Origin of the sequence: Xanthomonas hortorum, from assembly GCF_040279205.1 — a bacterium.
Classification (GTDB): domain Bacteria; phylum Pseudomonadota; class Gammaproteobacteria; order Xanthomonadales; family Xanthomonadaceae; genus Xanthomonas; species Xanthomonas hortorum_F.
The window spans coordinates 1-115,343 of the sequence record NZ_JBEOLS010000007.1; the positions used below are offsets into that span (position 1 = coordinate 1).

A 115,343-nucleotide genomic window follows, 5' to 3' on the forward strand; every position below is an offset into this window, starting at 1 on the left:
CAGTGGAGCGGCCGATTCATTTGTTGATGGACCGTGCTTACGAAGGCAACGAAACCCGCCAGTTAGCGCTCGATCTTGGCTTCGTGCCGGTGGTCCCGCCGAAATCCAATCGGGTCGAGCCTTGGGAGTACAACCGGCAGATGTACAAGCGGCGCAACGAAGTGGAGAGACTGTTCCGTCGCTTGAAAGGCTACCGCCGGATTTTCTCGCGCTTCGACAAGCTGGATGTCATGTTCCTTGGATTCCTCAGCTTCGTCCTAGTCGTTGATTGGCTTCGGATGTGTTAACAGGCCCTAACTTTAGGCCAGCCAAGGCTGACGAAGCCGACTTTGGGGTTCAGCTGGGACATGGAAGCAGGAGCCTGGGGAACGGAGCGGCCTGGGGCCTGAATGGAGAGATTATAGCGGCGCGCGGGCAACGTTCTGCCGGCGTTCTTCGATTTCGTGGAATCCGAGGCACGGCGACATGGCTGCATGCTGGTGCGCGAGATGGCCGGCCACCGCGCGTCAGATTTCCCGCACGCCCTCTACGGACACCACAAGCCGACGCAAGCGAGCTTCGCGCCTGGCGACGGCCTGTGGTGCTTGATTGAGACCCAGGTGCGGGGCCAACCAGCCGATCGGCGCGTTCTTCGAAGGCCTGCTTATGCGAGAAAGCGCGTGAAAATGCCGCGGCGACACTCGCGTCTTTCACTGCCCCTATGCATCCATAGCATCCCGCGAGAATAAAAACGCACAAGGAACAAGAAGACTCCGCATCACCTACAGCGGGAAGCGCAGTCGCTTGATCACCTGCCCATGGTCGAGTTATCCAGCTGGACGCGTAGCGGCAACATGGCGTCATTGTCCCCGGCGGCCTTATCGCAACATAACCCCCAGTTCACTTTGAAAGCCGAATCTTCGCAATTCTGTTTGATGCTCGATTTTGTTTTCGATTACGTTTTATTAAACATAAAAACTAGTTCTTCATCAATGGATAAAAATCTTAATTTGTGGGATATGAGCACCTTCATCCAGCAGTATGGCGCTCTAACGGCAGATCATCCAACGCACACACCCGAAGACAGCCCGCAAACCGTTCCGTCTCCGCGATCGTCCTCAGCACATTCGCCGGAGATTCAGGAACTGAGAAACCTTCAGGAAACGCGGCCTGCCAGGCCTGGAGCGCGCTCCCAATCACGCAGCAGTAAGCACGGCCTTCAGCAGTGCTCCTCCTCGCCCAGCGGCGAAAGCGTTCGTCTGCACGCTGAGTTGGCAGCTTGGTGCGAGCGCGTTGAGACTAAACCCTCACTACTTGCCAAACTGGGTTGTTGCGTTGCGCCCCCAGCAGTAGGTGATCATCGCGAACAGCGCCGCGAAGCCATGGAGCGGGTAATGCGTTGCTTCGATGCGGGACAAGCTGGAACGCGGTTGACACTCAGGGACCTCAACCTGTCGCAGCTACCGCCTGCACTGCACCGCCTTGCGCACCTACGAGACCTCGACGTGTCGTCAAACGAGAACCTCTCGCTTCTGCCGGAAGACTTGAGTCTTTGCAAGCACCTTGAGCGGATCAACGCTGACGGTTGCTCCATTGCGGCACTGCCATCGCAAATCGGTGCGCTCAAGAATCTAAGTGAGATTTCTCTCGCGTACAATGAACTGAGAACCCTTCCAGATTCGATTGGCCAATGCAGCAGCCTGACTAAGATTGAGGTACCCGGTTGCAAGATCAATAAATTGCCTGCGAGCCTTGCCAACTTGACGCAGCTGAAAACGCTGGATGTTGCAGCCAATCTGGAACTGAGTGAACTGCCGCGGCAGATAAACCTGGACGATGTAGCTGTGCACAGCGCACACACGCGGTTGGGATTGATGCACCGCCTATTCAAGGCGCCGACGTTCGATCCAGAGACCAGACAGACGTTGTCCTACCAAGCTTCAGCGCTGCGCGACCGGTGGGCCGCGCTATCGCCTCATCTATCGCCGCAAGCGCGAGCACGGGTTGATCAAATGCGTCAGGGCGCATCGACCACACTTTCCAGTCAAGATCACAAGGCCTGCGCCGCGTGGAAGACTGCCACAGAGAGGGTCAGCAGTTGGGCAGAGGAAGGGGCACCGATCACGCTTGATCGGATTTTCAAACTAAACCAACTGGCGCTCCCCGAGGCGGATGATGATGACGAAATTGGCGGCCAACTGCGCAAGGTCGGCATACAAGGTGGCAATAGCAAAACAGGGACGGAGTATCGGTACCCTCCGCCCGAGACCCTGAAAGACGAAATGGCGAAGTTTTCCGGATGGCTCAAACATAGTGAACAGCAAGCGCATGCGCGTGACGCGTTGGGCCATGTCGAATTTGCCGCACAGCTTCACCAGCGCTTGGTCAGTCTGCATCCTTTCCCTAACGCGAATGGCCGGACAGCGCGCCTTGCGATGGATTGGGCGCTGCAACGGCACGGTTTGCCGCCTGCCCCGCCCATTGGTGAAGCAAGCCGCTTCCCAGCGTCATTTCTTGGGGGAAAGCGCGTCAGTCCGGAGAAGGTTGTCTTGGAAACGCTGAATGGTATGGCCGCAGTTGTGAACCAGGTTCACCAGTAGACCTACACCCCTCAATGCTCAGAGCTGCGGCAAGCGCGGCGACAGCGGCTGCTCCAACGCGGACCACGGCATCCGTTGGCTCAATTATGGCAGCGGCGGCGCCGGACCGGCGTCGTGAACCGCGCTGGCCTGCGGCCACCGGGTGGGAACATCTTCCTCACCTTTCGCGTCTCCGATTCGGCTGATAATGCGCGCTCCCCGTATTGCATCAGGAGTTCCCATGGGTCACTGGACCACGCTCGACACCCCCGACGGCCAGGTCGCCGCCTGGCACGCCACTCCGACCACCAGCCCGCGCGGCGGCCTGGTGGTGATCCAGGAGATCTTCGGCGTCAACGAACATATCCGCGCGGTGGCCGATGATTACGCCGCACGCGGCTACGAAGTCCTGGCGCCGGCCTTCTTCGATCTGGAAGAAAAGGACGTGCAGCTGCCCTACGACCAGGAAAGCCTGCAGCGCGGCCTGGCGCTGGCCAATGCGGTCGGCCTGGAGCGCGCGGTGGAGGTGGTCAAATCCGCCGCCACCCTGCTCAGCCGCGCCGGCAAGGTTGGCACCGTGGGCTATTGCTGGGGCGGCTCGGTGGCACTATTGTCGGCAATCCGCCTGGGCCTGCCCTCGGTGAGCTACTACGGCGGCCGCAACACCCAGTTGCTGGACGAAACTCCGCAGGCGCCGGTCATGTTCCACTTCGGCGAGCGCGATACCAGCATTCCGCCCGAGGCGATCCAGGCCCACCGCGAGAAGCTGCCGCAGATGGAAACCTTCGTGTATCCGACCGGCCACGCCTTCAACCGCAGCATCGATCCCAACCACTACGACGCCGACAGCGCCGAGCGCGCGTTGGAGCGCACCCTGGGCTTCTTCGAAGCGCATCTGGGATGAGCGGGACCGCAGCAAGCGAATCTGCCCCAAGCAGGTCAGGAACGAGCGGCTTCCAGCTCGATGCGCGACTTGCGGCCGACAGCGTATTCGTCGCCGACGGACCGCTGTCGCAGGTGCGGCTGATGGACGACAGCCGCTTCCCGTGGATCGTGCTGGTGCCGCGGGTGGCCGATGTCAGCGAATGGATCGATCTGGAGGGTGGGCAGCAACGCCTGTTGCTGGCCGAGATCAATCAGCTCTCGCAGCTGCTGCGCGTCGAACCCGAAGTGACCAAGCTCAATATCGGCGCGCTGGGCAACATCGTACGGCAGCTGCACGTGCATCTGGTTGGCCGGCATCCGGGCGATGCGGCCTGGCCTGGCCCGGTGTGGGGCAGCGGCAGCGCGCGACGTTTCGCGCCCGATGCGTTGAAACACCGTGTCGCTGCGTGGGCGCAACGGCTACGATAGGCGCCCGTCTTTCAACCACCCTTCCGCATGAAATCCAATGTCGTCGCCGCGCTGATCCTGATCCTCGTCGGCCTGCTGTTTCTGGCCAATAACCTGGGCTGGACCAATGTCAGCCTTGGCCGGCTGATCGCCACGTGGTGGCCGGCGGCATTGGTCGCTTGCGGCGTTGGCATGCTGTTTGGGCGAGGCAAGTAGCCGAGAATTGGGAATGGGGTGAGCAGTGGATCAGCCCCGCGCGTAATCAGAGCGCCGAGATCCCTTCTCCCATCGGGAGAAGGTGCCCCGAAGGGGCGGATGAGGGTACGCGCGAAGCCTCATGCACTTATTAGACTGCACCCGTAGAAAACCAGGGGTTCCGCACCCCTGAAGACGTCGACGACCTAATGGCGATCAACCGCAGGCGACATGGCCACCGCAGCCAGTCAGCGAGCCTTGCGGCCTTGCCAGCATGACCTTTGTCATCCGCAATTGTTGACTTCCGGCACCTGATCGGCGCGCGCGTAGCGCGCAGCATGGCCTCACACCTACCGAGGACATCGCCATGCGCTACCGCCTGATTCCTGCACTGTTTCTGATCACGTTGGGCAGCTTATTCCTGCTGGACAACCTAGGGCTGGCCCGTTTCGATCTTGGCAACCTTGTGTCGACCTGGTGGCCTGCGCTACTGATCGCCGCTGGCGTGCGCCAACTGCTGCGATACTGGGAGCGCGCGACCGCGACCTGCTGAGGCAAGGTCACGGCCGCACCACAGCATCAGGTGCGCGGCAGAGTCACGCCGGTCTGGCCCTGATACTTGCCGCCGCGGTCCTTGTACGAGGTCTCGCAGACTTCGTCGGACTGGAAGAACAGCATCTGCGCCACGCCTTCGTTGGCGTAGATGCGCGCCGGCAGCGGCGTGGTGTTGCTGAATTCCAGGGTCACGTGACCTTCCCACTCCGGCTCCAGCGGAGTCACGTTGACGATGATGCCGCAGCGCGCGTAGGTGCTTTTGCCCAGGCACACCACCAGCGTGTCGCGCGGGATGCGGAAGTATTCCACCGTGCGGGCCAGTGCAAAGCTGTTCGGCGGGATGATGCAGACATCGGATTCGATATCGACAAAGCTGCCCGGATCGAAGTGCTTCGGGTCGACGATCGTCGAGTTGATGTTGGTGAAGATCTTGAACTCGCGCGAGCAGCGCACGTCGTAGCCGTAGCTGGAGGTGCCGAAGCTGACGATGCGCTGGCCGGCGGCGTCGTGCTTGATCTGGCCGGGTTCGAACGGCTCGATCATCGCCTGCTGCTCGGCCATGCGCCTGATCCAGCGGTCGCTCTTGATGCTCATGTGATGTTCCTTGAAGACGGAAGGCGACGGGCCCAGCGGCCCGCGCGAAGACGGCAAATTCTAACAAGCGGCCGGCACTGCTGGCCGACCCGCGCGCTACAGCAACGAGGCCGAAATCGGAATGCTGGCGCGCGGGCGCTTGCCCAGCTCTTCGGTCAGGCGCGCGGCGGCGGCCAGATAGGCCTTGGCTGCTGCCGACTCGGGCGCGGCAACGACAATCGGCTGGCCGGCATCGCCCTGCTCGCGGATCGCAATCTCCAACGGCAACGACCCCAGCAAGGGCACGCCGTACTGCGCCGCCATGCGCTCACCGCCGCCTTCGCCGAACAGATGCTCACGGTGGCCGCAACTGGAACAGGTGTGCACTGCCATGTTTTCGACGATGCCCAGCACCGGCACCTCCACCTTTTCGAACATCTTCAAGGCCTTGCGCGCATCTAGCGTGGCGATGTCCTGCGGCGTGGTGACGATCACCGCACCGGCCACCGGAATCTTCTGCGACAGCGTCAGCTGGATGTCGCCGGTGCCTGGCGGCAGATCGATCAGCAGGTAGTCCAGGTCATCCCACAGCGTGTCGTTGAACAGCTGGGTCAACGCCGAGGTCGCCATCGGCCCGCGCCAGATCATCGGCGTGTCCTGGTCGACCAGCAAGCCGATCGACATCGCCTCGATCCCGAAGGCGCGCAGCGGCTCGATCGACTTGTTGTCCGGGCTGTCCGGCCGCCCGCTCAGGCCCAGCATCGCCGGCACACTCGGACCGTAGATGTCCGCGTCCAGCACGCCGACGCGCGCGCCCTGCTGACGCAAGGCCAGCGCCAGATTCACCGCCGTGGTGGACTTGCCCACCCCGCCCTTGCCGGAGCCGACCGCGATCACATTGCGGATCCGCGGATGCGGCGCCAACGCGTTCTGCACCGCATGCGCGGGGATTCTGCGTTCGCTCATCAGTCATTATACTCGATTGGGGAATTTGTCACATTCATATTAACAATGAAACCTCTACTCGTTATCCGCTAAGCGGGAGGGCTGCAGTTCACATGGAGTCCAAAAGTTTCCCGCGTTAGCTCTAACTTCTTCGCCCAGGAAAGCAAGGCCCCGCCTCGCTGGAAGAGCCGAAAACTAGGGCGGGCCGCTTCGTTTGATCCTCTGCATTTGTATTTCTTGCTCCTGCAGGGAGATTTTGTCAGCTGAAACACTAATAAACCGTCGTAAAAAAGGGAGGTGCCAAGGGTTAAGTCCTTGATCCAGATAGAGAATGAGAGCTAATCACGACAGCTTTCATAGGACTGATATCCGAAGGCTTTACGGCCGAAATCAATAGTGCTAGCCTTAAAATCCGTTCAGCAAACGCTCAGGAAATTGAAACCACAACAGAAATCTAAAGCTTGCTCGCAACACACCAATGCCGGCAGCGAGTCGGCTCTCCACATGATCATCCAAGGAAGAATTCATGGTATTCACTAGAATCGCCGTCGCCGCATTCATCGCCTCAGTTGCCTTCTATAGCCCTGCATCAGCACACGCTGAGACCTTAAGATGCGACGGTTGCACAAATTATGAAATGGAGTCGGAAGCCATTATGGCTGCTGCTCACAACAAACTTCCGTATTACACACCAGTTTACGTAATCGATGGTTTGAGAGGGGGGGGTTAAAAAATACTATGTCTCCCTAGAGCAGCCGGGCCAAGATGTTCCTGAGCAACTTCCGGATGGATCGACTTCATATGGATTTGCAATTGAGGATCCCGTAGAAGCTCCCATCTCTGCCTATATCAATCTAGCTTTTCGCGTCGCCTCCGAATCAATATCGTTTTCAAGCGGAGGGGGCGGACCCAACAGCGCCTACGAACTCACAAACAACCCTAGCAACCAGCAGATCGTAGCCAACCATATTCGCTCAACCCGCCCAGCACTCATCCAAGATATAATATCCTTATTGACGGCAATAAACCCTTTTGGAAGCTTCAATCCAGATAAAATGGCCGTAACAATCCGCGTAAATCTCCCAGATGGCACACGCGCATATTTCGTATTTGACTCAAAACTTAAAGACTGGGTTAAACTTGACTCTCAAAGCAGAGACTCAAACTCAAACATTATTCCAGAGAATCGAAACGACCTTACCGGCGGCCCAAACTCATTTCGCCAGTACACATTCGTCAATGCTAATGACTTGACAAAATTCGTGCAACGTGCGGTAGAGCTTGGCGCAGCCTTTCAAGGTGACATTGGAACCGGGACAAGTATGACTTGCACATCAAATGTCCGAGACACGGGAAATGGCGAAATAAGCGCGGAAGTTGTGTGCAGCGCGGCTAATTAGGAGCGGCTCATTGGGATAAGCGTGCGCACTTAGCGGCTTGATAAGCGGGGTACACAAGGTACCCCGCAGTCGCTGGAGCCCGCTAAATCGCCTGTTCTTCGAAGGCAAGTACAGCGAGACCGATTCGGAATTCTTCGGCCAGCCGGCGTTCGACAGTTCGCTGCGCGTGCGTCGCCAGAATCCGTATGTCAGCCCCGAACTCGGTGCGCTGATGGATTCGCGCGGTGCCACGCAGATCCTGATGAACCGCTTCAACGTCGATGCCGGTCGTCGCGGCGAAAATATCGAGCGCAAGACCTATCGCGCCGTGCTAGGTGCAGAAGGTAACTTCACCGACAACTGGACCTACGACGTGTCTGCCAACTATGGCAAGACCACCGTCGACCGCCTCAACCTCAACAACCGCATCAACGAGCGTTGGCAGGCCGGTATCGATGCTGCGCGCGACGCCAGCGGCAACATCGTCTGCCGCACCACGCTGGACCCGACTGCGATCAACCCCAACACCAACCGCGTCTATTCGGCGCTGGCACGCGAAGGCTGCGTGCCCTTCAGCGTGTTCGGCAATGGCGCGGTCACGCCGGAAGCCGCCGCATGGTTCAACACCACTGCGCGCGCAGGCCAAGATCCAGCAAACCGTGTTCAGCGCATCGGTAGCCAACAGCAACCTGCTGTCGCTGCCGGCCGGCGACATCGGGTTTGCCGGTGGCGTGGAATACCGCAAGGAGCAGAGCGAGGAAATCACCGATCCGCTGGCGGCCTCGGGAGCGACCTTCCTCAACGCCATCCCCAATAGCGGTGGCGAATACACCGTCAAGGAAGTCTTCGTCGAGAGCACCATTCCGTTGCTTGCCGGCCTGCCGGGCGTGGACCGGTTGGCGCTGGATGTGGCAGGGCGTTATTCGGACTACGACAGCATCGGCTCGACCAAGACCTGGAACGTGGGCCTGGACTGGACCATCATCCCCTCGCTGCGTCTGCGCGGCACCGTGGCACAGGCAGTGCGCGCGCCCAGCATCGGTGAGCTGTACGACTCGCAGAGCGAAAACTTCGCCACCATCAACGATCCCTGCAACTACCTGGCGACCAACACCAACCGCCCGGGCACCGCGGGCGATGTGGCATTGCGCCAGGCCAACTGCAGTGCGCTGGGCGTGCCGGTGGGCTGGATCGATACCTTCACCTCCACTCGCCCCGGCGTGAGCGGCGGCAACCCGGAACTGAAGCCGGAGCGCGCGCGCAGCCTGTCCTATGGGCTGGTGTGGCAACCGGAGTTCTTCGAAGGCTTCGGCATGTCGATCGACTACTGGCGCATCGACCTGCAGGACGCGATCGGCACCGTGACCGCGGAGACCAATGCTACGCGCTGCGTGGACAATCCAGGCGGCATCAACAACAGCTTCTGCGGCTTCGTGCAGCGTGCCCCGCTGGGTGGATTCACCGACCCGCAGGGCCGCATCTATCCCGAGCACAGCATCATCGGCTGGCAGGCGCTCAACGAAAACCTGTCACGCTCGCGGCGTGTGGGCGTGGATCTGGAAATGGACTACCGCTTCCAGATTGGCCAAGGCAATACGGTGCTGCGCTTTGTCGGCACGCGCCTGATCCAGTCGCGCGAATGGGTGTTCCAGGACTTCCCGGCCGAGTACGACGAGTACGTCACCTACGTCACCGACCCGCGCTGGCGCGCGCAGTTCCAGACCAAGTACAACTGGAACGAATGGCGCGCGTCGTGGGACATGAACTACGTGGACGGCAACCTGCGCGTGACGCCGGAGAGCTACAACAGCAACCCGGGCTCGGCCAGCCCGATCAAGAACGGCTCGTACACGTACCACAACTTCCAGTTCGGCTATCAGTTCCCCGGCTCGAAGATCGACGTCTACCTGGGCATCGACAACGCCTTCGACAAGGACCCGCCGCGCAACTACTTCGGCTCGGATTTCAATTCTGCGCTGTATGACAACGTCGGGCGGTTCTTCTACCTGGGCACGACAGTCCGGTTCTGAGGCCTGTTGGCGATGCATCGAAAAGACCCCGTTTGACGGGGTCTTTTTGAATCCATGTTTCAGATGAAACCAGTCAACCAGACGCGACAATCAGTTACTGATATGGCGGACAGGTAGCGCTCGGTTGACCAGCTCGATGTCACGCCGCATCGCGCGCACTGACAAAAATGAATACTTGTGTAGCCCAAGCCAGGTGCTATTCGCATGCCTGGCAATTTGTGCGCAGATCCGCATATTCGATGCGGATCTCGCCCTTTTCATTAACGAATCATTCAAAAGGCTTGCGACTCAGCCCACAGATTCATTACGTTCGGGTTAAGGCCATCTGACTCTTCGATGACCGCCACTTCTCCCGATACCCAGTTGAAAGGTTAGGAATGAGCAATCAATTTCGTCGCCACGCCCTCAAGCGCACCGCTCTGGCTGTTGTGCTCGGCGCGTGTCTCGCCAACGGTGCGGTCTACGCACAAAGCACGACCGGCAGCATCTACGGTAGCGCTCCCTCGGAAGCGGGCAGCACCATCGTCGTGCAGAGCGACACCGGCCTGAGCCGCACGATCACCATCGACGCCAATGGCCGTTACAACCTCGGCTCATTGCCGGTGGGCGCCTATACCGTCACCCTCAAGCGCGGCGAGCAGGTCGTCGATACCCGCAAGAACGTGCAGCTGCGCGTAGGGTCCGGCACCGAAGTCTCGTTTACTGGTGCCAGCGCCGCGGGCAAAGCCGATGCGACTACTCTGGGCGCGATCACGGTAACTGCTGCCAACGCACCGAAGATCGATGTCAGTTCGACCAGCTCGCGCTCGGTGATCACCTCCGAACAGCTGGCAACCCTGCCACTGGGACGCAGTGCAGAAGCGATTGCTTTACTCGCGCCCGGTGCCGTGGCCGGCAGTGGCGCTTTCAATAACGGCTCGCGCTCGGTGGTCTCTTTCGGCGGTTCCGGCGTTACTGAAAATGCTTATTACATCAATGGTTTTAACGTCAGTAATCCGCTAAGCAACCTGGGTGGTGTCAGCCTGCCCTATGGTGCAATCGACCAGCAGGAAACCTACACAGGCGGCTATAGCGCAAAGTACGGGCGTTCCACCGGCGGTGTCATCAATCAGCTCGGCAAGCGTGGCACCAATGAATGGCATTTTGGCGCACAGGCAGTGTGGGAACCGGATTCCCTGGCAAGCTCGACTGGCGATGTCTGGTTCCCGAGCAACACCTTGCCTGCAGGTTATGGCTACACCAACCGCACCCAGCCCGGCACGCTCTACCGCAGTGGCAAGGACAACAATCAAACCCGTACTGTTTACAGCGCATATGCGGGCGGCCCGCTAATCGAAGACAAACTCTTCATTTTTGTCGCTGGAGAAACCGACAAGACCGACGGCGTCACCACCAACGCTCGCACGAGTGCGATTCAGGGACAAAACAACTACGGATACAGCTCTCCCAAGTTCTACGGAAAGCTGGACTGGAACATCAACGACTCCAATATCTTTGAATACACGCGCATTCAGAACACCGACCGCCGCGGGGGCTATTACACGGCGTTCAACTACAACGATCTGAGCACCGGCGGTGCGACCGGCACATTCCCCGATACGTTCAAGACCACAGACAAATACGACATCTTCAAATACACCGGCTATCTCACCGATGATTTGACTTTGAATGCCACATGGGGCCGCAGCACCCAACACAATCGCCAGTTCAACCCCAGCATCTCGCCGCTTCCGTTCCTCGACGGTGTAACAGAGCAAGATCCAGCAATCGTTGGTACCACGCCAATCCGTAACAACCAAGCTACCAATCGGGCGAAGGCCGAAGATCCGATTAATAAAACGCGCAGCCTTCGTCTTGAGCTGGAATATCGCCTGGGTAATCACGACTTGACCGCAGGTGTGGACAACATGTACTTCAACGCCTACGACGAGGGTGTTCGCACCACGGGTCCGGGCTACCAATGGATTTACGGGAGGCAGGACAACCCCGCCGAAGGCATTAATCCAGAACTCGGCGTGGGCGCGCCTGGTGGTCAGGGTTATTACGCGCAACGTCGGATTTTCTCCACGACCACAAGCATGGCAGTCGAGCAAAAAGCCTATTACCTGGAAGACCGTTGGCAGGTCAGCGACAACTGGCTGCTGACGCTCGGTATTCGCAATGACAAGTTCACCAACTACAACAGCGATCACGTTGCTTATGTGGATAGCGGTGACCAGTGGGCACCGCGCCTGGGTGCAAGCTGGGATGTCTTCGGCGACTCTTCGTTGAAGGTTTTTGCCAACCTTGGCCGCTACTATCTGGCACTGCCTAACAGTGTCGCAATTCGCGGTGCGTCGGCATCCACTTATACCGATGAATACTTCACCTACAGCGGAATCGATGCGAATGGCGAACCGACCGGCCTTGGCGCGATTGGCCCCGGCCCTGTTTCAAGCAATGGCGAGTACGGCCAAGCTCCAGACCCGAATGCATTTGCACCAGGCGACCTGAAGTCGCAGTATCAAGACGAAATTATCCTCGGCTTTGAAAAGACCCTGGGCGAGAGCTGGAATTCCGGTGCCAAGGTGACCTATCGCAAATTGCAGAGTGCGATCGACGACGTCTGCGATCCTGGCAAGATGTCCGCGAAATTGGCCGCAACCGGTGGAGATGTCAGCAGCGTGAGCATCCCGGGGTGTGTCATGTTCAACCCAGGCCAGACCAATACCTACAATCTCGCCAACGTCGACGGCTCAGGCTATACGCAATTGCGCATGAGCCAGTCCGATTGGGGCTTTACCGACAAGGCGCGTCGCAACTATGTTGCCGTGGACCTGTTTCTGGAGCATCCGTTCGACGAAAAGTGGTATGGCCGTGTTGACTACACCTGGTCGCATAGTTACGGAAATACCGAAGGTCAGGTTAAGTCTGACATCGGTCAATCCGATGTCTCCAAGACGCAGGACTGGGATGCGGCTGAGTTGATGTATTACGCAGGCGGTAGTCTGGCAAATGATCGCAGGCATCAGCTAAAGGCATTCGGTGCGTATCAGGTCACGCCGGAATGGATGGCATCGGCGACTGTACGCGTGATGTCGGGTACGCCGATTTCCTGCCTTGGCTACTTCGGGTCGAATGAAGGCAACCCAATCGGATATGGCTCTGCGTACCACTACTGCGGTGGCCAGGCTTCACCTCCCGGTGATGCCGGACGTACCCCCTGGATCAAGAACCTTGATCTTGGCATTACCTACCGGCCTTCCTTTGCCGACCACAAATTGGCACTGGGACTTCAAGTCTTCAACGTCTTGAACGATCGCTCGGTAAATCGTGTCGAAAGTCGCTACAACACCGCGCCCTTTACCGTTCGCAATACCTATGGTGTCGGTACCGAACCCTACAACTACAACACACCGCGATTTGTCCGTCTGACTGCAGCCTACGATTTCTGATCGCAGGAACCGGAGCGCCGTCATGGCGCTTCCGGAGCAGAAATTACTTAAAAAAAGGCCCTGGTTCCCCAGGGCCTTTTTTATCCATCACCTAAAAACCATGGCAATCACTCCGCGTGTTGGTCAATCGCCAAATTCACCCGCGCAGCATTATGTCGAGGCGCGCCGCTGACCCCGCCCCCCCCCCGGGGTGCGTTCCGGACCCGCACATATACAAGTCGGGAATCGCGCCGCGATAGACGCTCCGTCCCGGCAGCGGGCGTGCGCTGAACAAAATTGATTGAGGCTGACGGCGCCGTTCGCGCTCGATGATCACCTCCGAGCAGCTCGCAACGCTGCCGCTTGGCCTTAGCGATCGCGCTGCTGGCACTGGGTGCGGTGGCCAGGCAGCGGCGCGTTCAGTAGCAGCTTGAGCTCGGTGATGTCTTTCGACGACTCCAATGTCATCGAAAACGCCTACTACATCAATGGCGTGAGAGTCACCAATCCGTTTACAGGCCTCGATCGGCTTTTTTGTAAGTGTCCGTGATAAAGGGAGTGGCCCGATTTCTGATCGCAGGAGGAACGGAGACATCGTCACGACATCTCCGATCAGGCTTATCATTGCTCCAGACTCCAGTTATCCGGACCTCTTTTGAGGTTTTGAAGCACTGAGCAGCGGCAGCGGTAGACGCGGCCGGCGCTGGCCCGACATGACACCCCGAGCTTCCGAACCACTGCAGGCATACCGGTCTGCAGTGAAGCAGACTGGTAGCGATAACGTCGAGATCCGCAGATCGCTTGGCAACTAGACCTGCGGACGTGAACAAAAGCCTCCCTTGAAGGAATAACGATAATCGACGCAGGAGGCGCTGTACCGGTGTAGAAGAACCTGTACTGCTGACCTTGAAGTTGACTTATCTAACGCCTTACAGGTGTCCACCCAAAATCCCACAGCAGTTCAGGCTCAGTTGTCTGGCATGGAAAGCGCCGAATCAGATCACATGCCTCCTCTTCTGTAAACGGCGCACTACTTGTCAGCGAATAAGTTACCGATGTATCGTTTTGAATGTTGCAAGATCCTCCACCCGGCGGACAAATGACTTCACTACTGCAGCCACCCTTAATCGTCAAACGGTATGGCGCAGAAGTATCCCCTCCTTCCCACTGGACGTTATTGCAAAAATACGCCTGCTGACCAACGGGCACGCCCTCGGCAGTAAAATAGACGTAATTCATCGAGTTCTTACGGGCAGCCTGGACGTCTGCTCCAGCACATGCGAGGACAATCAACAACCCAGCAGAAGCAATCTTCACCTGACATCTCCTTGTGAGTGAAATTCGCGCAATTACTGCTAGCGCACGCCATTATTATCATTTCCTAGAACATATTTAAGATAGACATCACGTTTTTACAATATAAATAGGTGAAATTATTGAATTTTTCAGAGGAGTGTCTACTTCAAACCACCTCCTCCTTGGCAGCGAATTCGATTCAACGTATTCCAGCAAAACCTCAACCACCCAAAATCACCCGCGCTGCATTACGCCCAGGCGCGCCGGTCACCCCGCCGCCGGGATGCGTCCCGGCCCCGCATAGATACAGTCCCGGAATCGCGCCGCGATAGGCGCCCTGCCCCAGCATGGGGCGTGCGCTGAAGAGTTGGTTGAGGCTGAGGGCGCCGTGGAAGATGTCGCCGCCGATCAAGCCGAAGATGCGCTCCAGATCGAGGGGGCTGAGGATCTGCCGGCCCAGCACCGATGCGGCGAATCCTGGCGCGTAGCGCTCCACCGTTGCAATCATCAAATCGGCGACTTCTTCGCGATGATCGTCCCAGTGCCGACCATCGGGAAGTTGAGGTGCCACGTGTTGGCAGAACAGGCTGGCCACATGCTGCCCAGGCGGCGCCAGGCTGTCGTCCAGGGTGCTGGGAATCAGGAGTTCGACCACCGGCTCACGCGACCATCCGAAGGCGCGCGCGTCCAGCCAGGCACGGTCCATGTAATCCAGGCTCGGCGCCAGGATAATACCGGCGGTCAAATGATCGCCCGTGCCCGGCAAGGCGGTGAAATCTGGCAGCCGCGAGAGCGCGACATTCATGCGGAACGTGCCCGATCCGCAGCGGTAATGCGCCATGCGTTCTCGTGTCGTCGCGGGGACATCGTCCGGCTGCATCAGGCGTTGATAGAGCAGTTTCGGATTTACGTTGGCAACTACTGCACGCGCTCGAATCGTCTCTCCGTGAGCGGTGAGGACACCAACCGCACGCCCCTGCTCCACCAGCACGCGGTCCACCGCACAGCCGGTGCGAATGTCCGCACCAGATTCGCGCGCACTGGCGGCCATTGCCTGCGTAATGGCGCCCATGCCGCCGATGGCATGGCCCCAGGCGCCCTTGATGCCGTTGCTTTGCCCGAACACGTGATGCAACAACACATACGCCGTGCCCGGCGCGTACGGGCTGGCGTAATTGCCGACGATGCCGTCGAAGCCAAATAGCGCCTTGATCGGTGCGCTTTCGAACCAGCGATCCAGATACTCGGCTGCGGAAATCGTGAATAAATCGAGCAGATCCTGACGTAACGTAAGCGACAAGCCCTGCAGCTGCAGCCCCACCTTTCCCGCTCGCCACAACTGCGGCAACGCTTGCAACCAGCCCCCGTCAGTGACATCGGGCGGCGGCTGTAATGCCAGCGCACGCAAGACATCGGCCAGTTGCTCAAGCCGCGCTTCATAGGCAGGCAATGCAGCGGCATCGCGTGCGGAGAATTTGGCGACTTCCGCAGCGGTGCGCCCAGCACCGGCCAGCAGATACTCACCATCCGGCAGCGGCAGAAAGTTGTTGATGCGGCGCGCAACCACGCGCAGACCATGCCGCTCCAGCTCAAGGTCTGCGATGACCTTGGGCTGCAGCAACGACACCGTATACGCCGCCACTGAATTGCGAAATCCGGGGTGAAATTCTTCGGTGACTGCTGCGCCGCCGACCACATCGCGCGCTTCCAGTACCAGCACGCGCTTGCCTGCCTTGGCCAGATATGCAGCGCACACCAGGCCGTTGTGGCCGGCGCCGATGATCAGTGCGTCCAACGGTTCGGAGGCGGTGGGCATGCGCTCGTATATAGCATCGCTTGCCCGAGTCAGCCATTCGCGCAGTGGCGATCATCGCCACCGATGTGCGCTCACCATCACCAACATGGTCCATATCTGCCGAGAACATGAACCAAACACCCGCGCGACGCAGGATGAGAAGGCCGCAGGCTCCCTACCCAGCGCGTCACGGCAGGTACGCCACGTTGCCATCCAGCAGCCGCATGCCAAAGAGCCATCAGCCCCAGCGCATCTACACACGCCGCACCCATGACCTTCGACACCATGCCATCCGGCTGGCGAAGCGTAGAGTGCCGGCCACGGCCCTGGCGACGGGGCTTCCCAATCCGCTGCTTCTGGAGCCCTTTGTGATTCGAACACCCCATTTATTGACGTTGACCCTGGCCGTGGCCACCGCGCTGAGCGCTTGCAAGAAGTCTGAAGAAGCCGCGCCTGCCGCCCCCGCGGGCGACACAGCGGCAACCACGTCCGCTGCACCCAAGACGCTGACCCTGGACCAGAGCAAGCTGCCGGCGGTGAACCAGTTCACCGCGGCCGATCTGGATGCCAACGGCAACGCCTGTACCGACCTCAACGCCTACGCCAACGCCAAGTTCCTGGCCGCCAACCCGGTGCCGAGCGATCGCACCAGCTGGGGCGCGTTCGAGATGCTCGACGAGCGCTCCAATGCGATCCAGCAGCAACTGGTCGAACAGGCTGCGGCCGACACCAGCGCCAGCGGCGTGGAAAAAATCGTCGGCGACCTGTGGTCGACCGGCATGGACGAAGCCAAGATCAACGCCCAAGGCATCGAGCCGCTGAAGCCGGAGCTGGCCGCGATCGACGCCATCAGCGACCAGGCCAAGCTGGTCGACTATCTGCGTAGCAGCGCGGCCAAGGGCAACAACGAACTCTTCAGCTTCGGCGCCGAGGCGGACTTCAAGAAGTCCAGCCAGAACATCGCTTACGCCATGCAAGGCGGCCTGGGTTTGCCGGATCCGGAGTACTACACCAGCGCCACCAACAAGGCCAAGCTGGAGGCCTACCAGGCGCACGTCGCCAAGGTGCTGGAGCTGTCCGGCGTGGCTGCGGCCGATGCCGCGGCGCAGGCCAAGCAGGTGGTCGCGTTCGAAAGCCGTCTGGCCAAGGTCTCCAAGACCAGCACCCAGATGTCGCGCGATGCCTCGCTGGCCTACAACCCGATCTCGCCGGCCGAGGCCGACAAGCTGACTCCGAACTGGTCGTGGACCGAGTTCTTCAAGTCGCAGGGCGTGACCACGCCGGAGATGTTCTCGCTGGCGATCCCGGCCTTCCACCAGGAAGTCAGCAAGATGATCGCCGACACCGACCCGGCGATCTGGCGCGCCTACCTGCGCTTCCACACCGTCGATGGCGCCTCGCCGTTCCTGAGCCAGCCGTTCGTCGATGAGAACTTCGCGTTCTACAACAAGACCCTGCGCGGCCAGAAGGAAATCAAGCCGCGTTGGAAGCGCGTGCTGGCGACCATCAACAGCCAGACCGGCGAGGCCTTGGGCCAGATGTATGTCAAGGTCGCGTTCCCGGCCGATTCCAAGGCCAAGATGGAAACGCTGGTGACCAATCTGCGCACCGCGCTGAAGGCCCGCATCGAAAAGCTCGACTGGATGAGCCCGGAGACCAAGACCAAGGCGATCGCCAAGTGGGAAAGCTTCACGCCCAAGATCGGCTACCCGGAAAAGTGGCGCGAGTGGAACGGCTTGAACACCAGCCGTGACAGCTACCTCGGCAACGTGATGGCCGCGTCCGAATACAACTACAAGTGGAACCTGTCCAAGATCGGCAAGCCGGTAGACAAGACCGAATGGGGTATGAGCCCGCAGACGGTCAATGCCTACTACAACCCGCTGCAGAACGAGATCGTGTTCCCGGCGGCGATCCTGCAGCCGCCGTTCTTCGACCCGAATGCACCAGAGGAAATGAACTACGGCGGCATCGGCGCGGTGATCGGTCATGAGATGACGCACGGTTACGACGACCAGGGCAGCCGCTTTGGTGCCGATGGCAACTTCATCGCCGATCCGGGTTGGTGGACGCAGAAGGATCTGGACGCGTTCAAGGCACGCACCGGCAAGCTGGTCGCGCAGTTCGACGGCTATCGCACCCCGTCTGGCGACAAGGTCAAGGGCGACCTGACCCTGGGCGAAAACATCGCCGACCTGGGCGGCCTCAACACCGCCTACGACGCGATGAAGACCGCCACCGCCGGCAAGGACGATCCCAAGACCGACGGCATCACCCGCGACCAGCGCTTCTTCCTCAACTGGGCCACGGTGTGGCGCCGCAACTTCACCCCGGAAGAACTGGTGGTGCGCCTGAAGACCGATCCGCACGCACCGGCCAACTTCCGCGCCATCGGCGCGCCGTCGAACATGCCGGCCTTCGCCGCCGCGTTCTCCTGCAAGGCCGGCGATGCGATGGTGCGTCAGGGCGATAAGCAGGTTGTGATCTGGTAATCGTAATCGCAAGAAAGCGGTAACCAACGCGGGCGGCGATCGGTTGATCGTCGCCCGTTTTTTTGGGCATTTCCGAAACGCACGTTCGCAACGCGTGCGGACTGCACGAGATTGTTTACCCAACGCAGGCAGCAGCCACTCGCATGCAGCAGCCACTTCGTTTTCGACGGGATTTCTGCGCACACAAACGTATTGCCTGCGCATCTATCCGTGCTTGAAGCGTGAGTTCGTCACTCAGCCATCGAGAGCATAAACACCAAGCCTCAACAAAGCTCAACGCGTGCTCTCGCAAAGACGCACGTGCTTATGCTCGGTGTCCTTTCATGCGACTGGGCTTCCATGTCACCGATCAAGACCTCTACGCTCGCTCTGGCACTGGTTGTGGCCTTGACCGGCTGCAAGCGCGAAGCCGACGACAGCAATGCGCCGGCAAAAGCGGCCGCCCCGACACCTGCAGCCGCAGCTGCCGCAAAGCCTGCGTTCGACATCAGCGAATTGGGCCCTGCGGGCGGCGCATGTCAAAACCTGGACGACTTCGTCAATGGCAGCTGGGCAAAAGCCAATCCGATCCCGCCCGACCGCACCAGTTGGGGCGTGGACGAAATCCTGTCTGAAAAAAGCATGGCGATCCAGCGCAGCATTCTTGAAACTGCCGCTACGCAGTCGGGTAAGCAGACAACTTCGCTGGAGCAGAAGATCGGCACGCTCTATGCCTCCGGCATGGACGAAGCCGCTATCGAAGCGGCTGGCGCCCAGCCGATTCAGCCGCAACTGGACACCATTGCCGCGTTGAAGTCCGGCAAGGATGTCGCTGATTACATCATCAGCCGCCATGGCGAAGGCGATGCCCAGGTGTTCAATTTCGGGGCCGGCGCAGACTTCCATAACGCCGACATGCAGATCGCGTTTACCCAGGAAAGCGGCCTGGGCCTGCCAACCAAGGACTACTACACCGACGCAGAGCACGCATCCATCCGCGCCGCTTTTCTTGCCTACATTGCCAAGTCGTTCGAACTCACCGGCAGTTCCGCCGACGCGGCCAAGACGCAGGCAAAGGACGTACTGGCACTCGAAACCCGCCTGGCTGCCGCATCACTGAAGCCGGTAGATGCGCGTGAGCCCAAGAACCAATATCACCTGGTCAGTCTCGCCGAAGCGGACAAGCTCACGCCGCACTTTCCGTGGAAGGATTTCTTTGCCACCCAGGGCGTGGACGTCGGCAAGGGTTTCTCGCTGGCGCAGCCACGCTTTTTCGCTGCGTTCGATCACGAACTGGCCAACGCACCCATTGCGCAATGGCAGGCTTACCTGCGCTTTCATGCGATCGATGAGGCATCCGCACAGCTCAGCAAGGCCTTTGCCGACAATCGCTTCGCCTTCTATGGCAAGACCCTCTCCGGGCAACCAGAGCAACTGCCACGCTGGAAGCGCGTCCTGCGCGCGGTCAATGGCGCAATGGGCGAAGGCGTGGGTCAACTGTACGTCGCTAAAGTATTTACGCCCGAGGCCAAACAGCGTGCCAGCGAGTTGGTGGACAACGTCCGCGCCGCGCTCAAGACGCGGATTGAAAACGTCGATTGGATGAGTGCGGAAACCAAAGCCAAGGCCATCGCCAAGTGGAACACCTTCCTGCCCAAGATCGGCTATCCGGATACATGGCGCGACTGGTCCGGGCTGGAGATCGTCCCCGGCGCCTATTACCGCAATCTGCAGGCGGCCGCCAAATTCAACTATCGCTACGACATCGCTCAGATCGGCAAACCGACTGACCGCAAGCGTTGGCAGATGACGCCGCAGACCGTCAACGCGTATTACGACACCTCCACCAATTCCATCAATTTCCCGGCGGCGATCCTGCAGCCACCGTACTTTGATGCCAACGCCGACGATGCGCTGAACTACGGCGGCATTGGTGCAGTGATTGGCCACGAGGCGACCCATGGGTTCGATGACCAGGGCAGCCAGTTCGATGGTGCAGGCAACAACGTCAATTGGTGGACGGCCGAGGATCGACGCAAGTTCGAACAACGCAGCGAGCAGTTGGTCAAACAGTTCGACGCCTATACACCCCTGCCAGACCACCCAACCCTGCACGTCAATGGCAAGCTCACCCTTGGCGAAAATATCGCCGATCTGGGCGGCACCAACGTCGCCTACGACGCATTGCAGACCGCTCTGCACCAACATCCCGAACGCGCAAAAACGATCGACGGCTACAGTCCCGAACAACGCTTCTTTCTTGCTTTTGCGCGGAGCTGGCGCCAACGCGTGCGCGATCAACAGCAGATGGTCTACCTGGCCTCGGACCCGCACGCGCCTGGCAGACTGCGCGCCATTGCACCTCCCTCCAACATGCCGCAGTTCGCCACCGCGTTTTCATGCAAGCCTGGCGATGCGATGGTACGGCCTGAGAAAGACCCCGTGGTGATCTGGTAGGCGCTGCGCCAGTCACTGCCTGCAAGCGCTTCCAACACGACGGCAACACGCACAGGCCCGCCCACGCGGGCCTGTCGCGTTCATGCAAGCGGCCGGCACCGAGGACGAACGGCAGCTCGCGCCCGCCTGCACGACGCGCAGCCTTGCTAAACTCCGCCGACTTCAATCTGGCCACCCTTCTTCTCGATGCCCACCATTCGTCCGCTTGCCCTCGCTCTTGGCTTCAGCCTGATCACGCTGCTGTCCGCCCCCGACGCCGACGCCGCGCGCAAGAAGAAGGCCGCTCCCAAGGCCCCGGCCGTGTCGGCGGCGTGTACCGATTTCTACGACTACGCCAATGCCGGCTGGCTCAAGGCCAATCCGTTGCCGCAGACCGGCGCCGTCACCGCACTGGGCCAGTTGTCCGAGCGCGCCCTGCAGCAGCAGCGCGAATTGCTGGACGCCTCGATGAAGACCCCGCAGGGCAACGTGCAGAAGCTGCTCGGCGACTTCTGGGCCAGCGGCCTGGACGAAGCCTCGGTCGAAAAGGACGGCTCCAATCCCATCGCCCCCTTGCTGGCGCGCATCGACGCGATCAAGAAGGCCAAGGATGTGCCCGCTTCCATCGCCGCGCTGCATCAGGTCGGTATCCCGGTCGGCTTCAACTTCGGCCCGGACGTGGATCTGAAGGCCCTGGATCGCCACATCGGTTACTTCATGCAGGGCGGCATGGGCCTGCCCGACCCGGCGTTCTACACCCGCACCGATGCCGACACCCAGGCGCTGATGGGCCGCTACCGCAGCTACGTCAAGCAGATGCTGGCGCTGACCGGCACCCCGGCCGACCGCCTCGAAGCCGATGCGGCGTCGGTGCTGCAGATCGAAACCGCGCTGGCACGCAGCGCGCAGTCGGTGCAGGGCATCAACAACCCGTTCAACAACTACGCCCCGATCGCCACCAAGGAGCTGACCAAGCAATACAAGAACCTGCGCCTGGCCGACTTTCTGGAAGCGCAGGGCGTCAAGGACGATCTGGTGTCGATGGCCGACCCGGCCATGTTCAAGCAGCTCGACAGCATGATCGTCAGCATCAAGCCGGACCAGTGGAAGGCCTACCTGCGCTGGCGCGTGGGCGATGCGATGGCGCCGTACCTGTCCAAGAGCTTCCACGATGCCGAATACCAGTTCCGCGGCCGTCTGCTGCGTGGCGATGCATTGCCGCCGCAGCGCTGGCAGCAGGTGCTGGACGCGATCAATATCGCCGCCGGCCCGATGCTCGGTCGCGAATACGTGGCGCGTTACCTGAGCAGCGACACCCGCCGTCAGGCCGAAGCCATTGCCGACCAGGTGCGCGATGCACAGCTGGCCGCGCTGGAGCGCACCGGCTGGGGCAATGGCGAAGCTATCACCGAAGCCAAGGCCAAACTGTCGGCGATGAAGATCGAAGTCGGCGCACCGCGGCGTGATCTGGACTACACCGTGCAGCCGATGGGCCGCGGCAGCTTCGGCGGCAACATGCTGATCGCCTCGACCTGGCGTCACCGCGAAGAAATGAAGCGTATCGGCAAGGGCAACGCCGACCGCCGTTGGGACGTGCTGCCGCAGCAGCCGGCAGTGGCCTACGACATCGCGCAGAATCGCCTGATCATCACCGCCGCCGTCTTGCAGGCACCGGTGCTGACCAACGGCAGCATCCCGGCCGCGCAGTACGGCGCCTACGGCGCGCTGGTGGCACACGAAATCACCCGTGCCATCGACGCCAAGGGCTCGCTGGTGGACGCCAAGGGCGAGTTGCGCAGCTGGTGGACGCCGGCCGAGAAGACCAGCTGGACGCTGCTGACTGGCAAGGTGGCCAATCAGTTCGCCGCTTATCCGTACCCGGGCGTGCCCAACGTCAAGGTCAACGGCGCGCAGACCGCCGAAGAAAACCTGGCCGACCTGGCGGGTATCGAACTGGCCTGGCAGGCCTTCAGCAAGGCCCAGCCGGCCGCCACCGAGGCCGACAAGCAGGCGTTCTTCACTGCCTGGGCCGGCCTGTGGGCACAGCAGCTGTCGCCGAACGAAGCGGTGCAGCGTGCAAGCGCCGATATCCGTGCGCCGGGCCAGTGGCGCACCAACGGCCCGCTGTCCAACTTGCCCGAGTTCGGTGCAGCATTCACCTGCAAGCCGGGCCAGCCGATGCAGCGTGTGGATGCCGAACAGTTGAAGATCTGGCGCTGATTTCAGCGCCAGGCACAGTCACTGGAAATAAACACCCAGTCACTGGAAACAAAAAAGAGCGCGGATTCCGCGCTCTTTTTTTGTCTCCGGCGCTTTATCTATTGCGCGTAACGCGACCGACCTGCTCCATGTAGGAGCGGCCCTGGCCGCGATGAAGCGTTATCGATAAAACCCCATCGCGGCCAAGGCCGCTCCTACCGCTCAGCGCCTATCTGATCCCCCGCCACTACCTCAACGCACCACGCGCAACGGCGGCTTGCGACCACCTTTCCCACCCTTGCCGCCGCTGCCGCCGAACGGCGACTGACCGCGCCAGTAACGAATCATCAGCCAACCGAACAGCATGCCGCCCAGATGCGCGAAGTGCGCCACGCCCGGCTGCCAGCCGGTCGCGCCCAGAAACAGTTCGATCGCACCGAACACGATCACGAAGGTGCGCGCCTTCATCGGGATCGGCGGAAACAACAGCATCACCCGCTGGTTGGGGAACAACATGCCGTAGGCCAGCAACAGGCCGAACACCCCACCCGAGGCACCCACCACCGGCGAGCCACTCTGAGTGAACCAGGCCATCAGCAGCTGGCACACGCCGGCACCGGCCACACATACCAGGTAATAGGTCAGAAAGCGCTTCTGGCCCCAGGTCTGTTCCAACGCCGCGCCGAACATGAAAAGCGCCAGCATGTTGAAGAACAGATGGTTGAAACCGCCATGCAGGAACGCATAGGTCAGCAACTGCCACGGCATGAAGCTGGCGCCTGGCGAGAACGCATCGAAGCCGTTGGAAATCGGCCACAACATCAGCGACGACAGCGCCGCATCGGAGGGCAACACGCCGGCGCCCAGGTCGCCCAATGCCCACTGCAACAGGAACAAGCCGATATTGGCGATCAATAACGCTTTGGTGACGGGCGGCAGTTGTGGCATGGCGGCATCCTTCGGAATGCCAACCATCATAACGGCAGGCTTATGAAGGCCCCCACACAGCCGCATCCAGGGTTTGCGCGGCACTGGCACGGCGCACCCGCCCCTGCTCCACCGCAACGCCTTCGGCACGCAGGCGCCGACATTGCTCGCGGTAGCCGGACGAGCCTTCCGGCAACGCGACCCGGCCATCGCTGCGCAGCACACGATGCCAGGGCAGCTGCGGATCGTCGTTGCCGCTGAGTACGCGCGCCACCAGCCGCGCCCGACCGGGAAGGCCGGCACGCAGCGCGACTTCGCCGTAACCGGCAATCTGGCCGGAAGGAATCGCACGGATCACTTCAAAAATGCGCAGTCGTGCCTGCTCGCTGGAGAGCGCCGCACCATTGGACGCGGAACGCGCAGCTGGCTTGGCAAACGGACGAGGACTGGCTTGGCGAGGCTTGGACATCACGCAAGGATGCCACTTTAAGGATCCAGAGCCCCTCTCCCGCCGGGAGAGGGGTTGGGGTGAGGGTACGGGCGCAGCCACGCACGGCTGAACAAGCAAAGCAGTCAAACGCTACGCAACGCCGAAAGAGGTACTGCCGACATTGAACACCAGCTCCAGGTTAATCGATGCATCGCTTGTACCGACCCTCACCCCAAGCCCTCTCCCGGGGGAGAGGGGCTTTGAGTTGCTGCTCTCGTCCGCGCAGCTACGACAGCCACAGCTGCCGCAACCACCACCTCAATGCATCAACACAATCTCTTCGGACGATGTCGGGTGAATCGCTACGGTTTCGTCAAAATCGCGCTTGGTCGCGCCCATCTTCACTGCTACCGCAAACCCCTGCAGCATTTCGTCCGCACTCTCGCCCAGCAGGTGCACACCGACAACGCGCTCTTCCTCGCCCACGCACACCAGTTTGAACAGGCTGCGCTGGGGAGAATCGGCCAGTGCATGCAGCATCGGGCGGAAGTTGCTGCGGTAGACGCGCACCGCACCGTGGTAACGCTCGCGCGCCTGCTCTTCGGTCAGTCCAACATGCCCGAGCGGCGGATGCGAGAACACCACGCTCGGCACGCCTTCGTAATCCATGCGCGCATCCGGCTGATTGCCGAACAAGCGATCCATCAGCTTGCGACCGGCCGTGATCGCCACCGGCGTCAGCCCAACCTTGCCGCCGACATCGCCGATTGCATGAATATTCGGCACGCTGGTGGTCTGACCCTCGTCCACCACGATTTCGCCTTTCTCGCCCAGCGCGATACCAACCGCCTCCAGACCCAGCCCTGCAGTATTGGCGCGTCGACCCACGGCAAAAAACACCTTGTCGAAGACATCATTGCCCTGCTCGCTCGTATGCGCCGGGTGCCCATGCACACGCAGCCCACCGTCGGCATCGCGCTCCAGGCCGGTGGTACAAAATCCAAAATGCAGGCGCACGCCGAGATGGCGCAGGTTGTCGGCCAGCTGCAGGGTCAGTTCGGCATCGAAACGCTCCAGCAGCCGCTCGCCCTGCACGAACAGATGCACACGGCTACCCAGCGCCTGCAGCAAGCCGGCGATTTCCACCGCGATATAGCCGCCACCGACAATCGCCACCTGTGCGGGCGCGTGACAGAGATTGAAGAAATCGTCGGACACTTCGCCGTGCTCGGCACCATCCACGTCCGGGCGCAGTGGATGCGCACCGGTGGCGATCACGATGTGCTCGGCGGTCACCGGCACGCCGTCGCTGCCCATGAGGGTGTGCCGGTCCTGCAACACGCCGCGTTGCGGAATCATGACCACGCCATCCTCATCGAGCCGGCGCCGATAACTGGCATGGATGTTGGCGATGTAGCCCTGCCGATGCGTGACCAGTTCCTGCCACGCCAATGTCGGCCGCGGCACATCGAAACCGAGCGCGCTGGCCAGTCCGATTTTTCCAGCCAGATCGGCTGCCAACCACATCGCCTTCTTCGGCACGCAGCCCAAATTGACGCAGGTGCCACCCAACTCGTTCGGCTCCATGATCGCCACGCGGGCACCGTGTTTTGCCGCGCGAAATGCCGCCGCCAATCCACCGGAACCGCCGCCCAGGATCACCACATCGTAGTCGTAACGGGCACTCATGCGAATCGCTCCGCGCGGTAAGCAGGCAGGTCCAGCGCAGGTGCGCGGCCCGTGATCAGATCGGCCATCAGTTGTTCGATTGCAGTGCTCATGCTGATGGCGAGCATGCCATGCCCTGCCGCGAGCCAGACGTGAGGACGGACGGCAGATCGCGCATGGTTTGTCTATCGGCTGCAATCGGGCGCGATCCAGTCGTCATGGCAGCGACGAGCAATGCGTCATGATCCTGCCCACCACTGCGTGCTGGCCTGCGTGCCTGGCCTGGCAACTGCGCACAGTGCAATGCCGCGCAACCCGCAGCAATACGCGTGCTACGACACGTGTCACTCCAGGCGCGCGCTGCCATGTCGCATCGGCGGCACGCGCAGATAGGTCACGCTACGCCACAGCCACTCCGTCGGCCCGAAGCGGAACCAGCGCAGCCACAGCTGACTCAGCACCACCTGCAGCGCGAACAACCCCAGCGCAAACGGCAGCTGCCACATGCGCGGCAACTGCTCGAAATAACCAAGCCCGTAACCGTAGAACACCCACGTGCACAGCAACGACTGCAGCAGGTAGTTGGTCAATGCCATGCGCCCGGCCGGTGCGAGCCACGCCAGGCGCGGTGCAAGCCGCACCACCCATGCTGCGTAACCCAGGCTCATCAACGGCCCGGCGATCAACGACAACGCGAAGGCGCCCGACACACGCAAGTCCAGACGCGCCGGATCCATCCACGGCTCCAACGCATAACTCACCAGCATCACGCCCAGCCCGAGCGGCAACACGCCATAACGCAACGTGCGAAACAGACGCGGAAAGCGCTCGGGTGCGGCAATCGCGCCGCTGCGCACAAACCAGCTGCCCAACAGAAACATGCCAAGCATCGCCGGGCCATTGATGCTCAGCCCGCTCATCGCCTCCTGCAGGTCATGCCAGCGCTGCAGCGTCGCTTGCAGGTACGTGCCGCTGCCGTACGCGGCGCGCTGCGCCTGTACGTTCGCCACCGCCTGCTGCGCCGCATCGGTCATCGCCGCGTTCCACTCCACCGCAGCTGCCGGATCGGCCTGCGTCAACGTCCCTGCCGCGCCGTACAGCAGCATCAAGCCAGGCGCGCAGCAGTACACCAGCGCCGCAACCCACGGCAGCGTCACCGTCGGCACCGAGCGGGTGGCCAGCAACAGCAACGCCAGCAAGGCGTAGGTCACCAGAATATCGCCGGACCACAACAGCAATGCATGGGCCAGCCCGATCGCCAGCAACCCAAGGGTCCGCCGTAGATACATGCCGAAAAACCCGCGCCCGGCCTGCTCGGCGCGCTGCGCCATCACCGCAAAGCCCATGCCGAACAATAACGCGAACAAGGTGTAGAACTTGCCCTGCACGAAGAGGTAGACCAGCGCATCGGCAACACGATCGATGCCATGCCAGTGCGGATCCACTCCGGTGAGCGCCAGATCGAGCGGGCCGACGAAGGCTTCGATATTCATCAGCAGGATGCCCAGCAGCGCAAAGCCGCGCAGCACATCCAGCACGACGATGCGCTCGGTTGCGGCAATGGGCTGCAGAAAATCGCGTGGTGTCATCAAGGCTCGGAGCGTGGTGTGCACGACAAAATGCAAACAGCCCGCCGAGATGGCGGGCCGTTTAACCTACAGCGGTCACTCGGAGTGGCTGGCAACACGTCGCAAGCCCTCGTTGGCTGGAAGCGGATACGGTCCAGAAACCGGCATGTCTGAGTGGCACATGCCAAGTCCAGACACCGGCCACGCCCGCCCGAGGGCAGCGCGACCGTGTCAATCACCGCTCTCAGTGGTGATGGCCGCCTTCGCCATGCACATGTCCGTGGTCGCGCTCTTCCTGGGTGGCTTCACGCACGTCGATGATTTCCACATCGAAGTGCAGATCCTTGCCGGCCATCGGGTGGTTGAGATCCACATCGACCACGCTCATGCCGACCTTCTGCACCGTCACTGCGCGCGGGCCGAAGTTGGTCTGCAACATCACCTGGGTACCCGGTGCCAGCTTGGTGGCGCCGAAGTGCTTCTTGGGCACGCGCTGGCTCAGGCCTTCGCGGTATTCGCCGTAGGCCTCGGTGGCCTTGACGTCCACGCCGAAGCTCTCGCCGGCCTCTTTGTCCATCATGGCCGCTTCCAGGCCCGGAATGATGTTGCCGTGGCCGATCATGATCGCCAACGGGTCACGTTCCTTGGAGCTCTCGATCGGCTCCTGGCCGATCTCCGAAACGGTGTAGTGGAAGCGGACGACGCTGTCTTTTTCGATCTTCATGCCTGGCTCTGAATGGGCTGCCCGGTGGCAGACGGTGGAGGACGGCTTGTCGGCCGCCGGGTGCGCCGCCATCATGGCGACCTTTCGAACCGACCATTATCCCGGCTCCATGCCTATCACGCCAGTTTTCGCCGCTCACACCCGTCGTGTCGTGGCCAGTGTATTGCTGGGCCTGCTCGTGCTGTTGGGCGGTTGCGCACAGACCCCGGTGCGTCGCCCGGCTGCCGCCCCAGCGCCGACTGCGCGCGTCTGGCCGCAGGTACCGCCGGCAGACCCGGCCGCCGCCAACAACATCCTGATGCGCGCCTTGGGCCTGGTCGGCACGCCCTACCTGTTTGGCGGCAACACGCCGGAAACCGGTTTCGACTGCAGCGGCCTGGTCGCCTATGTCTACAAGGATGTATTGGCGTTGGCGCTGCCACGCACCTCGCGCGAGCTGGCCGCCATCCAGGGACCCAGAATTTCGCCCGAAAAGTTGGCGACCGGCGATCTGGTGTTTTTCGGCTCCAGCGGCAACGTCAGCCATGTCGGCATTTATGTCGGTGAAGGCCGCTTTGTGCATGCCCCCAGCACCGGCGGTACAGTCCGCTTGGATTTCCTGGACGGAGCCTACTGGCGCGACCATTATTCAGGTTCAAAGCGTGTTTTACATTGAAACGTGATGTACATCACAAGTCACAGAACGGAAATTTAACCTTTTTTGAACGTAACGATTCTTTCACCAAGGCATCATCGCGCATCGACAGCAGAAATGTGATTCCCGCGTGACGAACGACGAACAGATCAATCCTGGCGCCGCACCGCTTCCGCCCCGGAAACCGCTCCGCCTGCTGTGCGCCACCGCTCTTTGGCTCGCAGCCCTTCCCGCTCTGGCACAGACCGCCAACACTCCCTCATCCGTTCCGCAGACGACCACGCCAGACAGCGCCGTCGCCGCCGAGAAAGCCGCAACCCGCAGCCGCGCCGACGCCGCTGCCACCGCAACCCTGGCCGCCCTGCTTCCGCATCTGGCCGCCAATGACGCCATTCCGCTGATGGACCGTTCGGCGATGTTCGCCGGCGACCTCAGCCGCCTGTTGGCCAATTACGACGTTTCGCAGAGCGCGGCCAACGCCGCCCAGAACGCCGTGGCCGACAGCCGTGTCCAAGTGATCCTGCAACGCGCCATGGCCCTGCTCGGCACCCCGTACGTCTGGGGCGGCGAGTCCACCGAAGGCTTCGATTGCAGCGGCCTGGTCGGCTATGTGTTCAAGACCGCCCTGGGCATCGACCTGCCGCGCGTATCGCGCGACATCGCCCGCGACGAATCGGCCGAACTGATCAAGGACCCCTCCGCGCTCAAGGCGGGCGATCTGGTGTTCTTCGGCCGGCGTGGCCGCATCGACCATGTGGGCCTGGTGGTCGGCGACGGCAAGTTCCTGCATGCGCCCAGCCGCGGCAAGGACGTGCGCGTGGATTCGCTGGCCAGCGGTTACTGGAGCGAGAAGTTCATCCAGGCGCGTCGGGTGCTGTGATTCCCGCCTGATCCACTGCATGACAGACGAAGGCCGCGGCGATCCCGCGGCCTTTTTCGTGTCAGTGGTTTTTTAGGTTCGTGCTTCAACCGCACTCAACCAATAGACCGCAACACCGCGCAAGCACGTGGATCCTGCGCGGGTCACCGGGTGCGCAGCCACTCGATCAGTGCGCAGCATCCGCCTTGTAATGCGACATGGTGTCCTCGATGCCCTTGCTCAGTTCCATTACCTTGAGCGCATATTCGGCCAGGCGCTGATCCTCAGGCGTGTCCGGCTGCCACGAGGGCACTGCCACCGGTGTGATCCCGTCCGGATCCATCGCCACGAACACGATGATGCAGTGCGTGCACAGCCGCGAGTCGCCGCCCATGGGGCTGCGCGCACGCACATCGATGGCGAAATGCATGCTGGTGCGCCCGGTGTAGACCAGCTTGGCCGACACCGCGACCAGATCCCCGATCCGCACCGGCGCCACGAAGCGAATGCCACCCACCGCCACGGTGACGCAGTAATGCCCGCTCCAGCCACTCGCGGCGGCAAAGCCCACCTGGTCGATCCACTTCATCACCACGCCGCCATGCACCTTGCCGCCAAAGTTGACGTCGCTGGGTTCGGCCAGAAAACGAAATGTCAGATCACGCTGTTCGCCAATCACCGCCCGCCCTCGTCAATGGATGAGCTGGCAGTGTGCCATGCAGGTGCGACATAAGCGCGCAGGGACATTCGGCGTTCCGGCGTGTATTCGATCAACTGCGTATCGCTTCAATGTTGTCCTGCTTGCGCAAACACAACCAAGGGAAATGCAGCTGTTTCAACTTGAACATCCGCCGCAGGCGCGCACTCGGCCGTCGCGGGTCGAATAGCAATTGCACAGCAAACCGATCGAACGTGGCGTAAGTGTGTTGATGGTAGTGCTCGGCCAGTGCGGGCACACCCAGCTCGGTGAAGTAGTGCAGGCTGCGCGCGGCGCTTTCGCTGGCGCGTTGCGGGTCTGCGTACAGCGGGCTGTCGAGGATGTGCAGTTCGCCGCCGTCGCGCAGCTGGGCGAGCAAACGGGTGACCAGCGCGGCGGGGTCGGCGAAATACTGGATGCAGGCCGGCAGCACGATGATGTCGAAGAGATCGCGCGGCAGTGCCAGGGTCTGGATGTCGGCGGCGATGAAACTCAGCCGCTGGTCGTGGCCGAATACGCGTGCGGCCTGGGTCAGTTCGGTGCGATTGACGTCGATACCGCAGACGTCGCGTTGCAGCGATTGCGCCAGCAACTGCGACAGCCAGCCGTTGCCGCAACCCAGTTCGAGAATGGCGCCCTCGCCTGCACGCACCTGTAGATGCTGCACCAGCAACGCGCTGGACAGCGCGCGCACCCGCCATTCCAGCGTCGTGCCGAGCTTGCCGCTGGGCCTTGGCAGGCTGCGCACCTGCGCATCGGTGTAGAGCCGGCCCTCCTTGCGCCGAATCTCCAGATACTGCTGCTCAAACGGATCATCGGCCAACGAGCGCTGCACGAACACGCCGTCGATGTTCTCCAGCTCGGACAACTGCTGCAGCCGATCGCGCAGCGCGGGAAATCCAACACTCATCGGTCGGTCGCGGTCAGCGCTGCGAGCTGGCGCGATCGGTCAGCGGATCTTCCAGGCCCACATTGGTAGACGCCGACTCGTAGACCGCCTTGTCCAACAAACCGGTTTCCTTGGCCACCAGCACCGGCACCAGCATCTGCCCGGTCACGTTGGTCATGGTGCGCATCATGTCGAGGATGCGGTCGATCGCATACAGATAGCCGATGACTTCCAGCGGCAGGTTGGCCGCACTGAGCACCACCGTGGCCATGATCACCGCAGTGCCCGGCACGCCGGCCGTGCCGAAGCTGCCGAGCACCGAGGCGATCAACACCACGAAGTATTGATTGGCGGTCAGTGGCACGCCGGTGTATTGCGCAATGAACACCGCGCACAAGGCCGGAAAAATCGCGCCGCAGCCATCCATTTTGATGCTGGCACCCAGCGGCACCGCGAATGCGGCGTAATCCTTGCTGACGCCCAGGTTATGCGTGATCGAGCGCATCGCCACCGGCATCGCGGCAAAGCTGGACGAGCTGACGAATGCCACCTGCATACCCGGCGCCGCACCACGGAAGAACTTCCACGGATTCAATCCATGCAACAACAACAAGCTGCTGTAGACCACCACGATGTGGATCGCGCAGGCCACGTACAGCGCCAGTACGAAATTGCCGAACGGCAACAGCTTCGCAAAGCCGTAGCTGCCCACCAGACTGGCGATCAGGCCGAAGGTGCCGAGCGGGGTCATCTCCAGCACGAAGCGGGTGACCTGGATCATGATGTCGCTCAGTTGCGCGGTGAGCTTGCGCGCCTCGGCCACGCGCTCGCCGAGCTTGACCATCGCAAAGCCCAGCAGCGCGGCGAAGAAGATCACCGGCAGGATCGAACCACGCCCGGCCGCCAGCACCGTCTCGCCGGCCGCGTTGGTCTTGGTGCCGATGCCGGTCAGTGCGTAGAACGGGTTGGAGGGCACCACGTCCAGCAGCACCTTGATCGGGCTGGGCACATCGCGCGGCTTCCAGGCCGAGTCCACGCTCAGGCTGAAATGGCCGGCGCCGGGCTGCATGAGCGTGCCCACTGCCAGACCCACGCCCACCGCCAGCGCGGCGGTGATGACAAACCACAAAAACGTGCGCCCACCGAGCGCGGCGACGGATTTTTGCCCGTGCAGCGAGGAGATCGCATTGATCACCGCAAAGAACACCAGCGGGATCGCGATCATCTTGATCAGGGTGACGTACAGATCGCCGAGCGGGCCGAACCACACATCGGCGGCCGGGCCCATGGCAGCGCCGGCGATTGCGCCGAGCACGAAGCCGGCCACCACGCGTTGCCAGAACGGAATGCGCAACCAGGCCGAGACCAATGTCATGCGTCGAATCATCCGGGGGGAGAGTGCATGCACCATAGCCCAGGCCCGCGCCGCCCGCGAGGCCACGACTGGAACAGCGGCGTGTCATCTGTGTGACACCAGGCATCCCGGCATAATGCGCGCTGATTCAGTCACGAGTTCGATGCCGATGCGTTACCGCCTGCCTGCCCTCGCCGCCCTGACCACCGTGTGTGTCGCCGCCTGCGCGTCCAGCGCCGGCACTAGCGCATCTGCGCCCGCCGCCGTGCGCGTGGAGGTGCCGCAGGTGACGCATCCCGCCGGCGAGACGCCGCAATGGTGGTACCGCTCGGGCGCCGCGCGCGCAGCCGGCAACGGCGCGATGGCCGGGCGCGCGCGCAACGTGATCCTGTTCCTGGGCGACGGCATGAGCCTGACCACGGTCGCGGCAGCACGCATTCTGGATGGCCAGCGCAAGGGCGGGCCGGGTGAGGAGAACCTGCTGTCGTGGGAGCAGTTCCCGGCCACCGCCTTCAGCAAGACCTACAACACCGATTCGCAGACGCCGGATTCGGCCGGCACCATGACCGCGATCACCACCGGGGTGAAAACGCATATGGGTGCGATCGGCGTCAGCAGCGGCAACCGCAGCGACTGCGGCGACAGCCTGGGCAAGGGCTTGTTGAGCTGGCTGCAGCTGGCCGACAGCGCCGGCATGGCCACCGGCATCGTCACCACCACCCGCCTCACCCACGCCACCCCGGCGGCGACCTATGCGCATTCGCCAGACCGCAACTGGGAAAACGATACCGACCTGCCCGAGTCCGCCCGCACTGCCGGCTGCCAGGACATCGCCCAGCAACTACTGTCCAGCGCGCGCTTCGGGCGTGGCCCGCAGGTAGTGCTGGGCGGCGGACGCAGCCAGTTCCAGACCGTGCAGGAGCGCGATCCGGAATACGACGACAAGGTCGGCCTGCGCCTGGACGGCCGCGATCTGGTCGCCGAGTGGAAGCAGACGCACCCGCAGGGCGCCTATGTATGGAACGAACAGCAATTGAAGGCAGCCGCCGGCGCACCCGCGCTGCTGGGCCTGTTCGAGCCGGATCACATGCAGTTCGACCACGACCGCAATCGCACCCCGCAAGGCGAGCCCAGCCTGACCGAGATGACACGCACCGCGATCCAGTCGCTGTCGCGCGACCCGAATGGTTTCGTGCTGATGGTCGAAGGCGGCCGCATCGATCACGCCAACCACGCCGGCAATGCCTACCGCGCGCTCGACGAAACCGTGTCGCTGTCCGATGCAGTACGCACTGCCGTACAGACCGCGCCGCCGGACACGCTGATCATCGTCACCGCCGACCATTCGCATACGCTCAACTTCGTCGGCTACCCGGTGCGCGGCAATCCGATCCTGGGCAAGGTGCGCGGTACCGGCGGCGAAGAAGGCGACCGCACCCAGCTGGCCACCGACCTGGCCGGCCAGCCCTACACCACGCTGAGCTACGCCAACGGCCCCGGCCATACCGGCGCGACCAACGCACAGCCGGCCGGGCCGAAGAAGTATCCGCACGAACCCAGCAGCAGCGAGCCTGCTTCCGGACGCCCGGATCTGACCCACGTCGACACCGAAGCCCCCAGCTACATGCAGGAATCGCTGGTGCCGACCAAATCCGAAAGCCATGGCGGCGAAGACGTCGGCATCTGGGCCACCGGCCCGGGCAGTGCGGCGTTTCGCGGCACGCTGGAAGAGAACGTGATCTACCACGTCATCGTGCAGGCCACCCCGCGCCTGCGCGAGCGCCTGTGCAAGGCGGGCACCTGCGACAGCGCCGGCGTGCCGGTGGAGTTGCCGGCATCGGCCGCGTTCGAGACTGCGACCAAGCGTTGATGTGCAGCGCTGCGCCGTTGCGATTGGCAGGCGGTGGCAATCCGCTACCGGTCGCACCATGCCGCAGCGCTGTCTTGATCGGCATGCACAGATGACTGCCCTGGCGCTCCCTGCGACGCCGCCGGGCCCGGTCCTTGTCGCCTACAGCGGCGGCATGGATTCGAGCGTGTTGCTGCAGCTGCTGGCAGCCGCGCCGCGCTATCGCGACATCGGCGTGCGCGCGGTGCACGTGCATCACGGCTTGCACGCCGATGCCGATGCATGGGCTGCGCATTGCCAGCGCCAATGCGATGCATTGCAGATTCCCTTGCAAATCGCGCGCGTGCAGGTTGCGCGCGACAGCGGCCTGGGTCTGGAAGCGGCCGCACGCCATGCACGCCACGCCGCGTTTGCCGAAACACTCACGCCCGGCGAATGGCTAGCGCTGGCGCACCATCGCGACGACCAGGCCGAAACCTTCCTGCTGCGGGCCCTGCGCGCTTCCGGCCCGGACGGCTTGGCTGCCATGCGCGCGCAGCGTCCATTCGCGAGCGGCATGCTGTGGCGTCCATTGCTGCACCATGCACGCGCCGACGTACTGGCCTATGCGCAGGCACATGGGCTGGAATGGATCGAAGACCCCAGCAATGCCGACACACGGTACGACCGCAACTTCCTGCGCACCCAGCTCATGCCTCTGCTGCAGCAACGCTGGCCACAGGCCGCCGAGGCGTTGGCGCGCAGTGCGCACCTGAGTGCCGATGCCAGCGTGTTGCTGCTGCAAGAGGACACCGCGCTGCTGCCCGGCATGCTGACTGCCACTGGCGCGCTGGATCTGCAGCGGTTGCGTGCGCAGCCGGCGACGCGTCGGCCGCGCCTGCTGCGCGCCTGGGTGAGTGCGGCACACGCCCCGCCGCTGCCCGCACATGGCATCACCGCGCTGGAACAGGAAATCGACAACCACGCACCGGACCGGCAAGCGCGCTTTGCCTGGCAACAGGTCGAAGTGCGTCGCTGGCGCCAGTGTCTGTATTTACTTCGCCCACTCGCAGAATGGCCGCCGCAGTGGCAGACGCACTGGGATGGCCAGGCGCCTCTGCAGCTGCCCGATGGCGCGCAGTTGCAGTTACACGGCGCCCCCGGCCTGCGCTTCGCGCAACCGCTGCTGGTGCGCGCACGCCATAGTGGCGAGCGCATCGTGTTGCCGCAACGTGCGCACTCGCATCGCCTCAAGCACCTGCTGCAGGAACTGGATCTACCGCCCTGGGAACGCGAACGCCTGCCGATCCTGTGGGACGGCGACCAGGTACTCGCAGCCGGCGATCGCATCATCTCGGCCGCATTGAACGACTGGCTGCAGGCCAATAACGCAGCGTTGCGATGGCACAGCAACACAGCTGCGAATTGACCCGCCTGCGCGCGCGCCGCACACTTTACCGATGGCCAAGAAGTCCTTGAACGAAACATCCACGGTTGCCCGCTTCGAACAGTCGCTGGAAGAACTCGAGCAACTGGTGCAGAAGATGGAAGTCGGCGACCAGAGCCTGGAGCAATCGCTCATGGCCTATGAGCGCGGCATCGGCTTGTACCGCGATTGCCAGCAGGCACTGGAACACGCCGAACTGCGCGTCCGCATGCTGACCGACCCCGCCCGCCCCGATCTGGCCGAAACCTTCGAAGCGCCGTCGCCGGACGGCGGCTGAGGTGAGTTCGGCGTTGTTCGATCACTGGATCGCCCGTACCGAACGCAGCCTGGAGGCATGCCTGCCAAGCCAAGCGCTTGCCCCGCAGCGCCTGCACGCCGCCATGCGGCATGCGGTACTGGGCGGCGGCAAGCGCATGCGTCCCTTGTTGGTGTATGCGACCGGCGCGCTGTTCGGCGCCGACGAAGACAGCCTGGACACCCCTGCCGTGGCGGTGGAGCTGATCCATGCCTATTCGCTGGTGCACGACGATCTGCCGGCGATGGACGACGACGCGCTGCGCCGCGGCCAGCCCACCGTACATATCGCCTTCGATGAAGCCACGGCGATTCTGGCCGGCGATGCGCTGCAGACGCGCGCGTTCGAACTATTGGCTGCGGCATCGGTGAGTGCCGACCTGCGGGTCGGCTGGCTGCAGAGCCTGGCCAGCGCTGCAGGCGCTGCCGGCATGTGCGGAGGCCAGGCACTGGATATCGATGCCACCGGCCAGCTGCAATCGCTGAGCGACCTGGAACGCATGCACGCACTCAAGACCGGCGCGCTGATCCGCGCGGCGGTGCGCATGGGCGCGTTGACCGGTCGCGCCGCGCATGCCGACCAGCAGCGCCTGGACGCCTTTGCCGATGCGCTGGGCCTGGCGTTCCAGGTGCGCGACGACATTCTGGACGTCGAATCGAGCTCGGCGCAGTTGGGCAAGACCGCCGGCAAGGACGCAGCGCAATCCAAGTCCACTTATCCGGCCCTGCTCGGGATGGAGGGCGCCAAGGCCAAGCTGGCAGAGCTGGCCACGCGCATGCACGACATCCTGCAGCCCTACGGCCAGCCCGGCGAAACGCTGGCGGCACTGGGCCGGTTTGCGGTGGACCGCGCGCACTAGCGCGACGCCCAGAACGACCACCCAGCTATACAACCGGCCCACCCAATCAAACGAGGACGTCGCTGCGTGGTCGCTCCCCAGCGGCAGCGATGCATGCATCTATCCCACGATTGAGCCGCCTTCTGCGCACACCGTGCGCCAGCGCACGGTGGAGGCGTGGAGCGCCCTCGAATAACCGGGGTTCTGCGTCACAAAACGTAAACTCTCTTTCCATAGATTTTGACAAGGGAATTTATGCGGTGCGCGTTAAAAATGTGGATGGACGCACAACTTTGAGCCAAATTGTCGCCATCGCTGTCCATATTTGCCATTCCAGCGCCATCAGCAGGCCAAAAACAGCACTAATCGATTGTCTTGTCGTGCCCGCTCGCCCTGCCTAGGTTGGTCTGCCCGCGTTCAGCGGACATCCCCCGATCACATGGAGAGTTGCTGGTGAAGAATGTTTTTCTCGCATCGTTTGCAGCAGGTACGTTGGCCGTTGTTGGCGTGCTCGGATCGGCGCAGGCGCAGTCCGTGCGCGGCCCGGTTCCGTTGACCATCGAACTGGCGCCGGTCGCCGATCAGGCTGGGCGGCACCAAGGCAAGATCGCCGTCACCGTTACCAACAACGGCAGCCAGATCGCGCGCGTGCCGACCTACCAACTGCCGCTGAAGTCACTGGATAACGGCATTCTGGACGTCAGCCGCGATGGTACGCCGGTGAACTACACCGGGCGCCTGTGGTCAAGCGCGGCCTGCCCAAGGCGGCCGACTTCACCATCCTCAAGCCCGGCCAGAGCGTGCAGGGCGAGGTCGATCTGGCGGGCGCCTACGATCTGTCCACCAGCGGCAACTACACCATCCAGGTCCGTTCGTCGCTGCAATACGCCTCACTGTCCGACGGCAGCCTGATGAAAGCGGCCAACGGCGAGCCGGCCGTGGCCACCAGCACCCCGCTCACCGTCTGGCTGGACGGCGCACGGCGTGGCGTACAGCGCCAGCTCGCAGTCGGCCCGACCGCCGTGGTCAACGGCATCAACTACCTCAACTGCAGCACCACCCGCACCAACCAGGCCGCCAGTGCCGTCACTGCCGCGCGTAATTACTCGCAGAACGCGCGCACCTACCTCAACGGCGGCAGCACCGGCGCGCGCTACACCACCTGGTTCGGCGCCTACAACGCCTCACGCTATAGCCGGGTCAGCTCCAACTTCGTCAACATCGACAACGCGCTGGACCAGAACAACGGCCAGCTGACGATCAACTGCAGCTGCGAAGCGGATCTGGCGGACGCTTTCGCCTACGTCTATCCGAACCAGCCGTACGAGATCCATGTCTGCAACGCGTTCTGGAGTGCGTCGACAACCGGTACCGACTCCAAGGCCGGCACGCTGGTGCACGAGACCAGCCACTTCACCGTGGTGGCCGGCACCCAGGACCGCGTTTACGGCCAGTCCGGCGCGCGTAGCCTGGCGATCAGCAACCCGGCCCAGGCGATCACCAATGCCGACAGCCACGAGTACTTCGCCGAGAACACCCCGGCGCAGAACTGATCCAGCAGTCCGTCTGAAACGCCAAAGGCCCGGCATCGCTGCCGGGCCTTTGTCTTTCGCATTGCGACCGGTTACTTGATCAGGCGCAGCGTGAACGGATACCGGTAATGCTCGCCGTTATTGGCCTTGACCGCAGCCAGGATGCACAGCACCAGGTTGGCGATCCACACCAGCGTCGGCACGAAGAACAGGATGCCGAACGACACGATGGTCAGGATCACCGCAGCCACATAGGCAATGATCACGGTAATCTGGAAGTTCAACGCTTCCTTGGCCTGATCGGTGGCGAACGGCTTGGACGGGCTGGCGTCCTTGCTGATCAGCCAGATCACCAACGCGCCGATGAAGGAGGTCAGGATGCCGAGCAGATGCGCGGCAAGCGCCAGGGTGCGCTCCTCCGACGGCGAGCTGGTCCCGATCGGCGGTGGCGGCGGTGCAGCGTGTGACTCGAAGTCGCTCATTATGTCTCCCCATGCATGGTTGTGGTGCGGCGGACTATAGCAACCCGTCAGCCAGCCACCAGTGCGGGAAGACATGGTCTCGTTCGCGATGCTCCGCGGCAGTGGCCGGGAGCGGTGAGCCCAGTCGTTGCGATCGGCACGCTCAGCTGTCGCCCGCCACCGTCATGCGGTTGAGCAGCACCGCACCGATCTTGACGTGCGAACGCGGATCCACATCGTTGCCGACCGCCTCGATGCCGGCGAACATCTCGCGCAGGTTGCCGGCGATGGTCAGGCCGTCGACCGGATAGGCGATCACGCCGTTCTCGATCCAGAAACCACCGGCGCCGCGCGAGTAATCGCCGGTCACTGGATTGACGCCGTTGCCCATCAATTCTGTGACCAGCAGACCGCGCGACATGCCGGACATCATCGAGGCCAGATCGCCCGCATTCGCAGTGATCTGCAGGTTGTGCACGCCGCCGGCGTTGGCGGTGGTCTGCAGGCCCAGCTTGCGTGCCGAATAGCTGCCGAGCACATACCGCTGCAGCACGCCGTCGGTGATCAGCGCCGAACGTCGCGTCGCCACGCCCTCGCCGTCGAAGGCGGCCGAGCGCAGCCCGCGGCGCAGATGCGGCAGCTCCTCGATGTTGAACCAGTCCGGGAACAACTTGGTGCCGACACTGTCGAGCAGGAAGCTGGCACGCCGATACAGCGCGCCACCGGAGACCGCGCCGAGCAGATGGCCGACCAGCGAGCGCGCCACTTCCGGCGCAAACAGCACCGGCAGCTGGCCGGTGGGGAGCGAACGCGGTTGCAGTCGCGCCAGGGTGCGCTCGGCAGCGTGGCGGCCGATCGCCTCGGGCGCTTCCAGGTCTTCGCGCGCCAGCGCGCTGCTGTACCAGCCATCGCGCTGCATACCGTCGCCCTGCCCGGCGATCAGCGCGCAGCTGATCGAATGATGGGTGCCGCGCTCGCGGCCGATGAAGCCATGCGAGTTGGCATACACCGACAGGCTGAGCCCGGTGCTGGCCGAGGCGCCATCGGAATTGCTGATCCGCGTATCGGCATCGCGCCCGGCGGTTTCGCAGGCCAGCGCCAGATCCACTGCGGTGTCGGCGTCCAGCGCCCACGGATGCCAGCTGTCCAGTTCGGGGAACTCGCGCGCCATCAGTTCCGGATCGGCCAGGCCGGCGGCCACGTCGTCTTCGGTATAGCGGGCGATCGCGCAGGCCTGGGCCACGGTGGATTCCAGGCTGGAATCCTGCAGATCGGCGGTGCTGGCGCTGCCCTTGCGCTTGCCGAAGTAGACGGTGACCGCAATGCCGCGGTCGCGGGTGGATTCCACCGTTTCCACATCGCCCAGGCGCACGTTGACATCCAGGCCGCGCTCTTCGCTGCAGCTCACTTCGGCCTGGGTGGCGCCGGCCGTACGGGCGCGCTCAAGCAGGCGCTGCGAGATGTCGGTGAGCGCGTCCAGGCGCTGCAGGCTGTCGTCGTGGACACGTGTTTCGGAGGAGAGTGCGTTCAATGCTTTATCCTTAGGAACGCGGATCCTTCCGCAAAAGCTCGGCCATCGTTGGCCGGAGTGTCTGAATTCAGTGCGGAGTGTTCCGCCGGCGCCCGGCCGTTCAAGGCCGGAGTTTTTATCAACCAAGTTTCGGGATGTAGTGGCAATGCGCGGACGCGACGAAGATACCGGTGAATTTCGCGGCGCCAGCCGCAGCCAGCAACGGCGCGAGGCGCTGGAAATTTTCGACCTGGGCGAAAAGCTGGTGGCGCTCACCCCGGCGCAGCTGGCCAAGTTGCCGGTGCCCGAATCGCTGATTCCGCATATCGAAGAGAGCAAGCGCATCACCTCGCATATCGCGCACAAGCGGCAGCTGGCGTTTCTGGCCAAGCACATGCGCCGCGAGGACGACACCACGCTGAATGCGCTGCGCGATGCGCTGGATGCCAACAGCGATACCGCGCGCCGCGAAGTGGCTGCGATCCACCGCGTCGAGCGTTGGCGCGAGCGGCTGCTGGCCGAGAGCGACGTGGCGCTGGCCGAATTGCTGGAAGCCTACCCGGCCGCCGACCGTCAGCAATTGCGCCAGCTGGTGCGCAACGCCATCAGCGAGCGGGCCAAGAACAAGCCGCCGCGCGCCTACCGCGAGCTGTTCCAGGTGCTGCGCGAGTTGTCCACGCAGGCGGGCGAAGAAGTGGATGTCGGCGACGACGACATCGATCTCGACGAGAGCGACGACGCCGACAGCGAAGAAACGCGGACCGAGGACTGAGGAACGACCCAGGCGGGACGCATCATGCCCCGCCGCCCCCGCTGTTGCGATTCCCGAATCCCCATTCCCGAATCCCCGCATCTCAGGCCTGCGTTCCGCCAACGGTGATGCCATCGATCAGCAGCGAAGGCTGGCCGACGCCGACCGGCACGCTCTGGCCGTCCTTGCCGCACACGCCCACGCCTTCGTCCAGCGCCAGGTCATTGCCGATCATGCGCACCTTCTGCATGGTCTCCGGGCCGTTGCCGATCAGCGTGGCGCCCTTGACTGGCGCGGTGACCTTGCCGTCTTCGATCAGGTAGGCCTCGGTGGCCGAGAACACGTACTTGCCGCTGGTGATGTCGACCTGGCCGCCGCCGAAGTTGACCGCATAGATGCCCTTCTTGACCGAGCGGATCATCTCCTGCGGATCGTGCTGCCCGGCGCGCATGTAGGTGTTGGTCATGCGCGGCATGGTCAGGTGCGCGAACGATTCGCGCCGGCCGTTGCCGGTCGGTGCCACGCCCATCAGGCGCGCGTTGTGGGTGTCCTGCATGTAGCCGACCAGCACGCCGTCTTCGATCAGCGTGGTGCACTGGGTGGGCGTGCCTTCGTCGTCGATATTGAGCGAGCCGCGACGGCCATCCAGGGTGCCGTCGTCGACGATGGTCACGCCCGGCGAGGCCACGCGCTCGCCGATGCGGCCGGCATAGACGCTGGTGCCCTTGCGGTTGAAGTCGCCTTCCAGGCCGTGGCCGACTGCCTCGTGCAGCAGCACGCCGGGCCAGCCCGGGCCGAGCACCACCTGCATCACGCCGGCCGGTGCCGGAATCGCATCCAGATTGACCAGGGCCTGACGCAGCGCTTCGCGCGCAAAGCCTTCCGGGCGGCCGTCGGCGAACAGCTCGGCATAGCCGTAACGACCGCCGCCGCCGGAATAGCCGGATTCGCGGCGCCCGCCGTGTTCGACGATCACTTGCACGTTCATGCGCACCAGCGGGCGCACATCGGCGGCCAGCACACCATCGCTGCGCGCGATCAGCACCGTGTCCACACCGCCGGACAGGCTCACCATCACCTGCTTGACGCGCGGGTCGGCGGCGCGCACGTACTGGTCGATACGGCGTAGCAACTCGACCTTGGTCGCGCTGTCCATGTCGTCGATCGGGTCGGTGGCCGGGTACAGCGCGCGGCCGTTGCCACGCACCAGCGAGCGGGTGGATTGCGCGCTGCCGTCGCGCGAGATCGCGCGCGCCGACTGCGCCGCTTCCAGCAGCGCCTCGCGCTGGATGTCGTCGGAGTAGGCAAAGCCGGTCTTTTCTCCGGAAATCGCACGCACACCCACGCCTTGTTCGATGGAATGCGCACCGTCCTTGACGATGCCGTCTTCCACGCTCCAGCTCTCGCGTCGCGAATGCTGGAAATACAGGTCGCCGAAGTCGATGCCCGGGCCCAACAGGGCGCCGAAGGTGCGGTCGAGATGGCCGGTGTCCAGGCCGGAAGGAAGCAGCAGCCGGGTTTCGGCCAGAGTGAGAGCGTTATCGGTCATGCGATCAGGATGGGGCCCGCACGCCGGGGAGACAAGTCGTTCGGCTGAACGTGCGGCGCAGCTATCATCGCGGGCCTGCCGCCTTGCCAACGCCCGCGCATGAAGCTCACTGCCGACGTCCTGGATGGCCACACGCTGGACATCCGCCCCGCCCCGCATGAGCGCGACTGGATGGACGCCACCGACCAGCGCTATGCCTACCGCTGCCTGCCGCTGGCGATCGCCAATGCGCATGGCTGGGAGCTGCTGTGCCAGGCCGGTTTCGCAGCCAGCTGGAACGGCGGCGATGGCCTGGACGCGATCCAGATCGTTGCCGATGCCGGCAGCGCATCACCGGCGATCAGCCACTTCGGCTATGGCGTGCTGACCTTCCACGTGCCCTGCCTGTTCCGCACCGAAGAAGGCATCGATCTGTTCGTCACCGGGCCATTAAACCGGCCCAAGGACGGAATCGGTGCCTTGAGCGGCATGGTCGAAACCGACTGGAGCCCGTACACCTTCACCATGAACTGGAAGTTCACCCGGCCCGGGCGGGTGCGCTTCGACGCCGGCGAGCCGTTCTGCCATCTGTTTCCGCTGCCACGCCGGCTGATCGAGCAGGTGCAGCCGCAGTGGCAGCCGCTGTCCGAGGCGCCGGAACTGGCGCGGCAGCACGCCGACTGGACCCACAGCCGCACGCGATTTCTGGATGAACTGCCGGATGCGCAATCGGCCGCCGCACGCGAGAAATGGCAGCGCGGCTATTTCCGTGGCGTGGCGGGCGCGGATCAAGCGCCAGCGCCGGGCCACCGTTCGCGTCTGCGCCTGCCGATGTTCGCACGTGCTGCCAGCGAAAACGAGGCGGATAACGCGACGCCAGCAGACTGAGCACGTCAACGTATGGGCGCGGCTCGCCACGTGCAGAGCTGGCTGGATGCCCGGCGGGCGCTTCAACGCTTCAACGCCTCAGCGCCTCAGCGCCTCAGCGCCTCAGCGCCTCAGCGCGACGGTGTGCGGTGTACGGACTGAATGGAAGCATTGCGCTCGGCGGGCTAGGCGCATTCGACTAATCCGCTGGGCACCGCATACTTAGGCGCCTCAGCGCGGCGCTGCACCAGGCTTGCTGGAACTGGCACCTGGCGCACTTGAAGAACTCGGTTTGCTTGGCGCACGCTCGCGCGCTTCGCGTTCCACCACGTCCACCTGCGGCTCCTTCCACGGGCCGGTGACGTGATAGGTCTTGGCACCGATCGCGCCCAGCGGCTTGCTCAACACCGCATTGGCGGCCGCGCCCACCGCCGCGCCGACCGGGCCACCGGCCACGGCGCCGACCACGGCCAGCAGATTGCCGGCCTTGGGATTCACGTCCACGGTCTGGTCGAAGGTCTGCGCACGCAGGTCGGTCAGCCCGCGGATGGCGATGTCGGCGGCCGGGCCTTCGATGCGGATGGCGTCGGTGCGCGCGAAACCATCGCCGAAGCGCACCTCGCCGGCCAGCTTGTTGAACGCCAGCCCCTTGGAGAAGAAGTCGCGGAAGTCGAACATCAACCGGCGCGGCAACTGCGCCACGCTGAGCAGGCCGAGCACGCGGCCGGCGCCGGGATCCACTTCCAGCAATTGGCCGTTGCGTACGTCGATCTTGAGATCGCCGTCCAGCGAACCGAGCGCAAAGCCGGTCGGCGAGCCCTGCCAGCCGGCGTTGAGCTCAAGCTGGCCTTCGCCACCGCGCAGCTGACCGCCCAGGGTGAGGTTTTGCAGCAGATTGCCGAGATTGCGGCTGTCCACGCGCGCCGATAGCCGGGTGCTGGCGGATTCGCCCTTGCCGCGCCAGGCGCCGGTCAGACCAATGCTCTGGTCGTTGGAGCGCAGTTGCAGCTGATCCACCTGCATGCCGTCGCTGAGCCGGCTGCTGCGCAAAATGGCCGCGCCCAGGGTCATCTTGCCGACCTGCAGATCGTCGATATCCAGTGACAACGGCGGAATCGACACCGGGTCGAACTCGGCCACCGCACGGCGCGCCGGCTCGGGCAAGGCGCCGGCCAGCGGGTCGCCCGGCTCGGGCGCGGCCGGTTCGGCAGCCGCCACCACCGGCTGCCAGTGCACGGTGCGCAGCTTGCCCTGCACGGCGGCGCCGTCGGCATTGGGCACCGTGAGCTGGCCGGCCAGGGACGGCCCGTCCAGTGTCACCGCCACCGCGTCGCGGGTCGGCCGCAGCCGCAGCCGGGTCTGCGGGAACACGCCGCCGATCATCAATAGCCTGTCTGCCTGCACGTCCACCTGCTGCAGCGGCACCGTGCTTTTTTTGGTCTCCGGCTGGCCCGGCAGCGGCGGCATCTCCGGCTCGCTGCTGCCGCGCGCCAGGCTGATCCAGTCGATCGCATCCAGCGAGGCGGTGCGGCCGGTGACGATCAATCCGTTGGCCGGTGGGCGCTCGCTGACCGTGTCTGTACCCATCACCACGCGCACGCCGGTCTGGTTGCCCTGGCTGCTGGCCTTGAGCGCCACCAGCTTGCCGAACGCCACATCGATATCGCCATCGCCGACCGGCAAGGCCACCTTGACCTGGGTGTCCAGCGGCTGGGGGGACGCCTTGTCCAGCGGCGCGGGTAGATCCAGGGTGGTGCCGACCAGGTCCGAGCGCAGGCTCAGCATCGCCTTCGCATCGGTCTGGCCCGGCGGCGGCAATGGCACATCCACGCCCACCTGCCACGGCGCGCTGCCGTGCACGTACGGGCGCAGCCATTCCATCTGTGGCGCGCGGTCAAACAATTCCTTGGCATCCAGGGTGGCGGCAAAGCGCGCTTCGAACGCCTGCTTCGGGTCCTGCACGAAGCCGCCGGCACGCAGGGACAACTCGCCGCTGCGGCCCTGGTGCTGCACGCTCAAGTGCTCGGCGGCAAAGCCGGTGTCGCGGTAGTCGGCCTGGCCGCTGACCTGGTCGAAGGCCAGATTCCAGCGCGCATCGGCCAGCTTGGCACCCTGCAGCGCGACCGTGCCCTGCAGATGCCCGCCCACACCCTTGCTGCGTAACGGGCGCAGCAGATCGAAGCTCACCGTTGCGGGGCCGGACACCGTGAGGTTGCGCAAGATGTCGCCGTAGCGACGCTCCAACGGACTTTTGCGCAGCATGCTCAACAGTTGTGTGGCGTCGGCCTGGGTGGAAGCGCGCACGTAGAGTTCGGAGGTGGCGAAATTGGGAATGCCGGCCTCAAGCCGGGTGATTGGCGCACCGGCCAGCTCGCCACTTCCCTGCAGGGAGAAGCCGTTGCCGAGGAAGCTCAGATCGGCCTGCACCTGCTCCATCGCCGGCCACTCGGGATTGAAGGGGATCACGCCGTCGCGAATATGGCCGAACGCTTCGAAGCGCCCGTCGTTGCCTTCGAACGGCCAGTCGTCCAGATCGCCGCTGACCAGGCCGGTGCCGCCGGTGATCACGCCGCCGGCCACCGCCTTGTCCAGCCAGTCGATGGCGGGCTTGCTCATCTTTGAGCGGATCCAGAATTTGCGCGCCACCGGTAAGGCGACATCGTCCAGTTGCGTGGCCAGCTGGATGCGCGGGCGGCTGCCATCGTTCTGGAACCACAGCCCGCCGCGCACATTGGCGCCGTAGTCCTTGGCCTGCACCCGCAAGGCCGGCGTGGCGACCTGCCAGCCGGCGCCGTCGCGCCAGCCGACGAGCTTGCCGGCCAGCTGGATCTCATGCACCGCCCCGAAGCCGGTCGGCCAGTCGAAACGCACCGTGGCATCGGGCGCGGCATCCAGCTCGACCGCATGCGCATCGCCATCGATCTGCCCGCGCAAACCGCTGATGCCTGGCGCGTTGCCCACCGGTAGAAATGCCAATTCTTCGATCCGGCCCTGCGCGCGCAGTGCACCGCCCTGCTCGCCTGCAACCTGCAGGTCGGTCACGCGCAGCTGCGGTTTGGACAAACTCAACCAGCGCCGCAAGGTGGGCGACAGGTGGTCGCTCAATGCCGCCGCTGCGATCAGACCGGAGACATCCACATGTTTGCCGACCACCGCGTAACGGCGCCCGCCGGCGATGCTCAGCCCATCCAACTGCTGCAATTTGGCCGCCTGGCCCAGCCGCAGCAGCGGCGCATCCACCCGCCAGCCGCCTTCGATGGTCTGCCAGCGCGCGCGCGCGCGCAGCCGCTCCCACACCAGCGTGCGGCGTGCGGTTTCATCCGGCAGTGCGGCACCGGACAAGCGCACCTGTTGAAGATCGGCATCCACTGTGACACCGGTGATGCGGCGCGCACGCAGTTGTGCCCACGCCTGCAGCCGCCCGCTGCCGCCATCCACGCGCATGCCGCCGACGTGCAGCAACGAGGCCCACGCGGCCAGATCTGCGGGGTCGGCTTGCGCATAGGCGCTGCCGTCGCCGCTATTGCGATCGAACTCCAGCACGGTGGTCAACGGCGCGCGCTGCACATCGATCCAGGCATGGCTGCCGACTTTCACCGTCGAACCGCTGACACGCAGACGCAGATCGATGCGCGGCAACGTGGTGTCCAGGCCGATCGAAGGCGCTGTCACATGCAAACGCGCCTCGGCTACCTGGATTTCGCCGAGGCGACGCAAGGCGTCCAAGGGGTCGGCACGCCGCGCGGCCGGCAAGCCCTGCACCGACCACACGCCGTCATCGCTACGTTGCAGCGTCAGTGCCAGACCACGCAGACGGACTTCGGTCAGCGAATGGCCGGGTAACAGGCCGGCGTACATCGCCAGCAGGATTTCGGCCTGGCCCACGCGCACTTCGCCATGCGGACCGATCCGCAACCCATCCAGCCGCAACAGCGGACCGCGTCGGGTCCACTCGGTCTGCAGGCGATCGAAGGCAATGGGCTGGCCGGCGCGCTGACTCAGCCACGCGGCGATCTGCTGCGGCCGCTGCTCGGCAAGCGGCAACGCCTGGCTGGCCGCACCCACCAGCAATGCGATCGCCACCAGCACGAGTGCGGTGGCGGTGATCGCATAGCGGCGAAACAGACGCAGACGGCGGCGCAGCGGGGTGGGCATCAGGGGCGGGGATTGGGCATTGGAGATTGGGGATTCGTCAAAGCAAGGCCGCGCACGGTGCCTTCAAGCGCCATTATCGGACCAAGCCACGCTACCAGAGCCGGCTTTGACCAATCCCGAATCCCGACTCCCCAATCCCGAACTCACAGCAACACCACATCGAACTGCTCCTGCAGATACTGGTCATCGGACTGGAAGCGGATGCTCTTGCCGAGGAATTCCTCCAGCTCGGCCACTGCCGCCGACTCTTCGTCGGTGATACGCGCCACCACTTTGGACGAGGCAATCACCAGCAGCCGCGCCGCGTCGAACTGGCGCACCGCGCGGGTGATCTCGCGAAAGATCTCGTAGGTCACCGTCTCGGCGGTCTTGATGGTGCCGCGCCCGCTGCACTGGCCGCAGGTTTCCGACAGCTGCCGCTCCAGGCTTTCGACGGTGCGCTTGCGGGTCATTTCGACCAGGCCCAGCGGCGAGAATTCGTACACGGTGGTCTTGGCGTGATCGCGCGCCAATGCCTTTTCCAGCGTGCGCAACACCTGACGCCGGTGTTCGGGGTCGTCCATGTCGATGAAGTCGATGATGATGATCCCACCCAGATTGCGCAGCCGCAGCTGCCGCGCCACTGCCTGCGCGGCCTCCAGGTTGGTGCGGAACACGGTTTCCTCGAGATTGCGCTGGCCGACGAACGAACCGGTGTTGACGTCGATGGTGGTCATCGCCTCGGTCTGGTCGATCACCAGGTAGCCACCGGACTTGAGCGGCACCTGCTTGTTCAGCGCGCGCCCGATCTCGTCCTCGACCCCGTACAGGTCGAAGATCGGCCGGTCGCCGGTATACAGCTCCAGCCGCTCGGCCAGCACCGGCATGTACTTGGCCACGAACGCCTGCAGCTGCACGAAGGTCTCGTTGGAATCGACCTTGACCTTCTCCACGTCGCGGCGGATCAGGTCGCGCACCGCACGCAGCGGCAGGCTCAGGTCTTCATAGATGATGCTGCACGGCGGCGCTTCGCGGCCGCGCCGCTCCACCACGTTCCACACCCGCGACAGATAGGCGATGTCCTCGGCCAGCGCCTCGGCCGGCTGGCCTTCGGCATTGGTGCGGATGATATAGCCGAAGCCGCCGTGCTGGGCCGAGACCTCGCTGACGATGGTCTTCAGGCGCAGCCGCTCGGCCTCGTCCTCGATCCGCGCCGACACCCCGACGATCTTGGACTGCGGCAGCAGCACCAGATAGCGCGAGGGAATGCTGATCTGGGTGGTCAGCCGCGCGCCCTTGGTGCCGATCGGGTCCTTGACCACCTGCACCACGATGTCCTGGCCGTCGCGCAGCAGCTCCACGATCGGCACCGAGGCCGCCGGCGGCGGCGGAATCGGGGTCTCTTCGGTATCGACCACGCTGGCCGGCGCGGGCGCCGGGCGGATCACGTCGTTGGCGTGCAGGAACGCTGCGCGCTCCAGACCCAGTTCGACGAACGCCGCCTGCATGCCGGGCATCACCCGCTGCACCTTGCCCTTGTAGATATTGCCGACCACGCCCCGGCGCCAACCGCGCTCGATATGCAGTTCCTGCAGCATGCCGTTCTCGATCACCGCCACGCGGGTCTCGCGCGGGGTGACGTTGACCAAAATCTCTTCCGACATCAATGCGCTCCGAAGGCTGTGAGCAACTGCGAGGTGTGAAATAAGGGCAATCCCATCACGCCGGAATAGCTACCGGACAGATGGCTGATAAAACGTTCGGCGCGTCCCTGGATCGCGTACGCACCGGCCTTGCCCATCGGCTCGCCGCAGGCCGCATAGGCGGCGATCTGCGCAGCATCGAGCGTGTCGAACGTGACCTCCGATACCACCAACGCCTGTGCCGGGGCGCGTTGTGCGCAGACTAGAACCACCGCCGTGAGTACCTGGTGGGTGCGCCCTGACAGCAAGCTCAACATCGCGATCGCATCGGCCACATCGACCGGCTTGCCGAACACCCGCTCGCCCAACACCACCTCGGTATCGGAGCCCAGCACGATCGCATCGGGGTCGCTGGCCTGCACCTGCGCCAGCCCGGCGCGCGCCTTGTCCAGCGCAACGCGTTGCACGTAGTGCGCGGGCGATTCGTGGGGCGCGCGCAGCTCGGGCACGTCCAGTTGCAAGGTCTGGAACGGCACATCCAGGCGTTGCAGGAGTTCTTGTCGGCGCGGCGACCGGGAGGCGAGATAAAGCATCCTTCCAGCATACCTGTTGCCCATGCTCGCCCGCTTGCTTGCATGCCACACAGTGGTCGCGTTCGACTCACAACATGTTCATCGAACTCACAACACGCTCTGCAGACAGACAAGGAGATCTCATGCGTACCACCTTCAAGCCGTTGTTGCTGGCCCTCTCGATCGCTGCCGGAACCGCCATGACTGCCCATGCCCAGACTGCGCCCAGCTACACCATTCCCAACGACGGCACCTTGCTCAATGTGTCGGCCGAAGCGGAAGCCAAGCGCGTGCCGGACATCGCCACGCTGTCTGCCGGCGTGGTCACCCAGGCTGCCGACGGCAACGCCGCCATGCGCCAGAACGCCGAGCAGATGAACAAGGTGCTGGCCGCCGTCAAGGCCGCCGGCATCGCCGACAAGGATGTGCAGACCAGCGGCATCAACCTCAGCCCGCAGTACACCTACAAAGAAAACGAAGCGCCCAAGATCAACGGCTACCAGGCCAGCAACACGGTCAACCTCAAGGTCCGCGACATCACCCGGCTGGGCAAGGTGCTCGACGCCCTGGTCGCCCAGGGCGCCAACGACATCAACGGCCCCAGCTTCTCGATCGACCAGCCCGAGCCGGTCTACGACGAAGCACGCGTGGCCGCACTGAAGAAGGCTCAGGCCCGCGCCGACACCTACGCCAAGTCGCTCGGCCTGAAGGTGCGCCGCATCGTCAGCATCTCCGAAGGCCGTAGCGGTGGCGGCGTGCGCCCGATGATGATGGCCGCCTCGATGCGCTCGGCCAAGGTCGAGATGGACACCCCGGTCGCACCGGGCGAAAGCACGCTGTCGATCAACCTGGATGTGACGTTCGAATTGGGGCGTTGACCGGATCGAAACCGAGCGTGATCTGGTTTTTCTGACTGCCCTCTCCTGAGGGCAGTTTTTTTTTGGGAAAACCGAAAATTCTGCTGCCTCGCCTTGGCGTGTCATCTGCGACCACCTCTAGTCGTACGCGCGGTCGTACGCGAGTCTGCCGCACCAGCCAAGCTGCCCGAATCGATACGCCCGGAGTCAATCAGCGAGCCATCGCCGGCGCTGCGAAATCACTTGTGTCCACACAAAGGTCGCGGTAAACCTACGTCACCGGATGGTGGTGTGCGTCCGGGTCGCGCTGGTCCGTTCCGCAGTTCCGTTGAGGAGGTGGATGATGGTTCTCACGCAATCGCAGGTTTCTTCCCGATCCACAGGCATCGACACCTCGCGCGTTCTGGCGATGAGTACGGCCGTGGCGTTGCATTTGCTGGCCGGCGGGCTGTTGCTGATTCCGCTCTCGTACCGGGCGATTCCGCAGCAGCCCACGCCCAAAGAACGTTGGGTCATGCCGATGACGATCCCAACACCACCCGCCCCGCCAGCGGTGTTCCCGATCGAGGTGAAGTTCAAGCCGCAGGCGACGCAGACACCGCCGACCACCGTGCCGGTGCAGGTACAGGTGCAAACACCAGTGGTGAATCAGGCACCGTTGGTGGACAGCGCAGCGCTTGCCTTGCCCGCTGTCTCCGAAGCGATAGCTGAGAGCGCTCCGGCCATTGCCGCACCCAGCGGCCCGGTCGAGGCAGGCCAACTGCAGTATCTGAGCTCACCGGCGCCGGGTTACCCGGTGGCCGCGTTACGCGCCGGGCAGCAAGGCACGGTGCTGCTACGCGTGTTGGTCGGTACCGATGGGCGCCCGACCGAAGTGAGCGTGCAGACCAGCAGCGGTCATCGCGCACTCGATCTGGCGGCGCGTAGCCAGGTGCTGCGCAGCTGGCGTTTCCAGCCGGCGATGCAGAACGGTCAAGCCGTGCAGGCCTACGGTCTGGTACCGGTGAGTTTTTCGTTGAATTGAGTGATTCTGGAATGCGGCGACTCGGCCTTCGAGTCGCCGCATTCAAGCAGTGCGCCGCATCAGACCGGTATGGAAGTGCTCTGGGAGCAGGTGCTCGTGCAGTGGATTTCCAATTGTCGGGCACAGCCTCCTGACGAGTGCTCGCGATGCAATGTCAGCAGCACACACGATCCAGTGCTGCGGTGACCGGCTGGTAATTACGACAGGCAACTGCACCGGCTAGTCGCACACCGCAAAACCTTGCTCCCCACTCACGCGCGGTGATACGGATGATTCGCCAGCATCGCCGCAGCGCGATACAGCTGCTCGGCGACGATCAGGCGTACCAGCATGTGCGGCAGGGTCAGCGGGCCGATCGACCAGCTTTCGCTGGCGGTTTTCAGCACATCGGCGGAGTGACCTTCGGGGCCGCCGATCAGAAACGCCAGATCACGGCCCTGCCCGCGCCAGTGCTCCATGCGTTGGGCGAGCTGTTCTGAACTCAGCGGGCGACCCGGGATATCGAGCGCAACCACGTAGGCGTTTTTGGGCAGCGCGGCGAGCACGCGGCGGCCTTCGTCGTCGGTGGCGCGTTGCGCGTCGCGGCCCTTGCCACGCAGGCCGGGTTCGATCTCGACCAGCTCCAATGGCATCCAGTGCGAAAGGCGTTTCTGATATTCGGCAAAGCCCTGCGCCACCCAGGCCGGTGCGCGCTCGCCGGTAGCGATGAGTCGGCATTTCATCACGACATGATATCCGCGTCACAGCCCGGGCATCGGAACCAGGTCGATCACAGCGGTGTCATGGTGCGGTTACAGCGGGCCTCTAGCGTCGGCGCACTATCCAGCCAGCAGGAGTCGTTCGATGCCGATTTTCGATCCCGCCCGCCGCCAGGTGCTCAAGGGCAGCGCCGCCGTGATGGCCGCCGGTGCGCTTGGCAGCTTGAGCGCGCTGCAATCGCGCCAGGCCCAGGCCGCTACCAGCACCTCGCCACCGTTGCAGCTGGCACCCGTGCCCAGCCGCTATGGCCCGCTCGCCCCGGTCGCCGACCAGAGCACCGGGCTGCCGCTGCTGCAGCTGCCGCGCGGTTTCAGCTACCGCTCGTTCGGCTGGAGCGGCGATCGCATGGACGACGGCCAGCCCTGCCCCGACCGTCATGACGGCATGGCCGTGGTCGGCCTGCGTCGGCCCGATTGGCGCCCAGGCAGCGACCCGCTGCGCGGCCTGGAATATGTGCTGATCCGCAACCACGAGCGCGGCGCGACCACCCCGTTCCGCGCACCAGCGATGTACGACACCGGCATCGTCAGCGGCACTCAACTGGCCGGTGGCGGCACCACCACGCTGAGCTATGGCCGCCGCGGTTGGGGCAGCCTGGAGCCGAGCCTGGGCGGCACGCTGGTCAACTGCGCCGGCGGGCCAACTCCGTGGGGCACGTGGCTGAGCTGCGAAGAGATCAAGACCAATGCGGTCTCCAGCACCGGCCGCAAGCACGGCTATGTGTTCGAAGTGGACCCGGACAGCCAGCGCACCACCGGCCGCCCGCTGGTCGGGCTGGGCCGCTTCAGCCATGAAGCGGTGGCGGTCGATCCGCGCACCGGCATCGTCTATCTCACCGAAGACGACCGCAACAAGGCCGGGCTGTATCGCTTCATCCCCAACGACCGTCGCGGCCGCAATGGCTCACTGGAAAATGGCGGCCGGCTGCAGGCCGCACGCGTGCGTGGGCGGCGCAATGCCGACCTCACCGTCGCCAGCATCGGCCAGCAGTTCCAGCTGGAATGGGTGGATATTTCCGAGCCGGATCTGGATGGTATTACCGCACCGACCGGCTTCCCCGACATCGGCGCCAACGACACCCTGAGCGGTCCGTTTGCGCAGGCGTGGGCCGACGGCGCGCTGCGCATGAGCCGTGGCGAAGGCATCTGGTACAGCTACGGCAAACTCTTCATCGTCGACACCAGCACCGGCGTGGATGCACAGGGCCGCCGCGGTTATGGCAACGGCGCGGTATGGGTGCTGGATCTGTTTACGCAGCGCTTGAGCGCATTGTTCGTCAGCGGCAACCAGCTGGCCGCGCACAACCCGGACAACGTCACCGTCAGCGCGCGCGGTGGCGTGGTGCTGTGCGAAGACGGCGGGGAGAGTCCGGACGAATACGGTCCCGGCGCGCGCCTGCTCGGGCTCACCCGTGGCGGCGAATCGTTCTATCTGGCCAAGAACAACGTGCAGCTGACGTCGCAGCAGATCGCCGATGCCGGCAAGACCATTGCCGAAGGCGATTACCGCGACACCGAATTCTGCGGCGCCTGCTGGGACCCGCTGGCGCGCACCTTGTTCGTCAACATCCAGACACCGGGCATCACGCTGGCGATCACCGGGCCATGGGAGCGCGGGCCGTTGTGAGCCTGCTGTCGTGGGCCTGCAATCGGGAGCCTGCCTGTTGTAGGCAGGTTTTTATAAGCCGGCCTATATAAGAAATTAGCCCAGGCCACCGCAGCCGAACGGACAAGCGTCCGTTCGGCAGTGGCATCGACCCGGCAGCTGGCACACTGCCGTGCAGGCACTCGTCTCATCCGCACAACGGGCAGCGTCTCCGACCGAGACTGCGCACAGCACGCGCGCTCACCAGCAGTGGCCTGCGTGCAACCTGAAAACCACCCTCAGTCCCGTAATCAGAACCAGGGCGCGTCTTGCGCGCTCGACATGGCGCGCTGCAGCTTCAGCCAGCGCTTGAGCGATTGCGGGTCGGCCAGTTCGCGCAGGCCCTGCCGCGCTTCCATCAGATCGTCTTCGACGTCGCGCTTGAGTTGGGCCATCAATTTACCCAGTCGCTCGGGCTTGAGCCGCGACGGCAGGTCCAGAGCATATTCTGCGCAAAAGTTCTCCGACTGCTCCTGCACCTGCTGTTGCAATTCCTTGCACTGCCGGTCCAGTTCGCGGTTGTAATCCTGCAGCCGCGCCGCGCTCATCGCATCCACCCCTTGCGCGTCCAGCAGACCGATCTCGGCCTGCAGTTCGAGCAGGCCGAGCAGATCGCCGGCCTTGTAAGCCGCATTGAGCCGTTGCATCAGGATGGTGCGCGAGGCGTGGTCGTCGGGGTCCTTGGCGCGGTCCGGATGCAGATTGCCGGCCAGCTTGCGATACAACTCGCGCAACGGTGGCGGCTCGGCATTCCCGGCAACCGCTTTCTTCTCAGCACGCTTGCGGCGCTGCGCGTTGCGCTGCTGTTGTTGCGCGTGTTCCTGCTCGAGACGCTCGCTGACGCGTTCGAAGAGTTCTTCGGGCGAATCGATGCCGTCCAGTTCATCGGCATCCAGCCCATAGGCCTGGCCGAGAATCTGCTTCATCAGTGCATCGGATTCGGAGACTTCCTGGTCGTAGCCCATGACACTGTGGCGATCGTAGATCGGCCGCAATGCCTCATGTCCCGATTCGATCAGCGGGCCGGCGATATCGCACAGCAGCTCTGACAGAAACGCACGGTCGGCCTTGCTCAGCTTGACCGTGGCATGCGCGCGATCGAGTTCTTCGACCAGCGCCACATCGGCCGCGCGCCGATGATCGAGCAAAGGCTGCAGCTCGGTGTGATAGCGCTCGCGCCAACGCGTGAGCGCCGTTTGCCAGGCCTGCAGTTCGTTGCGATGACGCTCCAGATCGCGCAGCAAGCGGTCGAAGCGTTTGCGCGCCGGCGACAAAGGCTGCGCGGCGGCCTGCGCCGGCTGGCTGCGCAGTTGCTGCAGCGCCGGCGAGGCAGGTGTCTCCGTCTGGGCTTGGGATTTTCTCGCCATGCCGTGGGTCAGTTACGCCTCGGGGTCGGCATCCGCATCGTCCGGACGCTGGTCGCCTACAGTCCACAGGCGCTCCAACGCGTAGAACTCGCGCACGCGCGGCAGCATCACGTGCACCACCACATCGCCCAGGTCGACCAGCACCCATTCGGCTTCGCGCTCGCCTTCCACGCCCAGCGGCATCACGTCCAGACGCTTGGCGAACTTGACCACTTCTTCGGCGATCGACTTGACGTGGCGGGTCGAGGTGCCCGAGGCGACCACCATGTAATCGCAGACGCTGGACTTGCCGCGCACATCGATTTCGACCACGTCCTTGGCTTTCAGCTCCTCCACGGCCTCGCGCACGGTGGCCAACAGGGCCGGCACGGACGGCGGCGGGTTCGGAATGGAGGTCTTGATGACTTGGGCTTGGGTGGTCAAAGCGGGCAACTCGATGGAATTAATGTGAATTATAGGCCGGTCCGGCCGGATGCGTGTTCAGCTAGACGGCTGCGCGCTGCCGTAAAGGCATTCGCGCGCGATAAACGCTGCCACCGACGGCGGCACCAGCGCCTGCCAGTCGCCGCCGGTGGCGATGCGCGAACGCACCGCGCTGGCCGATTCGCCACGCAGCGGTTGATGCAACCGCCACAGGCGGCCGGCCGGGGCGGCGCCCAGTTCGCTGGCGCTGGCAGCCCATCTGCCCTGCACTGCCTGGGCAAGCTGCGGCACATCGGCCAGATCCGGCGGGACGCCTGGACGCTCGGCCACGACGAAATGCGCCAGCTCGAACAGCGCCTCCCACCGATGCCAGCTGCTCAAGCCAACGAAGGCATCGGCGCCCAGCAACCAGGCGATCGGTGTCGCAGGGCCGAGTTCGGCGCGCAGTTCGCTCAAGGTATCGACGGTATAGGACGGTGCACCGCCCTGGCTGGCGCGGCTTAGCTCGCGTGTGTCCAGCACCAGCCCGGGCGTGTCGGCGAGCGCCAGTTCCAGCATGCGTGCGCGCTGCGCGGCGGTGGCGCCGGGTGCGGGGCGATGCGGCGGGTCGGCGGCTGGCACCAGATGCACAAGCGCGCCCAGTTCGTCGCGCGCGGCGCAGGCGATGGCCAGATGGCCCAGGTGGATCGGGTCGAAGGTGCCGCCGTAGTAGAGGTGGAGCTGGGATTGGGGATTGGGGATTGGGGATTGGGCAGAGCAAGGTTCCAGCGCTGCGGACTGGGGATCGGCCTCTGGGGAGATGGGAACAGCGGCGGACTCAGTGGCAGTTGTCTGCGCTTTCTGGTTCGGGATTGCGCTGTTCTGAGGCTTCCGGGTCCCGGTCTCCACCTTCTGGCCTGCAGTCCCCACATCCACCGCTTTCACACCAGCAATCTCACCGCACGCGCTTCGGCCACGGCCACCAGCAGGCGTTCCAGGCCGACCCAGGCGTCGCCGTCGGCGCGGCCTTTGGCCATGCGATCGACCAGCCCGGCTTCGGCGACGAAGCGTTCCCAGCGGCGCGGTTCGGGATGCCGTTGCAGCGCGCGCTTGAACGGGGCCTGGCGCGATTCCCACAGCCCTTGCGCCTTCATTTCGGCGGCGAGGTTGCCGCCATTTGCCTGCACTTTCGCCAGCGATGCGGTACGCAGCAGTTCCTTGATCAGGATCGGCATCAGTGCGGCCACCGCTTCACCCTCGGCGCGCAGGCCGGCGAGCATGCGGATCACCGCCGCCGGCTGCCCGGAGAAGGTGGTTTCGGCCAGCCGGAACACGTCGTAGCGGGCGGCATCGGCAACCAGCGACTCCATCGCCTCCAGGTCCAGTACCTTGCCATCGGCCAGCAGCACCAGCTTGTCGATTTCCTGCGCGGCCGCCAGCAGATTGCCCTCCACCCGCTCGCTCAGGCGCTGCACGGCGGCGGCGTCCGCACGCAGGCCCTGGCTGCGCAGGCGGCGCTCGATCCAGTCGGACAATTCGTGCGGTTTGATCGCCCAGGCCACCGAGATGGTGCCGATGCGGCCGATCGCATCGGCCCATTTGCCCTGGTGCGCCTTGCTCCAGTCGTTGGCGGTGATCAGCAGCACCACGTCCGGCGGCGGATTGGCGCAGAAGCGGGTGATGACATCGGCGCCGTCCTTGCCCGGCTTGCCGCTGGGCAGACGTATTTCCACCAGCCGGCGCGGGCTGAACAGGCTGGGCGCGTTGAAGGTCGCGTCGAGCTGGTTCCAGTCGAACTCGCGGCCGTCGGCATCGAAGACCTCGCGCTCGCCAATGCCTTCGGCGCGCGCGCGCGCACGCACTGCATCGGCTGCTTCCAGCACGCGCAGCGTCTCGGGGCCGGCAATCAGATAGACCGGCTGCAACGACTGATTGGACTGGCCGGCAAGCTGCTCGGGGCGAAGTTCCATGACTGCGAAAGCGCGACGCTTAGTTGTTCGACACAGGCGGCAAGTTGGCCGGCACGCTCGATTCAGGCGTGGTCGGCTGCACTGGCGGCGTGGGAGCCTGCGGCAACGGCGCGGTCGGCGTGCTTTCCAGGGGTTCGCCGCGCTTGGCGCGCGCGCGCACCACGCTGTCGATGCGGCGCAGGATCGAGGCCGACATGTCCTTGCGCAATTCGTCGGCAAGGATCTCGCGCTCGGTCGCGGTACCGGTGGCATCCACCGGCGGTGACACGTAGTCGCGCGAGAGCTCGATCACCTGCTGCGGCACCAGCACCGCGCCATTGGCGGTGGTGACGGTGAAGATGGCGGCGTAGCGCAGGCTGTATTCCTGCGCACGGCCCTGGCTGTCGATGGCGATCGGCAGATCGCCCCAGCGCTCGGACAACACCTGCACCTGCGCAAAGCCGGTCTTGGCGTCTTCGTCGGCCAGGGTGGCGCCGGCGGCCTTGAGGCCACGCCGCAGCAACTTGGCCAGCTCGCTGTACTGCACTGCAGACTGCACCTTGACCGCTGGTGTGTCCGGCGGCAACGCCAGCGAATTGCGCAGATGGAAGCCGCAGGCGGTGAGGCTCGAGACGAGCACGAGGGACGCAGCGAAGGCAGTAGGAAATCGAATCATGGGCACAGTCTGGATGAGCGCCCCGGCGGCGGCAACAGGCGGCTAGCCTGACCGACACCGCGTGAATGGGGCTTGAGAGCGCCGCAGTAAACCTGCGGCGGCCGGTAATGACAAACGCGTCGCCACGCGCCAGTGAAATGAATCGGCAAGAACGACCGCAGCCTCCTTGCCTGCGCGCCAGTGCAGGAATTACCTGAAACCGCCGCATCAACCTAACCTGCGCGCCGCCACGCCGATCCGTCGAACTACCCGGAACGGCGCCTGCGACCCGACCAATCAGAACCCATCACCCCGCCACGATGTTCACGATCTTGCCGGGCACGATGATGATCTTGCGCACGCTCATCCCTTCCAGGAACTTGGCCGCGTTCGGCTCGGCCTGCGCCAGCGCTTCGAGTTGCTCGCGTCCGGTGTCGGCGGCGACTTCGATCGTGCCGCGCAACTTGCCGTTGATCTGCACCGCCAGGGTCAGCGCGTCGCGCACCAGCGCGGCGGCATCGACCTGCGGAAACGCCACATCTTCCAGCAACGTTTCGCCACGGCCCAGCACCTGCCACAGCGCGTGGCTGGCGTGCGGGGTGATCGGATTGAGCAGCAGCACCATCGCTTCCAGCGCTTCCTGACGCACCGCCCTGCCCTGGTCGCTGGCGTCGTCGAACTTGGCCAGCGCGTTGGACAGCTCCATCACCGCGGCAATGGCGGTATTGAAGCTGTGGCGGCGGCCGTAGTCGTCGCTGACCTTGCCGATGGTTTCGTGGGTCTTGCGGCGGATCGCCTTCTGCTCGGCGCTCAGCGCGGCGGCGTCCAGTGCAGCGGCAGCGCCCTCGCCCACATGCTTGTGCACCTGCACCCACAGCCGGCGCATGAAGCGCGCCATGCCGTCGACGCCGGCCTCGTTCCATTCCAGCGACTGCTCCGGCGGTGCGGCGAACATCGAGAACAGGCGCACGGTGTCGGCGCCGTACTTGGCCACCATCGACTGCGGGTCCACGCCGTTGTTCTTGGACTTGGACATCTTCTCGGTGCCGCCGATGTGCACCGGCTGGCCGTCAGCGATCAGCACCGCGCCGGTGACGCGGCCGCGCTCGTCGCGCTGGATCTCGACATCGGCCGGATTGATCCAATCCTTGCCGCCGTTGTCGGCGTCGCGATAGAAGGTGTCGGCGATGACCATGCCCTGGGTCAGCAGATTGGTCACCGGCTCGTCGCTGTCCACCAGCCGCGCGTCGCGCATGAGCTTGTGATAGAAGCGGAAGTACATCAGGTGCAGGATCGCGTGCTCGATGCCGCCCACATATAGGTCGGCCGGCATCCAGTAGTTGGCGCGGCGGTCGACCATGTCGCGTGCGTTGGGGCTGGTGTAACGCGCCACGTACCAGCTCGACTCCATGAAGGTGTCGAAGGTATCGGTCTCGCGCTCGGCCGGGCCGCCGCACTCCGGGCAGGTGGTCTGGCGCCAGGTCGGGTCGGTCTTGATCGGCGAACCGGTACCGGCAAACTCCACGTTTTCCGGCAGCACCACCGGCAGCTGGTCTTCCGGCACCGGCACCGCGCCGCACTTGGCGCAATAGATCACCGGAATCGGGCAACCCCAGTAACGCTGGCGGCTCACGCCCCAGTCGCGCAGGCGGTAATTGACCCGGCGCTGGCCCTGGCCCTTGCGCTCGAAGCGCTCGGCCAGCGCTTCGAAGGCGCCGCCGAAATCCAGCCCGTCGAATTCGGCCGAATTGATCAGCTCCAGTTCGCGGCTCTTGTCGGTGTACCAGTCGCGCCACTGGGTGGCGTCCCAGGTCTGCTCGTCTTCATTGCGCGGCTCGCGCAGCTTGACCACCTGCACGATCGGCAAGGCGTACTTGTTGGCGAATTCGAAATCGCGCTGGTCGTGGCCGGGTACGGCCATCACCGCGCCGGTGCCGTAGCCCATCAGCACGAAGTTGGCCACCCACACCGGCACCTGCTCGCCGCTGATCGGATGCACGGCGGTCAGGCCGGTGGCCATGCCGCGTTTTTCCTGGGTTTCCAGTTCGGCTTCGGAGACGCCGCCGTGCTTGAGCGTTTCCAGCAGCGCGGCCAGTTCCGGGTTGGATTTGGCCGCATGCAACGCCAGCGGGTGCTCGGCGGCGATCGACACGAAGGTCACGCCCATCAGCGTGTCCGGGCGGGTGGTGAACACGCGCAGCGGATCCAGCGCAGCGCCATTGGTGTCGCGCACGTCGAACTGGATTTCCAGCCCCTCCGAGCGGCCGATCCAATTGCGCTGCATGGTCTTGACCGAATCCGGCCAGCCGTCCAGCTGGTCCAGGCCGTCGAGCAGTTCCTGCGCGTAATCGGTGATGCGCAGGAACCACTGCGGAATCTCGCGTTTTTCGACCAATGCACCAGAGCGCCAGCCGCGGCCGTCGATCACCTGCTCGTTGGCCAGCACGGTCTGATCGATCGGGTCCCAGTTCACCACCGCATTGCGGCGATAGGCCAGGCCCTTGCGCATCAGCCGGGTGAACATGCGCTGCTCGTGCACGTAATAGTCCGGCGAGCAGGTGGCGAACTCGCGCGACCAGTCGATCGCATAGCCCAGCGACTTGAGCTGCCCGCGCATGTGTTCGATGTTGGCGTAGGTCCACTTGGCCGGCGCGGTCTTGTTCTTGATCGCGGCGTTTTCCGCCGGCAACCCGAACGCATCCCAGCCCATCGGCTGCATCACGTTGTGGCCGGTCATGCGCTTGTAGCGGCTGACCACATCGGAAATGGTGTAGTTGCGCACATGGCCCATATGCAGCGCACCGGACGGGTACGGCAGCATCGACAGGCAATAGAACTTCGGTTTGTCCGAGTTCTCATCGACCTGAAAGGCGCGGGTGGCATCCCAGAACTGCTGGGCGGAGGTTTCGACCTGCTGCGGGTCGTAGACGTTCGGTTCGACGGTGGACATTGGGAGCGGATGCTCGGGCGGTGCAAAGCGGCACAGGGTACCGCAGTGCAGCAGGCGCTCCAAACGCGCGCGTCAGAAGGCGGGTTTGGCCGGCCAGCTCCAGCCGGCAACCGCCAGCCAGCCTACCCAGGCCAGGAACGCCACACGCTGGGCGATTGCCTGGCGCAGCAACCCCGGCGGCCCGAATGCCAGCACCGCCACCAGCAGCCCGGCGCCCAGACTCAGCAACGCCAGCGTGCGGGTATCGGACTGGTTGAGCAGCGCGGCGGCGATCAGCAGCATGGCCGGCACGAACGCCACCGCCCATAGCAGCCAGGCGGTGGCGTGGGCCTGGCTGGCGCGGCCATCCAGGTCGGTGGGATCCAGCGGCAGCAGACCCATGCCCAGGAACGCCAAACCTGCCAGCACGATCAACTGCCCGCCCACGCGCAGGCTCCAGCCGGACTTGGCCGGCATGCGCGCCAGCAGACTGATGCCGGTGGCCATGCCCAACCCACCCACCAGCGCGAACGCCAGCAGGTTGAAGCCCAGCGCGTGCGGAACGCCGTCTGCGCCCAATAACGCCACCGGGTGGCTGGCCTGCAGATAGCCGGGCAATGCCAGCCCGAAGCCGGCCACCGCCAGCACGAACACGGTTGCCGCGATCAGGCCCAGGTAGCGCTGCGTGCTATCGATGCTCGCCATTCGTCTTGCTCCAACGCGGGGCGCAGGTTGCGCCGCCATGACGCGGCATTGTGGTGCCGGGGGCGGGTGGCGTGAACCCCTTGTCTGATCCCGGCTGGCCTGATATCGGCCGGCCCGATTGCTGGCGGCCTGGTCGTCGCCGGCCTCGGCCCGCCTTGTCATGACCGGCCTGACGATAACCGCCGGTTGGCCGATCCCGGCCAGCCTTGTGTCGGCCGGGTTTGCCACCATTACGTCCCACTGTTGCCGTCATCTTTTCAGGAAGCCCATGTCCGACAAGCCGCACGTATTCGATGCCACCACCGACACCTTCGAGACCGAGGTCCTGCAGAAATCGTTGACGACACCGGTACTGGTGGATTTCTGGGCCACCTGGTGCGGCCCGTGCAAGTCGCTGACGCCGATCCTGGAAAAGCTTGCCGCCGACTACAACGGTGCGTTCGAGCTGGCCAAGGTCGATGTGGACAAGGAACAGCAGATCGCCGCCGCGTTCCAGATCCGCTCGGTGCCGACGGTCTTCCTGGTCAAGGGCGGCGAGCTGGTGGATGGCTTCCCCGGCGCGATGCCGGAAGGCCAGATCCGTGAATTCCTGACCCAGCATGGTGTGCTGCCGGCCGAGGCGCAGGTGGTCGAAGAACTCCCGCCGGCGCCGCTCGACCCGCAGGACCAGGCCGCCGCGCTGCGCGAGGCGATCGCCGCCGAGCCGGACAAGGACGAGTTGAAGCTGGACCTGGCGCTGGCACTGCTCAAGACCGGCGACACCGCCGAGGCCGAGCAGCTGATCGACGCCCTGCCCGCCAACCTGGCCACCGACGACCGCGCAGTACGTGCCAAGGCGCGGCTGAGCTTTGCCAACGTCCTGAAAGACGCGCCGGATGCGGACGCGCTGCAGGCCGCTGTGGCCGCCAACGGCGCCGACCTGCGTGCGCGCCACCTGCTCGGCGTGCGCCATCTGCTCGACGGCAACGATGAAGCCGCCCTGGAGCAGTTTCTGGAGATGCTGCGGCAGGACCGCGCCTTCGACGACAACCTGCCGCGCCGCAGCCTGATCGATGCATTCCGCGTGATCGAGGACGAAGACCTGGTCGGCCGCTATCGCCGCAAGATGTCGTCGTTGGTGTTCTGACAGCCGATGGCGCTGCGGCGTCACATGGATACGTAGGAGCGGACCCGGCCGCGACGAGGCGTTACCCGCCAGTCGCCGATAAGGTGTTCCCGGGTAGCGCGCCGTCGCGGCCAGGTCCGCTCCTACGAAGGCTGCCCGCAACGGCGGGCCCTTGCCCGGGTGTGCACCAAGCGGCGAGGCACACCGCGCGACTGCGTGACCGGCGACGACGGCGCCGTCTGGACCGGCTCGCAGCACGAACACGACCGCTTCGATGTCGACCTGCGGCATGCCTCCATACGCATGCGAATGTTATGCTGCGTACCTGCCCTCGCCATGGAACCAGGTCCGCATGCGCGCTTCACTGTTCAAGCTCGGCATCAACCTGTGGCCGCCGTATCTGTTCGCCGGCATCCACGTCACCGTGTTGTCGGCCGATTACCGCTACGCACGCGTAGAGCTGCGCCAGCGCCCGTGGAATCGCAACTACGTCGGCACCCATTTCGGCGGCAGCCTGTTCGCGATGACCGACCCGTTCTGGATGCTGCTGACCATGCAGAACCTGGGCCGCGACTACTACGTCTGGGACAAGGCCGGCAGCATCGAGTTCGTCAAACCTGGGCGCGGCACGGTGAGCGCGGAGTTCGTCATCGACGATGGCGTGCTTGCCGAATTGCGTCAGGCCACTGCCAGCGGCGAAAAACATCTGCGCTGGTTCGAAAACGACGTGCACAACCGCCAGGGCGAGGTGGTGGCACGGGTGCGCAAGCAGTTGTACGTCAAGCGCAAACCGGCACGCTGACACTGCGCTGTCGGCGCGCTGCCGGATGGCCAACACACTGCATCGGTTTCACGCGCGTCGGCTGGACGTGATCGTGGCGTGCGCAAGCCCGTCGTGCCTCCGCGCACGCTCACAAGGTGTTGCGTGCGGCATGCGGACTCTGGGGTCTCCCAACCCACACGGATTGTCTTCATGAAAACGATTAACGTCATCACCCTGGTGCTTCTTATCGTCGGCGGCTTGAACTGGGGCCTGGTTGGCCTGTTCCAGTTCGATCTGGTCGCCACGCTGTTCGGCGGCCAGGATGCCCTGCTGTCGCGTGTGGTCTACACGCTGGTCGGCATCTCTGCGTTGTGGCAGCTGGTCCCGCTGTTCCGCAACGACCATGGCGCCAACGTGCACCACACCAGCCCGCACGTGCGCAACAACCCGTAAGCGCACAGCTGCGGCAGGCATGCGCGTGACAGCAGGACGCCGGCGCATTCCGCCGGCGTCCTGCTATGCGTACATGCACTTTGCGTCCCGGCGCTTTGCGTCCAGGCGCGTGGTCGGCAAGAATCGGGCATCCCTCCCGCTGGCTGCCTTCATGCTTCTGCGCACTGTTGCTTCCGCCTGCCTGCTTGCCCTGGTATTACCCACTGCCGCCAATGCGGCCTATCGCAGCCCGCAACAGATTCTGGACAGCTCGCCGGCCAGCGCATGGCGTGTGCTCGACCCGGACCGCACGCTGTACATGGAATTGGACGGGGGCCGGGTAATCATCGAACTGGCGCCGCAATTTGCGCCCGCGCATGTGGGCAACATCCACACCCTGGCGCACGAGCGCTTCTGGGACGGGCTGACCATCTATCGTTCGCAGGACAACTTCGTGGTGCAGTTCGGCGACCCGGATGGCGAAACGCCGGCCAAGGCCAAATCGCTGGGCTCGGCAAAGACGCATCTGCCGGCCGAATTCGAACGCGCATCGCAGGGCCTGAATTTCCAGCGCCTGCCCGACAGCGATGGTTGGGCGCCGCAGGTTGGCTTTGTCGATGGTTTTCCGGTGGGCCGCGACAGCGCCAGTGGCAAGACCTGGCTGGCGCATTGCTACGGCACCCTGGGCGCCGGCCGCAACAACGACGAAGACAGCAGCATCGGCGCCGAGTTGTACGTGGTCACCGGGCAATCGCCGCGCCAGCTGGACCGCAACATCACCGTGGTCGGCCGCGTGGTCAAAGGCATGGAATTATTGAGCGTGACACCGCGCGGCCCGGACCCGATGGGTTTCTACGAAGACCCCGCGCAACGCGCACCGATCCGCGCCATTCGCCTGGCCAGCGAAGTGCCGCTGCCCGAGCGCACGCCATTGCAGTTGTTGCGCACCGACAGCCAGACCTTCCGCGACGTGGCCGAAGCGCGCCGCAATCGCAAGGACGATTTCTACAAGCGTCCTGCCGGGCATATCGATCTGTGCAATGTGCCGTTGCCGGTGCGCGCGCCGCCGGCGGCCGGCTGATTCGGGATTCGGGATTCGGGATTCGGGATTCGGGATTCGGGATTCGGGATTCGGGATTCGGGATTCGGGAAAGCATAGCCAGGCTCAGATATTTTCAGACCTGCGCGCCCGCTTAGCGTGCTCGCTCAGCGGGCGCGCTGACTGAAGGCCACGCTGCCCAGGATCAGCACCGCGGCCACCAGCATGGTCCAGGTCAACGGCTCGCCCAGCAGCGACCACGCCAGTAATGCGCCGAACACCGGCACCAGATAGGTCACCGTGGAGGCCCGCGCCGGGCCGATGCGCTGGATCAACCGGTAGTACATCAAAAACGCCAACCCGGTGCACACCACACCGAGTGCGGTGGCGCAGGCCCAGGCCACCGCCGGCACCGGTGTGGTCGGCCACTGCCACCACGCCAGCGGTGCCAGCAGCAAGGCGCTGCAGCCCAGCGTGGATGCCGCCGATGCGGCCGGTGGCAGATCGCCCATATGGCGCTTCACCAGGTTGTAGCCGATGCCGTACAGCAGCGACGCGGAGGCGCCAGCCAGCGCCGCAGGCCCCACGCTCAATCCAGCCGACTTGCCGGTGGCCAACACCAGCACGCCGATGAAACCGATCAGCAACGCCAGCGCGCGACGCGTGCCGATCTTCTCGCCGAAAAACAGAAACGCGATCAATGCGGTGAACAACACCGTCATCGCATTGCAGATCGCACCGACCGCAGCCGGCGCGTGTTGCGCACCCCAGGCGAACAACAAAAACGGCAATGCAGAGTTGAGCACGCCGATCGCTGCCAGCATCGGCCAGCGCTGCAAGGGGAAGCGCTCCCGCGCCAGCCACAGAAACGGCAATAACACCAACGCACCCAGCGCCAGGCGAATTTCCACCAGCACCACGGTGCCGAACTTGGGCGCGGCTACGCGCATGAACAGGAACGAGCAGCCCCAGACGATGCCGAGGAAACCCAGTTCCAGCGGGGTGCGCCATTCGCGTGTTACCGCTCCCGGCTGTGTCGACGGTTGCGCACTCATGAACGTGCCTCCGGACGCTGCTGTGGTGTGCTGAAACCGCAGGAAACAACACCAGGCAGGCAAACGGACATGGCACGATCATCGCTAAGGGGTAATGCAGCATCGGTTGCAACCGCAGGCAAGACAAGCGCGTAATATCGAGGCGAGCCACAAATCTCACTCATGCCTCGATGAATCTGCGTCCGACCCTGTTACCTGCGCTGGGCGTGTTTGTCGCCGCTGCGCGCCACCAGAACTTCGCGCATGCCGCCGAAGAACTGCACCTCACCGCCAGTGCGGTCAGCCACCACGTACGCAAGCTCGAAGCGCTGTTGGGCGCGACTTTGTTCCAGCGGCTGCCGCGCGGGGTCAAGCTCACCGCCGAGGGGCGTCAACTGGCCGATGCCGCCAGTGCCGCGCTTGCAGAAATCGCTGCAGTCGCCGGCAACCTGCATCCACGCGAAGACGCCATCCCGCTGCGCGTGACCACACTGCGTTCGCTGTCGTATTGCTGGCTGTTGCCGCGGCTGCCGCGCTTTTGTCGCGCGCACCCGCATATCCGCATGGACCTGCAATCGGACGCGGCGTTTTCGCGCTTCGAAGAAGGCGGCCCGGATCTGGGCATTCGCTATGGCCAGGGCGCATGGCCCGGGTTGACCTCGCATCATCTGATGGACGACGAGCTGTTTCCGGTTGCGTCGCCGTCCTTGCCGGAGGTCGCCGCACTGCGTACACCGGCGCAGATCGCGCAATTGCCCCTGCTGAGCGACATGTCGCCGCAAGGCTGGCGCGACTGGTTCCGCGCCGCGCAGGTGCGCGGCACCACGCTGCCGCCGATGCACACCTTCAATGACAGCACCGACGCCATGCGCGCCGCAGTCTATGGCCTGGGCGCAGTGCTGGCGCGCAAGCACATCGCGCAACCGTATCTGCAGCGCTACGAACTGGTACGCCTGCCCGGCCCCACCCTCAAGGCCCGCTACGCCTACTACATCGTGCACCCCAGCCATCGCGTCCCCAGTCCTGCAGCGACGGCCTTTATCGACTGGCTCAAACGCGAAGCACTGGACGAACGCACACCGATGCCGGCGCTGCCAGCCGAGTTGGTGGCGTTGCCGGAAAGCGAGACCTTGGGTGAGCCGCGTTTAAGTCGGCGGCCGCGCAAGGCGTCGGCGTCTGAATGAGGTGGCGCAGGAATCGTCTTTGCATACAACACGGCGCGAGCATTCCTTCTGCCGCGGGACATTGCCTCCTTCATGGGAGAAGGTGCCCGAAGGAGCAGCAGCGAAGCCTGGAGCGGCTGTCCCTTCTCCCTCCGGGAGAAGGTGACCCAAAGGGGCGGATGAGGGTACGAGCGAAGCCTGGTGGAGTTTGAGTGCAAGTGTGGCTTCGCCCCGTACCCTCACCCCAACCCCTCTCCCGCAGGAGAGGGGCTTCAGGGAAAGCGCTCGTTGGGCTACACAGTCGATGGAGCATCTAACGCGCACCATCACCTCGTTTTTTCCTGTCGATGCCTAGGCTTTAGCTCCCCAACCCCTAGGACATTCCCATGCCAACTCTTCGCATGCGTATCACCGGCACCGACGACGACGCGCGTGCCATTGCCAATCTGCTGCAAAGCATCGAAGGCATCGAGCACGTGGAAGAAGTGGACGACCTGATGCCACATCTGGACGACGACGATTCCAGCTCGGCCGGCCTGTCGGACGACGAAGGTCCGGGCAGCCACGAGTTCGAAGTGGAAGCCGGCAACGAAGCCACCGCGCAGAAGGTGCGCGATGCCGTGCAGGAACTGGCGCTGCAACTGGACGTGTTTGTCGAATACGAAGTCGACGAAGGCTGAGCGCGCCGCAGCGACGACTGCGCGGCCATGGCGCGCGCGGTCGTCGCTCAGCGGTGTTGCATCACAGCGTTCGCTGCAATGCCGCCTGCGTCAGGCAGGCGGCGCGCACACGCACTCTCGCTTTCTAAATAAAGCCGAGCACGTGCAAGCTGGTGCAGCATCGCCGACCAGCTTGACCACTAGACCGAAAATGTTGCGCTGAGCCCGGCAGCTTCTCGACGTCACCGCGCAATGCGGCGCCGCCGCGCATGCCAGCGCCAGGCCTGCAGCAGCAACCAGCCGGCAATCACCGCGACCACGGCGACCGGCAGCAATGCCGCAACCGCGCGAATCACGAACGCCACGCTGGACGCGAACACCTGGCCGAACTCGGCGCCCGCTTCGGCAATCTCGCCCCTGCCCTGCTCGCCGCCGGTGCTGCGGAAGTTGAGCGTGAGCAGTTGCGTGCGCACACGGCGTTGTTGCTGCGCCGCTTCTTGCTGAGTCTGTTGCGCTTCGGCTTCGATTTCGGCCAGGCGCTTGGACAATGCCAGCAGATCGGTCACCGCCAGATCACGGCGTTGCTGCAATTCCAGCAAGCGTGCGTGTTCTTTCTGCAAACGCGCCTGCGCCAGGCCGATGTCGGCGATCTGCTGCGCCAGGTCCTCGGCACGCGTGCTGCGCGCGGCGACATCGCCGTGCTGGCCGGCCAGTTGCACCATCGGCTCGATGCCATCTGGCGCCAGCCGCACGCTGACGCTGCCGCTGGGGTCGCGACCACCCGTTTGTTCGACTGCCAGCAACGCGCAGTCGCCGAACTGCGCCGCCTGGCAGGCATTGCGCACCGCCACGATGCGTTGGCCGATCTGGTCGGCGGGCAGCTCGATGCGCACATCGTGCTCATACGCCAATGCGTTGCCCTGCGCGGCGGGCGGTGCCGGCGCTGGAGCGCCACCGTCTGCCGCCATGTCAGCCGAGTGCCTGGCGCACCCGCTCAGCGCCCAGCCCAGCAGCAACCCGACCGCGTAACGCTGCACGCCGCGCCTCATCGGCTGGCTCCATCGACCGCATGTACCTGCAACGCGGACAGATCCAGAGTGGGAAGGCAGCGCACATTGACCGCCACACTGGCCTCGCCGGTTCGGGGATTCATGCCCTCGCTGAACGGGGCAATGCCGCAGTGCGGGCAATGATGATGGTCGAGATGATGTTGATTGAAGCGGTAGGTTCCCAGCGCCTCCGGCTCACTCTGCAGACGCAGTTGCGTGCGCGTCCCGAACCACAGCAGGCCGCCGCGGCGACGGCACAGCGAACAATTGCAGTCGTACGCCTCGGTGATCGGCGCATCGGTCTGAAGATCGAACGCGATGCGTCCGCAATGACAGCTACCGGCGTAATGCATGGTGATCCTCCTTGGAATCAGGCCACTCTAAACCAATGGCGGATGCGGACAAGCGCATAGCTGCCTATGCTTGCGCTTTGATTCCACCAGGATCCACGATGCGTCAACGCCTGCTCGTCCTCGCCCTGCTCGCCGGCCTCAGCGCCTGCCAGCAGCAGCCCGAATCACCGCGCGCCGGCACCAGTGATGCCAGCACCCAGGAGGCGCAGACGCCGGACGCGCGCTTTGCCGCACTGTCCAAGCGTGCACTCGACACCTGGATGCAGCTGTCGCCGGTCACCGCCACCCAGACCGGCGATCACCGCTTCGACACCCAGATCGACGACCTGAGCACCGCCGGCCGTCAGCGCAGCCTGGATGCGGGTAAACAACTGCTGGCCGAGTTGGATGCCATCGAGGTGGCCAAGCTGTCGCGCGAGAACCAGGTCGATGCAGCCATTTTGCGCAATCAGCTGCAATCGGAAATCTGGAACACCGAGGTGCTGCAGAGCTGGGCCTGGGACCCGCAGCTCTACAACGGCCTGGCCGGCAGTGCGCTGTACGGCCTGATGGCGCGCGAATTCGCGCCGCTGCCCGAGCGGCTGACCTCCGCCACCCAGCGCATGGAGAAGATTCCCGGCATCTTTGCGCAGGCGCGCGAGAACCTGGACCCGGCCCGCGTGCCGAAGATCCACGCCGAGACGGTGGCCAAGCAGAACAAGGGCATCCTCAGCATCGTCGATACCTTCATCGCGCCCAACATCGGCCAGCTCGGCCCGATCGAAGCCGCGCGCGCGCAGGCGGCCATCGACAAGCTGCGCAAGGCCGTGGCCGAGCAGCAGGCCTGGCTGGACACCGTGCTGGTGCCCAATGCCAAGGGCGATTTCCGCGTCGGTGCGCAACTCTACGATCAGAAGCTGAAATTCGCGCTGCTGTCGTCGCTGTCGCGCGCAGACATCAAGCAGCGCGCCGAGTCCGAACTCAAGCGTGTGCGCAGCGAGATGTACGGCATCGCCCGCACGGTGCTCAAGGACAAGCCCGGCGCACCAAAACTGCCCGAAACGCCCAACGACGACCAGCAGCAGGCCGCCATCGAAGCGGCGTTAGAGCTGGCCTATGCCGACAAGCCGGCACGCGACAAGGTGGTGGACGCTGCCAAGGCCGCACTGGCGCAATCCACCGAGTTCGTGCGCCAGAAGGATCTGATGACGCTGCCCGATTCGCCGGTGGACATCATCCTGATGCCGGAATTCCAGCGCGGCGTGGCGGTGGCGTACTGCGATTCGCCCGGCCCTCTCGACAAGAATCTCAAGACCTTCTATGCAGTGTCGCCGATTCCCGACGACTGGAACGAGAAGCAGGTCGATTCCTTCCTGCGCGAGTACAACAGCCGCATGATCCACCTGCTCAGCATCCACGAAGGCACCCCGGGCCATTACCTGGAAGGCTGGCATTCGGCCAAGTTCCCCTCCACGCTGCGCGCGGTGCTGCGCTCGGGCATGTTCGCCGAAGGTTGGGCGGTGTATACCGAACGCATGATGCAGGAGCAGGGGTATCTGGATAACGACCCGTTATTCCATTTGGTGCAGCTCAAGTTCTACCTGCGCACCATTGCCAACGCCATCCTCGACCAGGGCGTGCATGTGGACGGCTGGGAGCGCGACAAGGCGATGCACCTGATGACCCACGACACCTTCCAGCAAGAGAGCGAAGCCTCGGGCAAGTGGGTGCGTGCGCAACTGTCTTCCGCCCAATTGCCGACCTACTTCGTCGGCGTGCAGGAACATCTGGATACGCGCAAGGCAGTGCAGGACAAGCTGGGCAAGGACTTCAACCTGAAGGCGTACCACGACCAGATGCTGTCCTACGGCGCCCCACCGGTGCGCTTTGCACGCGAGTTGATGCTGGACCAGCCGATCAAGTGAGTCGTCCCTTCTCCCCTCGGGAGAAGGTGCCCCAAAGGGGCGGATGAGGGTACGGGCGAAGCCTCGTGTAGTCCAACTAGCGAGTGGCTACGCCCCGTACCCTCACCCCAACCCCTCTCCCGACGGGAGAGGGGCTTAATGAAAAGCTGCCTGCATCCCTTCTCCCTCGGGAGAAGGTGCCCCGCAGGGGCGGATGAGGGTACGGGCGAAGCTTCGTGTGGCCAACTGGCGAGTGGCTACGCCCCGTACCCTCACCCCAACCCCTCTCCCGTAGGAGAGGGGCTTAATGAAGAGCTGCCTGCATCCCTTCTCCCGTCGGGAGAAGGTGCCCCGCAGGGGCGGATGAGGGTGCGGGCGAAGCTTCGTGTGGTCCAACTAGCGAGTAGCTTCGCTCCGTACCCTCACCCCAACCCCTCTCCCGTAGGAGAGGGGCTTGCCAGTGCCGTTGTTGCGCGTTTTAAGCAATCTACCAACCAACTACATCACCCATCCGCCGCAACAAACCCACCCGTCTGCCGCGCCCACAGCCGCGCATACAGCCCGCCCTGCGCGATCAGTTCCGCATGCGTGCCGGTTTCGACGATGCGCCCGGCGTCCATCACCACCAGCCGGTCCATGCGCGCGATGGTCGAGAGGCGGTGCGCAATCGCGATGACGGTCTTGTTGCCCATCAGCGCGTCCAGGCTGTCCTGGATCGCCGCTTCCACTTCCGAATCCAGCGCCGAGGTGGCTTCGTCCAGAATCAGGATCGGCGCGTCCTTCAGCAACACGCGCGCAATCGCGATGCGCTGCCGTTGACCGCCCGACAGCTTGACCCCGCGTTCGCCCACATAGGCATCGAAGCCGCGCCGGCCCTCGCCATCCACCAGCGTGTCGATGAAGCTCTCGGCGCGCGCCTTGCGCACAGCCTCCAGCATCTGCGCTTCGGTGGCCTGCGGTCGGCCATACAACAGGTTGTCGCGAATCGAACGATGCAGTAACGAGGTGTCCTGCGTGACCAGGCCGATCTGCCCGCGCAGGCTTTCCTGCGTCACCTGCGCGATGTCCTGCCCATCGATCAGAATGCGCCCCTGCTCCAGGTCGTACAGCCGCAGCAACACGTTGACCAGCGTCGATTTGCCGGCACCGGACGGCCCGACCAGGCCGATCTTCTCGCCCGCGCGCACCTGCAGATCCAGCCCGGCAATCACGCCGCCGCGTTTGCCGTAATGGAAATGGATGTGCTCGAACTGCACCTGTCCCTGCGTCACCTGCAGCGGCACTGCATCGGGCACGTCCTGCACCAGCACCGGCTGCGAGATGGTCTGCATGCCGTCCTGCACGCTGCCGATATCTTCGAAGATGCCGTTGACCGTCCACATGATCCAGCCGGACATGTTGTGGATGCGGATCACCAGGCCGGTCGCCAGCGTGATCGCGCCCACGCTGATCTGGCCGCGGCTCCACAGCCACAACGCCAGCCCGCAGGTGCCTACGATCAGGAAGCCATTGGCCACCGCAATTGCGGTATCCATCGCGGTCGTTACGCGCGTCTGCCTGCGATGCTTCACCGCCAGTTCGTCGATCGCATCGCGCACATACGCCTGTTCGCGGCCGGCGTGTGCGAACAACTTGAGCGTGGAGATATTGGTATAGCCATCGACGATACGCCCGGTCGCCTTGGAGCGCGCATCCGATGCGATCCACGCGCGCGCCTTCATACGTGGTACGAAAAACGCCATCAGCGCCACATACACCACCAGCCAGAGCAGCAGCGGCACCATCAACCACGGGTCGGCTTGCGCGAACAACCACAACGCGCTGCCGGTATAGACCACGATGTACCAGAGCGCATCGACCATCTGCACCGCCGATTCGCGCAGCGAGGTGCCGGTCTGCATCACCCGGTTGGCGATACGCCCGGCAAAATCGTTGTGGAAAAAGCCCAGGCTCTGCCGCACCACGTAGTTGTGCATCAGCCAGCGCGAGCGGTTGCTCAAGCCCGGCACGATCGCCTGATTGACCAGCAGGTTATGCAGGCCGGTAAACAACGGCCGCGCCACCAGCGTGATCAGCGCCATCCACACCAGTTCGCTGGCATGGCGACGGAAGAACTCCGGCCCCGGCCGCTCGGCCAGCATGTCGACGATGCGGCCGAGGAAGTCGAACATCGCCACTTCCACCAGCGCCAGCAACAGCCCGGCGATCAACGTGGCCAGCAGGATCGGCCACAACGGCCGCAGATAATGCAGATAGAACCGCCACACGCTGCGTGGCGGCATTTCCCGCTCGATCGGCGGGAAGACATCGATCAGGGATTCGAACCAGCGGAACATTGCAGACACTTTGAAAAACCGGGAGATCAGGCTAGCCGATCACGCGTCAAGCCGCAGTGGCGCTGGTGCTGGATGGCTGCGTCATCAAGGATGACGGTTCGCTACGGGTTGTTGGCCATGTCTAGTCGCGAACACGTGCCAGCAACCGGTTGACCTCGTCCAGATCGAAATGCGCCGGATCGAAGCGTCCACCCAGCGTCGCCAGCACTTGCACGTGTTGCGCATGGCCTGGGTTGGCGATGATCTGCAGAAACTCCAGGTAGTGCTCGATGCCTTCGCTGTTTTCCGGCGGGCAGGCATTAGCGCCGTCTACACAACGGGCGCCACCCAGGCCCGCATCCGGCGGCAGGATGGCCTCCACCTGCAGGCGATGCTGCCAGCCCGCGCCGCTGCCGTAGAAATAGTCGAACCACTCCAGCTCGCCGACCGCACTTTCCAGCGTGACGCGGGCGGCATGCTTGAGCCGTGGGCGATCGGGAACATCCAGCCCGGACTCGCCGTAGCGGCCGCCGCCCAGGTCGAACTCGTACGGATGCGCACCGTTCCAGCCCATCACCGGTTGCAACACGCGATGCAGCGTCGCCAGACGCAGCGACCCGGCCACCAGCAATCGGCGCCACACCAGCGGCGTGCTGCCCACCAGCGCGAGATGCAACTGATACACCGGTACGGGTGCCTGCACCACCTGCTGTGCGGCTTTCTTTTTTCTGGCCTTGCTCATCGTGTCTTGGCTACCTGTCTGCGGTGCAAGTATGCAGCGATGTGCCACCGGCTGCATCGCTGCATACTTGCAGCCGCCCAATTGCAGGCGGTCAATATCGATGACGCATGCAAGGACGCAAGCAAGCGCACGCAGGTGGCAGACGCGCTTTCAGTACCTCGCAGCGTGGCGGCATCAAGTAATTCCACCGCAGCGCGACGCCAGTTTGTCCCTGCATCTACAGAATCTGCGAAGCAACCTCAGCGCTGCTGCAGACTCGGCACCGCATCGGTCACGTGCGCGTGGCGGCGCATGATCCAGTTGAACAGCGGCGTGGCCATCAGCGTGGACAGGATCGCCATCAGCACCAGCACCGAGAACAGGCCTTGCTCGATCACGCCGGCCTGCAAGCCGATATTGATGATGATCAGCTCCATCAAACCGCGTGCATTCATCAGCGACCCGATCGCCATCGCATCGCGATTGTTCTCGCCGGTGATCCGTGCAGCGGCCCAGCAGGCCAATCCCTTGCCAATGAACGAGGCCGCCAGAATCGCCACGCCGGCCAGCATGATCTGCGGCTGCAGCAGCACGCTGAGCTGGGTCTTGAGACCGGAATAGGTGAAGAACATCGGCAGCAGGAACACCACCACGAACGGCTGCATCATCTCGCGCAGTTTTTCGGTCAACGCGCCCCTGGGCAGGCAGACGCCGAGCAGGAAGCCGCCAAACACTGCATGGATGCCGATCGCATCCATCGCCCAGGCGCTGAGGCAGAACAGCATCAGGATCACCGCCAACACGCCATTGCTCAGCGGCTGGTCCGCCACCACGTAATTTTCGAGCCGCCGCAGCAGATGGCGGCCGACGAAAATCATGAACAACGCGTAGGCCACGCCACCACAGATGGCCAGATACGCACTACCCCAACTGCCGCCGAAACTGGCCAACACGATCGCCAGAATGCACCATGCCGCCGCATCGTCGAAGGCGCCGGCCGTCAACGCCAGCGTGCCCAACGGGCTATTGGTCAGACCGCGCTCGTGAATGATGCGCGCTAGCATCGGGAAGGCGGTAATGGCAATGGCAGCGCCCAGAAACAGCGAAGCTTCCGTCAACTTGGCTTTTTCCGAAAACAAGCCATCCACGTTGATCAGCCACGGACACATCGCAAAGGCCAGCGCGAACGGCACTGCGATACCGGCCATCGACACGCTCATCGCGCTGCGATAGCGCGCGCGGAAATGATCGCTGCGGAAGTCGGTACCGACCAGGAACATGTACAGCCCCACGCCGAACTGGGCCAGCACGTAGAGCACGTCCAGCGTCTGCTTGGGAAACAGCGCCGCTTGCACATTCGGCAGCAACATGCCGAACAACGAAGGGCCCAACGCCACGCCGGCAATCATCTCGCCCACCACTTGCGGCTGCCCCACCCGCTTGGCCAACAAACCCACCAGACGGCAGATCAGCAAGATCACTGCAGCCTGCAAGAAGAAATACACCGACATCTGCGGAGTGGTCATGCGTTCGGCAACATCCCTGAAAAGTGTCGGGATCATAACGAGCCGTGCCGGCGGGCGATAGCCATCGTGCCGCTGGCGCCCGGGCATCATCTGCCGTCGGCACGCCAGCCTGCTCCGGCAGGCAGCACCACGTGATGCGCGCGCGCCGAGCTCGGTTGCCGGCACGCGCCGTGATCAATACCTACCGCAGTCCGCGTTGCGGCGCAGATGGCACCCCAACGCACTGCAAACGGTTGGGGACAGGGTGGACGCTGCGCCGATGCTGCCGTGGCCGCCGGCCACTACGCGCTCCGTGCAGTGAGCGTGACCCGCTTGCAGGACGAATGATGAGTCACTTGTGCCCCGGCTGCTCCGGCTGCCCTGCCGCCACCGGCGTCAACACCAGATCCTGAAAATCGAAACTGAAATCGGTCAGCGGCGAGATCGCCTCCATGCGCATCTCGCGCACCGCGCCATCCGGGGTCAGTGCGAAATTGACGAAGGCATCGGCATTCAAGCTGCGGTCGTCCCAGCGCACGATGAAGGTATCGTGTTGCCAGTGCTCCAGCGTGCCGAGCAACTGCGCGGTCTTGGAAAACTGCATCCGCAGGCGCTTGCCGTCCCGGCGGATCACCACATCGCCGTACCACGGGTCGCGATAGGTCGCCGCATAACTGCGCAGCGGCAACGACGGCGTGGAGCGCGCAGCGCGTGCATCGAGATGCGTCTTCCAACTGGCCTGCGCATTGTCCTTCGCTATACCCTCCGCCTTGGCATAGGCGGCAGTCCAGTCGGTCGGCGGTGCCTGCAAGAACGCATCCAGCACCTCCAGCGTTACTGCCTGGAATGCCTCCCCGGACTCCTGGTTGGTCAGTACCACCACCCCCAGCTTTTGATCGGGCAGCATGGTCACCCGCGAGAACATGCCTGGCATGGCGCCGGTGTGCAGGATCATCCGATGGCCGCGGTAGTCGCCGACCATCCAGCCCTCGCCGTAGCCGGCGAAGTTGGGCCGTGCCGCAGCAAGTTCGGGCACGCGCGGCTCGGGAACGCTGATCGGGGTGATCATCGACCACATCTCGCGCTGGCGCGTGGGACTGAACAACGGTTTGCCGTCGGCAAGTGCGCCACCGGCCAGCTGCACCTTCATCCACAACGCCATGTCGTGTGCGCTGGAATAGATGCCGGCGGCGCCGGAGTTGTTGGACAGCGTCATCGGTGGAACCGTGCGCAGTTTGCTGAAATCGTACTTGGCATGCGCCACCGCAGCGACATCGCCCGGCTGCAGATGATCGGCATTGAAGCGGGTACCACGCATGCCGACCGGCGCGAAGATGCGCTGCTGCAGGAAGTCCGCATACGACATGCCGGATGCCTGTTCAACCAGCTTCTGCGCCACCGCATACAGGATGTTGTCGTAGGCATAGCGGTCGCGGAATCCGCCCTTGAGCGGCACCTTCGCCAGCCGTTGCACCACCTCCTCGGTGGTGTAGCTGGTGGCCGGAAAGTACAGCAGATCGCCGGCGCCCAGGCTCAAACCGCTGCGGTGCGCGAGCAGGTCGCGTACGCGCATTTCCCCGGTAACGTAGGTGTCGGACATGCGGAACCACGGCAGATGGTCGATGACCTTGTCGTCGAGCGAGAGCTTGCCCTCGTCGGCAAGGATCGACAGCGACGCGGCAGTGAACGCCTTGGTGTTGGAGCCGATGGCGAACAAGGTATCGGCCTGCACGGGCGCAGGCTTGCCGATCTCGCGCACGCCATAACCGCGCTCCAGCACCACCTGTCCATCCTTGACGATGGCCACCGCAATACCGGGCACATCGAACTGTTTGCGCACGCGCTCCATCTGCGCATCGAACTGCTGCATGCCGGCCGGCAACGCGCCCGCCTCCACCGCTGCGGTGACCCCGCTGGCGCTCATGCCTGCCAGTGCGATCGCTGCCGACACCATCCACGTCGTCAGTGTCATGCTTCGCTGTGTTTGCATCGATTGATTCCCCAAGCTGGCGCTGACCGGTGACATAAACGTCCGAGAACCAATGGTAGCTGCGGCTTGGGAGATGCACGGGCAGAGGGTTCCGTTTGCGCACCACGGCTTCGTTTCGACCCCGTCGGCAGCGATCAGCGCAGATCTGCCACCGGCGTCAACACCAGATCCTGGAAATCGAAGCTGAAATCGGTCAATGGCGAGATCGCCTCCATGCGCATTTCGCGCACCGCGCCATCCGGAGTCAATGCGAAATTGACGAAGGCATCGGCATTCAAACTGCGGTCGTCCCAGCGCACGATGAAGCTATCGTGCTGCCAGTGCTCCAGCGTGCCGATCAGCTGCGCGGTCTTGGAAAACTGCAGACGCAAGCGCTTGCCGTCCTGGCGAATCACCACATCGCCGTACCACGGGTCGCGATAGGTCGCCGCATAACTGCGCAGCGGCAACGATGGCGCGGAGCGCGCCGCGCGTGCGTCCAGATGCTTCTTCCAGCTGGTGTCCGCATCGCTGTCGGCCTTGTCCACCGCCTTGGCATAGGCGGCCGTCCAGTCGGTGGCCGGCACCTGCAAGAACGCATCCAGCACCTGCAAGGTCACCGCATTGAACGCGGCACCGACTTCCTGATTGGTCAGCACCACCACGCCCAGGTGTTGGTCGGGCACCAGGGTCAGCCGCGACACCATGCCCGGCCAGCCACCGGTGTGCCACACCAGCCGATGCCCGCGATAATCGCTCAGGCTCCAGCCTTCACCGTAGCCGGCAAAATTGGGGCGCGCTGCGGCCAGCTCCGGTACCGCCGGCTCGGCGATCGCAATCGGCGTGATCATCGACCACATGTCCTGCTGACGCTTGGCACTGAACAACGCAGTGCCATCGGGCAATGCGCCAGCGGCCAGTTGCAGCTTCATCCATAGCGCCATGTCGTGCGCGCTGGAATAGATACCGCCGGCACCGGAGTTATTGGACCAGGTCAACGGCGCAACCGTGCGCAGCTCGGTGAAGTCGTATTTGGCATGACCCACCGCCGCGTTGTCGCCGGGCTGCAGATGGTCGGCATTGAAGCGCGTCCCACGCATGCCGACCGGTGCGAAGATGCGTTGCTGCAGAAACGCCGCATAGCTCTGCCCGGAGACCTGCTCGATCACCTTCTGCGCGACTGCGTAAAGAATGTTGTCGTAGGCGTAGCGGTCGCGAAAACCGCCTTTCAACGGCACCTTGGCCAAGCGCTGCACGACTTCTTCGGTGCTGTAGCTGGTGGTCGGCCAGAACAGCAAATCGCCCGCGCCCAGGCTCAACCCGCTGCGGTGCGCAAGCAGATCGCGCACGCGCATCTCGCCGCTGACATACGGGTCGGACATGCGAAACCACGGCAAATGATCGATGACATTGTCGTCGAGCGAGAGCTTGCCCTCGTCGGCCAGCATCGACAACGAGGCCGCAGTGAACGCCTTGGTGTTGGATGCGATGGCGAACAAGGTATCGGCCTGCACCGGCGCGGGCTTGCCGATCTCGCGCACGCCGTAGCCGCGCTCCAGTACCACCTGTCCATCCTTGACGATGGCCACCGCAATCCCGGGCACATCGAACTGTTTGCGCACGCGCTCCATCTGCGCATCGAACTGCTGCATTCCGGCGGGAAGCTCGGCTGCCTGCGTTGTCGTCATCACGCCTGCCAGCATCAGCACGCCTCCACTCAGCCATCGGTTCAAGGTCACTAGCACGTCCTTATTTTCTCGATCAAATCGGTCCGCCGGCACTGTCCAACGACAGCGGCAGCGCTGCCACCAACACGCCGTTGGCATCGGCGTACAGCCAATGACCCGGCACGAACGCCACCCCGGCGAAATTCACCGGCACCTCCACCTCGCCCAGATCGCGCCGCTCGGTGCGGCGTGGGCAAGCGCCCAACGCCAGCACGCCCAGCGGCAGCGTGGCGAGAATCTCCACATCGCGCACGCAGCCATGGATCAACACGCCGACCCAGCCATTGGCCACTGCCTGCGCGGCGATCTGGTCGCCCAGCAACGCGTGCTTCAACGAGCCCTGCCCGTCCACCACCAGCACCCGCCCATCACCAGGCGTGGCGGCCAGCTCGCGCACGCGCGAGTTGTCCTCGAAACAGCGCACCGTCGCAATTGGCCCGTAAAACGCCGCACGCCCACCGAAGTGGCGGAACAGCGGCTCGGCGACATGCACCTCGGGGAAGCGGTCACACAGATCGGGCGTGGTCCAGGTCATCGGTGCGATCTCAAGCGGCGATATCCGATGGTAGCGGCATGGCAGCGTCCGTGTAAGCCGATGGTCGGCTGGGAGGCAGAAGGTGTGTCTGCGGCGCTTACGCCTTGCAAGTACGCGGCGCCGTTTTTTTGAATGGCCACAACGATGCGTGACGTCACCCGACCAACTTGATCACCCGTGCATGCCACATGCGCGCCCAGCAGTCCTTGGCCGCAGCGGCCTTCATCCCTGCACGCCCAGCGACGCTATCATCCAGCCAGGCATGCCTCGATCTGCCCGCAGCTGGGCACACGTGGCTGTCATTACGCCACTGTGGAGCCCGCCATGACCGACCTATTTGACGCACCCCCGCCCGCGCTCGATGGCATCCATATCGGCATTGGCGGTTGGGTGTATACGCCGTGGCGCGGGGGCATGTTCTATCCGCAAGGGTTGGTGCAACGGCGCGAGCTGGAATACGCCAGCCGCCACGTCACTGCAATCGAAATCAATGGCACTTACTACGGCGCGCAAAAGCCGGCGACGTACGCGAAGTGGCGCGACGAAGTGCCGCCGGGATTCGTGTTCTCCGCAAAGGCCCCGCGCCGTATCACCCAATCGCGCAAGCTGGCGGGCACCAAGGCGCAGGTGGAAGACTTCATCGGTGGCATTGCCGAGCTTGGCGAAACACTCGGTCCGTTGGTATGGCAGTTCGAGCAGGGGCATCGCCTGCAGGCCGATGACCTGGATGGTTTTCTGTCGCTGCTGCCCAAACGCGCCGGCAAGCGCGTGCTGCGGCACGTGCTGGAAATCCGCGACCACGACGCGGTGGACGCCTCGCTACTGGCATTGGTGCGCCGGCACGGCGTGGCCACGGTGTTCACCGATTCGCAGGAGCATCCATCCTTTGCCGACCTGTCCACCGATTTTGTCTATGCGCGCTTGATGCGCAGCCAGGCGCGTCTCGCTGCAGGTTATCCGGCGCCGGCGTTGGCGCGCTGGGCCGAGCGCATCCAGGCCTGGCGGCGTGGCGAGGATCCGGCGGATCTGCCGCACATCGATGCTGCGACGCAAGCCAACGCAACACCGCGCGAGGTGTTCGTGTTCTTCATCAGTGCTGCGAAAGAGCGTAATCCCGCTGCTGCGATGGCGTTGCTGCAGACGCTGGGTTCGCGCTAGTCCTGCCAGCGCGTGCCGCCGTCGGCAACCCGCGTGCATGGCCGCTCGACGTGGTTGGCGCGCAACCGGCGCGTGTTTGGCGGCATGACGAATTAAGCGACAATGGCGCATGCCCACGACCGATCTGCGCAAGGCGCAACTGCAAATCCATTTCTGCGTCCTGCTCTGGGGCATAACCGCGATCCTGGGCAAGCTGATCACGCTGCCAGCGTTGCCGTTGGTGTGGTGGCGGATGTTGATCGTGGTGGTGGCGCTGGCGTTGTTGCCGCGGGTGTGGCGCGGGCTGCGCGGCCTGTCTGGGCGGGTGGTGCTGGGCTATTGCGGCATCGGCGCACTGGTGGCCTTGCATTGGCTGACCTTCTACGGCGCGATCAAGTTGGCCAATGCATCCGTGGCAGCGACCTGCATTGCGCTGGCGCCGGTGTTTACCGCAGTGATCGAGCCCTGGGTGACGCAGCGACCGTTCCGCCCGCGCGAATTGCTGTTCGGGCTGGCGGTGTTGCCGGGCGTGGCGCTGGTGGTCGGCGGCGTGCCGGATGGCATGCGTGCCGGCGTGGTGGTTGGCGCGATTTCGGCAGTATTTGTCGGGTTATTCGGCTCGCTCAACAAACGCATGGTGACGCATGCCGACCCGCTCACCGTCACCGCGTTGGAACTCGGCGCCGGCACGCTGACCCTGACCTTGCTGGCACCGGCAATGCCGCTGCTGTTGCCGTCGTTGCATGGCAATCTGCTGATTATTCCCAGCCTGCACGATGGCGTGCTGCTGCTCCTGCTGTCGCTGGCCTGCACCTTGCTGCCGTTTGCGCTGGCGCTGGTGGCCTTGCGCCATCTCAGCGCCTACTCGGTGCAGCTGGTGACCAACCTGGAACCGGTCTACGCCATCGTGCTGGCGATCGCGCTGCTGGGCGAACAGCGCGAGCTGACCCTGCAGTTCTACCTGGGCGTGGCCATCATTCTCGGCGCGGTGTTCCTGCATCCCATGCTGGAACGCCGGCGCAAGATCGTGCACCCGGAACTGCTCGGCACCGCCGAAGCGAAGAACATCGTCGAGTGACTGCGCAGCGCAGTGCGTCCGAGCATCGACAACTCCCATCGAACACCATCGTAGGAGCGGCCCAGGCCGCGACAGGCATTATCGATGAAGCATCGGCGCACGCAGCAGCACCGCCCTACCCCAACGCCACCACTTGATCGCGCCCGCCGCGCTTGGCCGCATACAAGGCCTGGTCGGCGCGCTTGATCACCGCTTCCACGTTTTCCTGCGGATGCAGCGTTGCCACGCCGATGCTTACCGTCACCGGCAGCGCGATCGTCATCACCGCCACGCTCTGGCGCAGATATTCGCATTGCACGCGCGCTTGCAGCAGATCCACATTGGGCAGCAGCAATACGAATTCCTCGCCGCCGTAACGCGCGATGGTGCCGGCACCGGCGACATGCGCGCGCAGCAACGCAGAGAGCTCACGCAGCACCACATCGCCCTGGTCGTGGCCGTGCACGTCGTTGACGGTCTTGAAGTGGTCCACGTCCAGCAACGCCACCGACAACGGCTGGCCTGCCGCACGCGTCTGATCGGTCGCCGCCGCCAAGGCAGCCGCAAACGCACGCCGGTTGGGCAAGCCGGTCAATGGATCGGTACGAGTCTGTTCGACCAGGTCCGCATTCAACGCATCCATCTGCGCGTAATAACCGGCCATCTGCTGCTCGTACCATTCGCGCTCATGCAACTGCTGACGCAGGCGCTTGCCGGCCAGGCGCAACTCCAGCAGATACGAGGCCTGGCGCGATAACGCCTGCAAAGCTTGCCGCTGCTCATCGCGCAGATGCGCCGGGGTCTGGTCGAAGACGCACAGCGAGCCCAGCGCCATCCCTTCGCTGGTCACCAACGGTGCACCGGCGTAGAAGCGCACCGCAGAAGTGCCGGTCACCATCGGGTTGTCGTGGAAGCGTGGGTCGAGCAAGGTGTCGTCGACCATCAACACTTCATCCGGGCGCAGGATCGCGTGCGCACAGAACGAGATGTCGCGCGGCGCTTCGCCGCGTGGCGCGCCATGCGCAGACTTGAACCACTGGCGGTCTTCGTCCACCAACACCACGGCCGCCATCTGCGTCTCGCACAGCGTGGACGCGATCATGGTGAGATCGTCGAACGCGCGCTCTGGCGGCGAATCCAGCACCTCGTACTGGCGCAGCGCTGCGAGCCGTTCGGCCTCGTTGTCCGGCAATTCCGGTTTGATCACCTGCCCGCTCCCCAGCTGGCTATTTGCAGCGAAAGTATGACCGAGCGCGTCAAGCTCGACTATCGGGGTGCGCCGGACCACCCGAGACACCGTGTCGCTTCCGTTCAGCCCATGCCTTGCGGCGTCACCACTCGGTGCGCTGCGGCAGCAAGCCGCGCAGTTCCGCATCGCTGAGGTTGCGCCACTGCCCCGGCTTGAGCGCAGCCAGCTTGATGTTGTCGATGCGCACCCGACGCAACTGGGTCACGCGGTAGCCGAATTCGGAGGCCATCAGGCGGATCTGCCGATTCAAGCCCTGCTCCAGCACGATGCGGAAGCCGAACTTGGCAATCCGCGCGGTGCGGCACGGCAACGTGGTCTCGTTGTGGATGCGCACGCCGCGTGCCATGCCACGCAGGAATTCGTCGGTGACCGGCTTGTTGACCGCCACCAGATATTCCTTCTGGTGGCGATTTTCCGCACGCAGGATCTCGTTGACGATGTTGCCGTTGCTGGTCATCAGGATCAGCCCCTCGGACTCCTTGTCGAGCCGGCCGACCGGAAAGATGCGCTGCTCGTGGCCGACGAATTCGACGATATTGCCCTTGACCGAGCTTTCGGTGGTGCAGGTGATGCCGACCGGCTTGTTGAGCGCAATGTACACATGCTTGCGGCCACCGGGCTTGCTGGCAGCGCGGGTGCGCAACGGCTGACCGTCCACCAGCACGGTATCTTCCTCGCCCACCACCGCACCGGTGCCGGCAGGCACGCCGTTGACTGTGACGCGGCGTTCGCCGATCAGCCGATCGGCCTCACGGCGGGAGCAGAAGCCGGTTTCGGCGATGTATTTGTTGAGTCGAGTTGTCATCTGCCGATTATCGGCGATTTATCGGCAATCGTGAGCCGTTGCCGCTATCCAGGCACCGCCATCAACGGCAGGGAGGCCTGCACCAGCTCATCCAGAGGGCATGGGCGATGCAGGCTGAAACCCTGCACCTGGCCCACGCCGGCCTCGCGCAGGCCGGCAATATCGGCCTCCGACTCCACCCCTTCGGCCACCACTTCGATCCCCAGCGCCAGGCCGACCTGCGCGATCGAATGCACTGCGGCGCGATCGACCGCGTCGTGCGCGTAATTGCGCACGAAGCCGCAATCGATCTTCAGCACGTCCACGGTGAACTGTTTGAGATAGCCGAACGAGGCCAGGCCGCTGCCGAAATCGTCCAGCGCCACATGGCAACCACGCGCCCGCACGCTCTGCACGAAGCGCTGCGCCTGTTCCAGATTGCCGATGACCGCGGTCTCTGTGATCTCCATGCACAGCTTGGGCACCAGCGTGGGGTAGCGCTCGAACAAGGCGCACACGAAGTCGAGAAAATCCGGCTGGGCGATCGATTGCGCCGACAGATTCACATGGCAAAGATCCAGTCTCGCCACATGCAGCGGGTTGGCCGCCAATTGTGCGCACAAGGTTTCCAGCACATGCACATCGACCATGCGACCCAGGCCATAGCGCTCCACCGCAGGCAGGAATTCGCCCGGGCTCAGCACGCGGCCGTCGCGCGCGCGCATGCGCACCAGCACTTCGTACTGCAGGCGTCCCGGGTCGCTCAACACCTGGATTTTCTGCGCATACAACAGCAACCGCTGTTCGGCGATGGACTGCTGCACCGCGCTGATCCAGCCACCGTCGTGGCGGCGCCGCGCCAGCGCCAGATCGTTTTCGTCGAAACAGCGAATGCGGTTGCGCCCTTCTTCCTTGGCCGCATAACAGGCCAGATCGGCGGCGGTCATCAAGGCGTTGAGATCACTGGCTCCCTGGCGGATTTCCACCACGCCAAAGCTGCAACTGGGCGTCAGCGGCTTGCCGCCCTGATGGCTCCACGGCTGCCCGAGCACGCCGTGCATGTGGGTAAGCAAGGCCTGCGCCTGCAGCAGATCGGTATTGGCCAGCAGGATCGCGAACTCGTCGCCACCCAGCCGCCCCAGCCAATCGCCCGGGCGAAGCTGCATGGTGATCACATCGGCGAAATGGCACAGGAACTTGTCGCCGACCGCATGCCCGAAGGTGTCGTTGACCAGCTTGAAATGATCCAGGTCCACAAAACACAGCGCGTGGCACAGCTGCGGCGATTGCGGTGGTTCGATCAGGCGCAGCAGCCGGCGCTCGATCTCGTGGCGATTGATCAAGCCGGTCAAGGCATCGTGGCGCGCGTGGAAAGACACTTCGTCGGCCAGCTCGTGCGCATGCGAGACATCTTCGATCACCGCCAGCACCAGCGTCGGTTCTTCCGGGCCCGGCTCCACCAGCGAGGCGCTCCAGCGCCCCCACATCACTCCGCCGTCGGCGCGCAGAAAGCGCAGTTCGCCGGACTGCATCAATCTGGGCCAGTCGATCATGCCGCGGCTGTCCAGCGCGATATCGTCCGGATGCATCACCTCGGCCAGCGTGCAGGCCTGTAGTTCCTCGGGCCGGTAGCGCAGGATGTTGGCCATCGAGGTGTTTGCATCGAGCACGCGACCGCGCAGGTCGAACTTGACCATGCCCAGCGCCGCCTGCTGAAACGCAGTGCGGAAGCGGCCCTCGTGCGAGAGCAGATAATCGCGGATGCGGCGCATCGCCAGCACGCAGGTGGTCAGCACCAGCAGCAAGGTGGCCACGCTGCAGAACACCATCACATCGTGCAGCAGTCGCGCGCAGCGGATCAGCAAGGCCTGAAATTTTTCGGCATCGCCGCGCATGCGCGCATCCAGCAGATGCAGGTCCTCGCGCAGGTTCTGCAGCGCGCGCGGATCGGGCCGGCTGGTGGCTTGCGCCGATGCCGCCCTGTCGGCCAGTACGCTCAGCTGCAGGATATCGGCGTCGGTGTGTTTCCACAGCGCGATCGCCTCGCTCAGATACGGAAACACCTGGCCGTAGCGGTACAGCCGTACCATTTGCGGCATGTCCTGGCGGGCATTGCGCCCTGCGGCCAGACCGGCGTACACCGCGTCCCAGTCGATCACCGGCTGTTCGACCGCCTGACGCGCCGCACGATCGCCCAGTGGCACCTCCAGTGCGCGACAGGCGGCCTGCAGGTCGGCCGGATCGCCGCTCACCAGATAGCGCTCCAACCAGTACACCGACTCCTGCTGGGCGTTGGACCAATGGCTTTGGCCGACGATCCAGGCGGTGGCGCCGGACTGGACCTCGATCATCAGCGCCGAGAGCATCGCCATGCCGACAGCCACACCGATCAGCAATGCCAAGGGAAGTGTCAGCCAGCCGCGCACCGTGTGCATGGTCCGACCACCGCTTTTGCCGCGTGCCGCCTGCGCCATCGCCATCCTCGTCCCCCACCGCTGCCCAATGCGATTCAGGCGCCCAGTGGGCGCCTGAAGGCAGTAGCGGCCGCAACGACCGAGTCTGTATGGCAATGCGCACCCGGCGAGTACAACTGCCTCACGGACTTAGCATGGCTAACAAAGCATGGTTGGCGATGGACGCTTATTGCAGAACAAGACGCGGGAATCGGTATGCGTCAATAAACATATCGACTCCAGACACCGACCGCGCGGGCCAAATGGCCGCACGCAGCCGGTTTGTCAGCTGCGCTTACTCGCCGCGTGGCTTGGGCGGACCCTTGCGATGCGGCGCACCGGCACGGTCCATCGGACGGTTCGGCCCATTCGGGCGACCGGCCGGCTTGCCGCTACGCGGGAAGCGCGGCTTGGACGGCGACGCCGCAGCCTCGCCCTCTTCCAGCTTGCGCATGTTGAGCTGCTGACCGGACACCCAGACTTTTTTCAGGTGGGTCAGCAATTCGCGCGGCATGTCGGCCGGCAGATCCAGAATCGAATAATCGTCCTGGATGTCGATACGGCCGATGTAGCGGCTTTCCAGACCCGCTTCGTTGGCGATCGCGCCAACGATGTTGGCCGGCTTGACGCCGTGGGTGTGGCCCACTTCGATGCGGTAGCTCTCCATGCCGACCTCCGGTTCGCCACGCGGGGCGACCGGGTCGCGACGCGGACGCTCAGCGCCGGCGCCGTCACCGGCAAACGCAGGACGCTCGGCACGCGGCGGACGCGCAGCGCGCTCGCCATCGGCACGCGGGCCTCGTTCGAACTTCGGCTCGAAGCGTGGACGCTCGCCACGATCACCGCGATCGGCACGCTCGTTGCGCTGCGGTGCGAATTCCTCGCGTGCGCCACGCACCGGTGGGGTCAGCAGGAACGGCGAATCGCCTTGCAGCAACTTGGCCATCGCCGCGGCGATATCGATCGCCGGCACGTTGTTCTCGCTCTCGTAGCGCTGCAACAGATCGCGATACATCTCGATCTGGCCGCCGGCCAAGGTCTCGGTGATGCGGGTCATGAAACGCGCCACGCGGGTGTCGTTGACCGCATCCACGCTGGGCAGCTGCATTTCTTCGATCGGCTGGCGGGTCGCGCGCTCGATCGAACGCAGCATGCCCTTCTCGCGCGGGGTGACGAACAGGATCGCATCGCCGGTGCGGCCGGCACGGCCGGTACGGCCGATGCGGTGCACATAGCTTTCGGTGTCGTACGGAATGTCGTAGTTCAGCACGTGGCTGACGCGCTCCACGTCCAGGCCGCGTGCGGCCACGTCGGTGGCAACCAGGATGTCCAGCTTGCCGTCCTTGAGCTGGGCAATGGTCTTCTCGCGGGCGGCCTGCTGCATGTCGCCGTTGATGGCGGCAGCGGCCAGACCGCGCGCCTGCAGCTTCTGCGCCAGTTCTTCGGTACCGGCCTTGGTGCGCGCGAAGATGATCATGCCGTCGAACGGCTCGACCTCGAGAATGCGGGTCAGCGCATCCAGCTTGTGCAAGCCGCTCACCCACCAATAGCGCTGGCGGATGTTAGCCGAGGTGGTGGTCTTGGCCGCGATGGTGACTTCGGCCGGGTCCTTCAGATAGGTCTGCGCGATCCGGCGGATCGCCGGCGGCATGGTCGCGGAGAACAGCGCCACCTGGCGCTTTTCCGGTAACTTCTTCAGCACCGCTTCGACGTCGTCGATGAAGCCCATGCGCAGCATTTCGTCAGCTTCGTCCAGCACCAGCGTCTTGAGCTGGGACAGATCCAGGGTGCCGCGATCCAGGTGATCGATCACGCGGCCGGGAGTGCCCACCACCACATGCACGCCGCGCTTGAGCGCGCTCAGCTGCTGGGCGTAGGGCTGGCCGCCGTAGACCGGCAGCACGCGGAAGCCGGGAATGGCTTCGGCATATTTCTGGAAGGCCTCGGCGACCTGGATGGCCAGCTCGCGGGTCGGGGCCAGCACCAGCGCCTGCGGCTTGAGCTGGTTCAGATCGGCGTTGGACAGCACCGGCAGCGCGAACGCGGCGGTCTTGCCGGTACCGGTCTGCGCCTGGCCGAGGACGTCGCGGCCGGCAAGCAGCGCGGGAATGGTGGCAGCCTGGATCGGCGACGGCGACTCGTAGCCAACGTTGGCAACGGCTTTCATCACAGCGTCCGAGAGGCCGAGGTCTGCAAACAGCAGCGGCGCGGAAGATTCTTGGGTCATTGGTAACTCCGGAGGCGCCGCACGGATCCGGCAAGCGCAAAGCAGCATAGTGTGCGCCTTCAGGCCCCCTGGTGTCGAAATTTTCATAACAGTCCGTTCAGGTTGTGAGGATTTGCCCTGTCTGGCGAATCATCTCTTCGAATCTTCTTATCCACTTGCGCGGCCGGAGCCATGTCCCTGGAAACAGACCTGCACACCCGCTTCAACGCCTTGCTGCAGCATCACCGCGGCATCGTCGTGAAGGTCGCGGCCAGCTATTGCTGGAACCCGGACGACCGCGCCGAGCTGGCGCAAGACATCACCGTGCAGTTATGGCGCGCGTTTCCTGGCTATGACCCAAACCGGCGTTTTTCCACCTGGATGTATCGCATCGCATTGAACGTGGCGATCAGCGATCTGCGCGGCCGCAGCCGGGCTGCGCACGACCCGGTGCCGCTGGAGGCGGTGGCCGACAGCATCGCCGACCCACTGGCGCGCGACCCGGCGCACGAGCAGCAGATCGCCGCGCTCTACCGCTTCATCGCGCAACTGCCGCGGCTGGAGCGCGCACTGATGCTGCTGTACCTGGACGACCACAGCTACCGCGAGATCGGCGAGGTGCTCGGCATCAGCGAGACCAACGTCGCCACGAAACTCAGCCGCCTCAAAGCGCGCATCCGCGCCGAACTCTGACCCACACGACCCGCAAGAGGAGCAGCACATGGAACTCGACGACATGCAACGCGCCTGGCACGCAGTGCATCAACGCCTGGATCAGCAAACCGCACTTACCGGCCAACTGTTCGGCGAGGTGCGCGGCCACGCAGCGCGCGCCAGCCTGCGCCCGCTATGGGCGAGCCAGATCGCGCAGTTGCTGTGCGCCATCGCGCTGAACATCGTGATCGCCCGCAGTTGGCTTGCCCACGCGGACCAGGCTGCGGCGATCATCGGCGGCGTGCTGCTGCAGGCGTGGAGTGTGGCGCTGGCAATCTCCGCACTACGCCAACTGCAATTGGTGTCGCAACTGGATTTCGCCGGACCGCTGCTGCACACACAGCAGGCGCTCGCGCAACTGCGGCGCTGGCGCACGCGGGTGGCGCCGTGGCTGGGCATCGCGTTCTGGGTGCTGTGGGTCGCCGTGGCCGATGGCCTCTGGCGCACGCTCACCGGCATGACGCTGCCGCACAGCTGGCTGCTGATCAATGCGCTGGTGGGCGTGCTCGGCGCCATCGGCACCTGGCTCGGCTACCGGCGACTGCAACGCACCCAGCATCCGTGGCTGGAGCGCATCGACAACGCGCATGCCGGCCCCGGCGTCATCCGTGCCGAAAGCATGCTGGACGAGATCGCCCGCTTTCGAGGCGAATAACCCACCGGCGCCACACGCGAACCGCAGCGCATTGGATGCTGCCAAAGCGCTTGCGTGGTGACGTATCGATCCAGCTGCCGCCCTTCACCTTGGCGCAGTGGTGTTGTCGCCTGAGACAGGCGGATAATCGCGGTCTTCCTGTTAGCGAGCGCACCATGCAATTTCTGGAATTCGACCTGGACGGCGAATACATCGAGCTCAACCAGTTGCTCAAGCTGGCCGGCATTGCCGACAGCGGCGGCCAGGGCAAGGCAATCGTCGCCAGCGGCGCGGTCAGCGTGGATGGCGTGCAGGAACTGCGCAAGACCGCCAAGATCCGTCCCGGCCAGCTGGTGCAATTGGACGATGTAGAAATCCGCGTGCTGGCGTTGGACCCCGATGCGGAGCCGGCAGAATGAAGGTGGTGCAGGTCAGCTGGCGCAATGTCGCGCCCTCCTCCGAAGATCCGGACCACGATGTCTATATTTTTTCGATCGATGCCGATTCGGCGACGCCGTTCTGGTTCGAGCAGTCGATTCGTGGTGGCCACGCCGAGCGTGGCGGTTGCAGCATGCTGGCCTTGCACGAGCTGGAAGGCTGGCCTGGCGGCTGGCGCGCAGATGTGACCAAAGCCGGCTGCGCCTGGGTGATTCCCCTGCTGGAAGAAGCCCTGCGCAGCGGCGATGCGCAGACCGCGATCGATGCGATTCTTGCGCGGGTCAACGCGCCGGCCTGATTGCTGCGCCGGATGAAAGCAGGCCTGATCAAGCCCGCCCGATTGCCGCACGAGCACACCCGAACGAGCGGAGGACTGTACTGCCCCAACGCGCGTCGAACATCGTTGCAGGGCACTGCGCATGACAACAGCGCAGCGCCGCACGCAGTGCCTCTCCCCGCTCCTACTTCAACGCGTCAAACGCTCCGCTGCGTCAGATGCGCCGCAATCGCCTGTTTGAACGGTGCCACCGCATGCGCTGCACGCAAGGCGCCATGCCGCAGCACACGTGCCGGCGCGCGATCGTCGGTATACAACGCGGCCAGTGCATTGGTCGCTTCGTACAGCGGCCGCGTTGCCAGCCGATGCGCGCGTTCGTAGCCGTGCAACAGCGACGCGGCGCCGATATCGCGCCCGGCACCTGCGGCGGCACGCACGCGCTCGGCCAGGCGTGCCTGGCTCTGCAAGCCGAAGTTGAACCCATGCGCAGTGACCGGGTGCATGCCCACTGCCGCATCGCCGATCAGCGCTGCACGCTCAGCCACAAAACGCTGCGCGTACACCGCCACCAGCGGATACGCATGCCGGCTGCCGTCCTGCTGCATCGGGCCAAGCCGGTGTTCGAATGCTTCGGTCACCGCCGCGCTGAAGTCCGCCTCATTCATCGCCATCAAGGCCTCTATCTGGCGCGGCGGCAGCGTCAGCACTGCGCCGGCGCGATTGCCCTGCAGCGGCAGTAGCGCCAGCGTCTTGCCATAACCGAACCACTCCCATGCCGCCTGCCGGTGCGGCAGCGCATGCCGCATGCGGCACACCAGCATGCTCCTGCCGAAATCGCGCAGCTGCGCGCCGATACCAAGCAGGCGCCGGGTGCTGGAAAATCGACTGTCGGCCGCCACCAACAGACGCGCCGACAGCGTTTCCCCATCGGATAACTGCAGCACCACGCGGTCGCCACACTGCTGCACGGCCTGCAGCGTGCAATCGCAACGGATCTGCAGCGCAGGTTGTGCCTGCACGGCCTGCCAGGCGGCGCGACGGATCAGATGATTCGGCACCAGCCATCCCAGATCGCCAGCGCTGCGTGCGGAGGCCGCAAAGGTCAATGCGAACTGCGAATGCCCATCCATGACGCGTGCATCGCGCAGCGGGGAGATTGCATCTGCGGAAAACTGCTGCCAGATCCCCAATTGTTCCAGCAGCGCACGCGAGGCGTGGGTCAATGCGATCTCGCGCCCGTCGAATGCAGGATCGGCGAGCTGCGCGCGCGGTTGCTGGTCGACCAACACCACCGACAGACCACTGCCGGCCAACGACCGCGCAAAACTCAGGCCCACCGGCCCCGCGCCAATGACCGCGATATCTACCGATTGCATGCTGCGCTCCGCCACCACCGATATGCCTAGTTTAGCGGCAGCGGTGTTGCCGGTCCTTTGATCAGGATCAAGGAGACTGAAAGCCGCCGGCGAAACCGCTGCAGCGGCCAGACGGCTCGCAACGTTCCGTCAGCAACTCCTCAGCTGTCTGCGTGAACGCAACCTGCGCACATCACCAGCCCAACAGCGCCCGCACCAACTTGACGATGCCCCAGAACGACACCACCCAGATTGCACTACGCAGATAAGGGATGCCTGCTGCATACACCGGCACATAGGCCACGCGCGCCCACAGATACAGCTGCACAGCGAGCGCGGTCTCTGCATTGGTGCGTCCGGCAATACTCACCGCAAGCACTGCAGCAGCGAAGATCGGAAAGGTTTCCTGATAGTTGCGGAACGCGCGGTCCAGCCGCGCCGCAACACCGGTCAACGGCTTGGTCTCGCCATCGCGCGCGCTGGCGTTCCACTTGGTGCCGCGCTGGGCGGTCATGCTGGCCGAGGCGGCCAGCAATTGCACCAGGCCGAGCACCATCGCCCAGCCCAGCATCTTTAGTTCGATCGTCAGTTCCACTCAGAGTCTCCAGTTGGCCGCGGCATCACTTGATCGACGCGCGCAGGCTGTAGCCGGCAAGCCGCCAGGTCTTGTCCTCGTCCAGCCGGAACGACACCAGCTCGCGCACCGGCTGCTGCGCCTTGGCAAACCGGGTCGGGAAGCTGACATTGATGTACAGGCCTTCCGGCACCTGCGCGCCGGGACCGTACTTGACCCGTGTCACCGAGCCCTGCCCGCGGCCGACCACTGCGCCCAGGCGCGCGCGCTCGGCACCGATCTGGCTGACGAACACATCGCGCTTGACCGCCGTCTTGGCCACCGTGGAGGCGCCATCCCATAGCGGTGCGACCTGGTTGGTATCGACCATCTGCGCCACACGCAATGCGGCCTGGGTCATCTCGGTGTTCTGCTTGACTAGCTGCGCCTGCTGCGCGGTAGTGGCTGCAGGCGTGCCTGCGGTTGTTGTTCCGCCAGCAACCGGTGCGGCGGCCGGACGGGCGCCGGTCTGAGGTTGTTGTGCGAAGGCAACCGACGGAGCCAACACCAGCACGGCAAGCAAAGGGGGACGGAACATTGGGTAGATGACCTTGTGCGTATATCGATGGAGGGAGAACAATCGCACGCTGGGTGCGCCCGGAACGGCAGTCTAGTGCGTGGGGCGTCGAGGTACGTTGAGCGCGCAGCGCCATGGCACATCGACATCAGGCGTGCCGGCAACAAGTTTCACTGCATGACTGGCAGCGTCAGGCGTCTCCGCTCGGCGGGACCGTCGCAACGCTGCGAGGCCGCCATAGTCGCCAGCTGATCCACAGCGCACGCGCAGTGGCTGCAATCAACGCGACCAGACTCAGCCAGACCGCCAGCGTGGCCGGCCATTGCACTTGCTTGGCTGCGGCGATCATCTGCAGGAGCTCGGCAATCCCGAACCCGCCCAGCACCAGCAGGGCCGATGGCAGGTACGCCAGCATCACCCCTTTCGTTTTCCCGATCATGTTGCCCCCCGGCGCCGTTGTCTGCTGCGACGATAGGCAGCGGACGGTGCGGTGCGCGTGAAGCTCAGCCTTCGCTTTGACCAGGGGCCGGCGCAGGCTCAGAGGCCGACTCGGCTGCCGGGGCCGCTGCCGGCGTGGTCACTTCTGGGCCGGCTGCCGCTGCCTTCGCCGGGTCGGAAGTCGCAGGCGCTGCCGCTGCCTTCGCCGGGTCGGAAGTCGCAGGCAAGGCGGCAGCATCGGTTTCGGCCAGCGGGCTTTCTTCCGGGCAGGTGGCATCCGGGAAGCCGAAGCGCTGCTTCAAGGCTAGACCGCAGGCGTTGACCGCCTCCAGATCGGCGCCCTCGCTCTTGCACCTCTGATCGAAGGCGACCAGAAACGCATCCTTACGGCGCACGAAGGCGTCGCCGCACTTGCGCATCTGGCGGATGCGCTCCAGGTCGTCCTGCACCGCATTGGTGCCATCCAGGCCGTACTCGCGCAGCTCGTCCATCGTGAGCAGGCGCAGGCTGCGGTTGGGCACGGTCATCATCAGATCGGCCACTGCCACCGCCACGCCGTTGCGCTCCAGATAATCCTTGACGTTGCCGTAGACCTCGTGCAATTCGCGATTGAGTTCCGCACGCGAGGTGGCCTTGGAACTGATCCGCATCATGCGATGGATGCCGATCTTGCCGGCCACCAACCGGTTGTCGCCGGCAGCCAGCACGAACACGCAGGCACTGTGGCAGATCGAGCCTTCGCGCACCCAGATGGTCCAGTTGGATTCGCCGATCGTATCGCCGGCGCGGATCGCCGCTTCCACCTGCCCGCCGCTGGAATCCAGGTCCAGGATGCGATGCGGCAGCTGCAGTTGCTCGGCCACTGCCGCCAACCGCCATACCAACGCAGCGAAGCCGGCGTTGATCTTGCCGGCGTAACGCACCCGCAGCAGCCCGGTGTCGCGACAAGGCGCCAGCGCCGCTTCCACACTGGCGCGATCCAGCGCCGGCAACAGCGTGCCATCGCCGGCTTCGCTGCTGTAATCGGTGGCGCAGCTGATCCAGGCCTTGCCGGCTTCCAGTTCCGCCTGCGGCCACGCCGCTTCGCTCGTTTGCGCGCGCGGGCGCGGCGGCGGCGCCACCGGTTCGGGCGTATCCACCGAGACCATATGGTCGCCATCGCCGGCCTGCCCCGCGCCGTTCTGCTGCGCACCCGCGGCATCGGCAGAGGTGCCGGTGCGATCGCAACCAGACAGCGCCAGCACGCAGCAAAGAGAGAGACAGAGCAGTTTCAGCATGAGGTACGACACAGACCGCGACCGAGATCACCCTCAGTCTATGGCTGAATGGGCCAACCGTTTGACCCTGCCATGAACACGCATGCCCTGCGCAGTGCTGTCCGAAAACGGCCAGCCGTGGTCGGAACGAGCGCATAGACTGGCGCCATGCAGACCGCCACGCCCGACCGACTCCAATGCGACCGCGCCCGCTTAGCGCGCGATGCACGCTTCGACGGGTTGTTCTTCACCGCCGTGCGCAGCACCGGTATCTACTGCCGGCCAGTATGTCCGGCTCCGCCGCCCAAGCCGGGTAATATCAGTTACTACGCAACTGCGGCAGCGGCCAGTGCGGCCGGCTACCGGCCATGCCTGCGCTGCCGGCCGGAACTGTCGCCGCAGGCGCAGCAGCATCTGGGCGAAGAGAGCGTGCAGCGTGCGTTGGCGATGATTGTCGAAGGCGCCCTGCAGGAGCAGCCGGTGCAGACGCTGGCCGATGCGGTCGGTTTGAGTGCGCGCCAGTTGCAGCGTCAGTTCGTGCAGCAGCTCGGCGCCACGCCGATCCAGGTGCATGGCACGCGCCGGCTACTGCTGGCCAAGCAACTGCTGACCGAAACCGCATTGCCGGTCACCGAAGTCGCACTGGCGGCCGGCTTCAACAGCCTGCGGCGCTTCAACGCGGCGTTTCTGGATGGCTGCGGCATGCCGCCATCGGCGTTGCGCAAGCAGCGTGCCGAGGTGCCGGGTGGCGAACTGACCTTGCGGCTCGGCTATCGGCCGCCGCTGGATCTACCGGCGATGCTGGCGTTTCTGCAGCGGCGTGCGATTCCCGGCATCGAGCAGGTCGACGCCAGCGGCTACCGACGCGTGATCGGCACGCCCGGCAACGCGACGCTGATCGACGTCAGCGCGGCGCCGCAGCGTGCGGAGTTGTTGTTGCGCATCGGTGCGACCGACCCGCGTCAGATTCCGCAGATCGTGCGACGCGTGCGCCGGTTGTTCGATCTGGATGCGGATCTGCAGGCGGTGCACGCCACGTTGGCGTCCGAGCCGTTGCTGGCCGAGGCGATCGCGCACCGCCCCGGCCTGCGCGTGCCGGGTGGCTGGGACGGCTTTGAAGTGGCGGTGCGCGCGGTACTGGGCCAGCAGATCAGCGTGGCCGGTGCGGCGACGCTGGCGGCGCGGCTGGTCGAGCGCCATGGCGGCCATCATGTCGACATGCCGCCGGGCCTGGATCGCATCTTTCCCACGCCGGAACAGCTGGCCGAGGCGCCGCTGGAACACCTCGGCCTGCCACGTGCACGTGCCGCCACACTGCGTGCATTGGCATCGGCATGCGCGCAAGGCCGGCTACATTTTGGCGCCGGCCAACGCCTGCCCGAGTTCGTCGCCGCCTGCACTGCGTTGCCTGGCATCGGGCCGTGGACCGCGCAGTACGTCGCCATGCGTGCGCTATCGCATCCGGATGCGTTTCCGGCCGGCGACCTGATCCTGCAGCAGGTGCTCGGCACGCCGGAGCGCCTGAGCGAACGCGCCACCGAAACCCGCTCGCAGGCATGGCGGCCGTGGCGCGCCTACGCCGTATTGCACCTGTGGCATCTCGCCGTCGATCGCAAGGACACCCGTTCATGAGCACGTTGTATTACGACACCTTCCCCTCGCCGATCGGCGCACTCAGCGTGGCCGCCGATCACGCCGGCGTGCACCACATCCTGTTCGCGCAGAATCGCTACGACGCGCTCGGCCGCGCGCGTTGGTTGCATGATCCCGATGCACCATTGGTGCGCGAGGCACGCGAGCAATTGCTCGACTATCTGTACGGCGGGCGGCGCAGTTTCGATCTGCCATTGGCACCGGCCGGCACGCCGTTTCAGCTGCAGGTCTGGCACACGCTGGCACAGATTCCGTTCGGGCAGACCTGGAGCTATGCGCAACTTGCACAAGCAGTGGGACGGCCGACCGCCAGCCGCGCAGTCGGTGCCGCCAATGGCCGCAATCCGCTGCCGATCGTGCTGCCCTGCCATCGCGTGATCGGTGCCAACGGTGCATTGACCGGCTTCGGCGGCGGCCTGCCGACCAAGCAGGCGTTGTTGCAGCTGGAAGGGTGGTAGCCGCGCCAGAGCACACCTGCCGACGATCTGTTCGCCGAACTCTCCGCAACCAAGGTGCGCTGACTTCGCGAAGTCATTGCCGCGCCGTAAACTGGCGCGATGATCGATCGACGTTTTGTGTTTGCCGCCACCGCGTTTGCGCTGCTCACGGCCTGTACCAGCACCGTGCCGCCGCGCAGCGCGCCACCGGCCGTCTCCAGCGAACCGGCATCGGCAGAAGCGCCATCCAGCGACACGCCGCATTCCTTGCTGCTGATTTCCATCGACGGCCTGCGCGCCGACATGCTCGATCGCGGCATCACGCCCAACCTGTCGCAGCTCGCGCACGACGGCGTGCGTGCGCGCTGGATGACCCCGTCGTATCCATCGCTGACCTTTCCCAATCACTACACGCTGGTCACCGGCCTGCGCCCGGACCACCACGGCATCGTGCACAACAGCATGCGCGACCCGGTGCTCGGCAGCTTCTGGCTGAGCAAGCCCGAGGCCGTGGGCGATGCACGCTGGTGGGGCGGTGAACCGCTGTGGGTCGGTGTGGAAAAAACCGGGCAACACGCAGCCACCTGGTCGTGGCCCGGCAGCGAGGCGGCAATTGCAGGCGTGCGCCCCACGCGCTGGCGCCACTACGAAGAAGGCACCGGTCTGGACGCGCGCGTGGACGAGGTGCTGGGCTGGCTGGACGAATCAGGCGCGGCGACCAATCGCCTGGTCACGCTGTATTTCGAACACGTGGACGAAGCCGGCCATGACCATGGCCCGGAGTCGCGCGAGTACGCCGACAGCGTGCGCGCGGTGGATGGCGCCATCGGCCGCCTGCTGGCCGGCATGCAGCGCGACGGCACGCGCAGCCGCACCAACATCATCGTGGTCTCCGACCACGGCATGGCCGAGGTGCCGCCCGGGCATGCGCTCAGCGTGGAAGACCTGGCACCGCCGGGCATCGCCACCGCCATCACCGACGGGCAGGTGATCAGCTTCGATCCCGTGCCCGGGCAGCAGGCGCGCGCCGAAGCCACCCTCCTCGGTGCGCATGCGCAGTACGACTGCTGGCGCAAGGCAGCGCTGCCCGCACGTTGGCACTACGGTACGCACCCGCGCATTCCGCCGATCGTGTGCCAGATGCACGAAGGCTGGGATGCACTGTTTCCGGACAAGCTGGCCAAGCGCGTGCCCGGTCAGATGCGCGGCTCGCACGGCTTTGATCCGGCGCTGCCGTCGATGCGCGCGGTGTTCCTGGCGCAAGGCCCGGATCTGGCGCAGGACAAGACTTTGCCGGGTTTCGATAATGTCGATGTGTATTCCCTGATGACGCGGCTGTTGGGAATTCCCGCCGCGCCCAACGATGGCAATCCCGCCACCTTGTTGCCGGCCTTGCGCGTGCCGCCGGCCGACGCACGCTGAGTGACGCGTCGCGGCTACGGCGCGCCGATGCGACAATAGCGGCATGTCTGCTTCTGATCCCTCGCCGCGCCGGCTTCGGCTGCGGCCGTTGTTATCCAGCGAAGGCTGGCGTCGCCGCGCTGCACTGTGGGGTGGCGCCATTGCGGTGGCGCTGGTGGCGATCGTGTTCGCCAAGGCCAGCGACGCGGCCTTCCAGTTGTTTCAGCGCATCACCGCGCATTCGATCTGGTGGGCGCTGCTGCTGACGCCGGGCATCTTCGCCTTGCTGGCCTGGCTCACCTCCGGCGCAATGCGGCCCACGCGCGGTAGCGGCATCCCGCAGGTCATCGCTGCGCTGGAACATAACGATCCGGCGTTTCGCGAAACCAATCTGTCGCTGCGCGTGTCGATCGGCAAGCTCGCCTTGACCACCTTGTCGCTGTTCGGTGGCGCCTCGGTGGGCCGCGAAGGTCCCACCGTGCATGTCGGCGCCAGCCTGATGCATGTGTTCGGGCGTTGGTTCGGGTTTCACGATCCGCGTGAGCTCTCGCATTTTCTGCTTGCCGGCGGCGCGGCCGGTATCGCGGCGGCGTTCAACACGCCGCTGGCCGGCGTGGTGTTTGCGATCGAAGAACTGAGCGGGCGCTTCGAGCACCGCTTCTCCGGCACCCTGCTCACGGCGGTGATCGTCGGTGGCGTGGTGTCGCTGGGCCTGTTGGGCAACTACACCTATTTCGGCAAGGTGGCGGTGGCGTTGCCGCTGGGCCAGGCGTGGTTGGCGATCGCGCTGTGCGGCGGCGTGGCCGGCCTGCTCGGCGGGGTGTTTGCGCGCCTGGTGCTGGCCAGCATCAGTGGCAAGCCGCGTTGGCTAGCAACGCTGCGCCAGCGTCATCCGGTGCTGCTGGCCGCGCTGTGCGGGGTGGCGCTGGTCGGCCTGGCGCTGGTGTTCGGGCAAGGCGCGTTCGGCACCGGCTACGAGCAGGCACGCAGCCTGGTGCAGGGGCATGCGGTGGTCGGCCACGAATTCGGGCTGATGAAGCTGCTGGCCAACCTGGTCTCCTACCTGGCGGGCATCCCGGGCGGCTTGTTCTCGCCGGCGCTGGCGGTGGGCGCCGGCATCGGCCACAACCTGTCGGTGCTGATGCCGGGCGTGGACCCGCGCACCTTCGTGCTGCTGGGCATGTGCGCCTATCTGACCGGCGTGACCCAGGCACCGCTGACCTCGGCGGTGATCTCGCTGGAACTCACCGACACCAGCCAGATGCTGCTGCCGATCCTGGCCACCGTGCTGATTGCGCGTGCGGTGTCCGGGCTGGTGTGCAAGACGCCGATCTATCGCGGACTGGCCGAACAGTTGCTGGCGCCGGCGGCGGCCAGCCAAGCAACGGCTGCGGAAACGACGCGCTAGCAACAACGCGCGCGAGTTTGCGCTGACCTCGGACATAAAAAACGCGGCGCAAGCGCCGCGTTCTGGTGTCGCGAAGCGGGCTGGGAATCAGCCGGCCTTGGCGACGGTCTTCTTGGCTACAGCCTTCTTGGCCGGGGCCTTGACCACACCCTTCTTGGCAACCGGGGAAGCTGCACCCACGACAACCTTGCTCACCGCGTGCGAACGCGAATTGCCGTAGCTGGAATTGTAGCGCTTGCCCTTGGCGGTCTTGCGGTCACCCTTACCCATGTTCGTCGACTCCTGAATGTGAATACTGAATACAAAATCCCCGCGCTGAACACGGGTCTGGCGAGGTTTACGCCGGCGGCGCCCTCGCGCAAGGCCGGCAAGCCTACCACGACGGCCCCGGCCAGCGCAGCCTGGGCTAGTGTGCGCAGCTGGCGTCGTGAACGTGGGCATGCCCGTGGTTCAGGCGCAGATTGACCAGATGGGCGATACCGACCAGCGCGCCGCCCAGCGTCATCACCACCGCATGCGGGATCGCCGAATGGTGCAGCGGGTCGTACAGCAGGCCGGCCCACAGCAGCAGCAAACCCGGCAGCAGCAGCGCCAGCGCATGCAGCGCCTTGTGGCGGCGATAGCCCAATACCAGGCTGAAAAGGCCGAGCAGGCTCACGAACACCACGATCGCCAGCTCGACACCATCGCCCAGCCAGAACGACAGGCCTAACGAAGGCGCCAGCGCCAGCACCAAGGGCAGCACGGCGCAATGCACGGCACACAGCAGCGAACCGGTCGCACCGAAGCGGTCGAGCACATGGCGAAGAGACGATAGAGGCATGACTTCCAGCAGGTGTTCGCGGCGACGTGGAATAATATAACATCTTGCTTGTTCCAGAGCTTATCTCGCTTCCGGATCCGCGTCACTGCACTGTGCAGCCGCAGATCTCGCCGTCGGCCCAGCAGCCAAGCTGCGCCTTATCATTGATATAAAGTAACAATCACAGAGTCCGGCCCGCCATGCATCCTCGCCTCGCTTCCTCGTTTCGCCGCTCCACGCTCACGCTGGCCCTGACCAGCCTGCTGACCCCTGCCCTGGCCATGGCCGAGGACGCGCCTGCCCCGGCCGACCCGCAGACCCCGCCCAGTTCGGACACGCGCCACGACGCCACCTATTCCAGCGGCCGCCATATCAAGGACCTGGACAAGGTGGTCGTCACCGCCAGCCCGCTGCGCGATGCGGCCGGCGAATTGAGCCGCCCGGTCGAAGTGCTGGCCGGCGAGCGTCTGGACGAAGTGCGTAGCGAGAGCCTGGGCGAAACCGTGTCCAGCCTGCCCGGCGTGCAGAGTTCCAACTTCGGCCCCGGCGTCGGCCGGCCGATCATCCGTGGCCTGGACGGCCCGCGCGTGGCGGTGCTGCGCGATGGCCTGTCGACCCAGGACGTGTCCACGGTCAGCCAGGACCACTCGCCGGCGATCGAGCCGTTCCTGGCCAACCAGATCGAAGTGCTGAAGGGTCCCTCCACGCTGCTGTACGGCTCCGGCGCAATCGGCGGCGTGGTCAACGTGGTCGACGGGCGCATTGCCGAAACCCCGGTGGACGGCTTCAGCGGCCGCGCCGAAGTGCGCTTCGACGGCGGCGACAAGGACGGCAACACCGACATGTTCCGCGTCGATGCCGGCAACGGCAGCGGGCTGTCGATCCATGCCGACGGCGTGTACCGCAACCAGAACGATTACGACACCCCGCAAGGGCGCCAGGCCAACTCCTGGATCGACTCCAAGGTGGGCTCGATCGGCGCCTCGCTGTCGGGCGATTGGGGCTTTGTCGGCCTCTCGGCCTCGCGCTTCCGCGACAACTACGGCAATCCCGGCGAGCCGGGCGATCTGTCGATCGGCGAGCGCGGCGTGTCGTTGAAGCTGCAGCAGGACCGCTACGACCTCAAGGGCGGGCTGACCGATCCGTGGGGCGAAGGCAGCGCGCTGCGCTATAGCTTCGGCCACACCGATTACGCGCACACCGAGTTCGAAGGCGAAGAAGTCGGCACCGTGTTCACCAAGCGGGCAAACGAAGGCCGCGTGGAAGCCTCCTTCACCTTCAGCGGCGGCTGGCAGACCGCGTTCGGCCTGCAGGGCAGCGACACCACCTTCCAGGCAGTGGGCGAAGAATCCTTCGTGCCCAAGACCGATACGCGCTCGCTCGGCGTGTTCGGCGTTGCGCGCAACAGCTGGGATCGCGTCACCGCTGAACTCGGCGCACGCGTGGACAAGGTCAAGTACCAGACCGACATCGGCGTGGACCGCGACTTCACCCCGACCAGTTTCTCGCTCAGCGGCGGTTTCCGCTTCAACGAACAATGGCGTCTGACCGCCAACCTCGACCACGCCGAACGCGCGCCGGCCGAAGAAGAGCTGTTCGCCAACGGCCCGCATATCGCCACACTGGCCTTCGAGATCGGTGATGCGAATCTGAAGACCGAAAAGGCCAACCAGGCCGAGCTTGGCCTGAACTTCCAGAACGAATGGGTGGATGCCAAGGTCGCCGCGTACTACAACCGCTACAACGACTTCGTCTACATCGTCGACACCGGCAACCAGTGGTTCAACGCCGAAGACAACGACTTCCTGCCGATCCGCCAGTGGACCCAGGCCGATGCGATCTTCCACGGTTTCGAAGGCGAGGCCACCTTCCATCTGGCCAACAACGACACCGGCGCCTGGGACCTGCGCGTGTTCGGCGACACCGTGCGCGCGCGCCTGAACGATGGCGGCAACCTGCCGCGTATCGCCCCGGGCCGCGTCGGCGCGCAGATGCGCTGGAATGCCGACCAGTGGCGTGCCTCGCTCGGTGCCACCCGCACCATGAAGCAGGACAAGATCGCCGTGAACGAAACCGCGACCGACGGCTATACGTTCGTCGATGCGCATCTGGCCTACCACGTGGACCGCGGCAGCAATGCGTGGGAAGTGTTTCTGGATGGCAACAACCTGACCAATCAGGACGCACGCGTGCACACCTCCTTCCTCAAGGACGATGTGATGCTTCCTGGCCGCAGCGCTTCGTTCGGCGTGCGGATTTTCTTCTGACGGTACCCTCTCTCCCGCCGTCATAAGCGAGGCCGCCTTCGGGCGGCCTCTTTTTTTGGGGTTGCCGATCCGATCGCTGCGCCAGCGCTGCATCGCGTACCGGAAGGCGCATCGTGCCGGTGCGACCTGCTCAGCGGCCGAGGCCGGCCCGCCTTGCAGGCTCGACTGTCAGGCGAATGCACTGCCCGCAGCACAGGGGCTCTCACGCACAACCAAGCGACACGGCTGGAGACCGCAAGCCATCGACAGCGGCCAGCGCTCGCATGGATGGCGACAGCATCCTGAAACTTCCAACTAAAACTTGCCAATAGGTGCATATACACGCATTCTGCCTGCCAGTGTGGAGGCATCCCATGTCCAAGCTCAGCGGCTGTACCTGCTTTCATCTGCGCCGTGCTGCGCGGCGCACCTCCCAGCTGTACGACCGCGCGTTGGCGCCGGTGGGTCTGAGCCTCAACGAGTACTCGATCCTGCGCCGGCTGGATGCGGCGCAATCGCTGGGCGCGCTGGCACACACGCTGGGCATGGACCGCACCACCCTCACCCGCAACCTCAAACCGCTACTGGCGGCCGGATGGATCAAGACCCAACGCGGCGAGGATGCCCGGCAGAAATGGCTGGTCCTGAGCCGCAGCGGCCGTGGGTTGCTGGTGCGCGCATTTCCGCATTGGCAAGCCGCACAGAGGCAGTTGGAAACCCTGTTTGGTAGCGCGTCCACTGATCAGTTGCATGCCACGTTGGCGCAGCTGGATGCGGCATTGGACGTGGGTGCGGCTGTATGAGCACGTCTGCGAGCGCCCGCACCAGCGCGCATTGGGGATTGCTGCTCACCGCCTCAGCGATGCTGATGCTGACGATGGGCGCGCGCCAGACCACCGGCTTGTTCGTGGAGCCGATCCATCGGCAGACCGGGATCGGCATCGCGTCGATCAGCTTCGCGCTGGCGGTGGGGCAATTGGTCTGGGGCGCGGTGCAACCGGTGTTCGGGGCGATTGCCGACGAGCGCGGCCCGTTGCCGGTGCTGCTGTTCGGCGGCGTGTTGTTGTCGCTGGGCTTGGGGCTGAGCCCGTGGATGGCCAGCGAATGGGGGCTGATCGTCTCGCTTGGCATTCTGGCTGCCGCCGGTGCGGGTGCAGGCAGTTTTTCGGTGCTGATCGGTGCCACCGCCGGTCGTATTGCGCCGGAGCGGCGTTCGTTCGCGGCCGGGCTGATCAATGCCGGTGGCTCGCTCGGGCAGTTCGTGTTTGCGCCGCTGGTGCAGTTGATGATCGGCGCAGCCGGTTGGGCCAAGGCGATGACCGGGCTGGCAGTGATCTCGTTGTTGACCTTGCCGCTGGCCTGGCCGCTGCGACGCCGATCATCGCCGCCAGGCACGCGCAGTACGGTCGCAAACGACGACATCGGTTTGCGTGCGCAGTTGCGCCTGGCAGTACGCGATCGCAGTTACTGGTGCCTGCATCTGGGCTTTTTTACCTGCGGGGTACACATCGCATTCCTGGTCACGCACCTGCCCGGCGAAATCGCACTGTGCGGGCTGCCCGCCAGCGTGTCTGCGGTATCGATCGCGCTGATCGGCTTGTTCAACGTGGCCGGCAGCCTGGTCGCCGGCAAACTGGGCGAACGCATCCGCATGAAGTGGTTGCTGTGCGCCTTGTACGCCAGTCGTGCGGTGTTGATCGGCCTGTACCTGATTGCGCCGCCAACGCCACTGACCTTCTACCTGTTCGCCGCGGCACTGGGCTTTACCTGGCTGGGCACGGTGCCACCGACGGCAGGATTGATCGGCAAGCTGTTCGGCCCGCGCTATCTGGGAACGTTGTTCGGCCTGACCTTGTTGTCGCATCAGGTGGGCGGTTTCTTCGGCGCGTGGCTGGGTGGGCTGGCGCTGGAGCGCTTCGGCGATTACAGCTGGATGTGGTACGCCGACATGGTGCTGGCGGTGGTCGCCGCACTGATCAATCTGCCGATTCGGGAAGCGGCACCGGTACGCGCTGCGGCGTGAAGCGCGGCAAGCGCGCGCGGGCATCGGTTGACGCGGCGCACAACAGCTTTTGCTGGCAACTCCGTTAGAACAGCAACGCAACGTGCGTTACCGCGTTGCGCTACCGGCGCTGTGATGTGCTGCCGGTCACTTTATTGGCAGGGCGCGCGCGACTGCACGCATCGCTGCCAGTTGCGACGCTTCTAAGGAGAGCTTTCATGTCGTCATCGATGCCCCGCTATGCCTTGTCCCTGGCCATTGGCGCCCTGCTTGCGCCCGCTGTGCATGCGCAAACCTCGCCAGCAGAACCGCGCAGCGACGCCACCACATTGGATGCAGTGATCGTCAGCGGCACAGCGCGCTTCAAGGGCCTGGCCAAGCGCGATGCCAGCTTTTCGATCACCACCGCCAGCGCAGAACAGATTCAGCAGGCCGTGCCGCAGAGTACCGCGGATCTGTTGAAGATCGTACCGGGCGTGTGGGCCGAGCCCAGCGGCGGCGGCACCGGCGCCAATATCTTCGTGCGCGGTATGCCCTCCGAAGGCGACGCGCCGTTCGTGACCATGCAACTGGATGGCTCGCCGTTGTTTCCGCCACCGACCTTGTCGTTTCTAGAGAATTCCACCTTGTTCCGCGTCGACGATACGGTCGAGCGCATGGAAGTGTTGCGTGGTGGTTCCAGCCCGATCTTCTCCAACGGGCAGCCGGGGCTGACAGTCAATTTCATCCAGAAGAAAGGCCAGGACGAACCCGAAGGCAGCGTGCGCCTGACCGGCGGCAACAACGACCTGCGCCGCATCGATGTGTTCAACAGCGGGCCGATGGGCAACGGTTGGTATTACAGCGTGGGCGGTTTTTTCCGCGAAACCGATGGCGTGCGCGACCCGCAGTTTTCCGCCGACAAGGGCGGCCAGTTCAGCGCCACCTTGAGCAAGCGCTGGGACAGCGGCGAAGTGTCGTTGTACGCGCGGCATACCGACGACAACAACGCCTTCTATACCGCCATTCCACTGCTATCGCGCAACAACGGCAACGACCTGTCCAGCTTCCCCGGCTTGAATGCGCAGACCGGCACCCTGCTCGGCCGCGACTTCCGCAATGTCGATCTGCTGGTCGGGCCGAATGGACAGACCATCCGACGCGATCTGGCCGACGGACGTGGCGTCAATATCGATGTGTTCGGCGGCGAATTGAACTGGGAAACCGGCGCCTGGACCATTGCCGATCGCTTCAACGTGATGAGCGGCAGCGCGCCGACCTATGCGCTATTCACCGGCGACGCACCGCAGCGCCTGAGCGACTTCATCGCCAGCTACGGCACTACCGGCAGCGGCAGCTTCACCAACGGCGGTGGCGCGGTCGACCCGAATCAGCAGGTGCTCGAAGCCGGCTGGTGGTCGGTGGATAAGCGTCTGAACTCCTTCACCAACGACTTGCGCCTGAGCCGCGAACTGTTTGCCGGCAATACGCTCACCGTGGGCGCGTACTACGCCAAGTATTCCTCGGCCGACACCTGGTATCTGGGCAACACCATGTTGCTCACCGCGCAGAACAATGCGCGGCGTATCGATCTCGCTCTGAACAATGGGCAACAAGCCACGCGTCAGGGTTTCACCAGCACCGCATTCTTCAACCTGCGCGCGAACTACGACGGCGAGAACATCGCCGCCTTCGTTGCCGACGAATGGGAACTCAACGAGCGGTTGCGCCTGGACCTGGGTGCCCGTTACGAACGCCAGAGCGTGACCGGCGACGTGCACGATACCACCAGCGTCGATCTGGATGGCAACCCGGCCACCTTGTACGACAACGCCACCTCGCTGGCACTGGCCAGCACCCGCCGCATCGATCAGGACGATGAGGCGTTCTCGTGGACTGCGGGCTTGAACTTCACGCTCGATCAGCACAACAGCCTGTTCGCGCGCGTCAACTCGGGGGTGAAGTTTCCCGGCTTCGACAATCTGCGCGATGGACAGAATCGCGTGCAGGAAGTGGATCAGTACGAACTCGGTCTCAAGTCCGGCGCCAGCAACTACGATCTGTACCTGACCGCGTTCTACAACACCTTCAAGAATTCGCCGTTTCAGGCGTTCCTGGCAGATGGGACCAACTTCACCGCAGTCGGCGATTCGCGCGCCTACGGCATGGAAGTGGAAGCGGCAGTCCGCCCGTTCGGCGGTTTCGAGCTGGCCGGTACCGGCGTCTGGCTGGATGCCAAGTACCGGGATTATCAGAACTTCACCGGCAACCAGGTGATGCGCCAGCCCAAGCGCCAGTTCCGCATCACGCCCAGTTATTACTGGATGCTGCCGTTCGGCGATCTCAAGTTGTTTGCCACCTATTCCTACGTGGGCGAGCGCTTTGCGGATCTGGCCAACAGCCAGCGCCTGCCGTCCTACGACATGGTGGATATCGGCGCCAACCTGCATGTGGGCGAGCATTGGGAGGTGACTGCCAGCGGCAGCAATATCACCGACACGCTGGGCCTGACCGAAGGCAATGTGCGCGTGCAGGGCGCGGCGACCGGCGGCGTGTTCATGGGCCGGCCGATTGCCGGGCGGCAGTACCAGATGTCGGTGGCGTATCGCTGGTAGGTGCTGCAATCGAGAAGTGCGGGCGCTGACGCCTCGCCACGCGCGGCATCGGCGCCTGCGTTCGTCTTGCTGGCACCTGACGTTGTCACGTTGGAGGGGCGTGCACGTGCGCAGCGCTGAACGGTGCCAGATGCATGCATGGCGGCGCAGGTAGCAGCGGCCGTTCTTCATAAAGCACTACAGCAGCGACGCATCTGATGCGTGCATGCTGCGACCAGGGCGCATTACCTTCGCGATCGGCGTAGCGCGTCGATCCAAATGCGAAGCAGATTCGCGCATCGTGATGCTTTCTATCAATAGATTCCGGATAGATCGCAAAATATAGCGGCCAATCTCGTGCCGAAAACTTCGCATTGCGTGCGTGAGTCGGCATGCCTCGCATAAACTGCGCAGCGGGTCACGTGAATGTCACCTGGTGCCTGGCTTGCGAACAAGAATTGACCAATCTTTAATCGGATCGCTGCCGATGCATGCGCATCGCCAGCGTCGGTTGCGCGGACGCGCACAGGGGAGCCGACGGACGACCTGGTCGCATCCATCCAGCGTTTCTGACGGATGCGTTTCACTGGCTCTTTCGGGATACACGGACATGGACCCTGTTGCTGCCTATTGGCATTCTTCTTTTGCACGCTGCATTCAACTCGACCTGGGACTGACGGCTTGCCGTACTGCCAGGCGCATGCCTCCGGCGTTGCCTGATCGGGTTTCCTCAACGCGGCCATTGCCGCGTGAATTCACTTTTCAACGTCTACTGATTCTGCCGATTCGGGCTCGATAGGCACGGCCCGAATGTGTTGAAGCAGTTGCACTGGCCGATCGCCTGATCGACCGGGCGGGGAACTGTGTCGCTTTAACCGTGCCTACCCTTTGACCGGAATCAAACGGAATGAACCTTTTTCACAGGCGACATCTCGCACTGCTGATCGGCGCCGTGCTGATCGGCAGCCCACCAATCGCTGCGCTTGCCGCACAGCCGGCGACCGCTGCCCGGGCCAACGCAGGCGACCCGCTACTGCGTTATCAATGGCACATCTCCAACCAGGGACAGGCCGTGATCGGCGACAGCCGCCCGGTACCTGGCGTGGATATGGATGTGGATATCCTGCACGCCATCGACATTCGCGGCCGCGGCGTGCGGGTTGGCGTGGTGGATGACGGTCTGGAACTGCGCCACGAAGATCTGGTCGACAATATCCTGCCGAATGGCTCGCACAACTTCGAAGACGGATCGCACGACACAACTCCCATCGATCCCGAGAATGCGCATGGCACGTTGGTGGCCGGCATCATCGGTGCGGTCGGCTGGAACGGCCGCGGTGGGCGCGGCGTCGCACCGGAAGCGCTGCTTGCCGGCTTCGATTTGTTCGGGCGGGCGTCGTCCATCTCCGATGCCAGCGTGCGCTATGCGTGGGGCGATGGAACCGAGGCGCGCAACATCGATGTGTTCAACAATAGCTGGGGGTCGGTCGCGCCGATCTACTTCGATTTTCCGGTGGAGGATCAACAGTCCTGGGAAGCCTTGATGCGATCGACCCGCGGCGGTCTTGGCGGCATCTACGTCAAGTCTGCGGGCAACAGCTTCAGGCGCCTGCGCGTGCCGGACCAGACCGGAACGCCCGTCAACATCTGCAGCGAGCTATCGCGCACATTGAATGTCGGTTGCGCCCTGGCCAACATCGATCCGCTGGCCAACCTGCCGGGCACCATTGTCGTTGCCAGCGTCAATGCCAAGGGGCAACGCGCCTCGTATTCGTCGTCGGGTTCTGCATTGTGGGTGTCCGGTCTTGGTGGCGAGTTCGGGCGACAGCGCAAGTTCTACCCCAACGCAGCGCAGATCTTCGCGCCGGATACCGCGCCGTTCGCTTACGACCCGGCCATTGTCTCCACCGATCTGAGCGGCTGCCAGGCAGGCTACAACGTCGACAATCCCGCGGCGGTATTGAACGCGCTGGACGGTAGCGCTTCCAAGATCGATGCATCGTGCAATTACAGCGGCATCATGAATGGCACCTCGGCAGCGGCGCCTACTGTCTCCGGTGTGGCCGCTTTGATCCTCAGTGCCAATTCCAGCCTGAGCGCGCGCGACGTCAAGTACATCCTGGCCACCACCGCGCGGCAGATCGATCCGTGGCAACCACGTGTGGCCTATCAGGGCAGCGTGATCGATCCGGGCTGGATCACCAATGCCGCCGGGCATCGCTTCAGTAACTGGTATGGCTTCGGGTTGGCCGATGCGGCGGCGGCCGTTTACAAGGCCAGCAACTTCACGCCACTGCCGCCGATGCGCGACACACGCTGGGTCAAGTCCGGCAATGCAGGTAGCCAGATCGGTGGGCCGGCGCGGCCGGCCACCCAGCGGATTCGCATCAAGCAGGCAATGAAGGTCGAATCGGTGCAACTGTCGCTGGAAACCGCGCATCTGATGCCCAGCAATCTGCGGGTGGTGCTGGTATCGCCCAGTGGCACACGCAGCTATGTGCTCACGCCGTTCTCGGCGCTGGATGCCGATGCCTATGCCAAGACCGGGTTCTATATCGACCTTACTTCCAGCAACGCGTTTCTGGACGAAACCTCGCAGGGCGTGTGGACGCTGGAAGTCACCGACATGAGCGAGCCCAGGACCACTGCTGCACTCAAGACGTTCAAACTTCGCATCGTGGGGCACTGACATGAAGAACACACTTGTTGTTTCGTTGTTGCTCGGTTGCGTTGCAGTGTCCGGCCTGGCGCAAGCCGCGCAGTACATGGATGCCAATACGCTCAGCGCCGCGGCCACCGGCGAGCGTTTCAAATCCGGAGCCGACATGTTCCGCATGCTGCCAGGCTCGGTGGTTGCCGAGACCCTGCCGGCTGACGATGCGGAACGATCAGCGCCCTTGTCCGGCAAGGCGCGCACAAGTGCTACTTCTTCAGTAGCCACAGGCAAGGTTGCCGCACGCATCGGCCCGTATGCCGTAGTGCTGGACAACACCGCTGGCGCTGCGCGCAGCGCTGGCGTCTCCGGCGCCGAACGCACGTTGGCAGCGGCAGTGAACGAGCGCACCGGACGCGTGGTGCTGGTCAGGCCGCAACTGAAATTGATCGGCACCACGCCAGCCACCGCGACCTCGCTGGCAGGCAGCTCCGGTGGAACCGTCGCCTATGCCTCCGAGGTGGATGGCAGCGCGGTGATCACCTATGCATCCATCGAACAGGCGCAACGCGCGTTGCCAACCGTGCAACGCAGCAGCGGCATCGCGCAGGTATCGCTGGTGGTGATGCAGGCGGTCATGCAACCGATGTGAGTGCCACGGCCGCAGGCAAACGCCTGCGGCCGTGGCCTCTGGCGCGCCGTCGGCGGCGCCATCTCCGCGTCCACCCCAACATCCTCGCTCACCACTCAAAGGGACCCTCTTGATGACTTCTCTCCCACAACGGCAACGGCTGTTTTCCGCCATGTTGCTGGCCCTGTGCGGCATCACGCCCATCGCACCTGCGGTGGCTCAAACCACTGCATCGCCGCTAGGGCAACCAAGACCGCCGGAAGCAGGCGACCCCTTGTTTCGCTATCAATGGCATCTACTCAACAATGGGCAAACGGTGATTGCAGATACGCGCCCCACCGCAGGAATCGATCTGAATGTCGAGCCGCTGCATACGCTGGGCATGCGCGGTCAAGGCATCACCATGGCCGTTGTCGATGACGGGCTGGAGCTGCGCCATCCCGACCTGCTTGCCAACGTGGTGCCCGGTGGTTCAAAGAATTTTGTCGACGGCTCCAACGACCCGACGCCACGCAACGGCGATTCGCACGGCACGATGGTCGGCGGCATCATGGCAGCGGTCGGCTGGAACGGCATCGGTGGCCGCGGCGTTGCTCCCGGCGCACAGATGAAAGGCTTCAATATTCTGTCTTCCGAAGAAAGCCCCACCGACTTCGATACCAATCTGCGGGCGTCGTGGGGCAACGCTGCCGAAGCGCGCGATGTGCAGGTTTTCAACAACAGCTTTGGCGCCAACCTGACGTTCTACCCGACCGTATCTCCTGCGGCCGAGCGCTCGCTGGAGCGGCTGATGCGCAGCGGCAGAGGCGGCAAGGGCGGGTTGTACATTCAATCAGGCGGCAACACGTTCCAAAGTTTCACCATCCCGGATGCCCAGGGCAATGACGTCGAGCAATGCACTGCGTTGGCTGCATCGTTGCAGGTGACCTGCTCCACTCCGGCGACCGATCCGGTCAGCAACCAACCCTTGATCATCATGGCTGGCGCGGTCAATGCAAAAGGCGTTCGATCGTCTTACTCCTCTGCCGGCGCGGCATTGTGGGTCAGCGGCTTTGGCGGCGAATTCGGCTTGCAACGCCGGTTTTTTGGTGATTCTCCGCAAGCCGTTTTGTACGACCCCGCCATCGTCACCACCGATTTGACCGGCTGCGCGGTCGGTGACAACAGGAACGATCCAAATTCTCCACCGCTCAACGCCCTGGATACCAGCAACTCTTCGATCGATGCATCCTGCAACTACACCGCCACCATGAATGGCACCTCGTCAGCAGCGCCCACGGTGGCCGGCGTGGTCGCACTGATCCTGCAAGCCAACCCTTCGCTCAGCGCGCGCGACCTCAAATATATCCTGGCCACCAGCGCGCGCCAGATCGATCCGGCGCAACCGGTGGTCCGTTACCGAGATAGCGTGATTGAGCCGGGCTGGATCACCAACGCCGCGGGCCACACCTTCAGCAATTGGTACGGGTTCGGCCTTGTCGACGCGGCCGAGGCGGTCTATCGGGCGTATTCCTTCAAACCGTTACCGGCACAACGCGATCTGGGCTGGAAGGCCGCTCGTGCAGGCAGCTCGGTTATCGGTGGGCCCGACGCGCCGGCCACGCTGCAGCTGCGTCTGGGCGACACGCTCAAGGTCGACACCGTGCAATGGTCGATGCAGACCACCCACAAGACGCCGACCAACCTGCGCGTGGTGCTGATTTCACCTAGCGGAACGCGTAGCCATGTGCTGACGCCGTTCCAGGCGCTCGACCCGATCACACAGGGAACCGGCTTCGATATTCCACTCTCCACCAGCAATGCGTTTCTCGATGAGAACGTTGCCGGCGCATGGACATTGGAAGTGACGGACATGACCGGCTCGGACGTTTCCGCCCGATTGACGGGTTTCAAACTGCGCATCCTGGGACATTGACATGAAGCTAATTCTCGGCACGACCCTCTTCCTCTGCATGCTCGCCAGCGTGCCCGCAGCAGCGCAACAAGCCGAACGGCTGGAATTTCAGCGCGCCGCCACCGGGCAACGTTTCAAAATCGGCGACACCGACTTCAGGCTTGTCCCCGGCGCCAGGATTCAACGCCAGGTGCAGGCAGGCCCGCGCAACGAGGCACTCGACACGCCCGGCGCGCGCCGCACCAGCGCTGCGGACAATGTCGGGATACCCGCACGCGTCGGCCCGTATGTGCTCACGCTCGGCCAGGCAGCGCGTAACGCGGCTAGCAGCCCTGCTGGCACTGCCGATGAGGCCCCGTTGATGGTGGCGGTCAATCAGCGCAATGGCCAGCCGGTCGTTGCATCGCCACGCCTGGAAGTCTATGCGAGCGACGCCGATACCATTGCCCGGCTGGCACGGCAGACCAACGGCACGGTACTGGAGGCCGCGCAGGACGGCACTGGCATGATTGGTTATCCCTCCGTACCCGCCGCCCTTGCGGCCTTACCGACGGTACGTCGTGGCGGTGGCGTCAGTGAGGCGGTCCTGCATGTGATCCAGGCCGTCCCACGGCTGCGCTGAAGGCGCAGACCATTCTGGTTAAGCGGCACCGGCCCGCATGGCGTCCATCCTTCACACACATCGGCACGCGTGCCTGCTGCTGCGGGCACGCGTTGTCGCATGACGACCCTGGCGTGCGCTTGCTCCCATTGGTCGGCGAGCACCCCGGTCACCCTATGCCGGAGGATCAGCTTTCTGCGCGCTTGTGAAGCGGCTGTGGTGATGCAGGCCACGCTGCAGCGATCGGGTTGCAGCGTGGTGCAATGGCGCAGCCCGGGTTACACCGGCAGCGGGCTGCGTTCGGCAAAGTGCCCGCGCCAATAGGGGTAGTACGGATACGGCGGCTCCACCGCACTCACCGCATCCAGGCGCGCACGCTGCTCCGGTGTCAGCGACCAACCGACCGCGCCCAGGTTCTGGCGCAGCTGCGCCTCGTCGCGCGCACCGATCAGCACCGTGCTCACGGTCGGCCGTTGCAGCAACCAGTTGATGGCAAGTTGCGGCACGCTGCGGCCGGTTTCTTCGGCAATGGCGTCGAGCACATCGACGATATCGAACAGGCGTTCGTCGCTGATCGCCGGGCCAGCGGCGGCAGTGGCATGCAAGCGGCTGTGTTCCGGTAGCGGTTGGCCGCGGCGCAGTTTGCCGGTCAGCCGGCCCCAGCCTAGCGGGCTCCACACCACCGCGCCCACGCCCTGGTCGATGCCCAGCGGCATCAGCTCCCATTCGTAATCGCGCCCAGCCAGCGAGTAATAGGTCTGATTGGCGACGAAGCGGTTCCAGCCCTGCGCATCGGCCACCGCCAACGACTTCATCAGCTGCCAGCCGGCGTAGTTGGACGCGCCCAGATAACGCACCTTCCCGGCGCGCACCAGCGCATCGAGCGTGGACAGGGTCTCTTCCATCGGCGTCATCGCATCGAAGGCATGCAGCTGCAGCAGGTCGATGTAGTCGGTGCGCAGGCGTCGCAATGAAGCATCCACTGCACGCAACAACCGGAAGCGCGAAGCGCCTGCATCGTTGGGCCCATCGCCTAAC

Annotated in this window: 93 protein-coding genes and 5 pseudogenes (1 of these 98 running past the window's edge); 49 read left to right on the forward strand and 49 right to left on the reverse strand. The window is 64.3% G+C overall.

Annotated elements, in window-relative coordinates; all coding sequences use genetic code 11:
* From ABS769_RS04745 to ABS769_RS04770, 6 genes are all read left to right on the forward strand, one after another.
* Positions 1–287, forward strand: a 287-nt coding sequence (locus tag ABS769_RS04745) for a transposase (protein WP_317060523.1), incomplete at its 5' end; no start/stop codon positions are given.
* Positions 288–971: 684 nt separating this feature from the next.
* Positions 972–2,579, forward strand: coding sequence for a uridine 5'-monophosphate transferase XopAC (gene xopAC / locus ABS769_RS04750; protein ID WP_430544133.1), 1,608 nt, complete (start codon positions 972–974; stop codon positions 2,577–2,579).
* Between the two features lie 220 nt (positions 2,580–2,799).
* Positions 2,800–3,462 (forward strand): dienelactone hydrolase family protein, encoded by a 663-nt coding sequence (locus ABS769_RS04755; RefSeq protein WP_317060525.1) that lies wholly within the window; start codon positions 2,800–2,802, stop codon positions 3,460–3,462.
* On the forward strand, positions 3,459–3,911 hold the full coding sequence (locus ABS769_RS04760; protein WP_317060526.1) for an HIT family protein: 453 nt from the start codon (positions 3,459–3,461) through the stop codon (positions 3,909–3,911). The genes ABS769_RS04755 and ABS769_RS04760 overlap by 4 nt, the downstream gene beginning before the upstream one ends.
* 27 nt (positions 3,912–3,938) lie before the next feature.
* A complete protein-coding gene (locus tag ABS769_RS04765; protein ID WP_006452352.1) occupies positions 3,939–4,106 on the forward strand; it encodes a LiaI-LiaF-like domain-containing protein in 168 nt (55 codons plus the stop codon).
* 346 nt (positions 4,107–4,452) lie between these two features.
* A complete protein-coding gene (locus ABS769_RS04770) occupies positions 4,453–4,638 on the forward strand; it encodes a LiaI-LiaF-like domain-containing protein (RefSeq protein WP_057672021.1) in 186 nt (61 codons plus the stop codon).
* 26 nt (positions 4,639–4,664) lie between these two features.
* On the opposite strand, the gene dcd is transcribed toward ABS769_RS04770, so the two are convergent.
* Positions 4,665–5,234 carry a dCTP deaminase gene (gene dcd, locus ABS769_RS04775; RefSeq protein WP_006452354.1) on the reverse strand — a complete coding sequence of 190 codons (570 nt, stop codon included), beginning with the start codon at positions 5,232–5,234 and terminating at the stop codon, positions 4,665–4,667.
* 96 nt (positions 5,235–5,330) lie between these two features.
* Positions 5,331–6,182 carry an iron-sulfur cluster carrier protein ApbC gene (apbC, locus tag ABS769_RS04780; RefSeq protein WP_317060611.1) on the reverse strand — a complete coding sequence of 284 codons (852 nt, stop codon included), beginning with the start codon at positions 6,180–6,182 and terminating at the stop codon, positions 5,331–5,333.
* 1,461 nt (positions 6,183–7,643) lie between these two features.
* Here apbC and ABS769_RS04785 point away from each other — a divergent pair.
* Both ABS769_RS04785 and ABS769_RS04790 read left to right on the forward strand, forming a co-directional pair.
* Positions 7,644–9,567 (forward strand): annotated as a pseudogene (locus ABS769_RS04785) (TonB-dependent receptor domain-containing protein); the annotation flags it as partial.
* A gap of 377 nt (positions 9,568–9,944) precedes the next feature.
* On the forward strand, positions 9,945–13,001 hold the full coding sequence (locus ABS769_RS04790) for a TonB-dependent receptor (RefSeq protein ID WP_317060529.1): 3,057 nt from the start codon (positions 9,945–9,947) through the stop codon (positions 12,999–13,001).
* A gap of 107 nt (positions 13,002–13,108) precedes the next feature.
* Here ABS769_RS04790 and ABS769_RS22700 read toward each other — a convergent pair.
* Positions 13,109–13,301: pseudogene (locus tag ABS769_RS22700) on the reverse strand (FAD-dependent oxidoreductase); the annotation flags it as partial.
* On the opposite strand from ABS769_RS22700, the pseudogene ABS769_RS22705 reads away from it, so the two are divergent.
* Positions 13,301–13,503 (forward strand): annotated as a pseudogene (locus ABS769_RS22705) (hypothetical protein); the annotation flags it as partial. The pseudogenes ABS769_RS22700 and ABS769_RS22705 sit on opposite strands and share 1 nt — an antisense overlap.
* Before the next feature lie 398 nt (positions 13,504–13,901).
* Here ABS769_RS22705 and ABS769_RS04795 read toward each other — a convergent pair.
* Both ABS769_RS04795 and ABS769_RS04800 read right to left on the reverse strand, forming a co-directional pair.
* Positions 13,902–14,297, reverse strand: coding sequence for a hypothetical protein (locus tag ABS769_RS04795; protein ID WP_317060530.1), 396 nt, complete (start codon positions 14,295–14,297; stop codon positions 13,902–13,904).
* Between the two features lie 199 nt (positions 14,298–14,496).
* On the reverse strand, positions 14,497–16,092 hold the full coding sequence (locus tag ABS769_RS04800; RefSeq protein ID WP_317060531.1) for a phytoene desaturase family protein: 1,596 nt from the start codon (positions 16,090–16,092) through the stop codon (positions 14,497–14,499).
* Positions 16,093–16,460: 368 nt separating this feature from the next.
* Between ABS769_RS04800 and ABS769_RS04805 the strand changes: the two genes are divergently transcribed.
* The 3 genes from ABS769_RS04805 to ABS769_RS04815 all read left to right on the forward strand — a co-directional run bounded on the left by ABS769_RS04805 (position 16,461) and on the right by ABS769_RS04815 (position 23,198).
* On the forward strand, positions 16,461–18,563 hold the full coding sequence (locus ABS769_RS04805) for a M13 family metallopeptidase (protein WP_317060613.1): 2,103 nt from the start codon (positions 16,461–16,463) through the stop codon (positions 18,561–18,563).
* A gap of 339 nt (positions 18,564–18,902) precedes the next feature.
* Positions 18,903–20,999, forward strand: coding sequence for a M13 family metallopeptidase (locus ABS769_RS04810; protein ID WP_317060533.1), 2,097 nt, complete (start codon positions 18,903–18,905; stop codon positions 20,997–20,999).
* A gap of 186 nt (positions 21,000–21,185) precedes the next feature.
* On the forward strand, positions 21,186–23,198 hold the full coding sequence (locus ABS769_RS04815; RefSeq protein WP_317060535.1) for a M13 family metallopeptidase: 2,013 nt from the start codon (positions 21,186–21,188) through the stop codon (positions 23,196–23,198).
* Between the two features lie 231 nt (positions 23,199–23,429).
* Here the strand turns inward: ABS769_RS04815 and ABS769_RS04820 are convergent, their stop codons facing one another.
* The 6 genes and pseudogenes from ABS769_RS04820 to ABS769_RS04845 all read right to left on the reverse strand — a co-directional run bounded on the left by ABS769_RS04820 (position 23,430) and on the right by ABS769_RS04845 (position 28,494).
* A complete protein-coding gene (locus ABS769_RS04820) occupies positions 23,430–24,125 on the reverse strand; it encodes a rhomboid family intramembrane serine protease (RefSeq protein WP_317060536.1) in 696 nt (231 codons plus the stop codon).
* A gap of 40 nt (positions 24,126–24,165) precedes the next feature.
* The gene (locus ABS769_RS04825; protein WP_317060538.1) at positions 24,166–24,573 is read right to left on the reverse strand and encodes an MGMT family protein; all 408 of its coding nucleotides are present in this window, start codon (positions 24,571–24,573) and stop codon (positions 24,166–24,168) included.
* A 279-nt stretch (positions 24,574–24,852) separates the two neighbouring features.
* Positions 24,853–26,223, reverse strand: a complete 1,371-nt coding sequence (gene gorA / locus ABS769_RS04830) for a glutathione-disulfide reductase (protein WP_317060539.1) — start codon at positions 26,221–26,223, stop codon at positions 24,853–24,855.
* Positions 26,220–26,360 (reverse strand): annotated as a pseudogene (locus tag ABS769_RS04835) (amino acid dehydrogenase); the annotation flags it as partial. The pseudogene ABS769_RS04835 and the gene gorA, both read right to left, overlap by 4 nt.
* A gap of 186 nt (positions 26,361–26,546) precedes the next feature.
* Positions 26,547–27,791 carry a DUF418 domain-containing protein gene (locus ABS769_RS04840; RefSeq protein WP_317060540.1) on the reverse strand — a complete coding sequence of 415 codons (1,245 nt, stop codon included), beginning with the start codon at positions 27,789–27,791 and terminating at the stop codon, positions 26,547–26,549.
* Positions 27,792–28,014: 223 nt separating this feature from the next.
* Positions 28,015–28,494: an FKBP-type peptidyl-prolyl cis-trans isomerase gene (locus ABS769_RS04845; protein WP_006449968.1), complete on the reverse strand. Its 480-nt coding sequence runs from the start codon at positions 28,492–28,494 to the stop codon at positions 28,015–28,017.
* Here ABS769_RS04845 and ABS769_RS04850 point away from each other — a divergent pair.
* Entirely contained in the window at positions 28,493–29,149 is a 657-nt protein-coding gene (locus tag ABS769_RS04850) for a C40 family peptidase (protein WP_317060542.1), read from the forward strand. The two genes, ABS769_RS04845 and ABS769_RS04850, sit on opposite strands and share 2 nt — an antisense overlap.
* Before the next feature lie 109 nt (positions 29,150–29,258).
* A complete protein-coding gene (locus ABS769_RS04855) occupies positions 29,259–30,008 on the forward strand; it encodes a C40 family peptidase (protein ID WP_074057100.1) in 750 nt (249 codons plus the stop codon).
* 166 nt (positions 30,009–30,174) lie between these two features.
* On the opposite strand, the gene ABS769_RS04860 is transcribed toward ABS769_RS04855, so the two are convergent.
* The 3 genes from ABS769_RS04860 to ABS769_RS04870 all read right to left on the reverse strand — a co-directional run bounded on the left by ABS769_RS04860 (position 30,175) and on the right by ABS769_RS04870 (position 32,948).
* Positions 30,175–30,666 (reverse strand): acyl-CoA thioesterase, encoded by a 492-nt coding sequence (locus ABS769_RS04860; RefSeq protein WP_006449965.1) that lies wholly within the window; start codon positions 30,664–30,666, stop codon positions 30,175–30,177.
* 91 nt (positions 30,667–30,757) lie between these two features.
* Positions 30,758–31,594, reverse strand: a complete 837-nt coding sequence (locus ABS769_RS04865; protein WP_317060543.1) for a class I SAM-dependent methyltransferase — start codon at positions 31,592–31,594, stop codon at positions 30,758–30,760.
* A 13-nt stretch (positions 31,595–31,607) separates the two neighbouring features.
* Complete coding sequence (locus tag ABS769_RS04870; protein ID WP_023903384.1) at positions 31,608–32,948, reverse strand: dicarboxylate/amino acid:cation symporter; 1,341 nt, start codon at positions 32,946–32,948, stop codon at positions 31,608–31,610.
* Positions 32,949–33,090: 142 nt separating this feature from the next.
* Here ABS769_RS04870 and ABS769_RS04875 point away from each other — a divergent pair, with 142 nt between their 5' ends.
* The 5 genes and pseudogenes from ABS769_RS04875 to ABS769_RS04895 all read left to right on the forward strand — a co-directional run bounded on the left by ABS769_RS04875 (position 33,091) and on the right by ABS769_RS04895 (position 38,888).
* Complete coding sequence (locus tag ABS769_RS04875; RefSeq protein WP_317060544.1) at positions 33,091–34,797, forward strand: alkaline phosphatase; 1,707 nt, start codon at positions 33,091–33,093, stop codon at positions 34,795–34,797.
* A gap of 91 nt (positions 34,798–34,888) precedes the next feature.
* Positions 34,889–36,184 (forward strand): tRNA lysidine(34) synthetase TilS, encoded by a 1,296-nt coding sequence (gene tilS, locus ABS769_RS04880; protein ID WP_317060545.1) that lies wholly within the window; start codon positions 34,889–34,891, stop codon positions 36,182–36,184.
* Positions 36,185–36,215: 31 nt separating this feature from the next.
* Entirely contained in the window at positions 36,216–36,479 is a 264-nt protein-coding gene (locus ABS769_RS04885) for an exodeoxyribonuclease VII small subunit (protein WP_317060546.1), read from the forward strand.
* A gap of 1 nt (position 36,480) precedes the next feature.
* Entirely contained in the window at positions 36,481–37,356 is an 876-nt protein-coding gene (locus ABS769_RS04890) for a polyprenyl synthetase family protein (protein WP_317060547.1), read from the forward strand.
* Positions 37,357–37,788: 432 nt separating this feature from the next.
* Positions 37,789–38,888 (forward strand): annotated as a pseudogene (locus ABS769_RS04895) (M35 family metallo-endopeptidase).
* Between the two features lie 71 nt (positions 38,889–38,959).
* On the opposite strand, the gene ABS769_RS04900 reads toward ABS769_RS04895, so the two are convergent.
* Positions 38,960–39,424, reverse strand: a complete 465-nt coding sequence (locus ABS769_RS04900; RefSeq protein ID WP_317060548.1) for a DUF4870 domain-containing protein — start codon at positions 39,422–39,424, stop codon at positions 38,960–38,962.
* Positions 39,425–39,491: 67 nt separating this feature from the next.
* The gene (gene pmbA / locus ABS769_RS04905) at positions 39,492–40,859 is read right to left on the reverse strand and encodes a metalloprotease PmbA (protein ID WP_317060549.1); all 1,368 of its coding nucleotides are present in this window, start codon (positions 40,857–40,859) and stop codon (positions 39,492–39,494) included.
* A 145-nt stretch (positions 40,860–41,004) separates the two neighbouring features.
* Between pmbA and yjgA the strand changes: the two genes are divergently transcribed.
* Complete coding sequence (gene yjgA, locus ABS769_RS04910) at positions 41,005–41,610, forward strand: ribosome biogenesis factor YjgA (protein WP_317060550.1); 606 nt, start codon at positions 41,005–41,007, stop codon at positions 41,608–41,610.
* An 82-nt stretch (positions 41,611–41,692) separates the two neighbouring features.
* Here the strand turns inward: yjgA and tldD are convergent, their stop codons facing one another.
* Positions 41,693–43,138 (reverse strand): metalloprotease TldD, encoded by a 1,446-nt coding sequence (gene tldD / locus ABS769_RS04915; protein WP_317060551.1) that lies wholly within the window; start codon positions 43,136–43,138, stop codon positions 41,693–41,695.
* Positions 43,139–43,237: 99 nt separating this feature from the next.
* Here tldD and ABS769_RS04920 point away from each other — a divergent pair, with 99 nt between their 5' ends.
* Positions 43,238–44,005, forward strand: coding sequence for a DUF6065 family protein (locus ABS769_RS04920; protein WP_317060552.1), 768 nt, complete (start codon positions 43,238–43,240; stop codon positions 44,003–44,005).
* A 210-nt stretch (positions 44,006–44,215) separates the two neighbouring features.
* On the opposite strand, the gene ABS769_RS04925 is transcribed toward ABS769_RS04920, so the two are convergent.
* The 3 genes from ABS769_RS04925 to ABS769_RS04935 all read right to left on the reverse strand — a co-directional run bounded on the left by ABS769_RS04925 (position 44,216) and on the right by ABS769_RS04935 (position 50,354).
* The gene (locus tag ABS769_RS04925) at positions 44,216–48,139 is read right to left on the reverse strand and encodes a YhdP family protein (protein ID WP_317060553.1); all 3,924 of its coding nucleotides are present in this window, start codon (positions 48,137–48,139) and stop codon (positions 44,216–44,218) included.
* 143 nt (positions 48,140–48,282) lie between these two features.
* A complete protein-coding gene (rng, locus tag ABS769_RS04930) occupies positions 48,283–49,782 on the reverse strand; it encodes a ribonuclease G (RefSeq protein WP_180315634.1) in 1,500 nt (499 codons plus the stop codon).
* Positions 49,782–50,354, reverse strand: coding sequence for a Maf-like protein (locus tag ABS769_RS04935; protein WP_317060554.1), 573 nt, complete (start codon positions 50,352–50,354; stop codon positions 49,782–49,784). The genes rng and ABS769_RS04935 overlap by 1 nt, the downstream gene beginning before the upstream one ends.
* A gap of 122 nt (positions 50,355–50,476) precedes the next feature.
* Here ABS769_RS04935 and ABS769_RS04940 point away from each other — a divergent pair, with 122 nt between their 5' ends.
* A complete protein-coding gene (locus tag ABS769_RS04940; RefSeq protein ID WP_317060556.1) occupies positions 50,477–51,211 on the forward strand; it encodes an SIMPL domain-containing protein in 735 nt (244 codons plus the stop codon).
* Positions 51,212–51,530: 319 nt separating this feature from the next.
* Positions 51,531–52,214, forward strand: a complete 684-nt coding sequence (locus tag ABS769_RS04945; protein ID WP_317060557.1) for an energy transducer TonB — start codon at positions 51,531–51,533, stop codon at positions 52,212–52,214.
* Between the two features lie 251 nt (positions 52,215–52,465).
* On the opposite strand, the gene rlmH is transcribed toward ABS769_RS04945, so the two are convergent.
* Positions 52,466–52,936 (reverse strand): 23S rRNA (pseudouridine(1915)-N(3))-methyltransferase RlmH, encoded by a 471-nt coding sequence (gene rlmH, locus ABS769_RS04950; protein ID WP_168957765.1) that lies wholly within the window; start codon positions 52,934–52,936, stop codon positions 52,466–52,468.
* Positions 52,937–53,057: 121 nt separating this feature from the next.
* On the opposite strand from rlmH, the gene ABS769_RS04955 reads away from it, so the two are divergent.
* Entirely contained in the window at positions 53,058–54,599 is a 1,542-nt protein-coding gene (locus tag ABS769_RS04955) for an alkaline phosphatase PhoX (protein WP_317060558.1), read from the forward strand.
* A 269-nt stretch (positions 54,600–54,868) separates the two neighbouring features.
* Here ABS769_RS04955 and ABS769_RS04960 read toward each other — a convergent pair whose 3' ends face one another.
* The 7 genes from ABS769_RS04960 to ABS769_RS04990 form a co-directional block, all read right to left on the reverse strand.
* Positions 54,869–55,984 carry a J domain-containing protein gene (locus tag ABS769_RS04960; RefSeq protein WP_317060560.1) on the reverse strand — a complete coding sequence of 372 codons (1,116 nt, stop codon included), beginning with the start codon at positions 55,982–55,984 and terminating at the stop codon, positions 54,869–54,871.
* A 12-nt stretch (positions 55,985–55,996) separates the two neighbouring features.
* Positions 55,997–56,407 (reverse strand): ribosome silencing factor, encoded by a 411-nt coding sequence (gene rsfS, locus ABS769_RS04965; protein WP_176341397.1) that lies wholly within the window; start codon positions 56,405–56,407, stop codon positions 55,997–55,999.
* 57 nt (positions 56,408–56,464) lie between these two features.
* A complete protein-coding gene (gene nadD, locus ABS769_RS04970) occupies positions 56,465–57,208 on the reverse strand; it encodes a nicotinate-nucleotide adenylyltransferase (RefSeq protein ID WP_317060614.1) in 744 nt (247 codons plus the stop codon).
* Between the two features lie 119 nt (positions 57,209–57,327).
* Complete coding sequence (gene holA, locus ABS769_RS04975) at positions 57,328–58,356, reverse strand: DNA polymerase III subunit delta (RefSeq protein WP_317060563.1); 1,029 nt, start codon at positions 58,354–58,356, stop codon at positions 57,328–57,330.
* Between the two features lie 19 nt (positions 58,357–58,375).
* Positions 58,376–59,011 (reverse strand): LPS assembly lipoprotein LptE, encoded by a 636-nt coding sequence (gene lptE / locus ABS769_RS04980; protein WP_317060565.1) that lies wholly within the window; start codon positions 59,009–59,011, stop codon positions 58,376–58,378.
* 286 nt (positions 59,012–59,297) lie between these two features.
* On the reverse strand, positions 59,298–61,940 hold the full coding sequence (gene leuS, locus ABS769_RS04985; RefSeq protein ID WP_317060567.1) for a leucine--tRNA ligase: 2,643 nt from the start codon (positions 61,938–61,940) through the stop codon (positions 59,298–59,300).
* A 72-nt stretch (positions 61,941–62,012) separates the two neighbouring features.
* Positions 62,013–62,624, reverse strand: coding sequence for a DUF998 domain-containing protein (locus tag ABS769_RS04990; protein ID WP_317060568.1), 612 nt, complete (start codon positions 62,622–62,624; stop codon positions 62,013–62,015).
* 268 nt (positions 62,625–62,892) lie between these two features.
* Here ABS769_RS04990 and trxA point away from each other — a divergent pair, with 268 nt between their 5' ends.
* The 4 genes from trxA to ABS769_RS05010 all read left to right on the forward strand — a co-directional run bounded on the left by trxA (position 62,893) and on the right by ABS769_RS05010 (position 66,005).
* Positions 62,893–63,750: a thioredoxin gene (trxA, locus tag ABS769_RS04995; protein WP_115040492.1), complete on the forward strand. Its 858-nt coding sequence runs from the start codon at positions 62,893–62,895 to the stop codon at positions 63,748–63,750.
* A gap of 331 nt (positions 63,751–64,081) precedes the next feature.
* The gene (locus ABS769_RS05000) at positions 64,082–64,531 is read left to right on the forward strand and encodes a DUF4442 domain-containing protein (RefSeq protein ID WP_317060569.1); all 450 of its coding nucleotides are present in this window, start codon (positions 64,082–64,084) and stop codon (positions 64,529–64,531) included.
* A 171-nt stretch (positions 64,532–64,702) separates the two neighbouring features.
* Positions 64,703–64,945 carry a DUF378 domain-containing protein gene (locus ABS769_RS05005; protein ID WP_039522284.1) on the forward strand — a complete coding sequence of 81 codons (243 nt, stop codon included), beginning with the start codon at positions 64,703–64,705 and terminating at the stop codon, positions 64,943–64,945.
* A 151-nt stretch (positions 64,946–65,096) separates the two neighbouring features.
* Entirely contained in the window at positions 65,097–66,005 is a 909-nt protein-coding gene (locus tag ABS769_RS05010; RefSeq protein WP_317060570.1) for a peptidylprolyl isomerase, read from the forward strand.
* Positions 66,006–66,130: 125 nt separating this feature from the next.
* On the opposite strand, the gene ABS769_RS05015 is transcribed toward ABS769_RS05010, so the two are convergent.
* Complete coding sequence (locus ABS769_RS05015; protein ID WP_317060571.1) at positions 66,131–67,018, reverse strand: DMT family transporter; 888 nt, start codon at positions 67,016–67,018, stop codon at positions 66,131–66,133.
* A gap of 170 nt (positions 67,019–67,188) precedes the next feature.
* Between ABS769_RS05015 and ABS769_RS05020 the strand changes: the two genes are divergently transcribed.
* Positions 67,189–68,181, forward strand: a complete 993-nt coding sequence (locus ABS769_RS05020) for a LysR substrate-binding domain-containing protein (RefSeq protein WP_317060572.1) — start codon at positions 67,189–67,191, stop codon at positions 68,179–68,181.
* Between the two features lie 365 nt (positions 68,182–68,546).
* Positions 68,547–68,840, forward strand: a complete 294-nt coding sequence (locus tag ABS769_RS05025) for a hypothetical protein (RefSeq protein WP_023903350.1) — start codon at positions 68,547–68,549, stop codon at positions 68,838–68,840.
* A gap of 221 nt (positions 68,841–69,061) precedes the next feature.
* On the opposite strand, the gene ABS769_RS05030 is transcribed toward ABS769_RS05025, so the two are convergent.
* Together ABS769_RS05030 and ABS769_RS05035 are read right to left on the reverse strand one after the other, a co-directional pair.
* The gene (locus ABS769_RS05030; protein WP_317060574.1) at positions 69,062–69,868 is read right to left on the reverse strand and encodes a DUF4349 domain-containing protein; all 807 of its coding nucleotides are present in this window, start codon (positions 69,866–69,868) and stop codon (positions 69,062–69,064) included.
* Positions 69,865–70,221, reverse strand: a complete 357-nt coding sequence (locus ABS769_RS05035) for a GFA family protein (RefSeq protein ID WP_205394297.1) — start codon at positions 70,219–70,221, stop codon at positions 69,865–69,867. Before ABS769_RS05035 ends, ABS769_RS05030 begins: the two co-directional genes overlap by 4 nt.
* Positions 70,222–70,319: 98 nt before the next feature.
* Here ABS769_RS05035 and ABS769_RS05040 point away from each other — a divergent pair, with 98 nt between their 5' ends.
* Positions 70,320–72,125 carry a DUF885 domain-containing protein gene (locus ABS769_RS05040; RefSeq protein ID WP_317060576.1) on the forward strand — a complete coding sequence of 602 codons (1,806 nt, stop codon included), beginning with the start codon at positions 70,320–70,322 and terminating at the stop codon, positions 72,123–72,125.
* A 482-nt stretch (positions 72,126–72,607) separates the two neighbouring features.
* Here the strand turns inward: ABS769_RS05040 and ABS769_RS05045 are convergent, their stop codons facing one another.
* The 6 genes from ABS769_RS05045 to rraA form a co-directional block, all read right to left on the reverse strand.
* The gene (locus tag ABS769_RS05045) at positions 72,608–74,440 is read right to left on the reverse strand and encodes an ABC transporter ATP-binding protein (RefSeq protein WP_317060577.1); all 1,833 of its coding nucleotides are present in this window, start codon (positions 74,438–74,440) and stop codon (positions 72,608–72,610) included.
* Between the two features lie 121 nt (positions 74,441–74,561).
* A complete protein-coding gene (locus tag ABS769_RS05050; RefSeq protein WP_317060578.1) occupies positions 74,562–75,161 on the reverse strand; it encodes a plasmid pRiA4b ORF-3 family protein in 600 nt (199 codons plus the stop codon).
* Between the two features lie 239 nt (positions 75,162–75,400).
* Positions 75,401–76,666, reverse strand: coding sequence for a cation:proton antiporter (locus ABS769_RS05055; protein ID WP_317060580.1), 1,266 nt, complete (start codon positions 76,664–76,666; stop codon positions 75,401–75,403).
* Positions 76,667–76,997: 331 nt separating this feature from the next.
* Positions 76,998–78,569, reverse strand: coding sequence for a serine hydrolase (locus ABS769_RS05060; RefSeq protein ID WP_317060615.1), 1,572 nt, complete (start codon positions 78,567–78,569; stop codon positions 76,998–77,000).
* 200 nt (positions 78,570–78,769) lie between these two features.
* Complete coding sequence (locus ABS769_RS05065; protein ID WP_317060581.1) at positions 78,770–80,353, reverse strand: serine hydrolase; 1,584 nt, start codon at positions 80,351–80,353, stop codon at positions 78,770–78,772.
* 22 nt (positions 80,354–80,375) lie between these two features.
* Complete coding sequence (gene rraA / locus ABS769_RS05070) at positions 80,376–80,876, reverse strand: ribonuclease E activity regulator RraA (protein ID WP_317060582.1); 501 nt, start codon at positions 80,874–80,876, stop codon at positions 80,376–80,378.
* A 324-nt stretch (positions 80,877–81,200) separates the two neighbouring features.
* Here rraA and ABS769_RS05075 point away from each other — a divergent pair, with 324 nt between their 5' ends.
* Both ABS769_RS05075 and ABS769_RS05080 read left to right on the forward strand, forming a co-directional pair.
* Positions 81,201–82,034, forward strand: a complete 834-nt coding sequence (locus ABS769_RS05075; protein ID WP_317060583.1) for a DUF72 domain-containing protein — start codon at positions 81,201–81,203, stop codon at positions 82,032–82,034.
* A gap of 109 nt (positions 82,035–82,143) precedes the next feature.
* The gene (locus ABS769_RS05080) at positions 82,144–83,091 is read left to right on the forward strand and encodes a DMT family transporter (RefSeq protein WP_317060584.1); all 948 of its coding nucleotides are present in this window, start codon (positions 82,144–82,146) and stop codon (positions 83,089–83,091) included.
* Positions 83,092–83,206: 115 nt separating this feature from the next.
* Here the strand turns inward: ABS769_RS05080 and ABS769_RS05085 are convergent, their stop codons facing one another.
* From ABS769_RS05085 to ABS769_RS05100, 4 genes are all read right to left on the reverse strand, one after another.
* On the reverse strand, positions 83,207–84,340 hold the full coding sequence (locus ABS769_RS05085) for a GGDEF domain-containing protein (RefSeq protein ID WP_317060616.1): 1,134 nt from the start codon (positions 84,338–84,340) through the stop codon (positions 83,207–83,209).
* Positions 84,341–84,401: 61 nt separating this feature from the next.
* Positions 84,402–85,124, reverse strand: coding sequence for a pseudouridine synthase (locus tag ABS769_RS05090; RefSeq protein WP_176341416.1), 723 nt, complete (start codon positions 85,122–85,124; stop codon positions 84,402–84,404).
* 44 nt (positions 85,125–85,168) lie between these two features.
* The gene (locus ABS769_RS05095) at positions 85,169–87,577 is read right to left on the reverse strand and encodes a putative bifunctional diguanylate cyclase/phosphodiesterase (RefSeq protein ID WP_317060586.1); all 2,409 of its coding nucleotides are present in this window, start codon (positions 87,575–87,577) and stop codon (positions 85,169–85,171) included.
* Between the two features lie 274 nt (positions 87,578–87,851).
* The gene (locus ABS769_RS05100; protein WP_176341418.1) at positions 87,852–89,783 is read right to left on the reverse strand and encodes a DEAD/DEAH box helicase; all 1,932 of its coding nucleotides are present in this window, start codon (positions 89,781–89,783) and stop codon (positions 87,852–87,854) included.
* A gap of 171 nt (positions 89,784–89,954) precedes the next feature.
* Between ABS769_RS05100 and ABS769_RS05105 the strand changes: the two genes are divergently transcribed.
* From ABS769_RS05105 to ABS769_RS05120, 4 genes are all read left to right on the forward strand, one after another.
* On the forward strand, positions 89,955–90,455 hold the full coding sequence (locus ABS769_RS05105; protein WP_183086711.1) for an RNA polymerase sigma factor: 501 nt from the start codon (positions 89,955–89,957) through the stop codon (positions 90,453–90,455).
* A gap of 28 nt (positions 90,456–90,483) precedes the next feature.
* On the forward strand, positions 90,484–91,131 hold the full coding sequence (locus ABS769_RS05110) for a hypothetical protein (RefSeq protein ID WP_317060588.1): 648 nt from the start codon (positions 90,484–90,486) through the stop codon (positions 91,129–91,131).
* Between the two features lie 155 nt (positions 91,132–91,286).
* On the forward strand, positions 91,287–91,529 hold the full coding sequence (locus ABS769_RS05115; RefSeq protein WP_042598248.1) for an RNA-binding S4 domain-containing protein: 243 nt from the start codon (positions 91,287–91,289) through the stop codon (positions 91,527–91,529).
* Positions 91,526–91,846 carry a hypothetical protein gene (locus ABS769_RS05120; protein WP_317060590.1) on the forward strand — a complete coding sequence of 107 codons (321 nt, stop codon included), beginning with the start codon at positions 91,526–91,528 and terminating at the stop codon, positions 91,844–91,846. Before ABS769_RS05115 ends, ABS769_RS05120 begins: the two co-directional genes overlap by 4 nt.
* 176 nt (positions 91,847–92,022) lie before the next feature.
* Here the strand turns inward: ABS769_RS05120 and ubiM are convergent, their stop codons facing one another.
* The 5 genes from ubiM to ABS769_RS05145 all read right to left on the reverse strand — a co-directional run bounded on the left by ubiM (position 92,023) and on the right by ABS769_RS05145 (position 96,025).
* Complete coding sequence (gene ubiM / locus ABS769_RS05125; RefSeq protein WP_317060591.1) at positions 92,023–93,201, reverse strand: 5-demethoxyubiquinol-8 5-hydroxylase UbiM; 1,179 nt, start codon at positions 93,199–93,201, stop codon at positions 92,023–92,025.
* Positions 93,202–93,373: 172 nt separating this feature from the next.
* Positions 93,374–93,775: an MAPEG family protein gene (locus tag ABS769_RS05130; protein WP_317060592.1), complete on the reverse strand. Its 402-nt coding sequence runs from the start codon at positions 93,773–93,775 to the stop codon at positions 93,374–93,376.
* A gap of 25 nt (positions 93,776–93,800) precedes the next feature.
* Entirely contained in the window at positions 93,801–94,331 is a 531-nt protein-coding gene (locus tag ABS769_RS05135; RefSeq protein ID WP_317060593.1) for a DUF4019 domain-containing protein, read from the reverse strand.
* Positions 94,332–94,500: 169 nt separating this feature from the next.
* Entirely contained in the window at positions 94,501–94,749 is a 249-nt protein-coding gene (locus ABS769_RS05140) for a hypothetical protein (RefSeq protein ID WP_023904514.1), read from the reverse strand.
* Positions 94,750–94,813: 64 nt separating this feature from the next.
* Positions 94,814–96,025: a hypothetical protein gene (locus ABS769_RS05145; RefSeq protein WP_317060594.1), complete on the reverse strand. Its 1,212-nt coding sequence runs from the start codon at positions 96,023–96,025 to the stop codon at positions 94,814–94,816.
* Between the two features lie 147 nt (positions 96,026–96,172).
* Here ABS769_RS05145 and ABS769_RS05150 point away from each other — a divergent pair, with 147 nt between their 5' ends.
* From ABS769_RS05150 to ABS769_RS05165, 4 genes are all read left to right on the forward strand, one after another.
* Positions 96,173–97,636, forward strand: a complete 1,464-nt coding sequence (locus ABS769_RS05150; protein ID WP_317060595.1) for an AlkA N-terminal domain-containing protein — start codon at positions 96,173–96,175, stop codon at positions 97,634–97,636.
* On the forward strand, positions 97,633–98,115 hold the full coding sequence (locus ABS769_RS05155; RefSeq protein WP_317060596.1) for a methylated-DNA--[protein]-cysteine S-methyltransferase: 483 nt from the start codon (positions 97,633–97,635) through the stop codon (positions 98,113–98,115). Before ABS769_RS05150 ends, ABS769_RS05155 begins: the two co-directional genes overlap by 4 nt.
* 99 nt (positions 98,116–98,214) lie before the next feature.
* Positions 98,215–99,516, forward strand: coding sequence for an ectonucleotide pyrophosphatase/phosphodiesterase (locus ABS769_RS05160; protein ID WP_317060597.1), 1,302 nt, complete (start codon positions 98,215–98,217; stop codon positions 99,514–99,516).
* A gap of 43 nt (positions 99,517–99,559) precedes the next feature.
* On the forward strand, positions 99,560–100,903 hold the full coding sequence (locus ABS769_RS05165; protein ID WP_317060598.1) for a chloride channel protein: 1,344 nt from the start codon (positions 99,560–99,562) through the stop codon (positions 100,901–100,903).
* Between the two features lie 87 nt (positions 100,904–100,990).
* On the opposite strand, the gene ABS769_RS05170 is transcribed toward ABS769_RS05165, so the two are convergent.
* Complete coding sequence (locus tag ABS769_RS05170; RefSeq protein ID WP_006450150.1) at positions 100,991–101,173, reverse strand: 30S ribosomal protein THX; 183 nt, start codon at positions 101,171–101,173, stop codon at positions 100,991–100,993.
* Positions 101,174–101,309: 136 nt separating this feature from the next.
* Positions 101,310–101,726 (reverse strand): MerC domain-containing protein, encoded by a 417-nt coding sequence (locus tag ABS769_RS05175; RefSeq protein ID WP_317060599.1) that lies wholly within the window; start codon positions 101,724–101,726, stop codon positions 101,310–101,312.
* 179 nt (positions 101,727–101,905) lie between these two features.
* Between ABS769_RS05175 and ABS769_RS05180 the strand changes: the two genes are divergently transcribed.
* From ABS769_RS05180 to ABS769_RS05215, 8 genes are all read left to right on the forward strand, one after another.
* Positions 101,906–103,972 carry a TonB-dependent receptor gene (locus tag ABS769_RS05180; RefSeq protein ID WP_317060601.1) on the forward strand — a complete coding sequence of 689 codons (2,067 nt, stop codon included), beginning with the start codon at positions 101,906–101,908 and terminating at the stop codon, positions 103,970–103,972.
* Positions 103,973–104,325: 353 nt separating this feature from the next.
* Complete coding sequence (locus ABS769_RS05185) at positions 104,326–104,754, forward strand: MarR family winged helix-turn-helix transcriptional regulator (RefSeq protein WP_317060603.1); 429 nt, start codon at positions 104,326–104,328, stop codon at positions 104,752–104,754.
* Entirely contained in the window at positions 104,751–105,974 is a 1,224-nt protein-coding gene (locus ABS769_RS05190) for an MFS transporter (protein ID WP_317060604.1), read from the forward strand. Before ABS769_RS05185 ends, ABS769_RS05190 begins: the two co-directional genes overlap by 4 nt.
* A 197-nt stretch (positions 105,975–106,171) precedes the next feature.
* Entirely contained in the window at positions 106,172–108,547 is a 2,376-nt protein-coding gene (locus ABS769_RS05195; RefSeq protein WP_317060605.1) for a TonB-dependent receptor, read from the forward strand.
* 919 nt (positions 108,548–109,466) lie between these two features.
* Complete coding sequence (locus ABS769_RS05200) at positions 109,467–111,215, forward strand: S8 family peptidase (protein WP_317060618.1); 1,749 nt, start codon at positions 109,467–109,469, stop codon at positions 111,213–111,215.
* A gap of 1 nt (position 111,216) precedes the next feature.
* On the forward strand, positions 111,217–111,831 hold the full coding sequence (locus tag ABS769_RS05205) for a hypothetical protein (protein ID WP_317060606.1): 615 nt from the start codon (positions 111,217–111,219) through the stop codon (positions 111,829–111,831).
* 151 nt (positions 111,832–111,982) lie between these two features.
* The gene (locus tag ABS769_RS05210) at positions 111,983–113,725 is read left to right on the forward strand and encodes a S8 family peptidase (RefSeq protein WP_350498117.1); all 1,743 of its coding nucleotides are present in this window, start codon (positions 111,983–111,985) and stop codon (positions 113,723–113,725) included.
* Between the two features lies 1 nt (position 113,726).
* Positions 113,727–114,326, forward strand: coding sequence for a hypothetical protein (locus ABS769_RS05215; RefSeq protein WP_317060607.1), 600 nt, complete (start codon positions 113,727–113,729; stop codon positions 114,324–114,326).
* A 257-nt stretch (positions 114,327–114,583) separates the two neighbouring features.
* Here the strand turns inward: ABS769_RS05215 and ABS769_RS05220 are convergent, their stop codons facing one another.
* On the reverse strand, positions 114,584–115,343 hold the 3' portion of the coding sequence (locus tag ABS769_RS05220) for an aldo/keto reductase (RefSeq protein WP_023904531.1). 272 nt of this gene lie beyond the right edge of the window; only the last 760 of its 1,032 coding nucleotides appear in the window; the start codon falls outside the window, past its right edge; its stop codon occupies positions 114,584–114,586.

What these genes read in the sequence shown, in the direction of transcription:
- xopAC (WP_430544133.1), top strand. Translation starts at nt 972, where the DNA reads ATGGATAAAAATCTTAATTTGTGGGATATGAGCACCTTCATCCAGCAG.
- ABS769_RS04755 (WP_317060525.1), top strand. Translation starts at nt 2,800, where the DNA reads ATGGGTCACTGGACCACGCTCGACACCCCCGACGGCCAGGTCGCCGCC.
- ABS769_RS04760 (WP_317060526.1), top strand. Translation starts at nt 3,459, where the DNA reads ATGAGCGGGACCGCAGCAAGCGAATCTGCCCCAAGCAGGTCAGGAACG.
- ABS769_RS04765 (WP_006452352.1), top strand. Translation starts at nt 3,939, where the DNA reads ATGAAATCCAATGTCGTCGCCGCGCTGATCCTGATCCTCGTCGGCCTG.
- ABS769_RS04770 (WP_057672021.1), top strand. Translation starts at nt 4,453, where the DNA reads ATGCGCTACCGCCTGATTCCTGCACTGTTTCTGATCACGTTGGGCAGC.
- dcd (WP_006452354.1), bottom strand. Translation starts at nt 5,234, where the DNA reads ATGAGCATCAAGAGCGACCGCTGGATCAGGCGCATGGCCGAGCAGCAG.
- ABS769_RS04790 (WP_317060529.1), top strand. Translation starts at nt 9,945, where the DNA reads ATGAGCAATCAATTTCGTCGCCACGCCCTCAAGCGCACCGCTCTGGCT.
- ABS769_RS04800 (WP_317060531.1), bottom strand. Translation starts at nt 16,092, where the DNA reads ATGCCCACCGCCTCCGAACCGTTGGACGCACTGATCATCGGCGCCGGC.
- ABS769_RS04810 (WP_317060533.1), top strand. Translation starts at nt 18,903, where the DNA reads ATGTCACCGATCAAGACCTCTACGCTCGCTCTGGCACTGGTTGTGGCC.
- ABS769_RS04815 (WP_317060535.1), top strand. Translation starts at nt 21,186, where the DNA reads ATGCCCACCATTCGTCCGCTTGCCCTCGCTCTTGGCTTCAGCCTGATC.
- ABS769_RS04820 (WP_317060536.1), bottom strand. Translation starts at nt 24,125, where the DNA reads ATGCCACAACTGCCGCCCGTCACCAAAGCGTTATTGATCGCCAATATC.
- ABS769_RS04825 (WP_317060538.1), bottom strand. Translation starts at nt 24,573, where the DNA reads ATGTCCAAGCCTCGCCAAGCCAGTCCTCGTCCGTTTGCCAAGCCAGCT.
- gorA (WP_317060539.1), bottom strand. Translation starts at nt 26,223, where the DNA reads ATGAGTGCCCGTTACGACTACGATGTGGTGATCCTGGGCGGCGGTTCC.
- ABS769_RS04840 (WP_317060540.1), bottom strand. Translation starts at nt 27,791, where the DNA reads ATGACACCACGCGATTTTCTGCAGCCCATTGCCGCAACCGAGCGCATC.
- ABS769_RS04850 (WP_317060542.1), top strand. Translation starts at nt 28,493, where the DNA reads ATGCCTGGCTCTGAATGGGCTGCCCGGTGGCAGACGGTGGAGGACGGC.
- ABS769_RS04845 (WP_006449968.1), bottom strand. Translation starts at nt 28,494, where the DNA reads ATGAAGATCGAAAAAGACAGCGTCGTCCGCTTCCACTACACCGTTTCG.
- ABS769_RS04865 (WP_317060543.1), bottom strand. Translation starts at nt 31,594, where the DNA reads ATGAGTGTTGGATTTCCCGCGCTGCGCGATCGGCTGCAGCAGTTGTCC.
- ABS769_RS04870 (WP_023903384.1), bottom strand. Translation starts at nt 32,948, where the DNA reads ATGACATTGGTCTCGGCCTGGTTGCGCATTCCGTTCTGGCAACGCGTG.
- ABS769_RS04875 (WP_317060544.1), top strand. Translation starts at nt 33,091, where the DNA reads ATGCCGATGCGTTACCGCCTGCCTGCCCTCGCCGCCCTGACCACCGTG.
- tilS (WP_317060545.1), top strand. Translation starts at nt 34,889, where the DNA reads ATGACTGCCCTGGCGCTCCCTGCGACGCCGCCGGGCCCGGTCCTTGTC.
- ABS769_RS04885 (WP_317060546.1), top strand. Translation starts at nt 36,216, where the DNA reads ATGGCCAAGAAGTCCTTGAACGAAACATCCACGGTTGCCCGCTTCGAA.
- ABS769_RS04900 (WP_317060548.1), bottom strand. Translation starts at nt 39,424, where the DNA reads ATGTCTTCCCGCACTGGTGGCTGGCTGACGGGTTGCTATAGTCCGCCG.
- yjgA (WP_317060550.1), top strand. Translation starts at nt 41,005, where the DNA reads ATGCGCGGACGCGACGAAGATACCGGTGAATTTCGCGGCGCCAGCCGC.
- tldD (WP_317060551.1), bottom strand. Translation starts at nt 43,138, where the DNA reads ATGACCGATAACGCTCTCACTCTGGCCGAAACCCGGCTGCTGCTTCCT.
- ABS769_RS04920 (WP_317060552.1), top strand. Translation starts at nt 43,238, where the DNA reads ATGAAGCTCACTGCCGACGTCCTGGATGGCCACACGCTGGACATCCGC.
- ABS769_RS04925 (WP_317060553.1), bottom strand. Translation starts at nt 48,139, where the DNA reads ATGCCCACCCCGCTGCGCCGCCGTCTGCGTCTGTTTCGCCGCTATGCG.
- rng (WP_180315634.1), bottom strand. Translation starts at nt 49,782, where the DNA reads ATGTCGGAAGAGATTTTGGTCAACGTCACCCCGCGCGAGACCCGCGTG.
- ABS769_RS04935 (WP_317060554.1), bottom strand. Translation starts at nt 50,354, where the DNA reads ATGCTTTATCTCGCCTCCCGGTCGCCGCGCCGACAAGAACTCCTGCAA.
- ABS769_RS04940 (WP_317060556.1), top strand. Translation starts at nt 50,477, where the DNA reads ATGCGTACCACCTTCAAGCCGTTGTTGCTGGCCCTCTCGATCGCTGCC.
- ABS769_RS04945 (WP_317060557.1), top strand. Translation starts at nt 51,531, where the DNA reads ATGATGGTTCTCACGCAATCGCAGGTTTCTTCCCGATCCACAGGCATC.
- rlmH (WP_168957765.1), bottom strand. Translation starts at nt 52,936, where the DNA reads ATGAAATGCCGACTCATCGCTACCGGCGAGCGCGCACCGGCCTGGGTG.
- ABS769_RS04955 (WP_317060558.1), top strand. Translation starts at nt 53,058, where the DNA reads ATGCCGATTTTCGATCCCGCCCGCCGCCAGGTGCTCAAGGGCAGCGCC.
- ABS769_RS04960 (WP_317060560.1), bottom strand. Translation starts at nt 55,984, where the DNA reads ATGGCGAGAAAATCCCAAGCCCAGACGGAGACACCTGCCTCGCCGGCG.
- holA (WP_317060563.1), bottom strand. Translation starts at nt 58,356, where the DNA reads ATGGAACTTCGCCCCGAGCAGCTTGCCGGCCAGTCCAATCAGTCGTTG.
- lptE (WP_317060565.1), bottom strand. Translation starts at nt 59,011, where the DNA reads ATGATTCGATTTCCTACTGCCTTCGCTGCGTCCCTCGTGCTCGTCTCG.
- leuS (WP_317060567.1), bottom strand. Translation starts at nt 61,940, where the DNA reads ATGTCCACCGTCGAACCGAACGTCTACGACCCGCAGCAGGTCGAAACC.
- ABS769_RS04990 (WP_317060568.1), bottom strand. Translation starts at nt 62,624, where the DNA reads ATGGCGAGCATCGATAGCACGCAGCGCTACCTGGGCCTGATCGCGGCA.
- trxA (WP_115040492.1), top strand. Translation starts at nt 62,893, where the DNA reads ATGTCCGACAAGCCGCACGTATTCGATGCCACCACCGACACCTTCGAG.
- ABS769_RS05000 (WP_317060569.1), top strand. Translation starts at nt 64,082, where the DNA reads ATGCGCGCTTCACTGTTCAAGCTCGGCATCAACCTGTGGCCGCCGTAT.
- ABS769_RS05005 (WP_039522284.1), top strand. Translation starts at nt 64,703, where the DNA reads ATGAAAACGATTAACGTCATCACCCTGGTGCTTCTTATCGTCGGCGGC.
- ABS769_RS05010 (WP_317060570.1), top strand. Translation starts at nt 65,097, where the DNA reads ATGCTTCTGCGCACTGTTGCTTCCGCCTGCCTGCTTGCCCTGGTATTA.
- ABS769_RS05015 (WP_317060571.1), bottom strand. Translation starts at nt 67,018, where the DNA reads ATGAGTGCGCAACCGTCGACACAGCCGGGAGCGGTAACACGCGAATGG.
- ABS769_RS05020 (WP_317060572.1), top strand. Translation starts at nt 67,189, where the DNA reads ATGAATCTGCGTCCGACCCTGTTACCTGCGCTGGGCGTGTTTGTCGCC.
- ABS769_RS05025 (WP_023903350.1), top strand. Translation starts at nt 68,547, where the DNA reads ATGCCAACTCTTCGCATGCGTATCACCGGCACCGACGACGACGCGCGT.
- ABS769_RS05030 (WP_317060574.1), bottom strand. Translation starts at nt 69,868, where the DNA reads ATGAGGCGCGGCGTGCAGCGTTACGCGGTCGGGTTGCTGCTGGGCTGG.
- ABS769_RS05035 (WP_205394297.1), bottom strand. Translation starts at nt 70,221, where the DNA reads ATGCATTACGCCGGTAGCTGTCATTGCGGACGCATCGCGTTCGATCTT.
- ABS769_RS05040 (WP_317060576.1), top strand. Translation starts at nt 70,320, where the DNA reads ATGCGTCAACGCCTGCTCGTCCTCGCCCTGCTCGCCGGCCTCAGCGCC.
- ABS769_RS05045 (WP_317060577.1), bottom strand. Translation starts at nt 74,440, where the DNA reads ATGTTCCGCTGGTTCGAATCCCTGATCGATGTCTTCCCGCCGATCGAG.
- ABS769_RS05050 (WP_317060578.1), bottom strand. Translation starts at nt 75,161, where the DNA reads ATGAGCAAGGCCAGAAAAAAGAAAGCCGCACAGCAGGTGGTGCAGGCA.
- ABS769_RS05055 (WP_317060580.1), bottom strand. Translation starts at nt 76,666, where the DNA reads ATGACCACTCCGCAGATGTCGGTGTATTTCTTCTTGCAGGCTGCAGTG.
- ABS769_RS05060 (WP_317060615.1), bottom strand. Translation starts at nt 78,569, where the DNA reads ATGAGCGCCAGCGGGGTCACCGCAGCGGTGGAGGCGGGCGCGTTGCCG.
- rraA (WP_317060582.1), bottom strand. Translation starts at nt 80,876, where the DNA reads ATGACCTGGACCACGCCCGATCTGTGTGACCGCTTCCCCGAGGTGCAT.
- ABS769_RS05075 (WP_317060583.1), top strand. Translation starts at nt 81,201, where the DNA reads ATGACCGACCTATTTGACGCACCCCCGCCCGCGCTCGATGGCATCCAT.
- ABS769_RS05080 (WP_317060584.1), top strand. Translation starts at nt 82,144, where the DNA reads ATGCCCACGACCGATCTGCGCAAGGCGCAACTGCAAATCCATTTCTGC.
- ABS769_RS05090 (WP_176341416.1), bottom strand. Translation starts at nt 85,124, where the DNA reads ATGACAACTCGACTCAACAAATACATCGCCGAAACCGGCTTCTGCTCC.
- ABS769_RS05095 (WP_317060586.1), bottom strand. Translation starts at nt 87,577, where the DNA reads ATGGCGCAGGCGGCACGCGGCAAAAGCGGTGGTCGGACCATGCACACG.
- ABS769_RS05100 (WP_176341418.1), bottom strand. Translation starts at nt 89,783, where the DNA reads ATGACCCAAGAATCTTCCGCGCCGCTGCTGTTTGCAGACCTCGGCCTC.
- ABS769_RS05105 (WP_183086711.1), top strand. Translation starts at nt 89,955, where the DNA reads ATGTCCCTGGAAACAGACCTGCACACCCGCTTCAACGCCTTGCTGCAG.
- ABS769_RS05110 (WP_317060588.1), top strand. Translation starts at nt 90,484, where the DNA reads ATGGAACTCGACGACATGCAACGCGCCTGGCACGCAGTGCATCAACGC.
- ABS769_RS05115 (WP_042598248.1), top strand. Translation starts at nt 91,287, where the DNA reads ATGCAATTTCTGGAATTCGACCTGGACGGCGAATACATCGAGCTCAAC.
- ABS769_RS05120 (WP_317060590.1), top strand. Translation starts at nt 91,526, where the DNA reads ATGAAGGTGGTGCAGGTCAGCTGGCGCAATGTCGCGCCCTCCTCCGAA.
- ubiM (WP_317060591.1), bottom strand. Translation starts at nt 93,201, where the DNA reads ATGCAATCGGTAGATATCGCGGTCATTGGCGCGGGGCCGGTGGGCCTG.
- ABS769_RS05135 (WP_317060593.1), bottom strand. Translation starts at nt 94,331, where the DNA reads ATGTTCCGTCCCCCTTTGCTTGCCGTGCTGGTGTTGGCTCCGTCGGTT.
- ABS769_RS05140 (WP_023904514.1), bottom strand. Translation starts at nt 94,749, where the DNA reads ATGATCGGGAAAACGAAAGGGGTGATGCTGGCGTACCTGCCATCGGCC.
- ABS769_RS05145 (WP_317060594.1), bottom strand. Translation starts at nt 96,025, where the DNA reads ATGCTGAAACTGCTCTGTCTCTCTCTTTGCTGCGTGCTGGCGCTGTCT.
- ABS769_RS05150 (WP_317060595.1), top strand. Translation starts at nt 96,173, where the DNA reads ATGCAGACCGCCACGCCCGACCGACTCCAATGCGACCGCGCCCGCTTA.
- ABS769_RS05155 (WP_317060596.1), top strand. Translation starts at nt 97,633, where the DNA reads ATGAGCACGTTGTATTACGACACCTTCCCCTCGCCGATCGGCGCACTC.
- ABS769_RS05160 (WP_317060597.1), top strand. Translation starts at nt 98,215, where the DNA reads ATGATCGATCGACGTTTTGTGTTTGCCGCCACCGCGTTTGCGCTGCTC.
- ABS769_RS05165 (WP_317060598.1), top strand. Translation starts at nt 99,560, where the DNA reads ATGTCTGCTTCTGATCCCTCGCCGCGCCGGCTTCGGCTGCGGCCGTTG.
- ABS769_RS05170 (WP_006450150.1), bottom strand. Translation starts at nt 101,173, where the DNA reads ATGGGTAAGGGTGACCGCAAGACCGCCAAGGGCAAGCGCTACAATTCC.
- ABS769_RS05175 (WP_317060599.1), bottom strand. Translation starts at nt 101,726, where the DNA reads ATGCCTCTATCGTCTCTTCGCCATGTGCTCGACCGCTTCGGTGCGACC.
- ABS769_RS05180 (WP_317060601.1), top strand. Translation starts at nt 101,906, where the DNA reads ATGCATCCTCGCCTCGCTTCCTCGTTTCGCCGCTCCACGCTCACGCTG.
- ABS769_RS05185 (WP_317060603.1), top strand. Translation starts at nt 104,326, where the DNA reads ATGTCCAAGCTCAGCGGCTGTACCTGCTTTCATCTGCGCCGTGCTGCG.
- ABS769_RS05190 (WP_317060604.1), top strand. Translation starts at nt 104,751, where the DNA reads ATGAGCACGTCTGCGAGCGCCCGCACCAGCGCGCATTGGGGATTGCTG.
- ABS769_RS05195 (WP_317060605.1), top strand. Translation starts at nt 106,172, where the DNA reads ATGTCGTCATCGATGCCCCGCTATGCCTTGTCCCTGGCCATTGGCGCC.
- ABS769_RS05205 (WP_317060606.1), top strand. Translation starts at nt 111,217, where the DNA reads ATGAAGAACACACTTGTTGTTTCGTTGTTGCTCGGTTGCGTTGCAGTG.
- ABS769_RS05210 (WP_350498117.1), top strand. Translation starts at nt 111,983, where the DNA reads ATGTTGCTGGCCCTGTGCGGCATCACGCCCATCGCACCTGCGGTGGCT.
- ABS769_RS05215 (WP_317060607.1), top strand. Translation starts at nt 113,727, where the DNA reads ATGAAGCTAATTCTCGGCACGACCCTCTTCCTCTGCATGCTCGCCAGC.